Source organism: Kribbella sp. C-35, assembly GCF_046549195.1.
Classification (GTDB): Bacteria; Actinomycetota; Actinomycetes; order Propionibacteriales; family Kribbellaceae; genus Kribbella.
In genome coordinates, this window is the sequence record NZ_JAJPWG010000001.1 from 56,346 (window position 1) to 166,070 (window position 109,725).

General features: G+C 68.5%; 117 protein-coding genes and 1 riboswitch (2 of these 118 running past the window's edge). Of the genes, 48 read left to right on the plus strand and 69 right to left on the minus strand.

Features of this window, described 5'->3' with window-relative positions:
* The 4 genes in view from ACLJOO_RS00270 to ACLJOO_RS00285 are tightly spaced (at most 50 nt apart) and all read right to left on the minus strand, a layout consistent with a single transcriptional unit that may run on beyond the window.
* Positions 1 to 244, minus strand: partial view of a PH domain-containing protein gene (locus ACLJOO_RS00270; RefSeq protein WP_410784703.1) — the 5' portion only. Its footprint begins 290 nt before the window's first position; the window shows 244 of its 534 coding nt (coding positions 1-244); the start codon lies at positions 242 to 244; its stop codon lies off the left edge, out of view.
* A 9-nt stretch (positions 245 to 253) separates the two neighbouring features.
* Positions 254 to 1,102: an ATP phosphoribosyltransferase gene (hisG, locus tag ACLJOO_RS00275; protein ID WP_410784704.1), complete on the minus strand. Its 849-nt coding sequence runs from the start codon at positions 1,100 to 1,102 to the stop codon at positions 254 to 256.
* Between the two features lie 50 nt (positions 1,103 to 1,152).
* Positions 1,153 to 1,416 carry a phosphoribosyl-ATP diphosphatase gene (locus tag ACLJOO_RS00280; protein ID WP_327636859.1) on the minus strand — a complete coding sequence of 88 codons (264 nt, stop codon included), beginning with the start codon at positions 1,414 to 1,416 and terminating at the stop codon, positions 1,153 to 1,155.
* 49 nt (positions 1,417 to 1,465) lie between these two features.
* Positions 1,466 to 2,158 carry an MBL fold metallo-hydrolase gene (locus ACLJOO_RS00285; protein WP_410784705.1) on the minus strand — a complete coding sequence of 231 codons (693 nt, stop codon included), beginning with the start codon at positions 2,156 to 2,158 and terminating at the stop codon, positions 1,466 to 1,468.
* A gap of 36 nt (positions 2,159 to 2,194) precedes the next feature.
* Between ACLJOO_RS00285 and ACLJOO_RS00290 the strand changes: the two genes are divergently transcribed.
* Positions 2,195 to 3,169, plus strand: coding sequence for a P1 family peptidase (locus tag ACLJOO_RS00290; protein ID WP_410784706.1), 975 nt, complete (start codon positions 2,195 to 2,197; stop codon positions 3,167 to 3,169).
* A 55-nt stretch (positions 3,170 to 3,224) separates the two neighbouring features.
* Here the strand turns inward: ACLJOO_RS00290 and ACLJOO_RS00295 are convergent, their stop codons facing one another.
* Positions 3,225 to 3,710 carry an anthrone oxygenase family protein gene (locus tag ACLJOO_RS00295; RefSeq protein ID WP_410784707.1) on the minus strand — a complete coding sequence of 162 codons (486 nt, stop codon included), beginning with the start codon at positions 3,708 to 3,710 and terminating at the stop codon, positions 3,225 to 3,227.
* The gene (locus tag ACLJOO_RS00300) at positions 3,710 to 4,348 is read right to left on the minus strand and encodes an NAD(P)-dependent oxidoreductase (protein WP_410784708.1); all 639 of its coding nucleotides are present in this window, start codon (positions 4,346 to 4,348) and stop codon (positions 3,710 to 3,712) included. The genes ACLJOO_RS00295 and ACLJOO_RS00300 overlap by 1 nt, the downstream gene beginning before the upstream one ends.
* Before the next feature lie 81 nt (positions 4,349 to 4,429).
* Here ACLJOO_RS00300 and ACLJOO_RS00305 point away from each other — a divergent pair, with 81 nt between their 5' ends.
* The gene (locus ACLJOO_RS00305; protein WP_410784709.1) at positions 4,430 to 4,876 is read left to right on the plus strand and encodes a MarR family transcriptional regulator; all 447 of its coding nucleotides are present in this window, start codon (positions 4,430 to 4,432) and stop codon (positions 4,874 to 4,876) included.
* Here the strand turns inward: ACLJOO_RS00305 and ACLJOO_RS00310 are convergent.
* The gene (locus ACLJOO_RS00310) at positions 4,867 to 5,832 is read right to left on the minus strand and encodes a helix-turn-helix transcriptional regulator (RefSeq protein WP_410784710.1); all 966 of its coding nucleotides are present in this window, start codon (positions 5,830 to 5,832) and stop codon (positions 4,867 to 4,869) included. The two genes, ACLJOO_RS00305 and ACLJOO_RS00310, sit on opposite strands and share 10 nt — an antisense overlap.
* A gap of 62 nt (positions 5,833 to 5,894) precedes the next feature.
* On the opposite strand from ACLJOO_RS00310, the gene ACLJOO_RS00315 reads away from it, so the two are divergent.
* Positions 5,895 to 6,854: a hypothetical protein gene (locus ACLJOO_RS00315; RefSeq protein ID WP_410784711.1), complete on the plus strand. Its 960-nt coding sequence runs from the start codon at positions 5,895 to 5,897 to the stop codon at positions 6,852 to 6,854.
* Positions 6,855 to 6,950: 96 nt separating this feature from the next.
* Here ACLJOO_RS00315 and ribH read toward each other — a convergent pair whose 3' ends face one another.
* The 5 genes from ribH to ribD are packed head-to-tail and all read right to left on the minus strand — an operon-like array spanning position 6,951 to position 10,983.
* Positions 6,951 to 7,421: a 6,7-dimethyl-8-ribityllumazine synthase gene (gene ribH, locus ACLJOO_RS00320; RefSeq protein ID WP_410784712.1), complete on the minus strand. Its 471-nt coding sequence runs from the start codon at positions 7,419 to 7,421 to the stop codon at positions 6,951 to 6,953.
* Complete coding sequence (locus ACLJOO_RS00325) at positions 7,421 to 8,659, minus strand: bifunctional 3,4-dihydroxy-2-butanone-4-phosphate synthase/GTP cyclohydrolase II (RefSeq protein WP_410784713.1); 1,239 nt, start codon at positions 8,657 to 8,659, stop codon at positions 7,421 to 7,423. Before ACLJOO_RS00325 ends, ribH begins: the two co-directional genes overlap by 1 nt.
* Positions 8,660 to 9,334 carry a nicotinamide riboside transporter PnuC gene (pnuC, locus tag ACLJOO_RS00330; RefSeq protein ID WP_410784714.1) on the minus strand — a complete coding sequence of 225 codons (675 nt, stop codon included), beginning with the start codon at positions 9,332 to 9,334 and terminating at the stop codon, positions 8,660 to 8,662.
* On the minus strand, positions 9,331 to 9,954 hold the full coding sequence (locus ACLJOO_RS00335) for a riboflavin synthase (RefSeq protein ID WP_410784715.1): 624 nt from the start codon (positions 9,952 to 9,954) through the stop codon (positions 9,331 to 9,333). Before ACLJOO_RS00335 ends, pnuC begins: the two co-directional genes overlap by 4 nt.
* Positions 9,955 to 10,983 carry a bifunctional diaminohydroxyphosphoribosylaminopyrimidine deaminase/5-amino-6-(5-phosphoribosylamino)uracil reductase RibD gene (gene ribD, locus ACLJOO_RS00340; RefSeq protein WP_410784716.1) on the minus strand — a complete coding sequence of 343 codons (1,029 nt, stop codon included), beginning with the start codon at positions 10,981 to 10,983 and terminating at the stop codon, positions 9,955 to 9,957. It lies immediately after the preceding gene.
* A gap of 179 nt (positions 10,984 to 11,162) precedes the next feature.
* A riboswitch (FMN riboswitch) is annotated at positions 11,163 to 11,296 on the minus strand.
* 246 nt (positions 11,297 to 11,542) lie between these two features.
* On the opposite strand from ribD, the gene ACLJOO_RS00345 reads away from it, so the two are divergent.
* Positions 11,543 to 12,658 (plus strand): serine/threonine-protein kinase, encoded by a 1,116-nt coding sequence (locus tag ACLJOO_RS00345; protein ID WP_410784717.1) that lies wholly within the window; start codon positions 11,543 to 11,545, stop codon positions 12,656 to 12,658.
* A 45-nt stretch (positions 12,659 to 12,703) separates the two neighbouring features.
* Here the strand turns inward: ACLJOO_RS00345 and ACLJOO_RS00350 are convergent, their stop codons facing one another.
* Positions 12,704 to 14,713 carry a vWA domain-containing protein gene (locus tag ACLJOO_RS00350; RefSeq protein ID WP_410784718.1) on the minus strand — a complete coding sequence of 670 codons (2,010 nt, stop codon included), beginning with the start codon at positions 14,711 to 14,713 and terminating at the stop codon, positions 12,704 to 12,706.
* 108 nt (positions 14,714 to 14,821) lie between these two features.
* On the opposite strand from ACLJOO_RS00350, the gene ACLJOO_RS00355 reads away from it, so the two are divergent.
* From ACLJOO_RS00355 to ACLJOO_RS00380, 6 genes are all read left to right on the plus strand, one after another.
* Entirely contained in the window at positions 14,822 to 15,442 is a 621-nt protein-coding gene (locus tag ACLJOO_RS00355; protein ID WP_410784719.1) for a DNA-binding protein, read from the plus strand.
* 134 nt (positions 15,443 to 15,576) lie between these two features.
* On the plus strand, positions 15,577 to 16,431 hold the full coding sequence (locus ACLJOO_RS00360) for a substrate-binding periplasmic protein (protein ID WP_410784720.1): 855 nt from the start codon (positions 15,577 to 15,579) through the stop codon (positions 16,429 to 16,431).
* On the plus strand, positions 16,431 to 17,186 hold the full coding sequence (locus ACLJOO_RS00365; RefSeq protein WP_410784721.1) for an amino acid ABC transporter permease: 756 nt from the start codon (positions 16,431 to 16,433) through the stop codon (positions 17,184 to 17,186). Before ACLJOO_RS00360 ends, ACLJOO_RS00365 begins: the two co-directional genes overlap by 1 nt.
* Positions 17,173 to 17,910 carry an amino acid ABC transporter ATP-binding protein gene (locus ACLJOO_RS00370; RefSeq protein WP_410784722.1) on the plus strand — a complete coding sequence of 246 codons (738 nt, stop codon included), beginning with the start codon at positions 17,173 to 17,175 and terminating at the stop codon, positions 17,908 to 17,910. The genes ACLJOO_RS00365 and ACLJOO_RS00370 overlap by 14 nt, the downstream gene beginning before the upstream one ends.
* 77 nt (positions 17,911 to 17,987) lie before the next feature.
* Positions 17,988 to 18,674: a polysaccharide deacetylase family protein gene (locus ACLJOO_RS00375; protein WP_410784723.1), complete on the plus strand. Its 687-nt coding sequence runs from the start codon at positions 17,988 to 17,990 to the stop codon at positions 18,672 to 18,674.
* Between the two features lie 116 nt (positions 18,675 to 18,790).
* On the plus strand, positions 18,791 to 19,525 hold the full coding sequence (locus tag ACLJOO_RS00380) for a polysaccharide deacetylase family protein (protein ID WP_410784724.1): 735 nt from the start codon (positions 18,791 to 18,793) through the stop codon (positions 19,523 to 19,525).
* Here the strand turns inward: ACLJOO_RS00380 and ACLJOO_RS00385 are convergent.
* A complete protein-coding gene (locus ACLJOO_RS00385) occupies positions 19,522 to 20,274 on the minus strand; it encodes an HAD-IIA family hydrolase (protein ID WP_238154967.1) in 753 nt (250 codons plus the stop codon). The genes ACLJOO_RS00380 and ACLJOO_RS00385 overlap by 4 nt on opposite strands.
* Before the next feature lie 107 nt (positions 20,275 to 20,381).
* On the opposite strand from ACLJOO_RS00385, the gene ACLJOO_RS00390 reads away from it, so the two are divergent.
* Positions 20,382 to 21,608 carry an MFS transporter gene (locus ACLJOO_RS00390; RefSeq protein WP_410784725.1) on the plus strand — a complete coding sequence of 409 codons (1,227 nt, stop codon included), beginning with the start codon at positions 20,382 to 20,384 and terminating at the stop codon, positions 21,606 to 21,608.
* Here ACLJOO_RS00390 and rpe read toward each other — a convergent pair.
* Positions 21,573 to 22,238: a ribulose-phosphate 3-epimerase gene (gene rpe / locus ACLJOO_RS00395; protein WP_410784726.1), complete on the minus strand. Its 666-nt coding sequence runs from the start codon at positions 22,236 to 22,238 to the stop codon at positions 21,573 to 21,575. The genes ACLJOO_RS00390 and rpe overlap by 36 nt on opposite strands.
* A 34-nt stretch (positions 22,239 to 22,272) precedes the next feature.
* Positions 22,273 to 23,121 carry an SDR family oxidoreductase gene (locus ACLJOO_RS00400; protein ID WP_410784727.1) on the minus strand — a complete coding sequence of 283 codons (849 nt, stop codon included), beginning with the start codon at positions 23,119 to 23,121 and terminating at the stop codon, positions 22,273 to 22,275.
* 78 nt (positions 23,122 to 23,199) lie between these two features.
* Here ACLJOO_RS00400 and ACLJOO_RS00405 point away from each other — a divergent pair, with 78 nt between their 5' ends.
* The gene (locus tag ACLJOO_RS00405) at positions 23,200 to 24,009 is read left to right on the plus strand and encodes a TetR/AcrR family transcriptional regulator (RefSeq protein WP_410784728.1); all 810 of its coding nucleotides are present in this window, start codon (positions 23,200 to 23,202) and stop codon (positions 24,007 to 24,009) included.
* Here ACLJOO_RS00405 and ACLJOO_RS00410 read toward each other — a convergent pair.
* From ACLJOO_RS00410 to ACLJOO_RS00435, 6 genes are all read right to left on the minus strand, one after another.
* Positions 23,970 to 24,749, minus strand: coding sequence for a cobalt-precorrin-6A reductase (locus ACLJOO_RS00410; protein ID WP_410784729.1), 780 nt, complete (start codon positions 24,747 to 24,749; stop codon positions 23,970 to 23,972). The two genes, ACLJOO_RS00405 and ACLJOO_RS00410, sit on opposite strands and share 40 nt — an antisense overlap.
* Positions 24,746 to 25,486, minus strand: coding sequence for a precorrin-4 C(11)-methyltransferase (gene cobM, locus ACLJOO_RS00415; RefSeq protein WP_410784730.1), 741 nt, complete (start codon positions 25,484 to 25,486; stop codon positions 24,746 to 24,748). The genes ACLJOO_RS00410 and cobM overlap by 4 nt, the downstream gene beginning before the upstream one ends.
* A gap of 25 nt (positions 25,487 to 25,511) precedes the next feature.
* On the minus strand, positions 25,512 to 26,705 hold the full coding sequence (gene cbiE / locus ACLJOO_RS00420) for a precorrin-6y C5,15-methyltransferase (decarboxylating) subunit CbiE (RefSeq protein ID WP_410784731.1): 1,194 nt from the start codon (positions 26,703 to 26,705) through the stop codon (positions 25,512 to 25,514).
* The gene (locus tag ACLJOO_RS00425; protein WP_410784732.1) at positions 26,698 to 27,075 is read right to left on the minus strand and encodes a PPOX class F420-dependent oxidoreductase; all 378 of its coding nucleotides are present in this window, start codon (positions 27,073 to 27,075) and stop codon (positions 26,698 to 26,700) included. The genes cbiE and ACLJOO_RS00425 overlap by 8 nt, the downstream gene beginning before the upstream one ends.
* A 94-nt stretch (positions 27,076 to 27,169) precedes the next feature.
* Positions 27,170 to 28,768, minus strand: a complete 1,599-nt coding sequence (locus ACLJOO_RS00430) for an ABC transporter permease (protein WP_410784733.1) — start codon at positions 28,766 to 28,768, stop codon at positions 27,170 to 27,172.
* Entirely contained in the window at positions 28,765 to 29,682 is a 918-nt protein-coding gene (locus ACLJOO_RS00435) for an ATP-binding cassette domain-containing protein (RefSeq protein WP_410784734.1), read from the minus strand. Before ACLJOO_RS00435 ends, ACLJOO_RS00430 begins: the two co-directional genes overlap by 4 nt.
* Before the next feature lie 97 nt (positions 29,683 to 29,779).
* On the opposite strand from ACLJOO_RS00435, the gene ACLJOO_RS00440 reads away from it, so the two are divergent.
* The gene (locus tag ACLJOO_RS00440) at positions 29,780 to 30,292 is read left to right on the plus strand and encodes a GbsR/MarR family transcriptional regulator (RefSeq protein ID WP_410784735.1); all 513 of its coding nucleotides are present in this window, start codon (positions 29,780 to 29,782) and stop codon (positions 30,290 to 30,292) included.
* Between the two features lie 76 nt (positions 30,293 to 30,368).
* Here ACLJOO_RS00440 and ACLJOO_RS00445 read toward each other — a convergent pair whose 3' ends face one another.
* Together ACLJOO_RS00445 and ACLJOO_RS00450 are read right to left on the minus strand one after the other, a co-directional pair.
* Positions 30,369 to 32,228 (minus strand): alpha/beta hydrolase, encoded by a 1,860-nt coding sequence (locus ACLJOO_RS00445; protein WP_410784736.1) that lies wholly within the window; start codon positions 32,226 to 32,228, stop codon positions 30,369 to 30,371.
* A gap of 52 nt (positions 32,229 to 32,280) precedes the next feature.
* Positions 32,281 to 32,940 carry an NBR1-Ig-like domain-containing protein gene (locus tag ACLJOO_RS00450; protein ID WP_410784737.1) on the minus strand — a complete coding sequence of 220 codons (660 nt, stop codon included), beginning with the start codon at positions 32,938 to 32,940 and terminating at the stop codon, positions 32,281 to 32,283.
* A 158-nt stretch (positions 32,941 to 33,098) separates the two neighbouring features.
* Between ACLJOO_RS00450 and ACLJOO_RS00455 the strand changes: the two genes are divergently transcribed.
* Positions 33,099 to 33,794, plus strand: coding sequence for a CHAP domain-containing protein (locus ACLJOO_RS00455; RefSeq protein ID WP_410784738.1), 696 nt, complete (start codon positions 33,099 to 33,101; stop codon positions 33,792 to 33,794).
* A 39-nt stretch (positions 33,795 to 33,833) separates the two neighbouring features.
* On the opposite strand, the gene ACLJOO_RS00460 is transcribed toward ACLJOO_RS00455, so the two are convergent.
* Together ACLJOO_RS00460 and ACLJOO_RS00465 are read right to left on the minus strand one after the other, a co-directional pair.
* Positions 33,834 to 34,670 carry an alpha/beta fold hydrolase gene (locus ACLJOO_RS00460; protein ID WP_410784739.1) on the minus strand — a complete coding sequence of 279 codons (837 nt, stop codon included), beginning with the start codon at positions 34,668 to 34,670 and terminating at the stop codon, positions 33,834 to 33,836.
* Complete coding sequence (locus tag ACLJOO_RS00465) at positions 34,601 to 35,650, minus strand: LacI family DNA-binding transcriptional regulator (RefSeq protein ID WP_410784740.1); 1,050 nt, start codon at positions 35,648 to 35,650, stop codon at positions 34,601 to 34,603. Before ACLJOO_RS00465 ends, ACLJOO_RS00460 begins: the two co-directional genes overlap by 70 nt.
* A 132-nt stretch (positions 35,651 to 35,782) precedes the next feature.
* Between ACLJOO_RS00465 and ACLJOO_RS00470 the strand changes: the two genes are divergently transcribed.
* From ACLJOO_RS00470 to ACLJOO_RS00480, 3 genes are read left to right on the plus strand one after another with little or no spacing between them, the layout of a single operon-like run.
* A complete protein-coding gene (locus ACLJOO_RS00470; RefSeq protein WP_410784741.1) occupies positions 35,783 to 36,685 on the plus strand; it encodes a carbohydrate ABC transporter permease in 903 nt (300 codons plus the stop codon).
* Positions 36,666 to 37,574: a carbohydrate ABC transporter permease gene (locus ACLJOO_RS00475; RefSeq protein WP_410784742.1), complete on the plus strand. Its 909-nt coding sequence runs from the start codon at positions 36,666 to 36,668 to the stop codon at positions 37,572 to 37,574. The genes ACLJOO_RS00470 and ACLJOO_RS00475 overlap by 20 nt, the downstream gene beginning before the upstream one ends.
* 38 nt (positions 37,575 to 37,612) lie before the next feature.
* Positions 37,613 to 38,893 carry an extracellular solute-binding protein gene (locus tag ACLJOO_RS00480; protein ID WP_410784743.1) on the plus strand — a complete coding sequence of 427 codons (1,281 nt, stop codon included), beginning with the start codon at positions 37,613 to 37,615 and terminating at the stop codon, positions 38,891 to 38,893.
* Here ACLJOO_RS00480 and egtD read toward each other — a convergent pair.
* Positions 38,890 to 39,855, minus strand: coding sequence for an L-histidine N(alpha)-methyltransferase (gene egtD, locus ACLJOO_RS00485; RefSeq protein WP_410784744.1), 966 nt, complete (start codon positions 39,853 to 39,855; stop codon positions 38,890 to 38,892). The genes ACLJOO_RS00480 and egtD overlap by 4 nt on opposite strands.
* Positions 39,856 to 39,952: 97 nt before the next feature.
* On the opposite strand from egtD, the gene ACLJOO_RS00490 reads away from it, so the two are divergent.
* Positions 39,953 to 41,149, plus strand: a complete 1,197-nt coding sequence (locus ACLJOO_RS00490; RefSeq protein WP_410784745.1) for an RNA-guided endonuclease InsQ/TnpB family protein — start codon at positions 39,953 to 39,955, stop codon at positions 41,147 to 41,149.
* A gap of 36 nt (positions 41,150 to 41,185) precedes the next feature.
* Here ACLJOO_RS00490 and egtC read toward each other — a convergent pair whose 3' ends face one another.
* The 7 genes from egtC to ACLJOO_RS00525 form a co-directional block, all read right to left on the minus strand.
* Positions 41,186 to 41,926: an ergothioneine biosynthesis protein EgtC gene (egtC, locus tag ACLJOO_RS00495; protein ID WP_410784746.1), complete on the minus strand. Its 741-nt coding sequence runs from the start codon at positions 41,924 to 41,926 to the stop codon at positions 41,186 to 41,188.
* Positions 41,926 to 43,263 carry an ergothioneine biosynthesis protein EgtB gene (gene egtB / locus ACLJOO_RS00500; RefSeq protein WP_410784747.1) on the minus strand — a complete coding sequence of 446 codons (1,338 nt, stop codon included), beginning with the start codon at positions 43,261 to 43,263 and terminating at the stop codon, positions 41,926 to 41,928. Before egtB ends, egtC begins: the two co-directional genes overlap by 1 nt.
* Positions 43,260 to 44,489: a glutamate-cysteine ligase family protein gene (locus ACLJOO_RS00505; protein WP_410784748.1), complete on the minus strand. Its 1,230-nt coding sequence runs from the start codon at positions 44,487 to 44,489 to the stop codon at positions 43,260 to 43,262. Before ACLJOO_RS00505 ends, egtB begins: the two co-directional genes overlap by 4 nt.
* A 156-nt stretch (positions 44,490 to 44,645) precedes the next feature.
* Positions 44,646 to 45,305, minus strand: a complete 660-nt coding sequence (locus ACLJOO_RS00510) for a (2Fe-2S)-binding protein (protein ID WP_410784749.1) — start codon at positions 45,303 to 45,305, stop codon at positions 44,646 to 44,648.
* The gene (locus tag ACLJOO_RS00515; protein ID WP_410784750.1) at positions 45,302 to 46,075 is read right to left on the minus strand and encodes an ABC transporter ATP-binding protein; all 774 of its coding nucleotides are present in this window, start codon (positions 46,073 to 46,075) and stop codon (positions 45,302 to 45,304) included. Before ACLJOO_RS00515 ends, ACLJOO_RS00510 begins: the two co-directional genes overlap by 4 nt.
* Before the next feature lie 3 nt (positions 46,076 to 46,078).
* A complete protein-coding gene (locus ACLJOO_RS00520) occupies positions 46,079 to 47,107 on the minus strand; it encodes a FecCD family ABC transporter permease (RefSeq protein WP_410784751.1) in 1,029 nt (342 codons plus the stop codon).
* Entirely contained in the window at positions 47,104 to 48,120 is a 1,017-nt protein-coding gene (locus ACLJOO_RS00525) for a FecCD family ABC transporter permease (protein ID WP_410784752.1), read from the minus strand. The genes ACLJOO_RS00520 and ACLJOO_RS00525 overlap by 4 nt, the downstream gene beginning before the upstream one ends.
* A 65-nt stretch (positions 48,121 to 48,185) precedes the next feature.
* Here ACLJOO_RS00525 and ACLJOO_RS00530 point away from each other — a divergent pair, with 65 nt between their 5' ends.
* Complete coding sequence (locus ACLJOO_RS00530) at positions 48,186 to 49,166, plus strand: ABC transporter substrate-binding protein (protein WP_410784753.1); 981 nt, start codon at positions 48,186 to 48,188, stop codon at positions 49,164 to 49,166.
* Here the strand turns inward: ACLJOO_RS00530 and ACLJOO_RS00535 are convergent, their stop codons facing one another.
* A complete protein-coding gene (locus tag ACLJOO_RS00535) occupies positions 49,167 to 49,553 on the minus strand; it encodes a hypothetical protein (protein ID WP_410784754.1) in 387 nt (128 codons plus the stop codon).
* Positions 49,554 to 49,686: 133 nt separating this feature from the next.
* On the opposite strand from ACLJOO_RS00535, the gene ACLJOO_RS00540 reads away from it, so the two are divergent.
* The gene (locus ACLJOO_RS00540; RefSeq protein ID WP_410784755.1) at positions 49,687 to 50,331 is read left to right on the plus strand and encodes a hypothetical protein; all 645 of its coding nucleotides are present in this window, start codon (positions 49,687 to 49,689) and stop codon (positions 50,329 to 50,331) included.
* Between the two features lie 102 nt (positions 50,332 to 50,433).
* Here the strand turns inward: ACLJOO_RS00540 and ACLJOO_RS00545 are convergent, their stop codons facing one another.
* Genes ACLJOO_RS00545 through folP form a run of 5 tightly spaced genes read right to left on the minus strand, consistent with a single transcriptional unit; the run spans position 50,434 to position 54,260 of the window.
* A complete protein-coding gene (locus ACLJOO_RS00545) occupies positions 50,434 to 51,372 on the minus strand; it encodes an alpha/beta hydrolase (RefSeq protein ID WP_410784756.1) in 939 nt (312 codons plus the stop codon).
* Positions 51,373 to 51,404: 32 nt separating this feature from the next.
* Positions 51,405 to 52,004 (minus strand): hypothetical protein, encoded by a 600-nt coding sequence (locus ACLJOO_RS00550; protein WP_410784757.1) that lies wholly within the window; start codon positions 52,002 to 52,004, stop codon positions 51,405 to 51,407.
* A gap of 13 nt (positions 52,005 to 52,017) precedes the next feature.
* Positions 52,018 to 52,719 carry a class III extradiol dioxygenase subunit B-like domain-containing protein gene (locus ACLJOO_RS00555; protein WP_410784758.1) on the minus strand — a complete coding sequence of 234 codons (702 nt, stop codon included), beginning with the start codon at positions 52,717 to 52,719 and terminating at the stop codon, positions 52,018 to 52,020.
* Positions 52,720 to 52,722: 3 nt separating this feature from the next.
* Entirely contained in the window at positions 52,723 to 53,448 is a 726-nt protein-coding gene (locus ACLJOO_RS00560) for a pyrimidine reductase family protein (RefSeq protein ID WP_410784759.1), read from the minus strand.
* Positions 53,448 to 54,260 carry a dihydropteroate synthase gene (gene folP, locus ACLJOO_RS00565; RefSeq protein ID WP_410787104.1) on the minus strand — a complete coding sequence of 271 codons (813 nt, stop codon included), beginning with the start codon at positions 54,258 to 54,260 and terminating at the stop codon, positions 53,448 to 53,450. The genes ACLJOO_RS00560 and folP overlap by 1 nt, the downstream gene beginning before the upstream one ends.
* A 240-nt stretch (positions 54,261 to 54,500) precedes the next feature.
* On the opposite strand from folP, the gene ACLJOO_RS00570 reads away from it, so the two are divergent.
* From ACLJOO_RS00570 to ACLJOO_RS00580, 3 genes are read left to right on the plus strand one after another with little or no spacing between them, the layout of a single operon-like run.
* Positions 54,501 to 55,817, plus strand: a complete 1,317-nt coding sequence (locus ACLJOO_RS00570; protein WP_410784760.1) for an L-fuconate dehydratase — start codon at positions 54,501 to 54,503, stop codon at positions 55,815 to 55,817.
* Positions 55,814 to 56,563: an SDR family NAD(P)-dependent oxidoreductase gene (locus ACLJOO_RS00575; RefSeq protein WP_410784761.1), complete on the plus strand. Its 750-nt coding sequence runs from the start codon at positions 55,814 to 55,816 to the stop codon at positions 56,561 to 56,563. Before ACLJOO_RS00570 ends, ACLJOO_RS00575 begins: the two co-directional genes overlap by 4 nt.
* Positions 56,563 to 57,525, plus strand: a complete 963-nt coding sequence (locus tag ACLJOO_RS00580) for an aldo/keto reductase (RefSeq protein ID WP_410784762.1) — start codon at positions 56,563 to 56,565, stop codon at positions 57,523 to 57,525. Before ACLJOO_RS00575 ends, ACLJOO_RS00580 begins: the two co-directional genes overlap by 1 nt.
* On the opposite strand, the gene ACLJOO_RS00585 is transcribed toward ACLJOO_RS00580, so the two are convergent.
* From ACLJOO_RS00585 to ACLJOO_RS00610, 6 genes are all read right to left on the minus strand, one after another.
* On the minus strand, positions 57,515 to 59,080 hold the full coding sequence (locus ACLJOO_RS00585; RefSeq protein ID WP_410784763.1) for a PucR family transcriptional regulator: 1,566 nt from the start codon (positions 59,078 to 59,080) through the stop codon (positions 57,515 to 57,517). The genes ACLJOO_RS00580 and ACLJOO_RS00585 overlap by 11 nt on opposite strands.
* On the minus strand, positions 59,077 to 60,147 hold the full coding sequence (locus tag ACLJOO_RS00590; RefSeq protein WP_410784764.1) for a DUF917 domain-containing protein: 1,071 nt from the start codon (positions 60,145 to 60,147) through the stop codon (positions 59,077 to 59,079). Before ACLJOO_RS00590 ends, ACLJOO_RS00585 begins: the two co-directional genes overlap by 4 nt.
* 149 nt (positions 60,148 to 60,296) lie before the next feature.
* On the minus strand, positions 60,297 to 61,406 hold the full coding sequence (locus ACLJOO_RS00595; protein ID WP_410784765.1) for a DUF917 domain-containing protein: 1,110 nt from the start codon (positions 61,404 to 61,406) through the stop codon (positions 60,297 to 60,299).
* Complete coding sequence (locus ACLJOO_RS00600) at positions 61,403 to 62,470, minus strand: DUF917 domain-containing protein (RefSeq protein WP_410784766.1); 1,068 nt, start codon at positions 62,468 to 62,470, stop codon at positions 61,403 to 61,405. The genes ACLJOO_RS00595 and ACLJOO_RS00600 overlap by 4 nt, the downstream gene beginning before the upstream one ends.
* 109 nt (positions 62,471 to 62,579) lie before the next feature.
* Complete coding sequence (locus ACLJOO_RS00605; protein ID WP_410784767.1) at positions 62,580 to 64,151, minus strand: hydantoinase/oxoprolinase N-terminal domain-containing protein; 1,572 nt, start codon at positions 64,149 to 64,151, stop codon at positions 62,580 to 62,582.
* Positions 64,152 to 64,175: 24 nt separating this feature from the next.
* Positions 64,176 to 65,522 (minus strand): purine-cytosine permease family protein, encoded by a 1,347-nt coding sequence (locus ACLJOO_RS00610; RefSeq protein ID WP_410784768.1) that lies wholly within the window; start codon positions 65,520 to 65,522, stop codon positions 64,176 to 64,178.
* 122 nt (positions 65,523 to 65,644) lie between these two features.
* On the opposite strand from ACLJOO_RS00610, the gene ACLJOO_RS00615 reads away from it, so the two are divergent.
* The gene (locus ACLJOO_RS00615) at positions 65,645 to 66,010 is read left to right on the plus strand and encodes a DUF6153 family protein (RefSeq protein ID WP_410784769.1); all 366 of its coding nucleotides are present in this window, start codon (positions 65,645 to 65,647) and stop codon (positions 66,008 to 66,010) included.
* Between the two features lie 49 nt (positions 66,011 to 66,059).
* Complete coding sequence (locus ACLJOO_RS00620) at positions 66,060 to 66,671, plus strand: DUF305 domain-containing protein (RefSeq protein ID WP_410784770.1); 612 nt, start codon at positions 66,060 to 66,062, stop codon at positions 66,669 to 66,671.
* A 45-nt stretch (positions 66,672 to 66,716) separates the two neighbouring features.
* On the opposite strand, the gene ACLJOO_RS00625 is transcribed toward ACLJOO_RS00620, so the two are convergent.
* Positions 66,717 to 67,013 (minus strand): DUF2218 domain-containing protein, encoded by a 297-nt coding sequence (locus ACLJOO_RS00625; RefSeq protein ID WP_410784771.1) that lies wholly within the window; start codon positions 67,011 to 67,013, stop codon positions 66,717 to 66,719.
* Positions 67,014 to 67,078: 65 nt separating this feature from the next.
* Between ACLJOO_RS00625 and ACLJOO_RS00630 the strand changes: the two genes are divergently transcribed.
* The gene (locus ACLJOO_RS00630; protein WP_410784772.1) at positions 67,079 to 67,621 is read left to right on the plus strand and encodes a TetR/AcrR family transcriptional regulator; all 543 of its coding nucleotides are present in this window, start codon (positions 67,079 to 67,081) and stop codon (positions 67,619 to 67,621) included.
* Here the strand turns inward: ACLJOO_RS00630 and ACLJOO_RS00635 are convergent.
* The 5 genes from ACLJOO_RS00635 to ACLJOO_RS00655 form a co-directional block, all read right to left on the minus strand.
* Positions 67,598 to 69,727, minus strand: coding sequence for a heavy metal translocating P-type ATPase (locus tag ACLJOO_RS00635; RefSeq protein WP_410784773.1), 2,130 nt, complete (start codon positions 69,725 to 69,727; stop codon positions 67,598 to 67,600). The genes ACLJOO_RS00630 and ACLJOO_RS00635 overlap by 24 nt on opposite strands.
* Before the next feature lie 90 nt (positions 69,728 to 69,817).
* Complete coding sequence (locus tag ACLJOO_RS00640; RefSeq protein WP_410784774.1) at positions 69,818 to 71,398, minus strand: ABC-F family ATP-binding cassette domain-containing protein; 1,581 nt, start codon at positions 71,396 to 71,398, stop codon at positions 69,818 to 69,820.
* A gap of 149 nt (positions 71,399 to 71,547) precedes the next feature.
* Entirely contained in the window at positions 71,548 to 71,757 is a 210-nt protein-coding gene (locus ACLJOO_RS00645) for a DUF6343 family protein (protein ID WP_410784775.1), read from the minus strand.
* A 15-nt stretch (positions 71,758 to 71,772) separates the two neighbouring features.
* Complete coding sequence (locus tag ACLJOO_RS00650) at positions 71,773 to 72,444, minus strand: FadR/GntR family transcriptional regulator (RefSeq protein ID WP_410784776.1); 672 nt, start codon at positions 72,442 to 72,444, stop codon at positions 71,773 to 71,775.
* 123 nt (positions 72,445 to 72,567) lie between these two features.
* Positions 72,568 to 73,536 carry a response regulator transcription factor gene (locus tag ACLJOO_RS00655; protein WP_410784777.1) on the minus strand — a complete coding sequence of 323 codons (969 nt, stop codon included), beginning with the start codon at positions 73,534 to 73,536 and terminating at the stop codon, positions 72,568 to 72,570.
* A 71-nt stretch (positions 73,537 to 73,607) separates the two neighbouring features.
* Between ACLJOO_RS00655 and ACLJOO_RS00660 the strand changes: the two genes are divergently transcribed.
* The 5 genes from ACLJOO_RS00660 to ACLJOO_RS00680 all read left to right on the plus strand — a co-directional run bounded on the left by ACLJOO_RS00660 (position 73,608) and on the right by ACLJOO_RS00680 (position 79,567).
* A complete protein-coding gene (locus tag ACLJOO_RS00660) occupies positions 73,608 to 73,895 on the plus strand; it encodes a hypothetical protein (RefSeq protein ID WP_410784778.1) in 288 nt (95 codons plus the stop codon).
* Between the two features lie 90 nt (positions 73,896 to 73,985).
* Positions 73,986 to 74,393, plus strand: a complete 408-nt coding sequence (locus ACLJOO_RS00665; protein WP_410784779.1) for a DUF3052 domain-containing protein — start codon at positions 73,986 to 73,988, stop codon at positions 74,391 to 74,393.
* Between the two features lie 430 nt (positions 74,394 to 74,823).
* Entirely contained in the window at positions 74,824 to 78,651 is a 3,828-nt protein-coding gene (locus tag ACLJOO_RS00670) for a multifunctional oxoglutarate decarboxylase/oxoglutarate dehydrogenase thiamine pyrophosphate-binding subunit/dihydrolipoyllysine-residue succinyltransferase subunit (RefSeq protein WP_410784780.1), read from the plus strand.
* 1 nt (position 78,652) lies between these two features.
* Positions 78,653 to 78,832: a DUF6104 family protein gene (locus tag ACLJOO_RS00675; RefSeq protein WP_410784781.1), complete on the plus strand. Its 180-nt coding sequence runs from the start codon at positions 78,653 to 78,655 to the stop codon at positions 78,830 to 78,832.
* Between the two features lie 9 nt (positions 78,833 to 78,841).
* Positions 78,842 to 79,567 carry an AAA family ATPase gene (locus tag ACLJOO_RS00680; protein WP_410784782.1) on the plus strand — a complete coding sequence of 242 codons (726 nt, stop codon included), beginning with the start codon at positions 78,842 to 78,844 and terminating at the stop codon, positions 79,565 to 79,567.
* On the opposite strand, the gene ACLJOO_RS00685 is transcribed toward ACLJOO_RS00680, so the two are convergent.
* Positions 79,564 to 80,013 (minus strand): SRPBCC family protein, encoded by a 450-nt coding sequence (locus tag ACLJOO_RS00685; protein WP_410784783.1) that lies wholly within the window; start codon positions 80,011 to 80,013, stop codon positions 79,564 to 79,566. The two genes, ACLJOO_RS00680 and ACLJOO_RS00685, sit on opposite strands and share 4 nt — an antisense overlap.
* Before the next feature lie 84 nt (positions 80,014 to 80,097).
* Here ACLJOO_RS00685 and ACLJOO_RS00690 point away from each other — a divergent pair, with 84 nt between their 5' ends.
* The gene (locus tag ACLJOO_RS00690) at positions 80,098 to 80,685 is read left to right on the plus strand and encodes a TetR/AcrR family transcriptional regulator (RefSeq protein WP_410784784.1); all 588 of its coding nucleotides are present in this window, start codon (positions 80,098 to 80,100) and stop codon (positions 80,683 to 80,685) included.
* A gap of 108 nt (positions 80,686 to 80,793) precedes the next feature.
* Here the strand turns inward: ACLJOO_RS00690 and ACLJOO_RS00695 are convergent, their stop codons facing one another.
* Entirely contained in the window at positions 80,794 to 81,144 is a 351-nt protein-coding gene (locus tag ACLJOO_RS00695; RefSeq protein WP_131334319.1) for an ArsR/SmtB family transcription factor, read from the minus strand.
* A gap of 79 nt (positions 81,145 to 81,223) precedes the next feature.
* Here ACLJOO_RS00695 and ACLJOO_RS00700 point away from each other — a divergent pair, with 79 nt between their 5' ends.
* A complete protein-coding gene (locus ACLJOO_RS00700; protein ID WP_410784785.1) occupies positions 81,224 to 82,495 on the plus strand; it encodes a sodium:proton exchanger in 1,272 nt (423 codons plus the stop codon).
* A 7-nt stretch (positions 82,496 to 82,502) separates the two neighbouring features.
* On the opposite strand, the gene ACLJOO_RS00705 is transcribed toward ACLJOO_RS00700, so the two are convergent.
* The 5 genes from ACLJOO_RS00705 to ACLJOO_RS00725 form a co-directional block, all read right to left on the minus strand.
* Positions 82,503 to 82,799 carry a WhiB family transcriptional regulator gene (locus ACLJOO_RS00705; protein ID WP_410784786.1) on the minus strand — a complete coding sequence of 99 codons (297 nt, stop codon included), beginning with the start codon at positions 82,797 to 82,799 and terminating at the stop codon, positions 82,503 to 82,505.
* A gap of 132 nt (positions 82,800 to 82,931) precedes the next feature.
* Positions 82,932 to 83,435: a GNAT family N-acetyltransferase gene (locus ACLJOO_RS00710; RefSeq protein ID WP_410784787.1), complete on the minus strand. Its 504-nt coding sequence runs from the start codon at positions 83,433 to 83,435 to the stop codon at positions 82,932 to 82,934.
* Positions 83,436 to 84,404 (minus strand): zinc-binding dehydrogenase, encoded by a 969-nt coding sequence (locus tag ACLJOO_RS00715; RefSeq protein WP_410784788.1) that lies wholly within the window; start codon positions 84,402 to 84,404, stop codon positions 83,436 to 83,438.
* 22 nt (positions 84,405 to 84,426) lie between these two features.
* A complete protein-coding gene (locus ACLJOO_RS00720) occupies positions 84,427 to 84,825 on the minus strand; it encodes a MerR family transcriptional regulator (protein ID WP_410787105.1) in 399 nt (132 codons plus the stop codon).
* A 202-nt stretch (positions 84,826 to 85,027) separates the two neighbouring features.
* Entirely contained in the window at positions 85,028 to 86,227 is a 1,200-nt protein-coding gene (locus tag ACLJOO_RS00725; RefSeq protein ID WP_410784789.1) for an NADP-dependent malic enzyme, read from the minus strand.
* A gap of 201 nt (positions 86,228 to 86,428) precedes the next feature.
* Here ACLJOO_RS00725 and ACLJOO_RS00730 point away from each other — a divergent pair, with 201 nt between their 5' ends.
* The 8 genes from ACLJOO_RS00730 to ACLJOO_RS00765 all read left to right on the plus strand — a co-directional run bounded on the left by ACLJOO_RS00730 (position 86,429) and on the right by ACLJOO_RS00765 (position 93,028).
* Complete coding sequence (locus ACLJOO_RS00730) at positions 86,429 to 87,271, plus strand: transporter substrate-binding domain-containing protein (protein ID WP_410784790.1); 843 nt, start codon at positions 86,429 to 86,431, stop codon at positions 87,269 to 87,271.
* Positions 87,268 to 88,095: an amino acid ABC transporter permease gene (locus ACLJOO_RS00735; RefSeq protein ID WP_410784791.1), complete on the plus strand. Its 828-nt coding sequence runs from the start codon at positions 87,268 to 87,270 to the stop codon at positions 88,093 to 88,095. Before ACLJOO_RS00730 ends, ACLJOO_RS00735 begins: the two co-directional genes overlap by 4 nt.
* A complete protein-coding gene (locus ACLJOO_RS00740; RefSeq protein WP_410784792.1) occupies positions 88,095 to 88,850 on the plus strand; it encodes an amino acid ABC transporter ATP-binding protein in 756 nt (251 codons plus the stop codon). The genes ACLJOO_RS00735 and ACLJOO_RS00740 overlap by 1 nt, the downstream gene beginning before the upstream one ends.
* Before the next feature lie 176 nt (positions 88,851 to 89,026).
* On the plus strand, positions 89,027 to 89,929 hold the full coding sequence (locus ACLJOO_RS00745; RefSeq protein ID WP_410784793.1) for an ABC transporter substrate-binding protein: 903 nt from the start codon (positions 89,027 to 89,029) through the stop codon (positions 89,927 to 89,929).
* A gap of 6 nt (positions 89,930 to 89,935) precedes the next feature.
* Complete coding sequence (locus ACLJOO_RS00750) at positions 89,936 to 90,898, plus strand: amino acid ABC transporter permease (RefSeq protein ID WP_410784794.1); 963 nt, start codon at positions 89,936 to 89,938, stop codon at positions 90,896 to 90,898.
* On the plus strand, positions 90,898 to 91,674 hold the full coding sequence (locus tag ACLJOO_RS00755; protein WP_410784795.1) for an amino acid ABC transporter ATP-binding protein: 777 nt from the start codon (positions 90,898 to 90,900) through the stop codon (positions 91,672 to 91,674). Before ACLJOO_RS00750 ends, ACLJOO_RS00755 begins: the two co-directional genes overlap by 1 nt.
* A gap of 96 nt (positions 91,675 to 91,770) precedes the next feature.
* Positions 91,771 to 92,163: an ATP-binding protein gene (locus ACLJOO_RS00760; protein ID WP_410784796.1), complete on the plus strand. Its 393-nt coding sequence runs from the start codon at positions 91,771 to 91,773 to the stop codon at positions 92,161 to 92,163.
* Between the two features lie 76 nt (positions 92,164 to 92,239).
* Entirely contained in the window at positions 92,240 to 93,028 is a 789-nt protein-coding gene (locus ACLJOO_RS00765; RefSeq protein WP_410784797.1) for an RNA polymerase sigma factor SigF, read from the plus strand.
* Positions 93,029 to 93,046: 18 nt separating this feature from the next.
* On the opposite strand, the gene ACLJOO_RS00770 is transcribed toward ACLJOO_RS00765, so the two are convergent.
* Positions 93,047 to 93,382 carry a hypothetical protein gene (locus ACLJOO_RS00770; RefSeq protein WP_134007287.1) on the minus strand — a complete coding sequence of 112 codons (336 nt, stop codon included), beginning with the start codon at positions 93,380 to 93,382 and terminating at the stop codon, positions 93,047 to 93,049.
* Positions 93,383 to 93,846: 464 nt separating this feature from the next.
* Here ACLJOO_RS00770 and ACLJOO_RS00775 point away from each other — a divergent pair, with 464 nt between their 5' ends.
* Positions 93,847 to 94,098, plus strand: a complete 252-nt coding sequence (locus ACLJOO_RS00775) for a WhiB family transcriptional regulator (RefSeq protein ID WP_130383822.1) — start codon at positions 93,847 to 93,849, stop codon at positions 94,096 to 94,098.
* Between the two features lie 69 nt (positions 94,099 to 94,167).
* Here ACLJOO_RS00775 and ACLJOO_RS00780 read toward each other — a convergent pair whose 3' ends face one another.
* The 3 genes from ACLJOO_RS00780 to ACLJOO_RS00790 all read right to left on the minus strand — a co-directional run bounded on the left by ACLJOO_RS00780 (position 94,168) and on the right by ACLJOO_RS00790 (position 97,611).
* Positions 94,168 to 95,100 carry a helix-turn-helix domain-containing protein gene (locus tag ACLJOO_RS00780; RefSeq protein ID WP_410784798.1) on the minus strand — a complete coding sequence of 311 codons (933 nt, stop codon included), beginning with the start codon at positions 95,098 to 95,100 and terminating at the stop codon, positions 94,168 to 94,170.
* A gap of 73 nt (positions 95,101 to 95,173) precedes the next feature.
* Complete coding sequence (locus ACLJOO_RS00785) at positions 95,174 to 96,001, minus strand: SAM-dependent methyltransferase (protein ID WP_410784799.1); 828 nt, start codon at positions 95,999 to 96,001, stop codon at positions 95,174 to 95,176.
* Positions 96,002 to 96,132: 131 nt separating this feature from the next.
* Positions 96,133 to 97,611, minus strand: a complete 1,479-nt coding sequence (locus ACLJOO_RS00790) for a sensor histidine kinase (protein ID WP_410784800.1) — start codon at positions 97,609 to 97,611, stop codon at positions 96,133 to 96,135.
* Between the two features lie 104 nt (positions 97,612 to 97,715).
* Here ACLJOO_RS00790 and ACLJOO_RS00795 point away from each other — a divergent pair, with 104 nt between their 5' ends.
* On the plus strand, positions 97,716 to 98,621 hold the full coding sequence (locus ACLJOO_RS00795; RefSeq protein WP_410784801.1) for a DUF2785 domain-containing protein: 906 nt from the start codon (positions 97,716 to 97,718) through the stop codon (positions 98,619 to 98,621).
* On the opposite strand, the gene ACLJOO_RS00800 is transcribed toward ACLJOO_RS00795, so the two are convergent.
* On the minus strand, positions 98,618 to 99,586 hold the full coding sequence (locus tag ACLJOO_RS00800; RefSeq protein WP_410784802.1) for an endonuclease/exonuclease/phosphatase family protein: 969 nt from the start codon (positions 99,584 to 99,586) through the stop codon (positions 98,618 to 98,620). The two genes, ACLJOO_RS00795 and ACLJOO_RS00800, sit on opposite strands and share 4 nt — an antisense overlap.
* 81 nt (positions 99,587 to 99,667) lie before the next feature.
* Between ACLJOO_RS00800 and ACLJOO_RS00805 the strand changes: the two genes are divergently transcribed.
* From ACLJOO_RS00805 to ACLJOO_RS00815, 3 genes are all read left to right on the plus strand, one after another.
* A complete protein-coding gene (locus ACLJOO_RS00805; protein WP_410784803.1) occupies positions 99,668 to 99,961 on the plus strand; it encodes a DUF3311 domain-containing protein in 294 nt (97 codons plus the stop codon).
* Positions 99,958 to 101,613 (plus strand): monocarboxylate uptake permease MctP, encoded by a 1,656-nt coding sequence (mctP, locus tag ACLJOO_RS00810; protein ID WP_410784804.1) that lies wholly within the window; start codon positions 99,958 to 99,960, stop codon positions 101,611 to 101,613. Before ACLJOO_RS00805 ends, mctP begins: the two co-directional genes overlap by 4 nt.
* Positions 101,614 to 101,731: 118 nt before the next feature.
* On the plus strand, positions 101,732 to 102,379 hold the full coding sequence (locus tag ACLJOO_RS00815; protein ID WP_410784805.1) for a DUF5317 domain-containing protein: 648 nt from the start codon (positions 101,732 to 101,734) through the stop codon (positions 102,377 to 102,379).
* On the opposite strand, the gene ACLJOO_RS00820 is transcribed toward ACLJOO_RS00815, so the two are convergent.
* Entirely contained in the window at positions 102,341 to 103,624 is a 1,284-nt protein-coding gene (locus tag ACLJOO_RS00820; protein WP_410784806.1) for an HD-GYP domain-containing protein, read from the minus strand. The two genes, ACLJOO_RS00815 and ACLJOO_RS00820, sit on opposite strands and share 39 nt — an antisense overlap.
* On the minus strand, positions 103,621 to 104,904 hold the full coding sequence (locus tag ACLJOO_RS00825; protein WP_410784807.1) for an HD-GYP domain-containing protein: 1,284 nt from the start codon (positions 104,902 to 104,904) through the stop codon (positions 103,621 to 103,623). The genes ACLJOO_RS00820 and ACLJOO_RS00825 overlap by 4 nt, the downstream gene beginning before the upstream one ends.
* A gap of 336 nt (positions 104,905 to 105,240) precedes the next feature.
* On the opposite strand from ACLJOO_RS00825, the gene ACLJOO_RS00830 reads away from it, so the two are divergent.
* Positions 105,241 to 105,315, plus strand: coding sequence for a 50S ribosomal protein bL37 (locus ACLJOO_RS00830; RefSeq protein WP_369759046.1), 75 nt, complete (start codon positions 105,241 to 105,243; stop codon positions 105,313 to 105,315).
* 279 nt (positions 105,316 to 105,594) lie between these two features.
* Positions 105,595 to 108,072 (plus strand): helix-turn-helix domain-containing protein, encoded by a 2,478-nt coding sequence (locus ACLJOO_RS00835; protein WP_410784808.1) that lies wholly within the window; start codon positions 105,595 to 105,597, stop codon positions 108,070 to 108,072.
* Positions 108,073 to 108,084: 12 nt separating this feature from the next.
* Here the strand turns inward: ACLJOO_RS00835 and rsrA are convergent, their stop codons facing one another.
* The 3 genes from rsrA to ACLJOO_RS00850 all read right to left on the minus strand — a co-directional run.
* A complete protein-coding gene (rsrA, locus tag ACLJOO_RS00840) occupies positions 108,085 to 108,363 on the minus strand; it encodes a mycothiol system anti-sigma-R factor (protein WP_131334337.1) in 279 nt (92 codons plus the stop codon).
* Positions 108,360 to 109,007: a sigma-70 family RNA polymerase sigma factor gene (locus ACLJOO_RS00845; protein WP_130383832.1), complete on the minus strand. Its 648-nt coding sequence runs from the start codon at positions 109,005 to 109,007 to the stop codon at positions 108,360 to 108,362. The genes rsrA and ACLJOO_RS00845 overlap by 4 nt, the downstream gene beginning before the upstream one ends.
* 112 nt (positions 109,008 to 109,119) lie before the next feature.
* Positions 109,120 to 109,725, minus strand: the 3' portion of a protein-coding gene (locus tag ACLJOO_RS00850; RefSeq protein ID WP_410784809.1) for an alpha/beta family hydrolase. The gene runs 36 nt beyond the window's last position; the window shows 606 of its 642 coding nt (coding positions 37-642); its start codon lies beyond the right edge, outside the window — the gene reads right to left on this strand; it ends in the stop codon at positions 109,120 to 109,122.

Consider the following 109,725-nt stretch of genomic DNA (forward strand, 5'->3'; position numbering starts at 1 on the left):
TCGCCCCGAAGAACGCCAGCAGGGTGAGCCGCTGGAACCAGTCGAACGACCCACGATCCTCCGGCGACAACCGGAACCAGATCACCCCGAACACGGCGATCAGCGACAACCCCATCCCGGCTGCCATACCCGCGACGATCCGCGGATGGAACGCGAACAAGCGGCCGCCGCCGGCCGTCTCGGATCCGGAGTTCGGTTCGTCGGACCGGTCCGGGTCGGGGGTGGAGTTGTCGGGGTCCGGCATCGGAGTGCCTCAGATCCGGCAGGCGTGGATGTCGGTGGTGAGGATCGCGCGGGCGCCGACCTCCCAGAGCTGGTCCATCAGGCGCTGCGCCTCGGCGCGCTGGACCATGACCCGGACGGCGACCCAGCCCTGGCGGTGCAGCGGCGAGACGGTCGGCGACTCCAGGCCGGGTGCGACCGCGGTGGCCGCGTCGACGTCCTCGGCGCGGATGTCGTAGTCCATCATCACGTAGTTCCGCGCGATCAGGACGCCTTCGAGCCGGCGTACCAGCTGGTGCATGCCGTTCGCCGGGGTCTCCACGCCGTGCCGCTTGATCAGCACGGCCTCGGATTGCAGGATCGGCTCCCCGAACACCTCGAGCCCCGCCTGGCGCAACGTCGTACCGGTCTCGACGACGTCCGCGATCACATCGGCGACGCCCAGCTGGACGGCCGACTCCACGGCGCCGTCCAGGCGCACGACCGCCGCGTCGACGCCGTTCTCGGCCAGGTGATCCTGCAGTACGCCGGCGTACGACGTGGCGATCCGCTTCCCGGCCAGGTCCTTCACGGAGTCCGCGACCCCGGGCCGCCCGGCGAACCGGAACGTGGACGAGCCGAACCCGAGGCCCATGATCACGTCCGCGTCCGCGTGCGAGTCCAGCACCAGGTCGCGGCCGGAGATGCCGACGTCGAGCGTGCCCGCGCCGACGTACACGGCGATGTCACGCGGGCGGAGGTAGTAGAACTCGACCTCGTTGGCCGCGTCGGTGAGCGTGAGGTCCTTGGTGGTCCGGCGCTGTTTGTAGCCGGCTTCGACGAGCATCTCGGTGGCGGCTTCGCTCAGCGAGCCCTTGTTCGGTACTGCGACGCGCAGCATGGCGACTGCCCTTTCTGGGGGAGGTGAACCGGTGATCTGTGGGATGGCTCCTACAGATGTCGGTACACGTCCTCGAGGTCCAGGCCGAGCGCGTGCATCATCACCTGGGCGTGGTAGAAGAGCTGCGACAGCTCCTCCGCGGCCCGGTCCTTGCTCTCGTACTCGGCAGCCATCCAGGACTCGGCGGCTTCCTCGACCAGCTTCTTACCGATCGAGTGCACGCCGGCATCCAGCGCCGCCACGGTCCCGGAACCTTCCGGCCGCGTCGCCGCCTTCTCACCCAGCTCGGCAAACAGCTCCTCAAAACTCTTCATCGCCCGCCCAGCCTACGGGTCCCATCCACGCTCTCCGCCGCCAGGTCCGCTAGCCGGACTGCGTGAGCGCCTCGGAGAGCCTCCGCGGGGACGAGTGGGCGTCGACGTACCAGTTGTGGTGTTCGGCGAGTAGGCGCTTGACCATCGCGTAGTCGATGGTGTCGTCCGGGGTGCGGAGGTGGTAGGGCGGCGGGTAGAAGGCATCTCCGAGGAGGGCTACGCCGTCGGCGAGGACGATGACTGAGTCCGGGGCGTGGTTGCCGCCGAGGTGCCGCAGTACGACGTCGGTCGGGAGGGTGAGCGTGTCGTCGAACGTCTGGTCGGGGAGGACGATCCGGAAATCGGTCCAATCGGGGACGGCCAGGGCGCGGGCTCGGAAGCTGGGGGCGAGTTTGGGGTTGGCCTCGACCTGGTCGTGGAGGTAGCGGTGGCTCCAGGGGCGGTCGGCCTCGGTGGTGAGGAGGTCGACGGCGGTGGAGTGGGCGATCACTGTGACGTCTGGCCAGGCACAGGCGCCCCAGGTGTGGTCCCAGTGGTGGTGGGTGTAGACGAGCCACTTCGGCGCGGGCAGGCCGGCGTTCTTGATCGCCGTACCGATGGCTCTTGCGTGCTCGGGGCTGTTGCCGGCGTCGACGAGAACGCTGCCGCGGTCGTCGGCGATCACGGCGACGGACGGGCGGATCGCGTCGGGATCGGGGTCGTGCGGGTAGATCCAGACCCGACCGGTCAGGTGCTCCAACATGCCGCCGACGATAACCGCGTCGCTGATGATGGGTGTATGCAGAGTCCTCGGAGAGTTCGCGAGCTGGGTGTTGTCGTCGGAACGCTGCCCACGGGGCGGCTCAACGCGATCACCGACGTACCTGGGGTGCGGGTCGGGCAGACGACGATCACCGGCGACGGGCTGAACACCGGGGTGACGGCGATCGTCCCGGACGGCTGGGCGGAGACGCTGTCGGCGGCGATTGCTGTCGGCAACGGGTACGGGAAGCTGGTCGGCTCGACGCAGGTGGACGAACTGGGCGTCATCGAAACCCCCATCCTGCTCACCGGGACGCTCAGCACGTTCCGCGTCGCCGACGCGCTGCTCACCTGGCTGCTCGCCTGCAACCCGGATGCGACCAGTCTGAACCCGATCGTCGGCGAGACCAACGACGGCCACCTCTCCGACATCCGCCGCCGCCCGATCACGCCCGAGCACGTCCACACCGCCCTGGACACCGCCTCCTCCGACCTCCCCGCCGAAGGCTGCGCCGGAGCCGGCACGGGCACCTGCGCACTAGGTTTCAAGGCGGGAATCGGCACTGCATCGCGCACCCTCCCGGCCCGTGTTGCAGGGTCCGGCGAACACACCGTTGGTGTCCTCGTGCAGGCGAACTTCTCCGGCTTGCTGACCGTGCTCGGGCGCCCGATCCCCGCCCAACCGATCGATGCGGACGGCAACTCCTGCATGATCGTGGTCGCGACCGACCTCCCGCTCGACTCCCGGCAACTCGGCCGGCTCGCCCGCCGGGCGATCTTCGCGATGGCCCGAGTCGGCTCCGACTACGCCCCTGGCAGCGGCGACTACGCGATCGCCTTCACCACCTCCCGTACGCCGGACTTCCCGGACCGCGACCTCCGCACACCGTTCCAAGCAGTCACCGAATCAGTAGAGGAAGCCCTCCTAAACTCCCTCACCATGGCCCGCACCACCATGGGCCACCACGACCACACCGCCCACGCCGTACCCCACCACCTCATCGCACTTTGAGCACCCACCAACCATTTTCGGGGTCGCGAAATGGTTGGTGGGTGCTCAAGGTGGGCTACGCGAGTGCGGGCGCGGGTTGGGTGCGGCGCTGGCTCTGGTGGGTGAGGGCGGATCCGGTCAGGGTGCCGAAGGCGAGCAGGGCGGCCGCGGTGCGGATCAGGTGCGCGAGCTGCCAACGATCACGCACGGCGGCCCAGTCGGACGGAGGGTTCTGCACCGACCACGACGACTGGTCCGAGTTGATCGGCAGGTTGATCGCCAGCGTCGTCGCGAACACAACGACGAGCAGCGCGACCGCCACCAGCACCACCCGCCGATCGTTGCCCCGGGCCCAGATCGCGAGCACCACCGTGGTGACGATCGCCGGGATCAAAGTCACCGACGCGAGCGTGTCCAACGAGTCCAGCTCGACCAGCCGAACCTGCGTGTAGACCGACGCCCCGAACTCGCGCAACGAGTTCTCCAGCACCAGTACACACACCAGGAACCCGGCAAAGACCCCGCTGAAGACCAGGCTCAGTCCACGAACGATCCGCGCCATCAGTACGCCACTCCAACCGGCTGATCGACCGTCGCCGGCCGATCTAGCACCGCTAGCATCAGGTGGGCGACGTCGGCCCGCGAGATCATGTACCCGCGCGTCACCGTGCCGCCGATCACCGTCCGATAGGTCCCGGTCAGCGCCCGGTTCGTGAGCTTCGGCGGGCGCACGATCGTCCACTCCGTCGTACTGCTCATGATGTCCGCCTCCATCACCCGCAGATCGGCGTACACATCGGCCGCGAACGCGTTGATCATCGGATAGAGCAGCCGCCGATTGAGGAAGCCCTCGTCCGCCGGTACCGGCCCGAGCGGCGCGGCACTCACCGCGACAAAGCGCCGTACCCCGACGGCTTCCATCGCCGCCAGCATGGACCGCGTGCTCCCCGACGCGACCGGGCCGTCCTTCCGCCTGCGGGCGCCGACCCCGGAGATCACCGCCTCGCTCCCGTCCACGGAATCCCGCAGCGGCTCGGCCTCATTCAGGCCGGGCACCCGGATCACCTCCAGGGCCGGGTGTTCCATCTCGTACGCCGACGACGTACGCACCACTGCCGTCACCTTGTGTCCCGCATCGAGCGCCTGCCGTACGACGTGACCGCCGATCCCGCCCGTCGCCCCGAACACCGTGATCCTCATCCCGACCGCCTCCCTGAAATCTTCTCTGTTGTTCATATAGTATGGAACTCATAAGATATGCAACAGATAGAAGGAGGTGACATGCGCCACCGCCGGCGGACCGGGAACGAGATCAAGGCCGCGCTCCGCGACCTGCGGATCCAGCTCGCCCTGCTCAACCACCACATCGGGGGCAAGCTGGCCTTGAAGGACGTCGACCTCGACTGTCTCGACGTACTCGCCCGCAGCGGCCCGCTGACGCCGAGCGCCCTGGCCCGTCAGGCCGGACTCCACCCGGCAACACTGACCGGCATTCTCGACCGGCTCGAACAAGCCGGCTGGATCGCCCGCGACCGCGGCCGGTCGGATCGCCGCAGCGTCACGATCCGCGCCCTGCCGGACCGCGGGATGGAGGTGTTCCGGCTGTACCAGCCGATGATGAGCGCAATGGACGACGTACTGGCCGATTACACCGAGGCCGAACTCGACGTGATTGCCTCGTTCCTCCGGCGGACCGCGGAAGCCGGCGAGCGCGCAGCTCAGGAGTAGAGGTCGGACAGCGTGCGGCCGAGGTTCGCCAGCTCGGCCCGCAACTCTGCGGGCTCCAGCGCCTCGACCGCGTCCCCGAATCGGCACAGGGAGGCGGCCGCGTTCGGGATCGACTCGATCGGGATCGTCACCACGACACTCCCGTCGGCCTCGGGTTCGGCGGCGGCGACGGCCTTGACCAGCGCCGGGTACGAGACGTCGTACATCTTCGCGGCCAACCGCGCGGACACCCGTAAGACAGCCTCGCCGGTGAAGCGGATCTGGTCGAACCCCTCCAAGTGCTCCTGCCAGAACTGCTGCAGCTCGAATCCGTCGTCCCGCACGAACGTCTCCTCGGTGGGAGTCAGTTCGAGGATGTTGGAGACGCGGTACGTGCGCAGTCCGCCGGGGGTGGAGGCCACGACGTACCAGCTGCCGTTCTTCAGCACGAGTCCGTACGGTTCGAGGACGCGCTCGACTTCGCGGGGCTCCTCCCAGCGGCGGTATCGGACCTTGATGCGGCGGTCGTGGAGTACGGCGTCGGCGACAGCGGAGAGCTGTGGTGAGACCTCGGCCTCCTGGTACCAGGCGGGCAGGTCGAGGTGGAAGCGATTCTTCAGCCGGCCGGCGCGGTCCCGCTGATCGGGTGCTAGCGCTGCTAGCAGTTTGAGTTCGGCGGCGCTCGTCTCCGCGGTCAGCCCGAGCGCGGCGGCCGCGCCCGGCATACCGACGAGGAACAGCGCGGCGGCCTCCTGTTCGGTGAGGCCGGTGAGGCGGGTGCGGTACCCCTCGACCAGGCGGTACCCGCCTGCTCGGCCTTGGTCGGCGTATACCGGGACTCCGGCCGCGGCGAGCGCCTCGACGTCGCGATAGATCGTCCGCAGCGACACCTCGAGCTCGTCCGCGAGTTCGCGCGCGGTCAGCTGCCGGCGCGTCTGCAGCAACAGCAAGATCGACAGGAGCCGGCTCGAACGCATGCTCTGAGGTTAGTCCTTATTGCTGCCATGGGTTGTCAGGTTTTGCTCGCAAGCTGGGCGGTATGACGACTTGGACCAAGGTGACCGGCGACTTCGACTTCCTCAACGGGTACTTCGACGTCCACCACCGAACCCTGAAACAGGCCTTCGTGGGCTGCGACGAATGGCTCGAGTACGACGGAACGACGACCGCGCGCACCTACTTCGACGGGCAGATCAGCATCGACGAGATGCGGTTCCCGACGAAGGGGTCGTACGGGCTGTCGCTGCGCCTGTTCGACCCGGTGAACGAGCAGTGGAGCATCTGGTGGGTCAGCAGCACCACGATGCAGCTGTACCCGCCGGTGCACGGCGGATGGACCGCGGACGGTTCACGGTGCCGGCTGGTCGGCGAGGACACGCACGAGGGACAACCGATCCTGTGCAGCTACGAGTGGTCCGACATCACCCCGGAGACCGCGCACTGGGAGCAGGCCTACTCCAACGACGGCGGCAAGACGTGGGAGACGAACTGGATCATGGACTTCACCCGGCGGCACACTCCCCCGCCCGCGCTCGACGTACCGAAGATCACCGACGACTTCGACTTCCTGGTCGGCCGGTGGTCCTTCCACAACCGCCGCCGTCGCCCGGTGCTGGGCGAGCCGTTCGAGTGGTACGAACACGACGCGACGATGGAAGTCACGACGTACTTCGACGGCGCGATCAGCTTCGACGAGGGCTGGTTTCCGAGCGAGGGGTTCCGCGGGGCGACGTTCCGCCTCTACGATCCTTCAGCGAGGACGTGGTCCATCCACTGGATCAACAGCCAACGCGGCCGCCTCGAAACCCCCGTCATCGGCTCCTTCACCGATGGCACCGGCACCTTCGAAGGCCCCGACGAATGGGACGGCCAACCCATCGACGTCCGCTTCCTCTGGACCCCCGGCACCGACAAGGCGGCCTGGGAACAATCCTTCTCCACAGACCACGGCCAAACCTGGACCACCAACTGGTTCATGGAACACACCCGAACCGCTTGAACCGGGGCTGAGACCAGTCGCGGTGGGCTGAGACAGGAAGTGCTGGGCTGGGACCTGCTATTTCAGGTCTCAGCCGACCAGTTGTTGTCTCAAGCCCTACAGACTGCGGATCGCCGCGAGTGTGGATAGGGCCGCTTGGGTTGCTTCGTAGCCTTTGTCTTCGCGGCTGTCGGGGAGGCCGGCTCGGTCCAGGGCCTGGGGGTCGTTGTCACAGGTGAGTACGCCGAAGCCGATGGGGACGCCCGTGGTGACGCCGACCTGCATGAGGCCTTCCGTCGCCGCCTGGCAGACGTACTCGAAGTGAGGGGTATCGCCCCGGATCACCACACCGAGTGCGACCACCGCGTCGTATCCGGACTTTGCCGCATGCAACGACGCGACCGGGAGCTCGAACGAGCCAGGGACCCGGATGACGGTGTGCTCGGCAACGCCGGAGTCTTCCAGCGCGCGGAGGGCTCCGGCGAGCAGGCCGTCGGTGACCTTCGGGTGCCACTGGGCGGCGACGATCGCGACTCGGGCGTCTTCAACGCGGGGTACCTCGATGGTGGGTGCTCCACTGCCCGACATCAGCCGGCTCCGTTCTCTTCGGTCAGCAGGCCGCCCGGCAGGTGATGGCCCATTCGATCGCGCTTGGTGCGCAGGTACCGCAGGTTGTGCTCGGTCGGGTCGATGGAGATCCCGCGGCGCTCGACCACCTCGATGCCGTACCCCTGCACACCCGCGAGCTTGTCGGGGTTGTTGGTCAGCAACCGCACTTCCTTCACTCCGAGATCGGCCAGGATCTGCGCACCGGTCCCGTAGTCGCGCGCATCCGCCGGCAACCCGAGATCGAGGTTCGCGTCCACCGTGTCCCGGCCCGCGTCCTGCAGCTCGTACGCCTGCAGCTTGTGCAGCAGCCCGATCCCGCGCCCCTCGTGACCGCGCAGGTACACCACGACACCGCCCTCGGCCGCGACCTGCCGCATCGCCTCGTCCAGCTGCGGCCCGCAGTCGCATCGCAGCGACCCGAACACATCACCGGTCAGGCACTCCGAGTGCAACCGCACCAGCGTCGGCCCGTTCCCGATCTCGCCGCGCACCAGTGCGAGCTGCTCCGATCCGTCCACCGTGTTGCGGTAGCCGTGGGCAACGAAATCGCCGTACTGCGTCGGCAGCGTCGTCGTCGCGACCTTCTGGATCTGGGACTCGGTACGGCGCCGGTACCGGATCAGGTCGTCGATCGACACCAGGACCAGCCCGTGCTCGTCTGCGAACGTCCGCAGGTCGAGCCCTCGCTTCATCGTCCCGTCGTCGTTCACCAGCTCCGAGATCACCGCGGCCGGCGTCAACCCGGCCATCCGCGCCAGGTCGATCGACGCCTCGGTGTGGCCGGGGCGGACCAGTACGCCGCCCTCGCGACCGCGCAACGGGAACACGTGCCCGGGCTGCACCAGGTCGTACGACTCCGAGGCCGAGTCGGTCAGCACCCTGATCGTCCGCGCCCGGTCGGCGGCCGAGATCCCGGTCGAGATCCCGTCCCGCGCGTCGACGGAGATCGTGTACGCCGTCCGCATCCGCTCCCGGTTGTGCGGCGTCATCAGCGGGATCCCGAGCCGGTCGAGCTCCGAGCCCTCCATCGGCACGCACACCACGCCGGAGCTGTACCGGATCAGGAACGCCAGCAGCTCGGGCGTCGCCTTGGACGCGGCGAAGATCAGGTCGCCCTCGTTCTCGCGGTCCTCGTCGTCGACCACGATCACCGGCCGGCCGGCGCGGATCTCGTCGATCGCGTGCTCGATCGTGTCGAGCTTCAGCACGTCACCCATCTAACCCACCACCACAGGCTCAGGAGCTTGGACCCGCTCACGGTTCTGGATCTTCCACCACGACACGAACCCGACGACACAGAACAGCCCGTACACGATGTACATCGTCGCCGACGGATAGAACTCCGCCTTCACGAGCAGCGGTACGCCGACCACGTCCACGGCGATCCAGATCAGCCAGAACTCGACGAAGCCACGTGCCATCCCGTACGTCGCCAGAATCGACCCGGTGAGGATCCAGGCGTCCCACTGCGGGCCCCACGATCCGAGTTCGCGCAGAACGAAGTACGAGATCGCGTACAGAACCACCGCGATGCCAGCGAGCTCGAGTCGCTCGCGCGCAGACGCCCAGCGCGGCTGGACGCCCGTTGCGGCGCCGCCGTGGCGGGTCTGGTACCAGCGGTACCACCCGTAGAGGCTGACGATCGCGAAGAACACCTGGCGGCCGGCCTGGCCCCAGAGATCCTTGTCCTGCGGGGTGTCGAAGATTCCGCCGACGAAGACCGTGAACAGCAAGACGTTGCCGACGATGCCGATCGGCCACGCCGACACCAGCCGGCGCATGCCGAACAGCGCGCTGGCCAGACCGAACACGTTGCCGACGATCTCCCGGACCAGGACCTCCGACCCGGCGATCGTCACCGTCGAGTGCAACAACCAGTCGATCGGGTTCACCGCACGCCTCCGTTCCTCACGTTGCCTGCGGCAAGAAGTCTTTCCACGTACTTCGCGATCACGTCGACCTCGAGGTTGACGGTGTCGCCCACCTTGTTCGCGCCCAGCACGGTCAGCTCCAGCGTGGTCGGGATCAGGCTGACCCCGAACGTCCCGGACGCGTCGTCGACATCGGTCACGGTCAGCGAGACCCCGTCGATCGCGATCGAGCCCTTCTCGGCGACGTACTTGAGGATCTCCGGGGACGTCGCGATCCGGACGTCCTCCCAGTGCTCCCCCGGCGTACGGCCGGCGATCGTGCCGGTGCCGTCGACGTGGCCCTGGACGATGTGCCCGCCGAGCCGTTCGTGCGCGGCGACGGCCCGCTCGAGGTTGACCGGCGAGCCCTTCTGCAGACCGCCGAGGCTGGTCCGCTGCAGCGTCTCGCGCATCACGTCCGCGGTGAACGTGCCGCCGCCGTACTCCACCACTGTCAGGCAACAGCCGTTGACCGCGATCGAGTCGCCGTAGCCGGCGTCCTCGGTCACCTTCGGGCCGCGGATGGTGAGCCGCGCGGCGTCGCCGTCGAGCAGGTCAAGGGACTCGACGGTGCCGAGTTCTTCGATGATGCCGGTGAACATCTACTTTCCTCCCAGAGGAACCAGGGTCAGCCGGACGTCGTCGCCCAGGCGGGTGACGTCCGCTAGCTTGAACCGCCGCAGGTGGTCGATCGATTCCGCGCCGAGGTCGCCGACCGCGCCGTACCCGGAACCGAGCACGGCCGGAGCGACGTACGCGACGATCTGGTCGACGAGTCCGGCGCGCAGGAACGCGGCGGCCAGGGTCGGGCCGCCTTCGAGCCAGAGGTGCCGGATCTGCCGGTCGTCCAGCTGCCGGAGCACCTCGGCGGGATCGTGGGTCGGTAGCAGCAACGTCTCCGCGCGGTCGTTGCGGACCCGCGCGGTGGGTGGGATCTCACGGTCGCCGACGACCACCCGCAGCGGCTGCCGCGCCGCGGGTACGTCGTGCTCGTCGCGGACCGTCAGCTCCGGGTCGTCGTCCAGCACCGTCTGGGTGCCGACGGCAATCGCATCGCACTCGGCCCGCTGCCGATGGACGTCGGCGCGCGCGATCGGCCCGGTGATCCACTTACTGGTCCCGTCCGGCGCCGCGGACCGCCCGTCGAGCGTGGTCGCGAACTTCCAGGTGACGAACGGCCGACCCGTCCGGACACTGTGCAGCCAGACGTGGTTGACCGCCTCGGCCTCGGTCTGCAGGACGCCCTCGACAACGTCGATGTTCTTGTTCCGCAGCTTGTCGGCGCCACCGGAAGCGGTCCGGTTCGGATCGGGCACGGCGTACACGACGCGCGCGACCTCGGCCTCGATCAGCGCGTCCGCGCATGGTCCGGTCCGGCCGGTGTGGTTGCACGGCTCGAGCGTGACGTACGCCGTACCGCCACGGGCTCCTGCCCCGGCCATCCGGAGCGCCTCGATCTCGGCATGCGGGCCGCCGGCAACGGCATGGAAGCCCTCGCCCACCGGATGCCCGTCGCGGCCGGTGATCACGCACCCGACGACCGGGTTCGGATGGGTGCTGCCGGTACCTCTCGCAGCCAACTCGACAGCCCGCCGCATCCAGGCGATGTCGATCGGCGACGCGTCGTTCACTACTCGGGCCCCTCGTCGTCACGGACGCACTCCGGGGCCTCGACCGGCACGTCTGCTCCGTCGCCCTCACCGGACCACTTGTCCGATACTGCGGTCCGTCACCGGACCTCTCGCCGCCGCGTCCCGTGGGCTGTGCAGTCCACGCTCCGCGCCGTCGGGCGCCAGAGCACACCCGCCGACCGCGTGCGCCTCCCATCCGGACTTTCACCGTCGGTCCTGGAATTCCACCAGGTCAACCGATCGCCGAACCGCAGCGACCGGGTCGCGGACTGTTACCGCCGGCTCGGAATTACACCGACCCCGGAGCACGCGAGTGGGTTCACTCGTGCTTCAAGTATGCCCCTCCCCGCAACCCGCACCACGACCCAGGTCACATCGTGAGCCGTTCCCGGACCCAGGTGCTACGCGGCGGGGGCGGTGAACAAGTTATTTCCTGTTCACCGCCCCGGTGCGGGTGTCTCTGGTCCCGGCGGTGTCGACTCGAGGTCGGTCACGGGCCGGATCCGCCGCGCTGCCTGAGCCGGGTCGGGCAGTCCTCGGACCCTGTACCTTCTTGCCGGTGGAGGCGTTTGCTGGGCGGTATCGGCTGATCGACCTGATCGGAACCGGCGGGATGGGTTCGGTCTGGCGCGCCTGGGACCTGCGGCGCTCGGCCTACGTCGCGGCCAAGGTCCTCGGGCAGCACGACGCCGGCACCCTGCTGCGCTTCGTCCGGGAACAGTCGGTACGGATCCAGCACCCGCACGTCGTCGCCCCACACGGCTGGGCCGCGGACGACGACAAGGTCGTGTTCGCGATGGACCTGGTCCGCGGCGGCTCGGTCGCCACGCTCCTCGGCGACCACGGACCGCTCCCGCCGTCGTACGTCGCTGTGCTCCTCGACCAGCTCCTCCACGCGTTGTCCGCGGTGCACGCGGCAGGCGTCGTACATCGCGACCTCAAACCCGCGAACCTGCTCCTCGACGCGACCGGCACCGGCCGTCCCCATCTGCGCCTGTCGGATTTCGGCGTCGCCGGCCTGATCGACGAGCCGCGCATGACGCGCAACAGCACGATCCTCGGCACCCCCGGCTACCTCGCGCCTGAGCAGTTGTCCGGCGCGGACCCCGACCCCCGCCAGGACCTGTACGCCGTCGGTGCCGTCGCCCACGAACTCCTCACCGGCAACCGCCCCACCCCCACCGGCCCCCTCCTACCCGCGGACGGCCCGCTAGCCGCCTTCATCCACACCTGTACGGCGACCAGCCCCGCGGACCGCCCCACCACAGCCCAAGCCGCAGCCCGCCTCCTGTCCGAGTCCGGCGCCCTCCCACCGCCCGACTCCCTCCCCTGGACCACACACCCCGACGCCCCCGAGGTCTTCGACCAACTCCCACCCCTCCCACCCACCTGGACCCCCACCGGCCCAACCCACCCCACAACCCCCGCCCAGCCGGCCAGTTCTGCGCAGCCTGCCGAGGGCGGGCAGGTCGCCCAGCTCCAGCGTGCGCGGTCGTCGCGGCCGCGGGTGACTCAGCAGCTTTCTGGGGTGGGCTCGCCGGGTCCGCAGGGTGGTGAGGCGGGGCTGCCCGTGGAGGGGGCTCGGCGGAGGCGGGGGCTGGTTTGGTTGGCGGTGGGGAGTTTTGTGGGGGCCGCCGGGCTGATTGGTAGTGCTGTTTGGATCTTGGTGCGCTGAAACCACGAAGCCCGGGACGCGGATCGCATCCCGGGCTTCTGACTGTTACCGCGGCGCCTGTGGGCCGCCCCAGTTGTTCGGCTGCGGCCACTGCGCGGGCGCCGGCTTCTTGCGCAGCCGCGCGACGATCAGCCCACCGATCAGCAGGAGCACGACGCCACCGCCACCAAGCCCAGCGACCAATACCACGGGCGTCCCGTCATCCGAGTCGGAGCGCCCCTGCACCGGCTCACCGGCCCGGTTCTTGTCCCCGGAGTCCCCCGGCTCCGACGGCGTCGCACTCGACGACGCGCTCGGCGTCTCAGTCGGCGAAGGCGTCACGGACTCACCCGAGACCGGCGTCGCGCCGTCGACGTACTCCGGCTTGCCCGCCCCCGCCGTACCGACGACGCCGACCGTGAGGTTCAGCGGGATCGTGAACGCCTTGTCATTGGCCTTCCGGGTCAGCGACACGGCCAGGTAGTACTCGCCAGGCGTCGACGTGCCGGTGTCCTGGTTGTTGGCTCCGTTGCGGTTCAGGTACCGGATCTCCTTGGTGGTCAGCCCCTTCGCCAGCCCGCTCTTGGTCAGCACAGCCTTCGTGTACGAGCCGCCTGGCACCTTCTTGGCGAAGATCGCGAACACGTCCTCGCCGGTCGGCGAGATCAGCGCGGTGTCGAGATAGCGGATCCCGTCGATGGCCTCGGCCTGGGCACCGGCCATCTCCGGGACCGTCATCTGCGCCTGGATCCGCTGACCCCAGTCGGCCTTCACCCGATAGAGCTGGAGTTCGCCCGGCATCAGCGTCGTCTTGTAGGTGCCCGGCTGGAGCAGCGGCGCGTCCGGGAAACTGGAGCCGGGCACGATCTCGCGCGGCGTCGACCCTGACATCGGCGTCCAGACCGGGTCAGCGGCTGCCGCGGGCAGGTTCGCGATCGAGTCGACCGGCGGCTCCTCGTCGATCCGCAGCTCGTACGGCACGCCCTTGAGCTGCAGGTAGTCCTTCCCCGGGTTCACGGTGAGCACCAGCTGATCGGAGTCGGCGCATTCGTCGTTCTTCTTCTCGTACTTCGACCAACTGGCGGCCGTCCCGGTCGCCAGCCCCTGGTCTCCGTCGAATCCCCGCGGGTAGCTCCAACCGCACTGCTCACCGGCGAGCGTGTTGAGCCGCACCTCGGACTGGATCACGAAGCTGCCACCGGCCGGACGCCGGAAGCTCACCCCGGCGCGCAGCGTCGAACCCTTGATGGTGCGCTTGATCAGGTAGTGCTTCGAGGTGTTGTCGACACCGTACGTGTCGGAGTAGTGGCCCGGGGCAAGCACCGGTGCGCCTTCCTGCTGCGGGGCGCCGTGCACCGGCGTACCGGAAATCCGGAACGGGCGGAAGGCTCGCGTCGACAGCCTGCCCAGACCGGCCTCGAGGTCGACGGTCGAGTCGGCGTCGTAGTAGTCGCCGCGCCCTTCGCGAGCCACGCACTGGAGTTGCGTGCGCGCCTTCCCGCCGACGCGGAAGCCGACCACGTCGATCTTCAGATCGATGCCCTGCTGGGCGATCGAGCGGGCCACCGCGCACGGCTCCGGCGCACACGTCGCCTCGCCGTCCGAGACCAGCACGATCGTGCGCTGACCGACCGGGCCGAGGTCCTTCGCGGCCTGCTGGAGGGCGTAGCCGATCGGAGTCTCGCCGTACGGCTTGTACTTGGCGATCGCCGTCTGCAGCTGCGGCCGGTTGCCGGTCCCGATCGGGACGGTCAGCTGGGTATCTGTGCAGGCGCCCGCTTGGGTGCGTTTGAACACGGTCGCGCCGTACACCCGGAGACCGACCTCGGCCGCCTCGGGGAGCTTGGTCACCACACTCGACAGGGCCGTCCGGGCGGCGGCGATCTTGGTGTGCCCGTCGCCGGCCGGCTCCGCCATCGAGCCGGACGAATCGAGGACCAGCACGAGCTTGCCGCCGCTCGGAGCAGGGTCCGCGAGCGCAGCTGGGGCGGTCAGGCCACCCAGGACCGCGGCCAGCGTGACCGCGAGAAGCGCCCACACGACGGGCCGGCGGCGGTGTGCCTGGTGAGTCGTCATCGTTTCCTCCGGTGAGATTCGCTGCCGCAAACTTTGACAGTTTGCGATCGCAAATGTCAAGCCAGTTCCAGGCTGGAATTTCGGGTTCGCAAGTGCGAAGATCTTTGCATGGAGCAGACGGCACACAATCTGCAGCAGCAGGTCGAGCTGTACGGCGAGCCACTGGGCGAGGTCGTACGGCGGATCACCGGCGGGCTCGGCCTGACCCAGGGCGGGCTCGCCCAGGTGATCGGCCTGTCCGCGCCGATGCTCTCGCAGTTGGTGAGCGCGCACCGGGTGAAAATCGGCAACCCCGCGGTGATGTCCCGCCTGCGGGCCGTGTCCGAGCTCACCGACCTGGCCGTGTCGGGCGGGATCGAGCCCGAGCACATCGCCCACGAGCTGGACGGGATCCGCGCCGCCACCGGCGCCTACACGCGGCCGACCACAGCCCAGCTGGCGCGGTCAGCCGCGCCCGGCCAGATCACCGGACAGGCCGCGGGACAGCCCATCGATCCACCGGCCCGGTTCCTGCGACCCACTACTTACCCCGGCGAACTACCCCCGTCCCCGTCCGCACGCAGCGTCGTACGGGAGATCCAGGACCTGTTCCGCGCCGTCGCTTCGGCCGAGGAGATCCAGCAAGCGGCGGCCGCCGTGGACTCGCCGGCGATCGCCGAGTTACTGCTTGCCTACGGCACCGGCAGGACGGCCGATGCACTAGCGCACTACGAGCAGCACCACGGCTGATATAGCACAACCTGAGTAGACATTCCGCTCCGTCTCACGCTTCGTCGAAGCGGAATGCAAGGAGCGCGGCTGGTGTTGGCTTGCTCCGGCGGGGCGAACCGTCCTGCCTTCGTTGACGTTGTGAGGAGACAGTTGTGCGCGCGTTCGGCGCTTTTCGGCGGGTTGTCGCAGTGGTCGGGGCCATCACCTTGGCGAGCGCGATGGTTGCCTGTGGCAGCAATCAGGACAAGTCCGCGGCGGGCGGCGAGGATCTGGGGCTGATGACGGCGGGGACGCTGCGGATCGGGACCCTGACCGACGCGCCGCCGAACGTCTACGTGAAGGACGGGAAGTTCACCGGTTTCGACAACGACCTGATCACCGCGGTCGCGGCGAAGCTGAACCTGAAGCCGGAGTTCGTCGGCACCGACTTCTCCGCGCTGCTGTCGCAGGTGAACGGCGGCCAGTTCGACCTCGGCAGTTCGTCGATCACGGTCACCGAGGCCCGTAAGAAGACGGTTGCGTTCAGCAACGGGTACGACTTCGGCTACCTCGGCCTGAACACCACGAAGAACTCCGGGATCACGTCGTTCGACCAGCTCACCGGCAAGCGCGTCGTGGTTGTCCAGGGCACCGTCCAGGACGATTACGCGACGCAGAAGAATCTGAATCCGGTCCGCGTCCCGAACTACAACGCCGCGCTCGGCCAGCTCAAGGCCGGTACGGCGGACGCCTGGGTGAGCCCGGCCGAGATCGGCGAGAAGATGGCGAAGGAGCAGGGCGGCGGCACGGTGATCCTGGCCGCGAAGGAGCTCAGTGACGCGCCGATGGCGTTCGCGGTGGCGAAGAGCAACGACAAGCTTCGCGAAGCCGTGAACAAGGCGCTCGACGAGGTGATCGCCGACGGCACCTGGACCAAGCTGGTCGAGCAGTACTACCCGGGTCGCGCCGTACCGGCGAACTTCAAGCCGGGCAGCGGATCGGTCAAGTTCACGGCTCCCAAAGCCTGATGGACATCTGGTCCACCCTGAATGACACCTTCCTCGACTGGGAGTCGATGAAGGCGGTCCTGCCCGAGATGCTGAAGGTAGGACTGGTCAACACCCTGATTCTGGCGGCCGCCTCGGTCGTGCTGGGCACTCTGCTCGGCATGATCGTGGCGGTCCTCGCCCTGTCCAGCAAGCGCTGGCTGCGCTGGCCGGCGAAGATCTACACCGACATCTTCCGCGGTCTGCCCGCGATCCTGACCATCCTGCTGATCGGCCAGGGTCTGTCCCCGATCACCCGGCACTGGTGGGGCCCGAACCCGTACCCGCTCGGCATCCTCGCGCTCTCGCTGATCGCCGCGGCGTACATCGGCGAGATCTTCCGCTCCGGCATCCAGAGCGTGGAGAAGGGCCAGCTCGAGGCCGCCCGTGCGCTGGGCTTCAGTTATACGAGCGGCATGCGGCTGGTCGTCATCCCGCAAGGGGTACGGCGGGTGCTGCCGGCGCTGGTGAACCAGTTCATCGCGCTCGTGAAGGAGTCGAGCCTGGTCTACTTCCTCGGCCTGCTGGCGAGCCAGCGCGAACTGTTCCGGATCGGGCAGGACGCGGCCGCGACCAACGGCAACCTGTCCCCGTTGCTGCTCGCGGGCATCTTCTACCTGATCATCACGGTCCCGCTGACGCACTTGGTGAACCACTTCGACAAGCGGCTGCGCGAAGGACGCCCGGTCGAGTCGGAGGATGTAGAACTGAAGGAGCTCGCGCATGCGAACCGTTGAGGCAGCGAGCCTGGAGGTGAGCGGTGTCGAGCTCGCGTTCGGCAGCAACAAGGTGCTGCGCGGCGTCGATCTCGTCGTACCGGCCGGGCAGACCGCCTGCGTGATCGGCCCGTCGGGCTCCGGGAAGTCGACACTGCTGCGGGCGATCAACCGGCTGCTCGAACCGGACGCGGGTGAGGTGAAGCTCGGCGGCGAGTCGGTACTGCGGGGCGATGCCGACGTACTGCGGCGGCGCATCGGCATGGTGTTCCAGCACTTCAACCTGTTCCCACACAAGAGCGTGCTCGACAACATCACGCTCCCGCTGCGCAAGATCAAGAAGCTCGACACCGAGACCGCAGAGGCCGCCGCCCGCGCGCAGCTCGAACTCGTCGGTCTCGCCCACAAGGCCGGAGCGCGGCCCGGGAACCTGTCCGGCGGTCAGCAGCAGCGGGTCGCGATCGCGCGAGCACTGGCGATGGAACCCGAGGTCATGCTGTTCGACGAGGCGACATCGGCGCTCGATCCGGAGCTGGTCAAGGGCGTGCTGTCCCTGATGGCTGACCTCGCCGCGGCCGGGATGACGATGGTCGTGGTCACCCACGAAATGGGGTTCGCCCGCGAGGTCGCCGACCAGGTGGCCTTCATGGACCACGGCGTCGTGGTCGAATCCGGCGTACCCGAGCAGATCTTCGGCGCGGCCGACTCCCCGAGACTGCGCCAGTTCCTGTCCCAGGTGCTCTGACCTCTGGCGAAACTGGTTGCCTGGGGCCACTATGGAAACGGCCCGGACAGGTCGACCATGGCTGGGGGATGGTTGTGGTGAAAGATCGTCGGTTACGGCTCGGACGGATCGCGGCCGGGCTCGTTCTGAGCGTGTTGGTCGGGCTGGTGGCGTTGACGGCGCCACCAGCAACCGGTACGTCGGCCGCGGCGCAGAACCGGGTCAAGTGGGTGTATCTGACGTTCGACGACGGCCCGAGTCCGCGGTACACGGCGCAGATCCTGAAGATCCTTCAGACCTACCACGTGCCGGCCACGTTCTTCGAGGTCGGGCAGAACGTCAAGCGGTACCCCGCGACGACGCGACGGGTCGATCAGCTCGGCCACAGCGTGCAGAACCACTCCTGGTCGCATCCGAATCTCACCAGGGTCAACTGGGCCACCTTCAAGTACCAGGTCCGGACGACAGACCGGTACCTCCGGGCGCAGACCGGCTACACCCCGCGGTGCCTCCGGCCGCCGTACGGCGCGACGAACAAGGCGGTCGCCCAGCGGGCCGTGATGCTCGGCAAGCGGCTCGGACTCTGGTCCGTCGACCCGCGCGACTGGAGCCGGCCAGGCGCGTCGACGATCGCGCGGCGGGTGCTGACGAAGGTACGCAGTGGCTCGGTGATCCTGCTCCACGACGGCGGCGGCAACCGTAGTCAGACCGTGGCGGCGCTGCCGACGATTCTCAGGACGCTGAAGGCGCGGGGATACGTGTTCTACCCGTTGTGGTGCGTGTAGGCGTCCGCTATTCGTGATTCGTTGACGTGGAAGCGGCGTGGGCGCTGGCTTTCCGCGGCGGTTGGCTCAGGGTGGGTCGGGTGAGGAAGTGAACCACCCACCGCCCTGGGGGGACAATGGACGTTCGCTTGACGCGTGCGGGGAATCGCGCCGTCGGCCTGGCGATGATGATGCTGGTGAGCGCGGTGATCGGCTCGGTCGTGGTCGCGGCCGCGAAGTCGCCGGCCAAACCAGCCACGCCCACGCCACCCGCGGCAGCGCCGGTCACGCCGTCGAAAACACCGCTGCCGACCAAGTACGTCGTCCTGACGTTCGACGACGGGCCTGATGTCGAGTACACCCCGAAGGTGCTCAACATCCTCGCGCAGTACGGCGCCAAGGCGACGTTCTTCGAGGTCGGGCAGAACGTCCGGAAGCATCCCGAGCTGACCAAGCGGATCCACGAATCCGGTCACAGCGTGCAGAACCACACCTGGACGCACGCCGACCTCCGCAACCTCAGCGCGGCCGCGTTCCGGCAGCAGGTGACGTCGACGGACCAGGCCATCCGGGCTCAGATCGGAAGTACGCCGGCCTGCCTGCGACCGCCGTACGGCGGGGTGAACGCGACCGTCCGGCAACGTGCGAAGGCGCTCGGCAAGGACCTCGTGGTGTGGACCATCGACTCGCGGGACTGGACCAAGCCCGGTACGACGGCGATCGTGCAACGCGTACTGAAGAACGTGCACAGCGGCTCGGTGATCCTGATGCACGACGGCGGCGGCAACCGCACCCAAACCGTGGCCGCGCTACCCACGATCCTCAAGACCCTCAAGGCCCAGGGCTACGGTTTCCGCACGCTGACGTGCTAGGACAGGGCGGTTACCAGCGGTACGACGTCGGCGATCGACTGGACCACGCGGGTCGGGCGGTACGGGAAGCGCTCGACCTCGTGCTCGCCGGTCGAGCCGGACAGCACGAGCACGCTCCGCAGGCCCGCCTCGAGACCGCTGATGATGTCGGTGTCCATCCGATCACCGATCATCACGGTGGTTTCGGAGTGTCCCTCGATCCGGTTGAGCGCGCTGCGCATCATCAGCGGGTTCGGCTTGCCGACGAAGTACGGCGCGACGCCGGTGGCGCGGGTGATGAGCGCGGCCACGGAGCCGGTCGCCGGCAGCGGACCCTCTTGTGACGGGCCGGTCGGATCCGGGTTGGTCGCGATGAAGCGGGCACCTTCGGCGATCAACCGGATCGCCTTGGTGATGGCCTCGAACGAGTACGTCCGGGTCTCGCCGAGGACGACGTAGTCCGGGTCGCGCTCGGTCAGCACGTACCCGATCTCGTGCAGCGCGGTGGTCAGTCCCGCCTCGCCGATCACGTACGCCGTTCCGCGCGGCCGCTGATCGTCGAGGAACTGCGCGGTGGCGAGCGCGCTGGTCCAGATCGACCGCTCCGGGATGTCGATGCCCGCGGCAAGCAGGCGGGCGCGGAGGTCGCGCGGCGTGAAGATCGAGTTGTTCGTGAGGACCAGGAACTTCTTGCCGGACGCCTGGAGCGCCGCGATGAACTCGCTGGCTCCGGGGATCGCGCGCTCCTCGTGCACCAGCACGCCGTCCATGTCGGTCAGCCAGGTATCCACCGGTTTGTGCTCGCTCACCAGCTCATCGTAGAGGCCTGACCGGCTGGCGCACGGAAACTGTCGGCGGCGGGGGCAAGAATGCGGGCATGGATTTGGCCGGGTACCGCGAGTTGTGGCGAGCGCACGGTGTGATGACGCTGCTCGTGTCGTCGCTGCTCGCCCGGCTGCCCATGCTCGCGACGATGGTGCCGATCGCGTTCCTGGCCAAGGACGCGAGCGGCTCGTTCCGGTGGGCAGGCGTTGTCGCAGGCGCCTATTCGGTCGGTACGGCGGTTGCGGGACCGCTCTGGTCGCGCACGGCCGACCGGCGCGGACCTCGTGGCGTGCTGCTCGCGACCGGGATCGCCTGGAGTGTCGCGCTCTTCTCGATCGCTCTCTTGCCGACCGGGTTGCATCGGTTGTTGCCGTTGCTGGCTCTGATCGCCGGCGCCCTGGTGCCGCCGGTCATGCAGACGTTGCGGGCCGCATGGCCGCGCGTCGTGTCGGGCCCGGCGCTGCGGACGGCGTACTCCGTGGATGCGACCGCGCAGGAGCTGCTGTTCATGGTCGGGCCGATGCTCGGGGCAACCGCGGTCAGCGTGGCGAGCCCGCGAGTCGGCGTACTGCTCGCGGCCGTGATGTCGGCCGTCTTCATCTGGTGGTATGCGCTCCGACAACCTTCGCCGCTCCCCCGGGACGAGCACACTACGGTGCCGTTGACCGCGCGGCAGCTGCTCTGGCATCGGCACCGGTTGCCGTTGATCCTCGCGTTCGGCCTCTGGGTGATGTCGTTCAACGGGATCTCGCTGGCCATCGTCGCGTTCGCCGACGACCACGGTCAGCGGCTGATCGCCGGGATCCTCGAGGCCGTCTGGGCGTTCGGCAGCCTGGTCGGCGGCGCCGTCGCGGGCGCGTTGCCCGGTCGGCGTACGTCGTACCTCTGGCGGCGGGCTGCTCTCGTCGCGGTCGGGATGCTGTTGTGCGTGTTCGCTACTTGGTCGTCGGTGTCGCTGGGGATCGCGTTGACGGTGTCGGGGCTGACGTTGGCGCCGGCGATCGGTGCGCTGTACGGGCGGCTGGGTTCGTTGACGCCGGACGTCGCGCGGACCGAGGTGTTCGGGTGGATGGGCAGCGCGGCGACCGGCGGCGCGGCGATCGGGGCCGCGGTTGCGGGTGCGGTGATCGAAGGCTTCGGCGTGCGGTACGTGTGGCTGATGGCCGCCGTACTCGCGGTGGTGTCGACGGTCTTGCTGTTGCGGGTGCCGCCGGAGGTGGAGCCGGAGCCGAGTGGGCCTGACTTACCGGCCGGCGGCCTGCTCGGCGAGACCGCGTAGCTGCTCGACCATCGCGTTCGGGTCGTCGGCGGCGTACACGGCCGAGCCGGCCACGAACACATCGGCGCCGGCGTCGGCGCAGCGCTCGATGGTGTCGACCGAGACGCCGCCGTCGATCTCGATCCACAGGTCCAGGCCGTGCTTGTCGAGGAGTTGGCGGGTGCGGCGGATCTTCGGTACGCACACGTCGAGGAACTTCTGCCCGCCGAAGCCGGGCTCGACGGTCATGATCAGGATCATGTCGAGCTCGGCCAGCAGGTCCTCGTACGGCTCGATCGGGGTTGCGGGCTTGAGTGCCATCGCGGCGCGCGCGCCCTTGGCCCGGATCTCGCGCGCGGTCCGGATCGGCGCCCGGCAGGCCTCGACGTGGAACGTGACGCTCGACGCGCCCGCCTCGACGTACCCAGGCGCCCAGCGGTCCGGGTCCTCGATCATCAGGTGACAGTCGAGCGGCATGTCGGTCGCCTTCGCCAGCGACTCGACCACCGGCATCCCGAGGGTCAGATTCGGCACGAAGTGGTTGTCCATCACGTCGACATGCAGCCAGTCCGCATTCGACACAGCAGCGGCCTCGTCAGACAGCCGCGCAAAGTCGGCGGACAGGATGCTCGGCGCGATCTGAATCCCCATGACGCCAATCTATCGACCCGGGGATGGACAGCTGTCAGGTGGTGAGCTCGGCGGTGAGTACTTCGCGGAGGGTGGTGGCTGGGCGGCCGAGGAGTGCTGGGAGCGTGGGGTCGACGACGGCGAACTCGCCGCGGCGGGCGGCCGCGAAGATGCCCAGCGTCAGGTCGGCCAGGAACTCCGGCATCCCGCGCCCGAGCGCCGCCCGCTTCCACTCCTCGTCCGGCACCGTCACCCGAGTGATCTTCCGCCCGACGAGGTCCGAGGCGATCGCAGCGATGTCCGCGTAGTCGAACAGCTCCGGCCCGGTCAGCGGCGGCGTGATGCCGTCCAGACGTCCAGGCTCGATTAGCGCGATCACTGCCGCGTCGGCCAGATCCCGGTGCGCTGTCCAGGAGAACGGCCCGTCCTCCGGCAGGATCAGCTCCCCCGTCTCCAGCGCGGATCGCAGCAGGAAGACCGGCGTACTCGCGTAGAAGCCGTTGCGGAGCGCGGTGAACGGTACGCCGGAGTTGGCCAGATCCTGTTCGGTTGCGGCGTGGCCTTGGGTCGCGATGAACAGGGAGTCGAGGTTCGCGGCCTGGTGGCTGGTGTAGAGGATGCGCTCGGCGCCGGCGGTCTTGGCGAGGTCGATCGCGATGTGGTGCGGCTCGGGGTCGGCCGGGCCGGAAACGATCAGTACCTGGGTGGCGCCTTCGAATGCGTGCTCGAGCGCGTCTGGGTCGCCGAAGTCCCCGCGCCGTACGCGAACACCGCGGGCGGCAAGGTCCGCGGCCTTCTCCGGATCACGCACGCTGACGCCGAGTTGGTCGATGGGGACACGGTCGGCGAGGCGGTCGACGACAGCACGGCCGAGGCGGCCGGTCGCTCCGGTGACGATGATCATGCACAACTCCTTGTTATCAGTGGATACAGATCGACGCTATCACTGTTAACAGGACGAGCCAACCGCTACCTTTGGCGCGTGGAGGAGCTGCAGACGAACGAGACACCAAGCGACGAGACCACCAGCGCCCACGGTGCGGGAGGCGCCAGCACCAGCGGTGACGGTGCGGGCGGCGTCGGGGTGCGTGGGCGGGATCGGATGCGGGCTCACATCGTCGAGGTTGCGGCGGAGCTGCTTGCGAGTGGTGGGCGGGACGCTGTGTCGACGCGGGCGGTGGCGGCTGCGGCGGGTACGCAGGCGCCGACGATCTACCGGTTGTTCGGCGACAAGGACGGGCTGCTCGCCGCGGTGCTGGAGTACGGGTTCGCGACGTACCTCGCGGACAAACCACCGCTCGATCCGACGGCAGACCCGATCACGGACCTCCGCGCGGGATGGGATCTGCACATCGGGTTCGGGCTCGCGAACCCGGCACTCTTCCTGCTGATGTACGCCGACACGCAGCCGGGCCGGCGCCCCGCTGCAGCCGAGGCCGGGCTGGCGATTCTGCGAACCCGGATCCGCAACATCGCAGCCGCCGGACGGTTGCGGGTCGACGAGGACCTGGCCGCGGAACTAGTACAGGCGGCCGGTTCAGGCGCCGTACTAGCACTGCTAGCCGTCCCCGAGGACCGCCGCGACCCACGGCTCGCGGACACGATGTTCGACGCCTTGATCACGGCTATCGCAACCGACCCCGCAGACGGCAGGGCGCGGGCGGGTGGGATGCGGAGTGGTGGGGTGGTGACGGCTGCGAATGCGTTGCGGGCGCGGCTGGCGGAGCTTGAGATGTTGACTGACGGCGAGCGTCAGGTGCTCGGTGAGTGGCTCGCTCGCATTACCCACTGAACGGCTTCCTCGACCGTCTCGACAACCTCATGCCCCACAGAACCAGCAGGACCCGCGGAACCCGCAGGAGCCGTGGGTACGGGTGGTCGGTGGATTATGACTACGGGGATTGCGAGTCGGCGGGCCGCGGTGAGTTTGGCGGCTGTGGCGGGGCCGCCGCTGTCCTTGGTGACGAGTACGTCGATGTCGTGGTCGCGGAGGATTGTCTCCTCGTCGGCGAGCGTGAAGGGGCCGCGGGCAAGCATCAGGGTGCACCACGTGGGACGAGGTTCGGGCGGGTCGACGCACCGGGCAAGCGTCCACAGTCCGGTACCAGCGAAGGCATCGAGCCCCTGCCGCCCGATCGTCAGAAACGCGCGCGTCCCGAGCCTCGGCAGCAACTCGGCAGCAGCGGAAGCGGTGTCGACCCAATGCCAGTTGTCATCAGGCTCCGAAGTCCAACCCGGCCGCCGCAGCACCAACAGCGGCGTACCGACCTCGCGCGTCGCGGAAAACGCATTCTCAGTGATCTTCGCCGCAAACGGATGCGTCGCATCGATCACCGCATCAACCGGATACCCCAGCAACCACCCCGCTAGCCCGCCCGCCCCACCGAACCCGCCAACCCGCACCTCACCAACCGGCACCCGAGCATCGGACGTCCGCCCGGCAAGCGATGACACCACCTCGATCCCGGCCCCAGTCAGCAACCCCGCCAGCTCGCGAGCCTCCCCTGTCCCGCCGAGCAGCAGAACCTTCATCGAGACCGATCGGCCGAGTAGAGATGACTGTCCCGGAAGGCTGTTGCCGTCAGCACCTTTCCGACGATGATGACTGCGGTACGGCGAACGCCCGCGGACTTCACCTGCTCCGCGATATCGGCAAGCGTTCCGCGCAGGACCACCTCGTCGTCGCGAGAAGCACGCGCGACGACCGCGACCGGGCAGTCCGCGCCGTAGTTCGGCACGAGTTCCTCGACCACACGCTCGATCTGCTGCACCGCAAGATGCAGAACGATCGTCGCCTGACTCGCGCCGAGGGTCGCGAGATCCTCGCCGGCCGGCATCGCGCTGGCGCTGCCCCCGATCCGGGTGAGGACGACGGTCTGCCCGACCTCGGGAACGGTCAGCTCACGGCCGAGGGTCGCGGCGGCTGCGGCGTACGCCGGTACGCCGGGCGTCACGTCGTACGGGATCTCGAGGCTGTCGAGGCGGCGCATCTGTTCGGCCATCGCGCTGAAGACGGACGGGTCGCCGGAGTGCAGGCGGGCGACGTCGAGGCCGGCGGTGTGCGCGGTGGCGAGTTCGGTGACGATCTCGTCGAGGGTCAGGTTCGCGGTGTCGACCTTGCGGGCGCCGGGCGGGCAGTGGTCGAGAAGTTCGACCGGGACGAGCGCACCGGCGTACAGACAGACGGGTGACGACGTGATCAGGTCGCGGCCGCGGACGGTGATCAGGTCGGCGGCACCGGGTCCGGCTCCGATGAAATGGACCGTCATGAGTCGAGGCCCGGCATCGAGATGGTCACTTGGTCACGCTCCAGATGGTTACCGGCATGGCGGGGCGCCAGCCGGTCATGGTGCCGATGGCGGAGGCGCGTTGTACGTCCAGGCGGATGAGGTCGCCGCCGATGGCCTTGTACCACTGGGCTATCAGGGATTCGGTTTCCAGCGTGACGCCGTTGGCGACCAGGCGACCCCCAGGGCGGAGCGCGTTCCAGCAGGCGTCGAACATGCCGGCGGCAGTCGCTCCCCCGCCGATGAAGACCGCGTCCGGGGATTCGAGACCTTCGAGCGCTGTCGGGGCTGTGCCTTCGACGATCTCTACTGCGGCACCTAGCGCGGACACGTTGCGTTCCAGGCGTTTCGCGCGGTCGGGGTCGCGTTCGACGGCGATCGCGCGGCAGGACGGGTGGTGGCGGGACCACTCGATCGCGATGCTGCCTGCGCCGCCGCCGATGTCCCAGAGCAGTTGGCCGGGGACGGGTGCGAGGCGGGACAGCGTGACGGCGCGTACTTCGCGTTTGGTCAGCTGGCCGTCGTTCTCGTACGCGTCGTCGGGTAGGCCGGGTGCGGTTGAGAGGACGGGGGCGTCGAACGGGCAGAGTACGGCGATGACGTTGAGCGGGTCGACTTCGTCGGACCAGTCGGTGGCGTTCGTCGTACGGACGCGTTCGGTTGGACCGCCGAGTTGTTCGAGGACGGTGAACTCGCTGGAGCCGTAGCCGCGGGCAACCAGCAGATCCGCGACCTCGGCCGGGGTTTGGGCGCCTCGGCTGAGGATCAGGACTCGTCGGCCGGGCTGGAGATGCGGGTGGAGTCGCTCGACCGGGTTGGTCACCAGGCTCACCACCTGCACCTGGTCCTGCGCCCAGCCGAGCCGCGCGCACGCCAGGGAGACGCTCGACGGCTGCGGGATCACGCGTACGGCGTCGGCGCCGAGCAGCCGGACCAGCGTCGTACCGATGCCGTGGAACGTCGGGTCCCCACTCGCCAACACACAGATCCGCCGCCCCCGGTGCTCCGCCAGCAACCGCGGAAGAGCCTCGGACAACGGCGAAGGCCAGGCGACCCGCGAGACATCTTGTTCAGGAATCAGAGCTAGTTGGCGGGGGCTGCCGAGGAGGAGGTCGGCTTGTTCGATGGCTGTGCGGGCTGGGATTGAGAGGCCGGTCCAGCCGTCGGCGCCTAGGCCTACGACGGTGACGGGGTCAGGCATTGCCCAGGACCTTCGTCACGGTGATCTCGATGACTACGCGCTGTGGGTTGACCCGTGGCTCCTTGTAGCGCTTGGCGTAGCGCCGTTCGGCCTCGTGCACCCGCGCAGGTTCGTCGCTGACCACAGCACGACCCTCGATCGTGCTCCAGCGGCGGCCGTCCACCTGTGTCACCGCGACAGCCGCCTCCCCGAGCCGCCTGATTGCGCGGGCCTTGTACGACGTACCGGAGCAAATCACCCGCACCAGTCCCGCCTCGACGTCCAAGGTCGCTCCGACGGGCGTCGCGTGCACCGTCCCGTCTGACCGGACCGTACTCAGCACACACAGGTGCCGCTCGCTCCAGAACTCAACCAGCTGCTCACTGAACACCCAGCGATCGTAGACAGGCCCGCCCGGTGACGTGCCGGGCGGGCCTATGAGCGCTGGACCCCTCAGACCAGCGCTGATCATGGTGAGCCGAACGTCAGCCGATGTCGCGGCGGCGGAACGTGGCGAAGCCGGCGATCGTGAGTGCTGCGGCGATCCCGGTCAGCCAGAGGACCGGTGCGACGGAGAAGTCACCGCCCGGCAGCCGCGGGGTGTGGCCGTACGGGCTGAGGTTGATCATCCACTGCGGCAGGTTGAAGATCTCGCCGAACTGACCGATCAGCAGGAACACGCCGTACAGCGCCCATCCCCCGGTCACCAGCTTGGGCGCGAGCCCGAACAGGACGACGACCAGTGCGGTCACCAGCCAGATGGCAGGCAGTTGTACGGCGGCCGCGGCGATCATCTGCGGCACCTGACGGCCCATGTTGCCAAGCGACGCTCCACTCGAGATGCCAGAGCCCAGCCCGGCGACCAGGATCAGTGCGCCGGTGCCGAGCAGTGCCATCAGCACGTGGCTCGCCAGCCACTGTGCACGGGTAACACCGGTCGCCAGCAGCGGCTCAGCCCGGAGCGCGGTCTCCTCCGACCGCAGCCGGAGCGCGGCCTGGATACCGAACGCCGACGCGAGCAGCCCCATCACGCCCATCTCTGTCGCCAGGAACGCATCGGTGATGCCCTCCACGCCACCGAGCTTCTGCACCATCTCCTTCGCACTCTCGCTGGTCACGAACCCGTCGACGTTGCTGGCGATGTTGCCGACCAGCAGACCCAGGAGCAGGAATGCGAAACCCCAGGCGTACAGCGAGCCTCGGTGCAGCCGCCACGCCAGCGCGAGCGGCGAACGCAACGACTTGGCCGCGCGGGGCGGTCCGGGACGTGGAGGAACCAGACCGGCGCCTAGGTCGCGCCGCCGGATCAGTGCGGTTGCTGCAGCGATCAGTACGGCGAGGAACGCCAGCGGCACCAGTAGTACGGCGAACCGGTCACCGGCGTACGCACGGACCTGCTGCGACCAGCCGATCGGTGACAGCCACGACACCCACTGCGTGCTGCCGTCTGCGGACGAGTCGCCGATGGCTCGCAGCACGTACGCCACACCGAGCACTACTGCAGTCAGCCCGTTCGCGGCGCGGGCGCTCTCGCTGACCTGTGAGGTCACCGCAGCCACACCGGCGAACGACAGTCCAGCAGCCGCCCACATCAACCCGAACGCGAACGACCCCTTCGTGTCCAAGCCACTGCCCATCAGCGACAGCGCGGTCAGCAGCCCGAGCACGACCACAGTCGCCCCGGACACGATCAGCGCAGACGCCAGAGCGGCGTACCGACCGAGTACGCCGGCACTCAGCAGCTCAAGCCGCCCGGACTCCTCTTCGCTGCGGGTGTGCCGTACGACGAGCATGCCGCCGAGCAACCCGACCAGGAGCGCGCCGAACGCGGTGAGCTTGAACAGCGAGACCTCCCCGAGCGAGGACTCGTCGAAGATCCGCCCGTACAGCGAGACCAGCGCGGGTGACGCGTTCGACGTACGTGCCGCGTCGACCAGCGCCTTGGGGTCCGTGTACAGGTCCATCGTCGCCTTGGCCGAGCCGGCGGCCGTCATCACGAACACGACGATCCAGATCGGGATCAGGATCCGGTCCCGGCGCAGCGCGAGCCGCACCAGCGTCCCGGTACCGACGAAGTCGTTCATCGCACGGCCGCCTCGGGCTGAGCAGCAGGTACGTCGTCCTCGTAGTGCCGCAGGAACAGCTCCTCGAGCGTCGGCGGCTGCGCCACCAGGCTCTTTATGCCGCTCGCGGACAGCTGCCGCATCACGGCCTCGAGCTGGGCGGTGTCCACCTCGCAGCGGACCCGGTTGCCCTGGACATCGAGATCGTGGATCCCCGGCAGCTGCGCGATGCCGTTCGGCGACCCGGCCAGCTCGGCGTGGATCGACGTACGCGTGAGGTGACGCAGGTCGGCCAGCGTGCCGGTCTCGACCACCTTGCCGCGGCGGATGATGCTGATCCGGTCACACAGGGCCTCGACCTCGGACAGGATGTGGCTCGACAGCAGCACGGTGCGGTCGCGCTGACGCTCATCCTCGATGCACTGCCGGAACACCTCCTCCATCAGCGGGTCCAGGCCGGAGGTGGGCTCGTCCAGGATCAGGAGCTCCACATCCGAAGCGAGAGCGGCGACCAGGGCGACCTTCTGCCGGTTGCCCTTGGAGTACGTCCGGCCCTTCTTGGTCGGGTCGAGGTCGAACCGGCGCAGCAGCTCGTCGCGCTTCTTCTCGTCCAGCCCGCCACGGAGCCGGCCGAGCAGGTCGATCACCTCGCCGCCGGTCAGGTTCGGCCACAGGTTCACGTCGCCCGGGACGTACGCCAGCCGCCGGTGCAGCTTCGCGGCGTCGTGCCACGGGTCACCGCCGAGCAGCGAGACATCACCGGCGTCACCGCGCAGCAGTCCGAGCAGGACGCGGATGGTGGTGGACTTCCCGGCGCCGTTCGGCCCGAGGAAGCCGTGCACCTCACCGGTCGCGACCTCAAGGTCGAGACCGTCGAGGGCGTGCGTACTTCCGTACGACTTGTGCAGTCCAGAGACCACGATGGCTGATGTCATGATTCATAACGTACACTTCATTCAGAAGTTTGTGAATCTTGCTAACACGTTTCTCACAGGTCAGGTAATCGAGCGACTCAGAGGGGATGATGGGGCGGTGAGTGCACTTCGAGACGACGACGCCGTCCGGCGATACACCGAGCAGTTCGGCAACCTGCTGGCCGAGACCGGCTGGCCGCGGATGGCCGCCCGGGTGTTCGCCGCGATCCTGTCCAGCGTGGACGGGCGGATGACAGCCGCCGAACTGTCCGACCAGCTACAGGCCAGTCCCGCCGCGGTCTCCGGCGCGGTCAACTACCTGCTGCAACTGCGCCTGGCGACCCGCGAGCGCGAGCCCGGGAGCCGCCGCGACGTGTACGTCGTACAGGACGACGCCTGGTACCAGACGATGATGAGCGAGGACGCCTCACTGCTGCGCTGGTCCGAATCCCTCCGCAAGGTCCTCGACGCCGCCGGCGACGGCACCGACGCCCACCACCGCATCCGCATCTCGCTCGGCTTCATCGACTTCATCAGCGAAGAGGTCAAGGGCCTCACCGACCGCTGGGTCAAACGCAAAGCCGAACTGGACGCCGAAATCGCCGCGGAGTACGACGCGCCCGACCGCTGAGCGCCGTACTGCGGACAGGCAACGGGGACCTTGAACAGGCTATTGCTTGTCCAAGGCCCCCATTGGGTGTCTCCGGTCAGCGGAGAGTGCTGTTCGCCACCGCGTCGAGGCTCTGCTGCAGGATTGGGTTCACCCGCGGCTGCTTCGACTTCGGCAGGTGTACGGCGTTGCCGTCGACCGGGCCGTCGACCGGGTAGACCGACAGCTCGGCGGGTAGCGGTGACGTCCCGCAGACCTGGTCCTTACCGGGTAGCTCGCCGGCGAACACGAACCGGTCGCCGATCTCCTCCACGCAGGCCGACGGCGAGCCGACGTACTGCCCGTGCTGACCTTCGTCGTCGATGGCAACGAACCGGGTCGCCTTGGCGGTGTCCTCATGGGTCCGCAGCGCACCCTCGTACGCCGTCGCCGGGTCCAGCTCGTCCTGCACCATCAGGATTCGCGGCGAGCCCACGAGGTCGACCTTCCGGTCCTGCGGCGGGTACGGCCAGAACGCGCACATCGGTACGCCGTTCAGATAGCCGAAGAAGCTGTACTTGCGCGCCATCTTGTCGGCCTCGCGCAGGTAGTACCCCGGGTCGTGGCTGAACGCGGTGTCGTTGCAGCGGACCGTCGTACTGATCGCGCCGAGGTTGACGGTCGCGTCACCGCTGGACCTGGCCGCAGTCGCCCGGGCGTCCGCAATGACCGACCGGGCCGAGTCGACACGCACCGCGGCGGCTGCCGCGGACGTGGCCGCGGATGTCACGCCGTACCGGGCGCGGATCGCGGCGAGAGTGTCGAAGGCCTGCAGTTCAGGCGAGATCCGGGCCCATGCGCGGTCGACGTGCCGCAGCTCGACCTCACCGGACGCCGACGGGTCCTTCACGTACTCGTCGTGCACGAGGATGTCGAGCGTGGCCCGGATGAAGCGCACGTTGCCGTACTGCGCGCTGTAGATCATGCCGTCCAGGTTGTCGCCGCGGACACTACTGGTGCCGGCCTTCACCAGCTTCACCAGGTCGGCGCGGACCTGGTCGTACTTCGCGGTCACCTGCGTCGGCGTCGACCCGAGCCCCTGGATCATGTCGGCGTGCCGGGCGATCCACGGGATGAGCTGGGTGTCCCGCCGCCGCTGGCCGGAGAACGGGTCGAAGTTCATGTTCGCCCACTGCGTGTGGGTCCAGTCCATGTTCGAGTCGAGCACGAACCGCCCGACCCGCGCCGGGTACGCGTCGGCATACCAGCCGCCGAGCCAGGTGCCGTAGCTGTAGCCGATGAAGTTCAGCTGGCGGGCCTTCAGCAGCGCCCGCAGGAACTCCATGTCGTACACGGTCTGCTGGCTGCTGACGAACCGGCCGAACTCGGTCGCCGCACACGCCTCGGCCTGCAGCTTCGCCTCAGCCACCTCGACCTCATGGGTCAGCTTGGTGCGCTCCTTGTAGTCCGGCGTCACCGGCAGCGCGTTCAGCTTCTCGGTCGTGGTCAGGCACTGCAGCGGCGTGCTCTGGCCGAAGCCGCGCGGGTCGAACCCGAGCAGGTCGAAGTCGCTGAACAGCTGCGGCTTCTCGACCGCGAGCGACGCGGACAGCGTCAGGCCCGCGCCACCCGGTCCGCCCGGGTTCGTGGTCATCAGGCCCTTCGACGAACCGGTGGCCTTGCTGTAGGAGATCGCCACCTTCACGTCCGGATGCGCGTCCGGGTGCGCCCAGTCCATCGGGACGGTGACCGTGGCGCAGTTCGTGGTCGGCGCCTGCGGGTACAAGCGCTTGACTGCGGCGTCGAACGAGCAGACCGACCAGTTGACCGGCTGGTCGAGATACTTCTGCGGAATGGCGGGCACCGGCGGATCCACCGGTCCCCTCGACGGGTGCACCGCGTTAGCGGTGCCGACGGCCAGCTGCGGTACGACGAGCAGCGCGGCGAGGGCCAGGGCGATCGTGCGAGATCTCATCATCTGCGAACTCCGTGTATCCGGGCGGGGATCAGGAATGCAGGCAAACCTATCGTCACAGCTCGTACGCGGTGAAGATCGTGCAGAAGATCGGTGGTGACTCGAGTCCCGGGTAGTAGAGCCGGCCGGCTGCGTCGGTGATCTTGAAGTACGCCGTCGACGCACCGACCTGGGACGGCGCCCGCAAGGTCATCCGCACCGTCACGACGTCGCCGGGCCCGGCGTCGGGCACCCGCTCGCGCGCCGGTGACCTCAGCCACCCCGGCGCGCCGGGGGCGCCTTGGCGGGTTAGGTAGCGGTTGTGCCACTGGCGTTCGCCGCTGTTGCGGAGCTCCCACGTCTTCTCGAACATCTGTTCCCGGCACACCCGCGTACCGTCTGGCACGGTCTCCCCCACCAGTTCCGCCCGGTCGTCGGGGTGGTGATCGATCGGTACGGATCCGCCGAGCAGCACCGGTTGCACATGGCGGCGCATGTCCCGCTGCGACATGTCGCGGCCGGCCCGTACGGCGGCGTCGAGCTCCATCAACTGGTTGACCAGAGCCTGGTTCGCTCCGAACGAGTCGTCGTACCACTCGATCAGCTCGCGGCTCGGCTTGGTGTGACCGCGCTCGACCCGGGACAGGTGCCCCTTGTCCCAGCCGGATTCGGAGGCGGCGCGGGTCAAAGCCACCCCGGCAGCCTCGCGCAGCTCGCGCATGCGAGCTCCGATCACATACCGAGCCTGGGCTGGGCGCACGGCGCACTCTCCGCTCTCGCCGTCACTTATCTACATAAAGTACCAAATCTCAGTGATTCAGCTCCGTTGCCCACTGCGACAACGCGGTCACTTTTTGGTTCCCTGCGAGTACAACTCCAGAAGGGATCACCACCATGCGTACCGCCCTCATGCGCATCACCGCCCGCCTCACCGCCCTCGCCCTTCTCAGCGCCGGCGCTCTCGTCGGCACCGGCGTCCTGCCGGCCAGCGCCGCCACCGGAACCGTGGACACCGACAGCAACACCGGCGTCGCCATCCGGTCCGGCAACGCGACCAGCTTCGGCACGGTCGGCAACCAGCCCGACGGACCGGTCGAGATCGACTGCCAGATCTACGGCGAGCCGGTGACCGGCAAGTTCGGCCGCAGCCTGATCTGGGACCACATCCCCGGCAAGGGTTTCATCACAGACGCCTACGTCAACACCGGCAGCAGCGGCCTGGTCGCGCCGCTCTGCACGAGCAACCCGCGCGCAGACAAGGCCATTGCCTGGTACGCCGCCCGCAGTGGGTCGACCGCGTACCAGGAGTACTGCGAGATGGCCGCCGAGAACTCGTACGGGAAGACCGGGATCTGGGCCTCCGCGATGGCCGACTGGAACGACGCCGTGGCCCGTGGCGTCGCGCATCGCGGTGACCTGAACCCGCCGAAGGGCGCCCTGGTGTTCTGGAACCTCGCCGCGCCGTACGGCCACGTCGGAGTCGCCAAGGGAGACGGCACTTTCTGGGCGACCAGTGTCAGCGGCGCCATCGGCACCCGCGCGCTGCCCTACTTCAGCAGCTACCTCGGCTGGGCCTGGCCGAACTTCTGACCCTCCCCCTAGGCAGCACCCGGACGCGCGTTCCGCCCCTCACGCGTCCGGGTGCTCAATCCTGTCCAGCCAGTCCGACACCAGCGCGCGATACAGACCCGCCCGCTGCACCGGCAGGTCGTGGCCCTCCTGGTCCAGGACGGCGTACGTCGCGCGGGGATAGTCATCGAGGATCGGCCATGCGTCGGCGTAGCCCGTCATCGTGTCCTGCCGGCCGGTCACGATCAGCGTCGGGCCTTCGAAGCGGGCGGCCGGATCCTCGCGGAGCGCGTACGTCGCGACGTCGCCCTGGATCCGGCCCAGGAACTCGAGGTCTGCCTGCACTTCGGCCGGGTCGTAGTAGCGGTGCTGCTTGTCGGTCCAGGCTTCCTGGTACGCCGCCGTCTTGATCAGGTACTCCTCCGTCGGCAGCGTCCGCTTGGTGCGGTCGACGACGATTCCCGGCACGCGCAACAGGAGACCGAGGACGCGGGCCGGGTCGCGCTTCACGATGCCGCGGGCGTGCAGTCCGCCGGCCGACGTACCGGCGAGAGCGAACGGCTCATCGTCGACGAGTTCGTCGATCAGATCCGCGATCGCCGAGAGCATGCCGTCCTGGTCCGTGATCGACGGCACGGCGGGCGACTGGCCGGTGCCCGGCGGGTCGATGTAGATCCGGCGCCACCCCCGACGTCCCTCGAACACCGGCTCGTGGACGTCGCGACCTTCGCCGGCGGCGCCGCCCCAGCCGGGCAGGAAGACGATCGGCCGTCCCGTACCGAAGGATTCGTAGTGCACGCGGGCGACGCTACCCGCGCGCCCGGCCGTCAACGACTGCTTCTCTTCCCAGCAGAATCCGGTGGCCGCTCCCCCGACCCGCGCTCGATCAGCGCGCACGGCAGCACGATCCGCTGCGGCGGACGGGTGTCCGCACCCGACGCGCGATCGAGCAGCAGCCGCGCCGCGCTGCGGCCGAGCTCGGCGATGTCGGAGGCAACGACCGTGACCGGCGTCGGCAGCATGTCGGCGAGCCGGAAGTCGTCGAAGCCGACCACCGCAGGCTCCCGGCCGAGCTCACCGAGAGCACGCAGCACACCCTCGGTGAGGAAGTTCGTCGAGGAGAAGATCGCGGTCGGCGGATCGGGTCGCAGCATCACCTCGCGGGTCGCCTTCTCCGCGGCCTCCGCGTTGCCCTCGGGAAGCTGGATGACCAGCGACTCGTCGACCTCGATCCCCGCGGCCCGATGCGCGCGCCGGAACCCGCGCAGGCGGCGCCCGATCGTGTAGTACGACGGCGCGAGGATGATCGCGATCCGCTCGTGGCCCTGCTCCAGCAGGTGTTCGGCCGCGATCCGCCCGCCGCCCTCGTTGTCGACCATCACGATGTCCGCGTCGATCCCGGTCGCCGGACGGTCGACGAACACGACCGGTACGCCGGCGCCCTGCAGGAACGCGTGATCGCCCTGGTCGGGCACGATCATCAGACCGGCGACCTGCCGGCTGACCAGCTCCTGGATGGCCCGCTTCTCACCCTCCGGGTCCTCGTCCACACTGCCCAGGACGACGGCGAATCCGGATTGCCCGGCGACTTCGAGCGACGCCTTCGCGATGCTCGCGTAGAACGGGTTGGTCAGGTCGCCGAGCACCAGCGCCAGACTGGTCGACTTCTTGCCCGGCCGCAGCGCCCGGGCCACCTCGTTGCGCTGGAACCCGAGCTCGTCGATCGCCGCACGGACTCGCTGCGCGGTCTCGTCGCGGACGCCGTGGCCTCCGTTCACCACACGCGACACCGTGCCGAGGCCGACACCGGCCCGCCGGGCGACGTCGATCATCGTCGGCCGGCTGACCTCTGGCTGGCTTGGAAACGTTTCGGACACGGGGTTGACTTCCTTTTCACGACACGGCATCGTCACCCAACAGTAAAACGTTGGAAACGTTACCGTCCAGGAGGCCGGATGAATTCAGTCTCTTTAGGCGGATCGACCACCAAAAGACGCACTCGTGGTGGGATGAGCCGTAACGCAGGCTCCGACGTGAGGGCGGCGTACCTGTTCATCGCGCCCGCGGTGATCGGGTTCCTGGTCTTCGTGGGGTATCCGCTGATTCGATCGTTCTATCTCGCGCTGACGAAGTACAACGGGTTGACCGACCCGGTCTTCGTTGGCCTCGGCAACTTCCGGAGGCTGTTCACCACCGACCCGGCGTTCTGGCCGGCGTTGCGGGCGACCGGCTATCTGGTGGTGCTCTATGTCCCGTTGTCGCTGATCCTCGGCCTGGCGCTGGCGATGTTCTGCAACCAGCGCTTCGCCGGTGTACGGATCGTCCGCACGCTCGCGTACCTGCCGGTGGTGCTGCCGGCGGTCGCCACGATCACGCTCTGGAAGTTCATCCTCGACCCGCAGGTCGGGTTGCTGAACACGATCCTCGACCGGCTCGGCCTGCCGACGAGCCTGTGGTTGCAGGGCCCGAGTACGTCGATGCCGTCCGTGGTGATGGTGATGCTGTGGGGCGTCGGCGGGACGATGATCATCTTCCTGGCCGCACTGCAGTCCGTGCCGACCGAACTGTACGAGGCTGCCCGCGTCGACGGCGCCGGTCCGTGGTCGGTGTTCTTCCGGATCACGATGCCGATGATCAGCCCGATCATGTTGCTGCAGGTGATCCTGCAGACCACCGCCGCGCTGCAGACCTTCAACCAGCCGAAGATCCTGACCAACGGCGGACCAGGGTTCAGCACCAAGGTGCTGATGCTCTCGATCTACGAGAACGGCTTCCCGACCCTGGGCCGGATCCCGCAACTGGGGTACGCGTCCGCACAGGTGTGGGTGCTGTTCGTGATCATCATCGCCGTGATCGCCCTGACCGCGAAGTTCTCCTCGCTCTGGACGTACAGTGACAGCACTTCCGACTGAAACCACCGTCGCCGACGCAATCGAGAGCGTCGCCCCCGCGAAGAAGAAGCCGCGCCTCGTCGGTACGACGGCGTGGTACGTCGTCGCGTTGTTCATCTGCGCGGTGATGGTCGTACCGCTGCTGTGGATGATCACGATCGGCCTGAAGAGCCGGACCGCCGTGTTCGACATCCCGCCGAAGTTGCTGCCGCACGAGTGGACGTGGAGCAACTTCATCAACGGGCCGAAGGCGATCCACTTCCCGAAACTCTTGCTGAACTCGTTCGTCATCACCGGGTTGAGCGTCATCGGCGGCGTGATGACCGCGATGATGGCCGGCTACGCGCTGGCCCGGTTGCGGTTCCCGGGCCGCAAGACGTGGTTCTACCTGTTCGTCGGCAGCATGCTGCTGCCCGGCGTCGTCGGACTGATCCCGTTGTTCCAGATGTACAAGAGCATCGGCTGGTACGACACCTGGCTGCCGCTGATCGTCCCGGCGTTCCTCGGCGGGAACCCGCTGTTCATCTTCCTGGCCCGCCAGTACTTTCTCGCGATCCCCTATTCCATCGATGAAGCGGCCAAGATCGACGGCGCCGGGCACCTGCGGATCTTCGTCAGCGTGATGCTGCCGTTGACCCGGCCGGCCTGGCTGACGATGGCGATCCTCGCGTTCCAGGCGTCCTGGAACGACTACCTGAATCCACTGGTCTACCTGTACTCGTCCGGCAAGTGGCCGTTGTCGGTCGGTATGGCGTCGTTCATCTCCCCGTTCGCCGGGAAGACGCCGGACTGGAGCTACTACATGGCCACCAACCTGCTCTACATGCTGCCGCCGCTGATCATCTTCTTCGCCGCGCAGCGTTACTTCATCCAGGGCCTCGGCGCTCTCGGCAGCACGACCCAGAAATGAGGCCAGAAATGAGAACTGTTGTGAAGAGGACTATCGGTGTGACCGCGTTGGCGTGCGCGGGGTTGCTGGCGGCAACGGCCTGCAGCGGCGGGTCGGACGGCGGCTCGAGCGACGGGCCGGTCACCGTCAAGGTGATGACCTGGGAGTCGGCCGAGACCAACGCCGCGATCAAGAAGGCCCTCGCGGACTTCAAGGACGACAACGTCAAGGTCGAACTGCTCGACACCCCGAGCGGCCAGTACGGCGACAAGCTCGCGTCGCTGACCCAGGCGAAGCAGCTGCCGGACCTGTTCTGGTGCGGTAACGACACCGAGCAGCAGTACACGTCGCAGGGCCTGCTGGTCGACTGGGCGGACAAGCTCAAGAACGGTGACGGCGACTTCAAGGCCGACAAGTTCGTGCCGTCCGCGATCGAGAACTGGAAGACCGCCGACGGTCAGATGGGCGGTCTGCCGTCGCTGATGAACACGTACGGCGTCTGGTACAACGCCGACGCGTTCACCGCGGCCGGCCTGCCACTGCCGAAGGCCGGCTGGACGTGGGACGAGATGTACGCCGCGGCCGCGAAGCTGGCGAACAAGAACGGGGCGAAGTACGGCCTGGTCGCCGACCAGCTGACCGGTCCGGACGGGCCGTTCACGATGAGCATGTACTCCGTCTCGGCCGGCGGCGCGCCGTTCACCGACAACGTGAATCACCCGACGAAGGCCGAGGCCGACGACAAGTACAAGGAAGGCGTCGAGAAGCTGGCCGCCGCGATCAAGAACGGGTCGGTCGCGCCGCCCGGGTACGACGCGGCGAACGTGCAGTCGCTGTTCGCGGCCGGCAAGGTGCCGATGACGTTCGGCGGGCAGTGGCTGGCGGCCGGGTTCCAGACCGACAAGCCGAAGATCAAGTACGGGTTCGCGCCGTTCCCGCAGGTGCAGACGCCGACCACGCTGTACGACTCGGTCGGGATCTGCACGCCGCAGTACACGAAGGACCAGGACGCGACGTACAAGGTGCTCGAGTACATCAACACCAAGGTGTGGGACGCCGTACTGCCGGCATCGCCGGTGGCGCCGCCGGCGTACACGCCCGCGCAGACGAGCTACTTCGACGCCCTCACCAAGGCGCAGCAGCAGACCGTCGTCGACACGGTCAAGGCTGACCTGTCCGCGGAGAAGACGGTCGGTGTCCGCTTCACCACCCAGTGGGCCTCGCAGGTCGGCGATCTCACGACCGCCAACTACCAGCCCATCCTGAGCGGCAAGAAGCCGATCACCGACCTCCCGTCCTACGTCGACAAGATCAACAACTTGATCAAACAGGGAAGCTAAACCGCTTCCCAGAGTGACAAGGCGAAGCGGGCTTCGTTGTCGGTCCACCAGGCGGCCGGGGTGAAGCCCGCTTTGTCGAGTTCGGCTTCGACACCGGAGCGGTAGAACTTGGCGGAGATCTCGGTGCTGATCTCCTCGCCCTCCTCGAACGTGATCTCCAGGTGGATCTCCGGGATCAGCACGCGCATCGCGCGGGTGGCGCGCAGGTGCATCTCGATCCACTCGTTGTCCTCATCCCAGAGCGCGACGTGCTCGAACGCGTCCACGTCGAAGTCCGCGCCGAGCTGCCGGTTGATCACCCGAAGCACGTTCTTGTTGAACTCGGCGGTGACACCGGCGGAGTCGTCGTACGCCGCAACCAACGTCGCCGGATCCTTCACCAGATCAGTGCCGAGCAACAGCCACTCGCCCGGCTCAAGAACCTCGCGAACCGAATGGTAGAACGCCTCCCGCTCAGCCGGGATCAGGTTCCCGATCGTGCCGCCGAGGAACGCGACGACCCGCGGCGGATCACCCGGGAGCTTGTCGAGGTGCGCGGTGAAGTCGCCGACCACACCGTGTACGTCGAGACTCGGGTAGTCGGCGTTGATGGCGTCGGACGCGTCGCGCAGCGCAGACTCCGACACGTCGAGCGGGACGAACGACGTGAGCGTGCCGTGAGCCCGGAGCCCGTCGAGCAGCAGGCGGGTCTTCTCCGACGACCCGGACCCGAGCTCCACCAGCGTGTGCGCGTTGGTGATCGCCGCGATCTCCCCGGCCCGCGCGTGCAGGATCTCCCGCTCGGCCCGCGTCGGGTAGTACTCCGGCAGCCGCGTGATCTCCTCGAACAGCTCACTCCCCCGCGCGTCGTAGAACCACTTCGGCGGCAACCACTTGGGCGTCGCCGCCAACCCCGCCCGAACATCCTCCCGCAATGCCCGAGCCGCATAGTCCGGCGTCAGATGTACGTCGATGAGGGTCACTAGTATTCGCCGCAGCCCAGCCATTGTGTGGGGAGAAACCGCGGCTCCTCCCTTCGGATGTCGGGGACTGTCGGTCCCAGCTGATTGCATCTGTTGCATGTCCCGGTTCCGGATGTACCCGACTGCAGCACAGCAGTCTGCGTTGCTGGAGCAGTGCGGGCATGCCCGGTACCTGTGGAACCTGGCGCTTGAGCAATGGTCGATGTGGACCCGCGACAAGACCCCGACACCAGGATTTACGGAGCAGTGCCGGCAGTTGACCGAAGCCAGAGCCGCATTCGCCTGGCTGCGGGCCGGGTCGCAGACCGTCCAGCAGCAGGCGCTGCGAGACTTCGACCAGGCGGTCAAGAATTTCTACAACGGGACGCACCGACGCCCGACCTGGCGTAAGGCGGGCAGACACGAAGGATTCCGGGTTGTTGGCGCTCAGGCCTGCAGAGTCGTGAAGTTGAGCCGGAAGTGGACGCAGGTGCTGGTGCCAAAGGTCGGCTGGGTGCGATTCCGGCTGTGCCGTGCGATGCCCGACGCCAAGTCGTACCGCATCACCCGAGACCGTGTGGGCCGCTGGCACATCGCGTTCGCGGTCCTCCCGAAGCCGATTCCCGCGCCTGGTACCGGCGAGGTCGTTGGCGTGGACCGCGGCGTCACCGTCTCGGCGGCTCTGTCTACCGGCGAACTCTTGATCTGCCCTGGGCTGTCCGATCGAGAGCAGGAGCGAGTCAAGCTCCTGCAACGCCGTCTCACCCGGTGTCGCCTCGGCTCCAATCGACATCGCCGTCTCAAGCAAGCGGTCGCCAGGTTGCTGGGCCGGTCCGCGGATCGCCGCCGAGACTGGGTGGAGAAGCTCAGTACCGATCTGGCCCGACGGTACGACCTCATTCGTGTCGAAGACCTCCGCATCGTGGGCCTGACCAGGCGGCCCAAACCACGACCGGACGCAGGACAGCCCGGCATTTACGTGCCGAACGGTCGCCGGGCCAAGGCTGGGCTCAACCGTGGGATCTTGGCCAACGGCTGGGGCAACCTCGTACGTCGTATCGAGCACAAAGCAGTGGGCCGGGTGGAGAAGATCAGTCCCGCGTTCACGTCGCAGACCTGCAGTGCTTGCGGGCATCGCGCAGCGGAGAATCGCAAGAGTCAAGCGGTCTTCCGGTGCGCAGCCTGCGGGCATCAGGCCAACGCAGACGTGAACGCGGCCGTCAACATCGCGGCCGGACGGGCCGTCAGTGCACGCCGAGAGACGCCCGTGCGGGTCTCCCAGAAGCGTGAACCTCAACTCACTGCCTCCGTGTAGTAGTTGGAATCCTCGCCTCTGCAGGCGAGGAGGACGTCAATCTCGTCCTTCCATCGGGGCGATCTGCAGTGTCGTGGCGGTGGCCACCAGCAGGGATCGATCGGGTACGGCGGTCCAGTCGTCGGCGCCGGATGGTTCGGAGGCGACGGTGACCGAGTTCTCGGTACGTCGGACGTGGAGCGCGTGCGTCCACGCCGTCGCGATCAGCTGCTCGCCGTCGGTCAGTAGGAGGTTGAGTCGGGAGCCGGGTGCGGCCGCCTCGACGTCACGCACAACTGACGCAACCGCATCGGCAGGTGACTGGGCGCGCAGTCGGTCGGTGATGAGCGCGAAGAGCAGCGCCGAGTCGACGGGTGCTTCCAGGCGGAGCAGGTCGGCGACCGGGAGTTGTTCGGCGAGTTTGAGGGTCGCGTCCGGCCAGCCCGGGACCCGCCCGTTGTGGCTGAACAACCAGTTGTCCCGCGCGAACGGTGCGACGGCCGCTTCGCCGTACGGCATGCCGACGGTCCCGTTGCGTACGGCGGCCAACACGGCTCCGGAGCGGATCGATCCGGCCAGGTCGGGCAGGTTCTGATCCGTCCAGATCGGGACGTTGCGCCGGTACCGGACGAGCCGGCCGTCGACGTACCAGCCGAGGCCGAAGCCGTCCGCGTTCACCGATCCCCCGCCGCGCATGTCGGCGGGGGCCCAGCTCTGTTCGTACAGTGAGTGCTCCGGCTCCAGCAGCAGTGACGACAGCGTGACGGGTGGGCCGAGGTAGGCCAGATGACGGCACATCAGGCGTGCAATTCCTCGGGGCGTGCGTCGCGGGCGCAGCGGAAGCCGGCGAAGATCTGCCGGCGGATCGGGTAGTCCCAGTTCCGGAAGGTGCCGCGGGCAACGACCTCGTCGGTGCCGAACGAGCCGCCGCGGAGCACCTTGTAGTCAGGCCCGAAGAACACCAGCGAGTACTCGTCGTACGGCCACGCGCGGAATCCCGGGTACGGGCGGAAGTCGCTCGACGTCCACTCCCACAGGTCGCCGATCAGCTGCTCCACGCCGAGCGGCGAGGCACCCGCCGGATACGCACCGACCGGCGCCGGCCGGAGGTGCCGCTGGCCCAGGTTCGCGTGCTGCGGACCCGGCGACTCGTCACCCCACGGGAACCGCCGCGTCCGGCCGCTCGAAGGATCGAACCGCGCCGCGAACTCCCACTCCTCCTCGGTCGGCAGCCGCTTGCCGGCCCACTTCGCGTACGCCTCCGCCTCGTAGAAGCAGACGTGCATCACCGGCTCGTCCAGCGGCAACAGCTCCCGGTGCGCGAACCGCAACCGCCACCATTCGCCGTCGACCTGCGACCAGAACCGCGGCGCGACCAGCGAGGCCTTCTGGACATGCGCCCACCCGGCCTCGGACCACCACTGCGGATCCTGATACCCGCCGCCGAGCACGAACCGCAGGTAATCCCCGTTCGTCACCGGCACGGTGTCGATCACGTACGGCTTCACGTGTACGCCGTGCGCGGGCCGCTCGTTGTCCAACGCCCACGGCTCGATCGACGTACCCATCTCGAACACACCGCCCGGCACGAACACCTCGGACGACGGCAGCGGCCGGCCCGCAGGAGGCGGCGGCGCGTCGAGCACCGGCGCACCCTCACGTAGCTGGTGCGTGGCCAGCATCGTCTCGTCGTGCTGCTGCTCGTGCTGCGTGATCATGCCGAACGCGAACGCGTTGTCCACCAGCTCACGCCCGGCATCGAACTTCACGTGGTCCAACACATCCAGCACCTTGTCCCGCACCTCGGTCACATAGGCACGTGTCTCCACGGGCCCCAGCAACGGCAGCGCCGGCCGCTCCGCGCGCGGGTGCTGGAACGCGTCGTACAGCTCGTCGATGTCCTGGCGCAGCGGCTCACGGCCGCCGACGTCGCGGACCAGCCAGAGCTCCTCCTGGTTGCCGATGTGCGCGTAGTCCCAGACCAGCGGCGACATCAGTTTGGAGTGCTGCCTGACCAGGTCGTCGGTGTCGACCGCATCGGTCAACTGGACCGTCCGGGCCCTGGACCGCTCGAGTTGCTCACCGACGAAGGCACGTAGCCCCTCGGGCGACAGATCGGACAGTTGGTGATTCATGAAGCTCGCCTTCCGTGGGTGGTGTCGACGACGCGCTGCAGCCGGGTTGCGACGGCAGCGATGAGTTCTGGATCCACACCGGTCCGGTCCATCACCTCGGTACCCAGCGCGACCACATCGCGCGCGGCACGCAGTACCAAGGCGTCGTTCAGCCCTTCACGAGCCGCCGGGAACCAGCGGCCGGCAGCAGGCTCGGCCGCGGCCAGCACCTGGTCGATCGGAGCGGACATCAGTGCGGTGAGCAGCAGGGTCGGGGCGATCCACCCGTCCCCCGGCTGCGCGTCGAGGTAGCGCACCTCGAGATACCCGCGCGGCCGGACCGGCGGGAACAGCGTGGACAGGTGGTAGTCGAGATCGTCGTACGTCGGTCTGTCGCCGGGCAGCTGTCCGTCTGCCCAGGCCCCGAACGTCAGCCCGGTGGGTGCGTCCCACGTGTCGCCGCGCCGCAGGCAGAGAACTGGCGCCTCCATCGCCGTCCGGGCCCACGCGGCGGCGGGATCAGCCATGTCGGCGTCGAGCGGTGGCGGCTCGGTGAACGGAGCGCAGGTGCCGAAGGTCGCCTGGGTGCGGGCCGAGGCCCAGCCGGTGTCGGCACCGGCGCGGCGGCGGGAGTTGGCGAACAGGCCGACCAGAGCTGGTCCGAGGTCGTGCAGTGCGCGCCAGCGGAGAGGGGTCTGGTCCGCTTCGCCGGCGTCCAGGCAGATCTGCAGGCCGGCGGTGCTACACATCATCCGCGGCCCGTGCGGTCCGAGGCGCTGGAAGGCGTGTTCCATCGCGGCGTACCGCGGGACGGTGAGGATGCGGCGCGGTGTGCGGAAGGGGTCGAGGCCGTAGGCGCCCGGGACCAGGTCCGCATCCTGCAGCAGAGCCGTCAGCTCGGCCGCGTCGGCGGCGGTGTCGTCGATCAGCTGCGGGATCGAGTCCGACGCGAGGCCGGAGATCTCTACCTGGCCACCCGGCTCCACGGTGACCAGCGCGCCTCGGCTCAGCGGCAGCTGCGGACTGCCTCTCACCAGGGTCGCGGGGGCGTGCACGCCCAGGGCTTTGCTCAGGATGCCGGCGTCGAGCGGCCGGTGCGGATCATCCGCATGATGCACGGTCCACTCGAGCTCGACGCCGTACAGCCGAGGTGGACCGTGCTTGAAACAGACCATCGCGACGTAGCCCTCCGCTTCGGCCCGGGAGCCGATCGGAGTCGTCGCCGGAGAACCACCGGACGAGGTCACGTCAGCGAACCTAGCTCCGGGCCAGGGGCTGGACAACCGACCAGAAATTACCTGCCGGTGACGTCTGGGGTGTGTGTCGACTCATGCCGAGCATGCTCCCCGAGGCCACCGACAATTTCCGGCCGGATCCGGACAAAGGCCGCTCTGGTTCAGCTCTCAGCGAAAACGCGGGCAGGTGGAGCAGGCCGTCACGTTCGGCAGCACGTAGAAGTAACAGCAGGAGGTTCGCAATTTGTCCTCCAACGACACCTCGAACGCCGCCGCGGCGTCCTCGGCGTACGGCGCCTCGTCGGGCAGCCGAATCGCCGCCCGCACCTCGTCATCCACCGCCCCGAACCGCTGCAGCGAACCCAGCTTCACACCGGGCTCGTAGCCGTCCAGAAACGCCTTGGTGTGGTCCTTGAGCTGCGCGGCCGCTGTAGGCAGCGGCACGACCTCGTCCGACAGCAGGGCCACCTCGGCCGGGTAGTGCGCGAGCGGGTGCCGCTTGAACGCCAACGACGACGGTGACACATCCGGAGACATCCCGGTGACTGCACTGGTCACACCTGCAACCAGCGACGGCACCTGGACGTACCACATCAGCGTGAACATGGCCGCGACCTGCACCGGCGGCTCGATCGAGTAGTCCCGCGCGTAGTCAGCCGCGGCGGCCGCGCGCCACGAGTACGTCGGGTCGCCGCCGGCCTGCTGCTCTGCGATCAGGTCCGCACACGAGACCCAGTCCGGTCCGGGCACCGCAGCCGCCGTACGCACGGACAGCCAGCTGACCGAGTCAGCCAGGACGTCCGCCAGACGGCTCACGGTGTAGCTCATCCAGCCAGCCTACGATCCGGTACGACGACGGGCGCGCCACCGACCTCCACCACCGTGGCCTTCAGCCCGAACACCTCGTCCAGCAACGCCGCTGTGAGTACGTCGACCGGACCGCCCTGCGCGGCGATCTGCCCGTCCCCCATCACCACCAGGTGGTCGGCGTACTGCGCTGCCAGCGTCAGGTCGTGCAGCACCGCCACAACGGTCCGGCCGGACGTGGCGGCCGCGTGGACCACGTTCATCACGTCTACAGCGTGTGCGAGGTCCAGGTACGTCGTCGGCTCGTCCAGCAGCAGGTGCTGCGTCCCCTGTGCCAGCACCATCGCGATCCACACCCGCTGACGCTGACCACCGGACAGCTGGTCGACTGGCCTGTCGCGGAGCTCCGTCAGCTCGACTGCCTGCAGCGCCTCGTTGATCGCGGCGTCGTCCTCCCCTGTCAGCCGCCCGAACAGACCGCGATGCGGATGCCGTCCGCGCGACACCAGTTCGGCAGCCGTGATCCCCTCCGGCGTCACCGGCCCTTGCGGCAGGACACCGAGCCTGCGGGCCAGTTCACGCGCCGGCAGCTCGTGAATGTCCTTGCCATCCAGCAGCACCCGCCCACTCTTCGGAGCGAGCAGTCTGCTCATCCCACGCAGCAGTGTGGACTTACCGGACCCGTTCGGCCCGACAACGGCGGTCAGCTGCCCGGACGGCACCTCCAGCGTCAGTCCGTCGACCACCGGCACATCAGCGTCGTACGCCAGGGTCAGGTTCTCGACGTGCACGGTTCAGCGTCCCTTCTGCTGACGGCCGATGAGGTGAAGCAGGTACGGCGCTCCGCACGCGGCCGTGAGCACGCCGACGGGTAGCTCGTACGGACCGACCTGCGCCCACTGCAACCCGTTCCGCGCCAGCAGGTCAGCCAGTACAACGAACAGCGCGCCCAGCATCGCAGTGGTCAGCAACGGCGGTCGCTCCATCCGGGTCAGGCGCAGCGCGACCTGTGGCGCCACCAACGCGACGAACGCGATCGGACCGGCTCCCGCAGTCGCCATAGCTGCCAGCACCGTCGCGATCACCAGCAGCGCCAACCGGATCCGCGCCACCCGAACGCCGAGCGACGACGCCACGTCGTCCCCGAGCACCAGCGCGGACAGGTCGCGGTTGAACATCATTGCTACCGGCAACAGCAGCACAACGGCGATCAAGACCGGAATCGCGTCACTCCACGCCCGAGAGTTCAACGAGCCCACCAGCCAGGCGGCCGCCCGGCCGGCGTCGTTGACGTCGCCGATCACCAGCAGCCAGGCGACCAGCGAGTTCGCCGCGGCCGCGATCCCGACGCCGATGAGCACCACCTTGCCCGCGTCCACCACGCCGCGCTGGATCGACAACGCACCGACGATCAGCGTGGCCAGCAGCCCGCCGAGGACCGCGGCCAACGGGATGCCGACCTTGGCCGCAACGCCCGAGATGTTGCCGCCGCCGGTACCGGCGAGCACGATCACCGCGACGGCGCCCGCGGACGCACCGGAGTTCACACCCACGATGTCCGGGCTGGCGAGCGGGTTGCGGGACAGCGTCTGCAGGAGTGCGCCCGACACGGCGAAGGCGATGCCGACGAGCAGACCGGTCGCGACTCGCGGCAGGCGCAGTTCCAGTACGACGAGCCGGGTGCCGCGACGGCCGCCGCCGAGCAGTACCTCGACCACGTCCGCGAGCGGGAGTTTCGTCGTACCGACACTCAAGGAGACCAGCGCGACGACGATCGCGAGGGCCGCGAACAGGATGCTGAGGACGACCGTCCGCGATCTCACAGGGCCACCGCCCGGCGACGTACGACGAGCACGAACATCGGGGCGCCGACGATGCCGAGGACGACACCCGCCTGTACTTCGCCCGCGCCGCCGACGAGCCGGCCGACAAGATCCGCGAGGACCAAGGCGGTCGCGCCGACGACGCCCGCGGCCGGGATCAGCCAGGTGTTGCGGGCGCCGAAGATCCGTCGCGCGACGTGGCCGGACAGCAGGCCAAGAAACCCGATCGGGCCGCACGCCGCGACACCGGCCGCGGTGAGCAGACCGATCGCGCCCAGACCGAGCAGCCGGGCCCGCCGGATCGACAGCCCGAGGCCCGCGGCCACATCGTCGCCCAGGGCAAGCATGTCGAGATCACGGGCGTTGATCGCTGCGAGCAGCAAGCCGATGACCGCGAAAGGCAGGACCTGGCCGGCGACATCCATTCCGCGGCCGGCGACGGACCCGACCGCCCAGAACCGGTAGCTGTCCAACGTGTCCGCGTCGAGGAGCACGATGGCGGACGTCAGGGCACCGAGGAACGCCGCGACGGCCGCGCCCGTGAGCGCCAGGCCGACCGGAGTCGAGCCGGTGCCCCGCGACGCCAGTCGCTGTACGGCGAACGTCGCGATCAACGCGCCCAGCAAAGCGGCCCAGACCGTCGACGAGACGGACTCGACCAGGCCGAGCTGGAGCCCGAGGACGACGGCGAACGCCGCGCCGGAACTCACGCCGAAGATGCCCGGCTCGGCCAGCGCGTTGCGGGTGTGCCCCTGCATCAAGGCGCCGGCGATTCCGAGGCAGAGTCCGATCAGGACCGCGACGACCGTGCGCGGGAACCGCAGGCTGCGCACGATCACGTCCGGATCCGATCCGGTGTTCGCGGTCAGCGCGTGCCACACCGCGCCCGGCCCGAGCCAGCGCGAGCCGAGCGCGAGGCTGGCCGCGAACGCGAGCACCAGGACGACTACCAGGGCGAGGAGCGCGGCGGCACGGCGTACCGGTCGACTCGCAGTGGGAGTGGCGGAGCACATATGGTTAGGTTTGCCTTACTTCGCTGAGGTCGTGAGTCACCATATCCCGTTACCTGGAGACACCTGTGCGCCTGCCCCGCATCACCGCCCTGCTCGCTGTCGCGGCCCTCGCCCTGTCGGCCTGCGGGTCGTCGGACGCTGATGAACCCGCCGATTCGGCCGGCGCCGCCGGCGCCGGGTACCCGCGGACGATCGAGCACGCGATGGGCAAGACCGAGATCAAGGCCAAGCCGAAGCGGGTGGTCGCGCTCGACACCAGCTACGTGGACGCGACGCTGATCCTGGACACCCCGGTCGTCGGGTACACCGACTACCGCACTATCAACGGGAAGCTGCCGGACTACCTCGGCGACGACCGGACCAAGTACGGCGCCGAGGCCCAGTCGGTCGGCACCCTCGCCGAGCCGAACCTGGAGAAGATCGCCGCGCTGAACCCGGACCTGATCATCAGCGCGAAGGTCCGGCACGAGAAGCTGTACGACCAGCTGTCCGCGATCGCGCCGACGATCATGTCCGAGACCACCGGGGCGACCTGGAAGGACAACATCCGGCTGGAGGCGAAGGCGGTCGGCGCCGAGGAGCTGGCCGAGAAGGAGATCTCGGCGTACGAGCAGGCCGCGAAGACGGTCGGCGCCGCGATCAACGCCAAGGCTGGTGATCCGACCATCTCCGTGGTGCGGTTCGTCGACGGTCCGACCCGGCTGTACCAGAACGCGAGCTACTCCGGGATCGTGCTGAAGGACGCAGGCCTGAAGCGGCCGAAGTCGCAGGACGTCGCCGGCTTCGCGCTCGAGATCAGCCCGGAGCGGATCAAGGACGCGGACGCCGACGCGATCTTCGTGGCGACGTACGCCGACGACAAGGGCCTGAGCAAGAAGACCGAGGCCCAGTTCAAGGCCAACCCGCTCTGGAAGCCGCTCGCCACCAAGGTCCACGACGTCCCCGACCTCACCTGGATGACCGCCGTCGGCCTCCAAGGCGCCTGGTCCATGCTCACCGACCTGGCCAAGACCTTCGACGTACCGGCACCCGTCAAGCCCGAGTGATCAGCTCACCTTGAAGTCCTCGGTCTTCGTGCCCTTGGCGCCTGCCTCGGTCACGACGGACACCGTCAGGTGATAGACACCCCGGACCTCCAGTGAGTCGCTGGACATGGTGAAGCTGTCCCCGCAGGACCCGCTCCGCACGGTTTTGATGACGACGGATCCGCGCTTGAGCACCCAGGTCGGATAGCAGCCGGTCGCCGGGTAGTGACCGGTCTCGTCCAGCACCTGGGCCCTGGTGGTCGGTAGCGCGCCGGCGCGGTACTCGCCCGGTCCGATCTTGCCGTAGCTGCCCATCTGGATGGTGATGGCCAGCGTGCCGGGCGCCAGCGTCTGCGGAGTGCTCGGGCTCCCGGAATCGGTGATCTGGGCGACCGGCGTCTCCGTCACGGTCTCGGTGACCGTGCCGGTGGTGGTCGCGGTCGCGGTGGTGGTCGACAGGACGGTGGTCTGCGGTGGCGCCGGATTGATCGCGGCCGGTAGTACGTCGGCCTGTCCGAGAGTGACCGAATAAGGTGCGGGTATGACGGCTCTCGTGCGGTGGCATGTCGGTCCGTGGACCACTCGGGGGACGCGGGTCGGTGAGGAGCTGGTGCCGGGGCGGCGGCGGACGAATGACGAGTTGAACTTCGATGTCGTCGGGCTGGCGCGGATTCTCGGGCGGCGGTTGTCGGGGCGGGACGAGCTGCAGGTGCGGCTGTGGCAGAACGAGCTGCGGCCGACGCACACGCGACAGTGCGGCGTGCACACGCTGGCGGATCCGTCGAATGCTCAGCTGCTGCACGAGACGGCGCAGGAGGCGCTCGCTTGGCTGGGTGAACGGGCGCCAGCCGGCTATGAGTTCGTGCTGACGGATGCGGTCGAGCTGCGTCCGCTGCACGACCTGTCCGCAGCAGTGGTCGCCGTCGACGCGGTCGTCGAGTTGGCCGACGTACCGCTGCCTGCTGCTCGTCTGGCGACAGCACATGTATGTCGGACCGCCACAGGTGCCTGGTACGCCGGGGACGCGGTGTGCAACTGGTCCGGCCCGCACAGCACCTCCGACGAGGCGGTAGCCGTCGTACGCCGTGCCCGTCACGAGTTGGTCGACCAACTCCGCGCCGCGGGACGTAACGATCTCGCCGACACCGCCTCCCGGTGGCCGGATGTCCCGGTCGAGTCCGACTAAACCGGCTCTCGTGATGCATGTGGGTGGGCTGATCCGGCGCGATCCCGGACAAGGCAGGCCTTCCGCGCGACAGCCGAACCGCATGTCGGATGGGAGAGCCAGCTAACTGCTGGTTTCCGGAAGGTTTTCGGCAGCAGGTGACTGTTTCTTTCCGGAAAGCGCCGGTGCCAGGTGTCGGTTGAGGAACGTGACCTCTGCCTCGACCACCTGTTCGTGGGCGTCGATGAAGGGCGCGTAGTGGTTGCCGGGGACCTGGAGTACGTCGGCGTTCGGGGTGCTCGCGGCGGCCTTGAGAGTCGGGGCTGCTAGCGCGGACTGGTCGTCCTCGCAGACGACGTACAGGATCGGGCAGCGGACCTGCGACGCGTACTTCGCAGGGCGATAGAACGCGGCAGGGAAGACGGAACGGGCTGCGATCGCCTGCTGCCATTCGGGGTAGCGGTTGCCCGGGTTGAGGGTCGCGTTGCTCAGCTGGGCGTCCGGGGTGTTGAGGAGGGCGACCGTGCCGGGAGGGCCGGCGAGATCCACCAGGCGAGGCGGACGGCCGAGGAGGCTGCCGACCAGGTCGAGCAGGCTGCGGCCGATCAAACGAAGCGCGCTGCCGGACGTCTGGTAGCGGGAGGCGTTGCGGGTCACGGTCGGGCCGTCGACGTTGGCCGACTGGGCGATCGCGGCCGAGACACCGAGATCTTCCGCGGCGAGCTGCACGATGTACCCGCCGGGCAGCGAGAACGCCCAGATCGCCACCCGTTCGACGCCCGGGAGCGTCTTGGCGTACGCGATCGCGGCCCGCCAGTCAGCCAGTTGATCGGATACGCGCACGACCTGCCGCGGTTCGCCCCCGCTCTCGCCGAGGTTGCGGTAGTCGAACGCCAGTACGCCGAATCCGGCCGCGGCGAACCGCTCCGCGAACCGGTCTGTCCCCGGCTCCTTCGTCACCCCGAAGCCGCCGCTCATCACCACGCACCCGCCGTTGGTCCCCGGGTAGTGCCAGGCCGCGCACGCGACGCCGCCACTCGTGAAGCCCACCTTCTCGCGCATATCGAAAGTGAACCACGTGGTTCGCAAAACGTCTAGGCCCGCTCCTCGCGCTCCAGCGCCCGCAGCAGCGCCGCGAACCCGGCCTCGATTCCGGCCGCGTCACCGCTCGTCCGCCACTCGATCAGGAACCCGCGCAACGTCGCCAGGATCAGCTCCGCGACCTCGGTCTTGCGCTGCTCCTCCCACGCGTCCGGGCACAGCGACAGCAACGCCGGCAGGTACTGGCGTGACGCCGATCGCGCGAGGTCGGCGTACCGCCCGGCGTCGTACATCGCGAGCCCGATCGCCTGATCCAGCACCCCCGACTCGACGCCGATCAGGGTCGGCCACATCGACCGCACCCGGTCCGCCAGCGGCCGGTCCGGCCCTTCGCCGGCGGCCTCCATCGCGCGGCTGATCCGGCGTTCGCGCAGTTGCAGGACCGCCTGCGTGAGCAGGTCCTCGGGTCCGTCGAAGTAGTACAGCAGCACCTTGTGCGTCGTACCGGCCGCGCGCGCCGCCCGCCTCAGCGAGAAGTCGACCAGCCCGTTCACCCCGAGCTCGTCCGCGACCTTGTCCAGCAACTCGCGCCGCCGCGCCTCACCACGCGGCGACTTCGCCGACCGGCGGTACCCCGTACGTTCCTCCGTCACCGAACCAGTATCTCTAGGTGAAGGTGGCGACGAGGTAGCCGACGCCGTACGGCGCTGCTTCGTAGGTCAGGTCGCCGGAGAGCGACGTACCTTCGAGGGCTCCGGCGAGGACCTGCCAGGGTGCGCGCCCGGCCGCCTGGAGTTCGGCGGCGAGGTCGGGGTCGAGGGCCTTGAGTACGTCGAAATCCCTGTGGTGCAAGGCGTTTGCGACGGTGGTGTCGAAGATCTCTGCGCGCGGATGCAGGTGTACCGGCGAGTGCTCGCTGCGGCGGGCCGAGCCGTCGCCCATGACCAGCAGACCGATGCTGTCGTTGCCGTCAGCAATCTCTCGTCCTCGTCGTATGCACTCGTTCGGAGGGGTGGCGGGCGGGACTGAGCGATAGGTGCGCGGGAGCTGGGCGGCCTTGGTCTGCTCGAGCAGCCAGCCGCCGATCGCCAGCGACAGCGGGAGGACGGGCTGGCCTGAGCCGAACCGCACGCCGGGCGCACCGTAGGCACCGAACGACCCGCCGGCCGCGGCGTCGTACGTGCCGACCCCGGCCTCCTGGGTGGGCGAGCCGGATCCGATCACCACGATGTGCGCTGCCGTGGCGAGTGATTCGACAGCGGCCAGGCAGGCGGCGCGTAGGTCGTCGAGCTCGGGCGCGGCGCCGGACGCGACCTCAGGCACGAGGAGCGGCGGATGCGGGCAGACCGCCGCAGCAACGACAGGCACGACTCATGCCTCCCGGAGGTAGCGGAAGAAGAAGTAGTCGTCCCCCGCGGACAGCGCCGCTCCAAGCTTCATCCGCCGAGTGAGGGTCGACGGAGCCCCAGCAGTGATCCGGCTGGACCCCGGTCCCGCCAGCAGCGGCGCCAACGCGAGACACAGCTCGTCGACCAGATCGGCCGCAGTCAACGCACCCAGGAGATGCGGCCCGCCCTCGGACAGGATCTGCGTCATCCCACGCGCGGCGAACTCGTCGACGACCGCCTGCAGATCGACAGTCACCTCCCCCAGCACAAGCACCTCGGCAACCTCCGCGAGCGCCTCCCGCCGGTCCTCCGGCGAGCTCGCATGCGTGACGACGATCGGCCGTGCGGCGGACTTGAACACCGGATTCACCGGACTCAGTTCGAGCCGCGACGACACGATCGCGAGCGTCGGGTTCTCGGCGAGCCCGGTCGCCGTACGCCATTCGCGCGCCTTCGCGGACAGCTTCAACGGGTTGTAGCCCTCGTCGCGGATCGTCCCCGCACCGACCAGGACGACGTCCGCCAACCGCCGGATCACGCTGAAAACCCGGCTGTCCGAGTCGCTCGACAGCGCCTTCGACTGGCCGTCGATCTCGACCGCGCCGTCCAGACTGCTCACAAAGTTGGCGCGCAGGTGCGGCACCGCTCGGTCCGCGACCTCGTAGGCCGCGATCAGTTCCTCGTCGCTCAGATCGTCCAGGCGGCGCATCAAGCCAGGCTCCTTCGGGTTCCGGCGGGCTGCGCGGTGCCGCGCAGTACAGCGATGAAGTCGAGGGCCTGCCGCGCGGCCGGTACGTCATGCACACGGAAGACGCGGGCGCCCAACCAGGCCGAGACGCTGAGCGCCGCGAGGGTACCGTTGCCGCGCTGCCCCGGCGGCAGTTCGAGGGTCTCGCCGATGAAGTCCTTGTTCGACACCGCGACCAGGACCGGCCAGCCGGTGGCCGCGAGCTCGTCGAGGCGGCGGGTCAACTCGAGCGACTGCAATGTGTTCTTGCCGAAGTCGTGGGTCGGGTCGATCAGGATGCCGTCCGGGCGGACGCCAGCGGCGAGCGCGCGGTCCGCGAGGGCGGTGGTCGTACGGATCACGTCCGCGACCACGTCGTCGTACGCCATCCGGTGCGGATCGGTGCGCGGTGAGAGGCCGCCGACGTGACTGCAGACCAGCCCGGTGCCTGCCTCGGCGGCGGCGTTCACCAGGTCGGGATCGGCGCCGGCCCAGGTGTCGTTGATCAGGTCGGCGCCGGCCGCCGCGACCTGCCGGGCGACACCGCTGCGGTACGTATCGACGCTGATCACCAGGTCCGGGTGCCGGGCGCGAATCGCGGCCACGAAGTCCACGGTCCGGCGGAGCTCCTCGGTCTCGCTGACCGGTTCGCCGTACCCGGCCTTCACGCCGCCGATGTCGACCAGGTCGGCCCCCTCGGCGACGGCCTTGTCGATCGCCGCGAACGCCGCGTCGGTCGCGTACGTCGCCCCGCGGTCGAAGAACGAGTCCGGCGTCCGGTTGATGATCGCCATCAGCGCGAATTCACCGGCCCCGAAGGACCGGTTGCCCAGGCGCAGCACTCCGTCACCCGTGTTCACGGGACCGACTGTACGGGGCGGACCGCCGCGCAGGCACAACCCCGCCTCAGGCCCCCGACGGGCGCGAAATCCGGGGTTCTGCCTGCCTGGCGATCCATGTCCACCTATCGCGGGAGCCCCATATCCTATAGGATTCGTCCCGACAGTCCGCCCACGCAGCAGATCGGGTCCTCGATGCCACGATTCACCGAGTTCGAGACGTACGACGTCCGTTTCCCCACGTCGCTGGACCTGGACGGCTCCGACGCGATGAACACCGACCCGGACTACTCCGCGGCGTACGTGATCCTGCGGACGGACGCCGGCGACGGGCTCGAGGGGCACGGGTTCGCGTTCACGATCGGCCGGGGCAACGACGTCGAGACCGCGGCGATCGAGGCGCTCCGCGACCACGTCCTCGGGCTCGACCTGGACGCCACGCTGAACGACCTCGGCGGGTTCTGGAAGTCGCTCGTGCACGACTCGCAGCTGCGCTGGCTGGGCCCGGAGAAGGGCGTCATGCACATGGCGATCGGCGCGGTCGTCAACGCGGTGTGGGACCTCGCCGCCAAGCGCGCCGGCGTACCGCTGTGGAAGCTGCTGTCCGACCTGACCCCGGAGCAGATCGTCGACCTGGTCGACTTCCGGTACCTGACCGACGCGCTCACCCGCGACGAGGCGCTGGACATCCTACGCAAGGCCGAGGGCGGTCGCGTCGACCGGGAAGCGGTACTCCGGGAGCGCGGCTACCCGGCGTACACGACGACTCCCGGCTGGCTCGGGTACGACGACGCGAAGCTGGTCCGGTTGTGCCACGAGGCGGTCGCCGAGGGGTTCACGCAGATCAAGCTCAAGGTCGGCGCGAACCTGGACGACGACATCCGCCGGATGCAACTGGCCCGCGAGGCGGTCGGCCCGGACATCCGGATCGCGGTCGACGCGAACCAGCGCTGGGACGTCGCCGAGGCGATCACCTGGATCGAGGCCCTCGCGCCGTACGACGTCTGGTGGGTGGAGGAACCGACCAGCCCGGACGACATCCTCGGGCACGCCGCCATCGCGAAGGCGATCGCGCCGATCAAGGTCGCGACCGGTGAGCACGTGCAGAACCGGATCGTGTTCAAACAGCTGCTCCAGGCCGAGGCGCTGTCGGTCCTGCAGCTCGACTCGGCCCGGGTCGCGGGCGTCAACGAGAACATCGCGAACCTGCTGCTGGCGGCGAAGTTCGGCGTACCGGTGTGCCCGCACGCGGGCGGGGTAGGACTGTGTGAGCTGGTCCAGCACCTGTCGATGTTCGACTATGTCGCGGTGAGCGGTGCGCTGGACGACCGGGTGATCGAGTACGTCGACCACCTGCACGAGCACTTCCTGGACCCGGTGGTGATCCGGGACGGACACTACGTGGCACCGGTGCGGCCCGGGTTCGGCGCCGAGATGGACGCTGAGACGCTGACCGACTTCCGGTTCCCGGGTGGCAAGATCTGGACCGACCTGAACAAGGAGAAGAAGTGACTGATTTCGCCGGCCTCCGCGCGGTTGTCACCGGAGGCGCCTCGGGGATCGGGCTCGCGGCCGCCCAGCTGCTCGCCTCCCGGGGCGCCCAGGTGGTCGTGTTCGACCTGAAGCCGGAGGTCGCCGAGCCGCTGACCGGGATCGCCGCGGACGTCACCGACGACGGCTCGGTGCGGGACGCGGTCGCCGCGGCAGCGCTGCAGCTCGGCGGGATCGACATCGTGGTGAACAACGCCGGCATCGGCGCACAGGGCAACGTGACCGCGAACGGCGACGACGAATGGCACCGCGTGCTGGACGTGAACGTGGTCGGGATCGCGCGCGTGACGCGGGCCGCGCTGCCGCACCTGCGGAAGTCTTCCGCGGCGGCCATCGTCAACACCTGTTCGATCGCGGCCACTGCCGGCCTGCCGAACCGCGCGCTGTACTCGGCCAGCAAGGGCGCCGTCCTGGCGCTGACGATGGCGATGGCCGCGGACCACGTGCGGGAAGGGATCCGGGTGAACTGCGTGAACCCGGGTACGGCGGACACACCGTGGGTCGGACGTCTGCTCGACGTCGCGGCGGACCCAGCCGCGGAGCGTGCGGCCCTCGAGGCGCGCCAGCCGATGGGCCGCCTGGTGTCGGCCGAGGAGGTCGCCCAGGCGATCGCGTACCTGGCGAGCCCGTTGTCCGGATCCACCACGGGTACGGCGGTGGCGGTCGACGGCGGGATGCAGAACCTGCGGCTTCCGGCGGCCCGCTGATGAGGATCTTTCCGGAAGGTCAGCGCGTCGGGCTCGGCAGTGCGCCGCTGGGCAATCTGCTCGGCGAGGTGCACGAGGCCGATGCCGCTGCGGCCGTGAACGCCGCGTGGGACGAGGGGTGGCGGTACTTCGACACCGCCCCGCACTACGGACTTGGGCTGGCCGAGGAACGACTCGGTACGGCGCTGCGGGACAAGCCGCGCGACGAGTACGTGCTGTCGAGCAAGGTCGGCCGGATCATCTACGAGGCCTCCGACGCCGCGACGGACGACGAGGGCTTCGAGGTCAGTACGACGCGCCGGCGGCGGTGGGACTTCTCGCGTGACGGCGTACTGCGGAGCATCGAGGACTCGTTGCGGCGGATCGGGACCGATCGGCTGGACGTGGTGTTCGTGCACGATCCGGACGACCACTTCGAGGAGACGGTCGCGACCGCGTTCCCGACGCTGATCGAGCTGCGCGAGCAGGGCGTGATCGGCGCGATCGGGTCCGGGATGAACCAGTCGGCGATGCTGACGAGGTTCGTGCGGGAGGTCGACATCGACGTGATCATGCTGGCCGGCCGGTACACGTTGATCGATCCGGACGGTCTGGACGACGTACTGCCGGCGTGCCTGGAGAACGACGTCCAGGTCGTTGCCGTGGGCATCTTCAACTCGGGGCTGATGTCGCAGCCGCGACCCGCGGCCGGGACCACGTTCAACTACGAGCCCGCGGCGCAGACACTGATCGACAAAGCCAACAAGCTCGCGGACGTGTGCGAGTCCCACGGCACCACACTCCCCGCCGCAGCCCTCGCCTTCCCACTCTTCCACCCAGCAGTAGCAGGCACCGCCGTCGGCTGCCGCACCGCAGAAGAGGTCCACACCAACGCAGCCCTAGCCCGCACAGAGGTCCCCACCGGCCTCTGGTCAGACCTCAAGTCAGCAGGCCTCCTGCGCGAGGACGCACCTACTCCGTAGGGGTGGTGCGGGAGGCTAGGTGTAGGGCTAGGCGTTCGTCTGGGTTGGTTAGGTCTACGCCTAGGAGGTGCTGGATCTTGGTGATGCGGGCTGCTGCTGTGTTGCGGTGGATGCCTAGTACTGCGGCGGTTTCGGCCAGGGACGACTCGGTGTCCAGGTAGACGGCAAGTGTGGTGACCAGGTCGCCGGGCTGGTCCTTGATGGGAGCCAGCAGCGCCTGGGCAGCGGGCTGGAACGTGTCGGTCCGGGTCCAGGCCAGCAGGAGTTGCGCCAGGCCCAGCCGATCCACATGGAGGAAGCGACCCGTTTCCGCCCGCCCGCGCGCCAGACCGGCCGCGTCACCAGCCTCAGCCAGCGTCGTGGCGATTCCACTCGGCCCAGGCTGCACTCGCCCGACTCCGACGTACGTATCCACCGTCTGCACCAACCGACGCTGCACGCGACGGATCGCCGCAGCCTGCTGCTGGACCTCAGTCGCGGTCGGTTCGCTTACGGCGGTGATCCACGCGGACCAACCATCACCCTGCTCCACCACAACCGCCCGCAGCCCTTCAGCGTCGAACGCCTCCACCACATCGGCCCGCCGACCCGCAACGTCTACTTGGCCCTCGGCGCCGATCCGGATGCCCGTGTGCCACCCGTCGAGCTGCCATCCGAGATCCACTGCGCGCCGCCGCGTCGCCTCGGACGGCTCGCCGTGCAGGAGTTCACCGAGCAACGACGTACGTTGACGGGCATCCCGCTCCAGCTCCAGCCGGCGCAACGCCAACCGCTCCCCCACAGCCGGTGCCACGACGCTGAGCACATCAGGTACGGCGGCAACCTCAGCCGGCACCACACCGGGCAGCCGCGCGACCAACCAGCACACCGGCCCCACACCGACCACAGCAACCGCGATCAACACCGCACCACTCGGCAGATCAACCCGGTACGGCGCAGCCCACGCCACCGGTACGCGCGGCAACGCAGCGACCAACGCCGTACGCTCACCACCCTCCAACGGCTCCCCGGCCAACGTGCCGCCGTCAGCTCCGGCCAACGTGACAGGGCGTTCCAGTACGTCGGACGTTGTCCGCAGTACCGAGGTGAGATCACCGTCCGCGCGCCGCAACGCTGCGACCGCCCGCAGCACCAGGTCCGACCGCACTACCTCTGGATCGGCTGTCACGCGTCGCAGGTACTCATGTGCTGCGAGCGGATCCGAGCAACCCAGCACCGGCAGTTGCACCCGCTCCGCCAGCAGCTGAGCCCCACGCCCCAACGGCTCCACACCTGCCAGCAGCAGGGCACCTGCGCCCGCCGCCGACGCCCTACTGATCAGAGCGTCGATCCGCCAGTCGGTGTGGTCATCCGCCAGCAGTACGACGAGCAACTGCCCGTCGAGCGACTCCGGGTGAGCAGCCACCTCCAGCACCACCCGGGACCCAGTCAGGCGAGGCCCCGAACCAGCAGCCTCCGCGGCGGCGAGTGCGGTGAGCGGGGCGGCGAGCACGACCACGTCGCTCCAGCCGGGTGAGCTGAGCATCGCGGCCAGCGTTGGCGCCAGGTCTCTCACGACGCTTCCAGGAGTTGTGGGGCGCACGCCAGCCCGAACGCTTGAGGTCCGACGTGGGTGATTCGGTCGGCCCGCCGCCACCAGGTAGGCCCGGGAAGCGCCACGATCACCACCTCGTCACCGGTGCGGATGGCGTCCACAGCGATGGGCTGGAGGGTACGTCGGTCCAGGACGCAGAGCAGGTCCGGTGTGGTGACCACGGGCGTGCCGTCGACCAGTGCGAGCAGGTACTCGTTCTCAGTCTCGATCCGGATGACCGCGCGACTGCCGGCATCGACGACGCAGACACTCCCGCGACCGAACGCGGCGCCACCGTCGCCGATGAGGTGGCGAGCGACCTCCTCGACGCGACCGGAGCCCAGCAACCGTCCGCCGAGACCCTCGGCAACAACAGCCGGTGCGGCGCCAGGCTCAAGGCCGGCGTGGGCTCGGCCGAGTGCAAGTGCCCGAGTCAAGCTGCCCTGCACCGCGTCCGCCGCCGCAGCCTCCACCGGAGTCGGTGCCAGTGCCAGCACCGCCCACCCGCCGGTGTGGGCGACGAAGCTGCGCACTGCTCGTTCGAGACCGGCGGCGTCGACGTTGTCCACGACGATCACCTGACCGCTCGGCTCACTCAGCGCACAAGGAGTGAGCGAGCGGCCGGCCACCGCCCACGAGAACTGGTCGAGCCGCGGCAAGGCCCGTCCCATCAGGTCCGCATCGACTACCGGGAGGCCCAGATCCAGCGCGGCAATCAACGGTGTCAGCCCGTTGAGCCCACCGGCCTCCAGCGACATCAGCCCGGTGACCTCGGTACCTGTCCACCGGCTGACCGCCCGCACCGCCGCGTCGAACTCACCACCACCGGGCAGCTTCTCCATCAGCACACTGGTCGCGCCGACCACACCGATCGGACTCACCGACACACCAGGCACGTCCGCGGCGTCCCGCAGTACCAACTCGCCCGCACCGAGCCGGCGACGCAGCATCCGGCCGAACGCACCCGTGTCCCCGCCACCACCGGAGCCGAGCAGCGTGACCCCGACAACCAGCGCCCCCAGGTCGTGCTCCCGGATGACCGTTCCCATGAGGGGATCCTGCCACTGGCGGACCTGCAGCACTCAGCAAACGCGCCAAATGAGCCGGGCGAGCCCGCGCGAAGGGAGGTTGATGAGTGCGGGACGTCCGGGGTGGAACCTCGGCCCGCCGTGGAGGGGTCAACGCGGCGGGCCGAGGGTCAGAGGGCGAGGGCCTCGGTACGGCGCTCGACGGGGCTGAAGGCGACGTCCAACCCGAAGCATGCCGGTCCGAAGACCGCCAGCGCCTCGGGTGTCCGCATCAGATCAGGGGTCGAGATGCCCGCCACGGTCACGCGCTGGCCGTAGCGCAGGCCTTCCGTCGTGATCGGCTCCGCGGTGTCCGCCTCCAGTACGCAGATCAGGTCCGGCACGGTGCACACCACCTCACCGTCGACCTCCGCGACCAGGTTCTCGTTCTGGAAGCGCAGTTCGAGCTGCGACGTCCCGTCGTACCCGGTGAAGCGTGCACGCCCGCGCGCGAAGCCTTCGAGGGTACGGCGTTCCACGTCGACGACCTTCCCGCGGAACAGCACCCTTAGGTGGTTGTAGAGCGTCGGCGCCAGCGCAGCCCGGAGAGCCTCGATCGGATCCTCGTGCGCCGCCCGCGCCTCCCGGACCGCGCGCCCGATCGACAACCCGAGCGACAGCGTCCGCGGTACGGCGGTCCGCTTCACCTCGGCGCCCGTCATCGAGTACTCCGCGATGTGCGCGACCCCGCCGAGCCGGATGGTGATCCCGCGCGCCAGCCACTCCATCTGTTTGTTGTCCGCGCCGGTGTCGATCACCACGGTCTCGTCGTGTTCGCCGGCGATCGCCATCGGCGACCCGGGTACGCCGTACACCGAGAACGTCTCCATCTGCAGTTCAGGGAACGCCCGGCCCATCCCGTCCGCGTCGACGACCGGCAGCCCGGTGCGCGCGGCGACGAGCAGCGGGATCATCGAGTTGATGCCGCCGCACTCGATCGGCATCGTCGCGTCGGCGCGGCGGCCGAGATGCTTCTCGAGTGCGCGCAGGGCGCCGACCGGTTCGCTGCCGCGCGGGATCTTCTCGACGATCACGGTCGGCGCGCCCATCTGCGCGGTCGGGATGACGAGCGCGTCGTCGTCCAGCTCATCCGGATCGAGCACCGTGATCGGGCCGTGCTCACGGATCGCCTGCTCGACGAGCAGCCGCCCGATCAGCGGATCACCGCCGCCGCCGGTCCCGAGGATCGCCGCCCCGCGGGCGAGGTCCTTCAAGTGCTCGAGACCGAGTTGCCAGCTCATGCCAGTGCCCGGATCGGGTCGAGGTCGTAGCCGAAGTAGCGCGGGCCGACCAGCTCGATGCCTTCCGGCGAATGCCAGCGTTCGTCGGCCGGTGCGGCGAGCACGCTGACCCGGTGGCCGTAGCGCAGCGCCTCGGTGGTGATCGGCTCGCCGGACTCGGTGTCGAGCACGATGATCAGGTCCGGTGTGCTCGCCACCGCCGTACCGTCGAGCTCCGCGACCAGGTGCTCGTTCTGGAACCGCAGCACCAGCAGCCGGCCGTGTGAGGCGTCCAGCCCGTCGACCGCCGCGTCACCACGCGCGAAGCCGGTCGTCGTACGGCGTTGCACGTCGACGACCTTGCCCACGTGCAGCAGCCGCCCGCCCAGCTCCTCCACGACCGCCGCGACCGGATCGGTGTGCGCCCGCTGGGCCTGTTCGATGGCGCGGCCGATCGTCACGCACTTGCTGAGGGTGCCGGCGACGAACGAGCCGCGGGCGTCCGCGCCGGTCATCGCGTACAGCGAGACGATTGCCGAGCAGCCCATGTCGATGGTCGCCGAGCGGGCCAGTCGCTCGGCCCACTCGTTGGTGATCGTGTCGAAGACGCCGCGGTTGCCCTTCTCGTCGACGATCGACATCGGCGTCGCCTCGATGCCGGCGAGCGTCGGCAGCACCATCTGGAGTTCGGGGAACGCGCGGCCCATGCCGTCGCCATCCACCAGCGGCAGTCCGAGTTGCGCGGCGGCGATCACCGGGACGGTCGAGTTGACCCCGCCGGCCTCGATACAGGCCAGGTGCGTCGGCGTCTTCCCGACGTACTTCGCGAGCGTCTGCACCGCGACCGAGATCTGGTCGGCCGACGGCAGCTTCTCCACCATCACGGTCGGCGCACCCATCATCGCCACCGGCAGCACACACGCGTCGTCCGGAAGGTCGCCGACAGCAACGATCTCGACCGGGCCGTGCTCACGCAACGCCTGCTGGGCCAGCAGCCGCCCGATGTGCGGGTCCCCGCCGCCCCCGGTGCCCAGCACGGCGGCACCGCGGGCGAGCGCCCCCAAGTCTTCAGCGCGCAGCTTCATCGCAACCACTCCACCCCGGACGCCCAGCCCATCACAATTGCTTGATCCGCCGCCCGTCCCGCGGGGCCGGTCGCTCGCGGCGCATTTGTGATGGCCTGGAGGTCGGTGCTCATGACGCGGCCCCCAGACGGAGATCGCCGACCGCCTTGCAGCGGATGCGGGTGGCGTTGCCGGGGAGGTACGGGATCGGGACCTCGTCGAAGTCCACGATCCGCACGGCCGCGGGATCGGCGCCGGCCGCGATCGCGCGGTCGACGGCCTCCTGCCGCGCCTCGTCGACCACGGCGTCCCGGCGGCCCGGGTCGATCGCGTACACCCGGTCGACCTCGCCGCCGACCTGCGCGATCGCGGCACCGATCGCGTTCGCGACGGCGAAATGATCCGGCCGGTGTACCGCGAGACTCCCGGGAAGATCGTCCGGCAGCAGGATCGACCCACCGCCGACCGCCACCACCGGCAGCGGGTCCGGCGACGTACGCATCCGCTCCACCGCGTCCGCGATGTCCGCAGCCACGCGCGCCAGAGCCGACTTCACCAGCGTCGGATCCAGATCCGCGACCGCTTCCGCGTCGCCCACGACAGCCCGGCCGGCCGCGACCGCGATGTCCGTCGCGGTCAGCGTCTTGCCGCCGAAGACGAGCGCTTCCTCGGTCAACCGGTAGCCGACCGACCGCGGCCCCACAGTCACCTGGTCGTTGCCTTCGGCCACCAGGCTGCCGCCGCCGATCCCGATGCTGAGTACGTCGGGCATCCGGAAGTTGGTCCGCACGCCCGCCACGTCGACCTCGGTCGTCGCCTCCCGCGGGAAGCCGTGGGTGAGTACGCCGACATCGCTCGTCGTACCGCCGACGTCGACGACCGCGCACGTGTCGAGTCCGGACAGCAGGGCCGCGCCGCGCATCGAGTTGGTCGGGCCGGACGCGAACGTGGCGACCGGGTACCGGCGGGCGAAGTCGACGTCCATCAAGGTGCCGTCGTTCTGGCTCAGGTACAGCGGCGCCGCGATGCCGTGACCCGCGACGGCGCCGGCCAGTCCATCGACGATCGACGCGGCCAGCTCGCGCAACGCGGCGTTGATGATGGTCGCGTTCTCCCGCTCCAGCAGGCCGATCCGGCCGATCTCGTGCGACATCGAGATCGCCACGTCGTCGCCGAGCTCGGCCCGCAGGATCTCGGCCGCGCGCAGCTCGAACTCGTTGCTCACCGGCGAGAACACCGACGAGATCGCCACCGACCGTACGCCGTGCTGCACCATGTCGCCCGCGTGCCGGCGCAGCTCGTCCGGGTCCAGCTCGGCGATGTGCCGGCCGTCGAACTCGTGACCGCCGTGCGCCAGGTAGCTGCGGCCGCTGATCGCCTCGACCAGCCGCTCGGGCCAGTCGACCAGCGGCGGCAGCGACGCGGTGGCGGGCAGTCCGAGCCGCAGCGCCGCGGTCGGCGCCAGCCGCCGGGCCTCGATCAGTGCGTTGATGAAGTGCGTGGTGCCGATCATCACGGCCTGCACCTGCGCCGGGTCGAAGGATCGCTCCGCCTGCAGCCGGTCCAGGGTGTCGATGATGCCGGCCGTCACATCCGCGCTGGTCGCCGACTTGTTCGCCGCCAGCACCCGAACATCGCCGCCGGTGCCGTCCAGCAGCACGGCGTCGGTGTTCGTGCCGCCGACATCGATGCCGATACGCATTCCAGATCCTCCCGTTGGTGACACTCAGTTGGTCGCGGGTACGGCGGTGACGCCGGCCGGCTCGCTGTCCATCGTGCGGCTCGTCCCGAGGCCGCGGATCAGGCCGAGCTTGCCCGCCACGACGTACGCCAGGAAGCCGACGACGAGCGAGTTGATGCTCGGCAGGCCCCACGCGACGTACTTGCCGATCAGCGCGGCGCCGATCCAGATCACGATCGTGGCCGGTACCCAGGTCGGGGCGGTCGCGGGCAGTGTGCCGCTCGCGCGGGAGGCCTCGAGGTCGGGGCGCCAGCGCTTCACCACGAAGTACTCCGCGACCATGATCCCGGCGATCGGCGGGAACGCGACCCCGAGCACGATCAGGAAGTCGGTGAACTTGTCCAGGATCCCGCCGGCCGCGAGCACACTGCCGAGGACACCGACGACGAGCGTGACGGCCGCCCGGTTGACGTGCCGGCCGAACACGGTGCCGATGAAGTTCACGACACCGAGGCCGGAGCTGTAGAGGTTCCAGTCGTTGATCTTGATCGTGCCGAGGATGATCACCAGCGTGCCGACCCAGCCGACCGACGAGGTGACGATGGTGACCACGTTCGCCGAGCCGATCGCGTGCGCCAGCAGTACGCCGACCAGACCGATCACGTACTCGCCGAGGGTGATGCCGAGCACGGTCTGCTTGACCACATCGCCGACCGTCCGGTTGTAGCGGGTCATGTCCGGCGTGATCACTGCGCCGACGATGAATCCGCCGGCGACCAGCGTCGTACCCTCCAGCAGACTCAGGTGCGGACCGGCCGGTGCGGCGTTGACCAGCGAGCCGAAGCTGTGGTCGGACAGCTCACTGATGATCGACCAGCCGACGAGGATCAGGAAGGCCGGGACGGTCACGTAGGCGACCCAGGCCATCGAGTGGAAGCCGCGCAGGACGACGAGCGTGACGGCGAGGCCGAAGACGAGCGACCAGCCCCAGGTCGGGAGTACGCCGACCAGCTGGCTCAAACCCGCCGCGGACACCGCGGACTGGATGCCGAACCACCCGATCAGGCTGATCCCGATTGCCAGGCCGATCAGCGACGAGCCCGCCTGACCGAATCCGGTCCAGCGCGCGATCACCGAGGTCTGCAGCCCTTCCCGGGCACCGATGATGCCGATCAGGATCGCGACCAGTTCGAGCACCACTGCGCCGAGCGTGAGCGCCCAGAACGCGGACCAGAAACTCATCCCGAACCCGAGCGTCGCGCCGAGCAGGAACTGGCTGAGCGCCGAGATCTGCCCGAAGCGCTGGGTCGCGACCGACCACCACGAGTACCGCGCGTGGTCAGGGACCCTGGCGAGCGCGTAGTCGTCCGCACCAACAGATGTACCGGCCATGGAAACCTCCAGCCCTGGGATTTCACCGAACGTACGACGGTTGCTCCCGGGCCTCACCGTGGAATCTGCACACCCGGTGGGTGCTGACTGTGCAACCGGCCCAGCTCGCTACCCTTGTCGCGATGGCCGGTCGCATGCTGCGGTTGCTCGGCGTACTCACAGTAGTCGCCGGCGTTTTCGCCATGCACGGATTGACGTCGCACCACGACACCACGATGGCGATGCCCGAGCCGGTGATGACGCACACCGAGCCGGCCGCCGACCCGGCAGCCCTTCACGTCGCGCCGGTTGACGAGGCGCACGACATGGCCGGTGCGTGTATGGCTGTGCTGACCGGGCTCCTGTTGCTGCTCGCCTTGCTGCTGGGTCTGCGGAGCCTGCTGGTCTGGCGGGCCGTGCGGGTTCCCACCGTGGGTGCACGGTTCGTGGTGGGTGAACGGTCGCCGCCGCGGGTGGCGCTGTCGTCGTTGGGTGTACTGCGCATATAGGCCGACGTGCGCCTGTTTCGCCGTACCCACCATCGACAGAGGAAATGTGATGACGCACGTCTACCGTACGACCGCGGCTTCGGCCGCTCTGCTCGCCGCCGTGTTCGGCGTCGCCGGCTGTGGTGACTCGGACGCCGGCTCGATGCCGGGGATGAGCCACGGCAGTCCGAGTACGCCGGCATCGGCCGCGGCTGCTGTCAACGACGCGGATGTGGCGTTCGCGACGCAGATGATCCCGCACCACCAGCAGGCCGTGACGATGGCGGACCTGGCGTTGCGGAAGGCAACGACCGCGGAGGTGAAGACCCTCGCGACCGCGATCAAGGCCGCGCAGGCGCCGGAGATCGAGCAACTCTCCGGGTGGCTGACCGGCTGGGGCAAGCCGGTGCCGACGCCGAACGAGCACAGCGGTCACACGATGACCGGGATGATGAGCCCGCAGGAGATGGACGACCTGAACCGGGCGACCGGCAGCATGTTCGACCGGATGTGGGTCGAGATGATGATCAAGCATCATCAAGGCGCGGTCGCGATGGCCAAGACCGAACAAACCGCCGGCAAGGACGCCGCCTCGATCGCCCTTGCGAAGAAGATCCAGACGGCTCAGACGACCGAGATCGCCACCATGCAAAGGCTCCTCGGCAGGCTGCCGACCGCCTGACCATTTGCTGATGGGTCGGGTCCTGCGACTCGACCCATCAGCGCTTCAGGCCTGCTGCCAGACGACCTGCAACCCGTCGCGTCGCGCAATCTGCTCGACCCGATGCGCCACGCGTGTACTTTGCTGCTCGAGCTCGACCGCGTCCTCCGCCTCGACCCGCAGCACCAACTCCTGAGGCGCAGCACGTACCGACCAGGTCGCCGTGCCGAGGTCGACGACCAGCTCCTCGGCTGACGTGGACAGCACCTTCAACCCGCCCGGGCCGTGCGCCATATGGCTCGTCAGCTGGGCGAGATACCGATCCGCACGCGCCGTACCGAGCCGCGCTTCGAGAGCCGCCACGGCATCCTCCTTTTTCGAGACACTGTGTCTCGATCATAGGCAGACTGTCCAGCTAGAATCCAGCCATGCCGAAGTTGTGGAACGACAGCATCGCAACGCATCGGGAGGCGGTGCGGGACGCCGTACTCGACGCCGCCGCGGCCGTGGTCGCCGAGCGCGGGCTGACTGGTGTGACGATGGCGGAGGTTGCGCAGCGAGCGGGCGTCGGGCGGGCGACGCTGTACAAGTACTTCGCCGACGTCGAGTCGATCCTGATCGCATGGCATCAGCGCCAGGTTGCCGACCATCTCCAGCAGCTGCACGAGATCTGGGAGCGGACCGGCCGGATCGACGACGTCCTGGAGTCGTATGCCTTCATCTGTTACGAGCACCCAGCATCCGATGCGAGGGACCTGCACCGATCGGAGCACGTCAGTCACGCCCGCGAGCACCTGGTGGAGTTCATCGCGGAGCGACTGGGTGAGGTGCGCGTCGACGTACCGCCGAAGGAGTTGGCGACGTACTGCGTGCACGCTCTCCAAGCAGCAGGCGCCGTACCGTCGAAAGCGGCGGTACGGCGCCTCGTGCAGGTCACGTTGGACGGGCTACGCGGCCAACCGGGTGGGTGAGAGGTTGAGCCGGCGGAGCAGTTGGGCGTTGAGAGCTACGACGATCGTGGAGATCGACATCAGGAGCGCGCCGACGGCCGGTGAAACGACCACCCCGGCGAAGGCGAGGACTCCGGCGGCGAGCGGGACCGTGATCACGTTGTAGCCGGTGGCCCAGACGAGGTTCTGCCACATCTTGCGGTAGCTCGCCTTGGACAGGTCGATGACCGAGAGGACAGCGCGCGGGTCGTCGGCGGCGAGGACGACGCCGGCGGACTCGATCGCGACGTCGGTGCCGGCGCCGATCGCGATCCCGACCTCGGCCCGAGCCAGCGCCGGCGCGTCGTTCACCCCGTCACCGACCATCGCGACCTTCAGCCCGCGAGCCTGGAGCTCCGCGACCTTGGCGTCCTTGTCCTGCGGCAGCACTTCGGCGAACACCTCGTCGATACCCAACTCCTTCGCCACCGCGTCAGCGACCTGGTGTGCGTCGCCGGTGATCATCGCGACCTTCACGCCACGCTTGTGCAGCGCCGCGACCGCCTGCCGGGACTCTTCGCGGACCTCGTCCTCGAGCGCGATTGCACCCAGCACCTGCCCGTCCCGAACCACATGCAGCACCGCGGCCCCGCGAGCCTTCCACCCGTCGACCTCCGCCGCCAGCTCATCCGGCTCAACCAACCCGCTCTCCCGCAGGTACGCCGGCCCGCCAACCGCAACCTCAGCGCCCTCAACCACAGCCTGCACGCCCCGCCCAGTCAACGACCGGAAGCCAGACGCCACGAGCCGACCGTTGCCCCCGGCAACTCCACGCTCCTGCACACCACCTTCTACGCGGCCGTCGCCGACCCGCACACTGACTTGGGCGTCAGCCGCCCGCACGATCGCCTTCGCCAACGGGTGTTCGCTGTCCGCCTCCACCGCAGCGGCCAACTCCAGCAACTCGTCGTGCGACACCTCTCCGACAGTCGCGACCCCCATGACGGCCGGCTCGCCCTTGGTCAACGTGCCGGTCTTGTCGAACAGGACCGCGTCGATCGTCCGCATCCGCTCCAGCGCCAACCGGTTCTTCACGAGTACGCCGGCCTTCGCCGCCCGCTCCGTGGAGATCGCGATCACCAGCGGGATGGCCAGCCCGAGGGCATGCGGGCAGGCGATCACCAGGACGGTCACAGTTCGCGTCACAGCCTCGTCGAACTTGCCGAGCAACGCCCAGACCACGAACGTGATCAGGCCGGCGATCGACGCGAAGTAAAAGAGGAACGCGGCGGCGCGATCCGCCAGCGCCTGTGCACGGGACGACGAGGCCTGCGCCTCGGCCACCAACCGTTGAATGCCGGCCAGTGCCGTGTCGTCGCCGACCGCGGTGATCTCGACTCGCAGAGCATTGTCGGTGGCGACAGTTCCCGCGACCACTGCGTCACCGACGGCCCGCGACACCGGCCGCGATTCGCCGGTGATCATCGACTCGTCCACCTCGGCCTGGCCCTCGACCACGGTGCCGTCCGCCGGCACACGCCCGCCGGAGCGCACCAATACGACGTCGCCGGTCTGCAGTTCGTGCAGCGACACCTCGACGACCCCGTTGTCGGTCACCTTCTCGGCCGAGTCCGGCAGCAGCGCCGCCAATGCGTCGAGCGCACCGGACGCCGCGCCGAGCGCCCGCATCTCCAGCCAGTGCCCGAGCAGCATGATCACGATCAGCAGCGCGAGCTCCCACCAGAAGTCCAGGTCGAACCCGCCGAGCTGCAGCGTGGTCACCCACGAGGCGACGAACGCGACCGTGATCGCCATCGAGATCAGCAGCATCATCCCGGGGCGCCGCGACCTCAGTTCGCTCCAGCCACCGGTCAGGAACGGCTGCCCGCCGTACGCGAAGATCACCGTGCCGAGCACCGGCGCGATCAGCCCTGCGCCGGGGAAGTCGGGCCTCATGTACCCCAGCAGGTCCGCGAACATCTCACTGAAGAACACCACCGGCACCGCCAGCGCCAAGCTGATCCAGAACCGGTCCTTGAACTGCGCCGCATGATCCCCGTGACCACCATGCTCACCGTGCCCGCCGTGGCCACCGTGGTCCATGTGGTCCTCGTGACCGCCGTGTCCGTGCTGCTCGTGCTCGCTCATACCTCGGAAGATACCCCTAGGGGGTATCAGAAATCAAGGTATGGAAAAGCCCCGCCACCCAAAGGTGACGGGGCTAACCCCTGAACCCGTCTACAGCGGATCGATGTCGGTCAGCGTCTCCGGCGTCAGCTCGACCCACCGAGTGATGCCGATGTCCCGCAGGAACGGCACGTCGTGACTGGCGATCACGAGCGCTCCGTTGTACGACGCCAACGCATCCTTCAACTGCGCCACACTGGCCAGATCGAGGTTGTTCGTCGGCTCGTCCAGCATCAGCAACTGCGGCGGCGGTTCCGCGAGCAGCAGTGCCGCCAGCGTCGCCCGGAAGCGTTCGCCACCGGACAGCGTGCTGACGAACTGATCCGCCGCCCGCCCGCGGAACAGGAACCGCGCCAGCCGCGCCCGCCGCTCCTGGTTCTCCGTACTCGGAGCCAGCAACGCCAGGTTGTCCACGATCGACAGGTCGTCCCGCAGCAGATCGAGCCGCTGCGGCAGATACCGGAACGGCACAACCGGCAACTCCCCCGCCACGATCGACTGCAGCAGCGTGGTCTTCCCGGCGCCGTTCGACCCGGTCAGCGCGATCCGCTCCGGACCGCGGATCTCCAGGTCGACGTGCGCCCCGGTCCGCAGTACGTGATCCTCCAGCCGAAGCACGACGCGCCCAGCAGGTACGGCGGTCTTCGGCAGATCGACCCGGATCGCGTCGTCGTCGTGGACCTTCTCCTCCGCGTCCGCGAGCGCCTCCTGCGCCGAGTCGAGCCGCTCGGACTGCATCCCGAGATGCTTACCCGCCGACACCTGGGCGGACCGTTTCAACCCGCCCGCGATGATCTTCGGGATCCCGCCCTGCTCGAAGGCACGCTGGCCTCGTGCGCGGCGCTGATCCATCTTCATCCGCGCCTCGACGAGATCCTTCTTCTGCTTCCGTACGTCGGCCTCGGCCGCCCGCAGCATCCGCTCCGCGGCCTCCTGCTCGACCGCGACCGCCTCCTCGTACGCGGTCAGGTTCCCGCCGTACCAGGTGACCTCGCCCTTCCGCAGGTCCCCGATCTGGTCGACGCGATCCAGCAGCTCGCGATCGTGGCTGACGATCACCAACGCACCGCGGAACTGGTCCACGGCGTCGTACAGATGCCGCCGCGCCCGCAGGTCGAGGTTGTTGGTCGGCTCGTCGAGCAGCAGTACGTCGGGACGCCGCAGCAACTCGGCCGCGAGCCCGAGCAGGATCGTCTCGCCGCCGGACAGCTCGCCCACGCTGCGGTCGAGGCCGATCGCGCCCAGCCCTAGCTTGCCGAGCAGGGCCTCGGCGCGTTCGTCGACGTCCCACTCGTCGCCGACGATCGCGAAGTTCTCCTCCGAGGCGTCGCCGGACTCGATCGCGGTGATCGCCTTCCGGACATCCTCGATGCCGAGCGCCTGGTCGACCCGCAACGAGGTGTCGAGGGTCAGGTCCTGCGGCAGGTACCCGAGCTCGCCGCTGACCCGGATCGCCCCGCGCTGCGGGGTGAGCCGGCCGGCGATCAGCCGGAGCAGCGTCGACTTGCCGGTGCCATTGCGGCCGACCAGGCCGGAGCGGACCGGGCCGGCGACGAACGTCAGGCCGTCGAACTGCACCTCGCCGTCGGGCCAGGCGAAGAAGAGGTCGGTACAGGACAGGGAAATGCTCATGAGTGTCGACTCCTGCGGAGGTCTCGAACGAGACCGCACACCAGAACGGTGGCGATCAATCGGTTGCGGAGAAAGACCTCAGTTCGACAACTCGAACCCCTGCCCTCGGGAATGTGACTCCCCAAGCTTACGGATCCCGGTTGGCTTGATCAACCATTTTCCGAACGCTTGCGCCGGGCAACGACCACCAGATCGACCAGCGCGACCACGGCGAGCGCCCCGAACGCGATCACCCACCCACCCGGCAGGTCGTACAGGACCGCCAACCACGTCGACGCCACGAACAGCACCACCCCGAACGCGGACAAGACGATCCGCAGCGTCAACGCGCTACGAGGTGGAGGTGGTTCGAAGGCCATACCTCCGATGTACTCCTAGGAGGCCTTGCGGAGCCAGGTTTCGACGCCGGCGATGTGGGCGGTCATCCAGGCGCGGGCCGCCTCGGCGTCGCGGATCTCGATGGCGTCCAGGATCGCGGCGTGTTCGGCGAGCGTGCGCTCGACCGCGCCGGCCTGGGTGACGCCGCGCCAGATCCGGGCCCGCTGGGTCGCGCCGGAGATCCCGTCGAGCAGCGAGCAGACCACCTGGTTCCCGGTCGCCTCGGCGATCCCGCGATGGAACCGCAGATCGTTCGCGACCAACTCCTCCACCGAAGCATCCGGCGCCAGATCGCTCGTCAGCAAGCGCAGTTCTTTGACCTGTTCGGCGCTGATCCGGGTCGCGGCCAGCGCCGCCACACCGGGCTCGAGCAAGCGCCGTACCTCGAAGAACTGCAGCACCGAGTCGTCGCGGTGCAGGTCGACCATGAAGTTCAGCGCGTCCAGCAGATGCGCCGAGTCGAGGCTGGTCACGTACGTCCCGTCGCCGTGCCGGACGTCCAGCACGTTGACGAGCGTCAGCGCCTTGACCGCCTCACGCAGCGAGTTCCGCGACAACCCCAGCCGAGCCGCGAGATCCGCCTCCTTCGGCAACCGGTCACCCGGACCGAGCTCCCCCGAGGTGATCATCCCCTTGATCTTGACGATCGCCTCATCCGTCAACGCCATCCGTTCAGTATGACGCCAGGCGAGCCTAAGAACAGGTAGTAGTCCTCGCCCGACGAGCCCCTCCCGCCTGAGGCAGGCCGCCGCCAGGCCGATTTCCCCCACCACCTCCTGTTCTTAGGTACATCACCCCGTCCCGGCAACCCGGGCGAGCAGGGTGGGCCGGGTCGGTGCGCCGGTCTTGGCCAGGATCGCCTTGACGTGGTCGTTGACGGTGTGTTCGGAGAGGAACAGGCGCTGGGCGAGGTGGCGAGAGTCGGCGCCGGTGGTCAGTTCGACGAGGATCTCGCGTTCGCGAGGCGTCAGGGCGTGCGCGAGCGCGAAGACTTCCAGGCGTTCGGCCGGGGTCGACTCCTCGATGGTGACCGCGATGTCGGAGTCGGGTGCGGTGCGGGCGGCGCGGAGGGTGACCCAACGGCCGGCGCCCAGGTGGACGCGTGACCACGGCGGCCCGATCGGTACGCCGTTCTCGGCAGCAACGAGCGCTGCCGCCAGGTTGTACGCCGCCGCCGGGATCGCCTGCTCGACTACGGCCGGATCGTCCGGCGGGTTCAACCGATGAAGGGCATCGCGGGCCGCGGGCGTGCCGACCTGGACCTGCAGATCCGCGCCAAGAACCAGAACGGCCGGCCCGCCAGATGGAGGCGGGACCGGCGCGGTGAAGGTTCGTGCCTGAGCGCTTCGGAGGGCGGTGGTCAGCGCCGGTACGACGGACGCGACCAGCTCGCGTTCGGTCGACGTGAAGGGTGAGCTGCTCGTGCGCCAAAGGTCCAACCAGGCCCACCAGCCGAAGCGGTCGGCGAACACGGCCGTCAACACCTCGACGTCGTCCGTACGACGCCATACGACTGGGCCGGTATCAACGCGGAGGTTGGTCCAGCGCAGGTACCGCGACTGGATGAGAGCGGGAAGGTCCGGCCAGGACAGGCCTGGGATGTCGGCCAGAGGTGAGGTGCCGATCCGGGTGATCGGGTCGGTGAGAGTCCAGACATAGGCGTCGAACGGCACCGCACGCCGCAGCTCGGTCAGCGCCCGCTCGCGCAGCGCCTTCGCGTCGAGCGTGCCGGAACACAGCCGTTCCACCCGATCCCGCACACCGTGAGCGTACGAAAGATCCCCAGGATCGGGGATGGGCCGGCACCACCGGGCAGGCTCACGCTGATCGCATGATCACACTGCACATCGAGAACACCATCGCCGACTACGACGCGTGGAAGGCGGCCTTCGACCGCTACGACCGCGCCCGCCGCGACCACCACGTGCTCGCGTACCGCATCAGCCGTCCCGTCGACGACCCCGCCACGGTCCACATCGACCTCGACTTCGACACCCGCGAGGACGCCACCGCCTTCGTCCAGGTCCTGGAGAAGATCTGGCAGACCCCACTCTCCGCCGCCGTCTCCAGCACCCACGCCGCCCCCGAGCTGCGGACGCTCGAGGAGGCGACCGCCTAGGGGGTGTCTGATGGTTCCACGCCGTCGCGAGGAGGTGCCGAGTGCCCCGCAGTAGGCGTGGAACCATCAGACACCCCCTAACATCCGGTCATGAGCACTCCGGGGTACTCGGGCAAGCCGCTCGCCGCCAAGCTCGGGATCAAGGCGGACCACCTGGTCCTGCTCGACAACGCCCCGGCCGGTTTCGCCATCGAAGGACTCCCGCCGGGTACGTCGGTAGCACGCCGAGCCGGGCGTACGCCGTACGACGTCGTGCTGATGTTCTGCCCCGACCGGGCCCGGCTGACGAAGCGGCTGCCGGCGCTGCTCGCCAGGACCACGACCGCCGGCATGATCTGGACCGCCTGGCCGAAGCGGTCCTCCGGCGTGCCGACCGATCTCGACGAGAACGGGATCCGCGAGCTGGCCCTGCCGCTCGGTGTCGTCGACGTCAAGGTGTGCGCGATCGACGCGACCTGGTCCGGCCTGAAGCTGGTCCGGAGGCTGTCCAGCCGATGAAGGCCAATCATGCCCAGGTGGACTGATTTGGAGCGTGATGTTGACCACACTTCTGCACGGTGGTGATCGTCACGGGTGGCGAATGGACAACTGCATACAGTGGCCAGCCACGCTCAGGACGCCATCCGAACCGGCCGCCCAGGACCCGCCGGAAAGCCACCTCTGCAAGGCGTCCCGGAGCTATGACCGTTGCTCTCCGCGCCGGCGGGCGGTGAGAGGACGGTGTGTGGCCTGAAACACCTTTGTGGGCAGTGTTTCAGGCGCCGATGGATCCGGTCGCCAGAGCCCGACCACTCGACACACTGGTCCGGTGGTCCCGAGCTGTGGAAGTGGTCCCCCTGCTATTAGCCTTTGCTTGGGACACCACCCATAACATCAGCATTAACGAACCGCGGTACCGGACCCGAAATCGGAAGAGGCGAACTGCCAAGTGGCCACCGAGCCATCAGACACCAATCCCCTAGCAGCCTTCGGTGCGAACGAATGGCTGGTCGACGAGCTGTACGAGAAGTACCAGCAGGACCCGAATTCGGTGGATCCGGCGTGGCTCGACTTCTTCAAGACGTACAAGCCTGATGGTGACGCGAAGCCGGTGACGACTCCCCCGGCCGACGCTCCCCGACCGGACGCGGTGTCCGACAACAAGACCCCAGAAGCACCGAGCCGCGGTACGGCGACCGCGCCCGCCCAGAGCGCCCCCGCTGCCGCAGCCGCGGCGGCGACCCCGGCGACGGCGGCGACCCCGGCCGCCCAGGCCCCGGTCAACACCCCGGCCCCTGCTCACGCCGCTCCCGAAGCACAGCGTCCTGCTGCCAAGTCGGCAGGCCCGACCGGAGGCACGGTGAATCAGCCGCCCAGCGCTCAGACCAAGCCCACCCCCGCGACCAGCGCGGACTCCGAGCGGCTGATCCTCCGCGGCGCCCCGGCGCGGACCGCGCAGAACATGGAGACCAGCCTCACGGTCCCCACCGCGACCAGCGTTCGCCAGGTGCCGGTCAAGCTGCTGATCGACAACCGGATCGTCATCAACAACCACCTCAAGCGCGCCCGCGGCGGCAAGGTGTCCTTCACCCACCTGATCGGCTGGGCGCTGGTCAAGGCGCTGAAGACGCTGCCGGACATGAACGCGTCGTACGACGAGACCGACGGCAAGCCGACCCTGGTCCACCCGGCGCACATCAACCTCGGCCTGGCCATCGACATGCAGAAGCCGGACGGCACCCGGCAGCTGCTGGTGCCGTCGATCAAGGCGACCGAGACGATGACGTTCGCCGACTTCTGGATGGCCTACGAGGACATCGTCCGCCGGGCCCGGGACAACAAGCTCGCGCTGCCGGACTTCCAGGGCACCACGATCAGCCTCACCAACCCCGGCACGATCGGTACCCAGCACTCGGTGCCGCGGCTGATGACAGGCCAGGGCTGCATCATCGGCGTCGGCGCGATGGAGTACCCGTCGGAGTACCAGGGCGCGGCCGAGGAGACGATGGCCAAGCTCGCGGTCAGCAAGGTGATGACGCTGACGTCGACGTACGACCACCGGATCATCCAGGGCGCCCAGTCGGGTGAGTTCCTGCGCCGGATCCACCAGCTGCTGCTCGGCGGCGAGGGCTTCTACGACGAGATCTTCCAGTCGCTGCGGATCCCCTACGAGCCGATCCGCTGGGCCGCCGACCTCCCGCACAGCCACGAGGAGGACATCAGCAAGCAGGCCCGGATCCTGGAGCTGATCCACGCGTTCCGGGTGCGCGGCCACATCATGGCCGACACCGACCCGCTGGAGTACAAGCAGCGCAGCCACCCGGACCTCGACGTCGCCACCCACGGCCTGACGCTGTGGGACCTGGACCGCGAGTTCGCCACCGGCTCGTTCGGCGGCAACGACCGGCGGTTCATGAAGCTCCGCGAGATCCTCGGCATCCTGCGCGACTCGTACTGCCGGACCACCGGTATCGAGTACATGCACATCCAGGACCCCGAGCAGCGCAAGTGGATCCAGGAGCGGGTCGAGCGCCCGCACACCAAGCCGCCGCGCGAGGAGCAGCTGCGGATCCTGGCCAAGCTGAACGAGGCCGAGGCGTTCGAGACCTTCCTGCAGACCAAGTACGTCGGTCAGCGGCGCTTCTCGCTCGAGGGCGCGGAGACCACGATCCCGCTGCTCGACGAGCTCTGCGAGGAGGCGGCCGGCGCCGGCCTGGAAGAGGTCGCGATCGGCATGGCACACCGCGGCCGGCTGAACGTGCTGGCCAACATCGTCGGCAAGTCGTACGGCCAGATCTTCCGCGAGTTCGAGGGCAACATCGACCCGCGGACCGTGCAGGGCTCCGGTGACGTCAAGTACCACCTGGGCGCCGAGGGCGAGTTCGTCTCCGAGTTCGGCGACAAGATCAAGGTCTCGGTGGCGGCGAACCCGTCCCACCTGGAGACCGTCGACCCGGTGCTCGAGGGCATCGTCCGGGCCAAGCAGGACATCCTGGACCGCGGCGCCGCGTTCCCGGTGCTGCCGCTGCTCGTCCACGGTGACGCGGCTTTCGCCGGCCAGGGCGTGGTGGCGGAGACGCTGAACCTGTCCCAGCTGCGCGGCTACCGGACCGGCGGCACGATCCACGTGATCGTGAACAACCAGGTCGGGTTCACCACCTCACCGGCCTCGTCGCGCTCGTCGATGTACTCCACCGACGTGGCCCGGATGGTGCAGGCGCCGATCTTCCACGTGAACGGCGACGACCCCGAGGCCTGCATCCGGGTCGCGGACCTGGCCTTCGAGTACCGGCAGGCGTTCAACAAGGACGTCGTCATCGACCTGGTCTGCTACCGCCGCCGCGGTCACAACGAGGGTGACGACCCGAGCTTCACCCAGCCGCTGATGTACGACCTGATCGAGCAGAAGCGCTCGGTCCGCAAGCTCTACACCGAGGCCCTGATCGGCCGTGGCGACATCACGATCGAAGAGGCCGAGCAGGCCATGCAGGACTTCCAGCACCGGCTCGAGCGGGTCTTCGCCGAGGTCCGCGAGGCGAAGAGCCAGCCCGACACGCCGCCGCCGTACGTGACGGCGCCGGACTACCCGGACAAGCCGGAGGGCCCGGACGCGACCGCGATCACGCCGGAGGTGCTGAAGAAGATCGCCGACGCGCACACCACGCTGCCGGCCGGCTTCACCGTGCACCCGAAGGTGATGCCGCAACTGCAGCGCCGCGCGCACGCGATCACCGAGGGCCCGATCGACTGGGCCAGCGCGGAGATCACCGCCTTCGGCTCGCTGCTGCTCGACGGGCGTCCGGTCCGGCTGGCCGGCCAGGACAGCCGCCGCGGCACGTTCGTCCAGCGGTTCGCCGCCGTCATCGACCGGGTCAACGGGCAGGACTACGTCCCGCTGCAGCACCTGGACGAGGGCGGTCAGGGGAACTTCTACGTCTACGACTCGCTGCTCAGCGAGTACGCCGCACTCGGCTTCGAGTACGGGTACTCCGTGGCGCGGCCCGAGGCGCTGACCCTCTGGGAGGCGCAGTTCGGCGACTTCGTGAACGGCGCCCAGTCCGTCATCGACGAGTACATCTCGTCCGGTGAGGCGAAGTGGGGCCAGAAGTCCGGCGTCGTGCTGCTGCTGCCACACGGCTACGAGGGCCAGGGCCCGGATCACACCTCGGCCCGGATCGAGCGGTTCCTGGCGCTGTGCGCGGAGGACGCGATGACGGTGGCGCAGCCGTCGACCCCGGCGTCGTACTTCCACCTGCTCCGCCGGCACACACTCGGCGAGGAGCACGTCCCGATGATCGTCTTCACGCCGAAGCAGCTGCTGCGGCGCAAGGAGGCGGTGTCGCAGCCGGAGGAGCTGACCCACGGCACCTTCAAGCCGGTGCTCGGCGACGCCGAGGCCGAAGCGAACGCGGCCGGCGTCGAGCGGGTGATCCTGGCCTCCGGCCGGATCGTGTACGACCTGCTCGCGGAGCGGAAGACGGTCGAGGCGGACAAGATCAGCACCGCGATCCTCCGGGTCGAGCAGCTCTACCCGCTGCCCGCCGACGAGATCGTCGCCGAGCTGGCGAAGTACCCGAACGCGACCGAGATCCGCTGGGTGCAGGACGAGCCGGCGAACCAGGGCCCGTGGCCGTTCATGGCGCTGAACCTGACCGAGCACCTGGGCGGCAAGCCGTTCTACCGGGTGTCCCGGCCGGCCATGTCCGCTCCGGCGGTCGGCTCGCACGGTGTGCACGGCACCGAGCAGGCGACGCTCCTGAAGCAGGCGTTCAGCTGACGTGTACTTCACCGACCGCGGGATCGAGGAGCTCGAGAAGCGGCGTGGCGAGGAGGATGTCACGCTCGCTTTCGTGGCCGAACGGCTGCGCGAGTTCGTCGACCTGAACCCGGAGTTCGAGACGCCGATCGAGCGGTTCGCCACCTGGCTCGCTCGGCTGGACGACGAGGACGACGAGTAATCTGAGCGAATGCCCTTCGCCTCGCAGCCCGTACGACGGGTTGCCGCGGCGGAGGGCATTCGCGCGTCCGCACGCTGGCCGCACACGATCCCGGCCGTCCGTCAGCTGCTCACCGACGGGCTCGACTTCGACCCAGGCGTCACGTTCCTGGTCGGCGAGAACGGCGCCGGCAAATCCACCCTCGTCGAAGCGATCGCGGTTGCTTTCGGCCTGTCCCCAGAGGGCGGATCCACCGGCGCCCGGCTCACGACCCGCGCAACCGAGTCACCCCTTGCCGACGATCTGATGCTGACCCGCGGCGCCGGCGCCAAGCGCGCCGGATTCTTCCTCCGGGCCGAGACCATGCACGGCTTCTACACCTACCTGGAGCAGAACCCGCGAACCTCGGGGCCACCAGACCTGGCCTTCCACGAGCTGAGCCATGGCGAGAGCTTCCTGAGCCTCATCAACGACCGGTTCAGCCGCCAAGGGTTCTACTGCTTGGACGAGCCCGAATCGGCCCTCTCGTTCTCCAGCAGCCTGGCAGTGGTCGGCGTACTCGACCGTCTCGCGGAGGCCGGCTCACAGGTACTCTGCGCAACCCACTCCCCCGTCATCGCAGCACTCCCCGGCGCGACGATCCTCGAGGTCGGCGAGTGGGGCATCCGCCGCACGACGTGGGACGAGCTGGAGCTGGTGCAGAACTGGAAGGCGTACCTGCAGGCGCCTGAGCGCTACCTGCGGCACATCCTCTAGATCCGGCTTGCGTGGTAGGCAGCCAGCACCGGCGGGATGCCGTCGGTCATCATCTTGCGGCGCACCCTGGCCAGCAGTTTGGACATCGCGAACCCGTCGATGCCGGTGAAGCCGGTATGCGTCCACGTAACCCGGGTGCCGCCGGCAGTCTCCTCGAGCAGGTAGTTCACGTCGGTAACGTCGTCGCTGTCCTGGTCCCCACGCCACGTGTAGTGCATCGAGCGTGGCCTATCGACGGCGATGACCTCGCAATAGACGATGCCGGCCCAGCCGATGGTCGGTTTGCCGATGAACCGGAACTTGGTTCCCGGTATTGCGGCGAATCCTTCTGGTCGGCCGCCCTGACCGGTCGTGGTCCACTGCGCGACGTACGCCGGATCGGTCAGCACGGTCCAGACCTCGTCTATCGGATAGTCGTACTCGTGGACAACGGCGTACTGGCTCATGGCTCCTCCTGTCCTTCGCCCACTCGTCAACCTAGCCTACCTAACGTTAGGTAGTCCAGCCTACCTTGCGGTAGGCTGGACCGCATGGAGGATCACGCGATCGGGCGCCGCTCCGGGCCAGACACGCGAGCCGCGATCCAGCGGGTCGCCCTGGAGCTGTTCACCAGGAAGGGGTACGAGGCGACGTCGCTGCGCGAGATCGCCGACGAGCTGGGCATTCAGAAGCCGTCGCTGTATTACCACTTCAAAGGCAAAGAGGACATCCTCCGTGCGTTGTTCGACGAGCGCGGCGACGAAGCCGAGCAGTTGCTGGAGTGGATCGGCCAGCAACCCCAGACACCTGAACTGGTCCGAGCCGCCGTGCTCCGGTGGGTGCAGTCGTTTCCCGTCAACAAGCTCCGCGGCATCCGGTTCCTGTCCGCCAATCCGCTGATCGCACGCACCTTCGACGGCCGCACCAACGACCGGATCGGCTCGACACTGAATCAGCTGGTGGACCGTCTGGCGCCCCTCTTGCCCGACCGGACCCCGTCGAAAGTGCTGCAGCTCCGGATGGCCCTCCTGAGCATCAACGCGGCCGTCGATGCGGCCACCCTCACAACATTCACCGACGAGCAAACCCTCACCGCCGCAAAGGCCAACGCAATCGCAGTAATCGACGCACTGCTCTAATGGAGCTCCACGTTCTGTGAGTCAGCTCAGTTCCTGGTCGGCGAGTGCGCTCACGCGAGCTGCAAGCCCAGCGAGCGTCTCGTCCTGACTCGCCGCTGCATCCGGTGATCAGTCCGTGTGCGGCGGCCGCGTCCGCCGTGGTGGGTCGGGGGCTAGGGTGCCGTCGGGGGCGATGTGTTCGAAGATTTGGTCGACCAGGTTGAGGACGTGGGGGTCGTCGACGGTGTAGATATGGCGGCGGCCTTCGCGGCGGGCGGTGATGATGCCGGCCAGGCGGAGTTTGCCGAGGTGTTGGCTGGCGGTGGCGATACTGACGCCGACCCGCTCCGCCAAGGTGCCGACGTCGTACTCCCCCTGGGCGGCCAGCGACACCAGGTGCAGGCGGACCGGAGCGGAGAGCATGGCGAAGGTGCCCGCGGCGGAATCGAGCTGCGCCTTCGTCGGTTCACGGTTGGTCATCGCGCAGTCATTGTGACCGCTCAGGCGGTCTCCGGGCAGTCCGGCGTGCCGTGGTGAGCACGGTCTCATACTTTCGCAATTGCGAAAGTATCGAAACGGTGGCACGCTGGAAGGCGTGTTCCGAGCTCTCCGCCCTGTTCTGCTGCTGCTCCTGGCGGCGATCCCCGCGGTCGCCCTCCGGGTCACCGGCACCCATCCCCCGGCGCTCGCGTCGATCCTGATCTTCGGCGTCGCCGTGGTCGCCGCATCGTTCGTGCTGGCCTGGGCGGCGGAAGCGGCGGAGATGGACATCTCGGGCGGTCTCGCGATCGCGCTGCTCGCGGTCATCGCCGTACTGCCGGAGTACGCGGTGGACTTGTACTTCGCACACACCGCCGGCTCGAACCCGGAGTACGTGCAGTACGCCGCCGCCAACATGACCGGATCGAACCGGTTGCTGCTCGGCCTCGGCTGGTCCAGCGTCGTACTGATCAGCCTGTACGTCGCTTCGCGGCGGAGCGGGCGCTCCGTGAAGGCGCTCGTACTGGAGACCGGGTACCGGCGCGAGCTGGGCTTCCTCGCGGTCGCCGGTGTGGTCGCGTTCGTGATCCCGGTGACCGGTGAGATCCACATCGTGCTCGGGATCCTGCTGCTCGCGTTCTTCGCCTTCTACCTGTTCCGGGCGGCGACGTCGGAGCACGACGACGAGCCGGACCTGATCGGGCCGGCGGCGACCATCGGCGCGCTGCCAAGGCTCCAGCGCCGGATCACCGTGACCGCGATGTTCCTGGTCTCGGCCGGGGTGATCCTGGCGGCGGCCGAGCCGTTCGCGGACTCGCTCGTCGCGGGTGGTCACACGCTGGGCATCGACCAGTTCCTGCTGGTCCAGTGGCTGGCTCCGCTGGCGTCCGAGGCGCCGGAGTTCATCGTGGCGCTGCTGTTCGCGTGGCGGGGCAAGGGCGCCGCGGCGCTGGGCCTGCTGATCTCGGCCAAGGTGAACCAGTGGACGCTGCTGATCGGGAGCCTACCGATCGCGTACGGGATCGGCGGCGGCGGTGCCGCGCTGCACCTGGACGGGCGGCAGGTCGAGGAGTTCCTGCTGACCGCCACGCAGACGCTGCTCGGCCTCGCGATCCTGCTGAACCTGCGCTTCCCGCGGTGGGCGGCGTGGACGTTGCTGGGTCTGTTCGCGATCCAGTTCGCCGTACCGGGTCAGAGCGGGCGCTACGTGATCAGCGTGATCTACCTGGCGCTCGCGGTCGGCGCGGCGATCCACAACCGCAAGCAGCTGACGGCGACGATCCTGGCCCCGTTCCGGCGTACCGAAGAGCTCGCCGACGCGGAGCGCGCCGACGAGCTCGTCAAGGTCTAGGCACGCCTTAGCTGGCCTGCTGCTCTTCGATGATGGGGCGGGTACGGCGTTCCTGCGGGCCGGGGCGGCCGCGGCGGCGGCCGGAGAGGAACTTCTCGCCCGCGGCGGTGCCGGTGAACTTGGTCCGGCGGGCCCACTCGCGGCATTCCTCGATCACCGGGCACGACGTCAGGCAGATGGCCTGGGCCTTGCGCTGCTCCCACGAGCTGGCCGTCTCGTCGTACGACGGCGCCTGACCGACACACGCGGCCTTCGCCATCCAGTTGTCGGCCGGGTCGACAATCACCGTCAAAGTGGGCCTCATGGGCTTCATCGCTCCTCATCGATCGGGCGGATCGTAGGAACAGAGTGACCCCGTCGCGTTGCCCCGGTGCGACGGATTTGTTTCAGCCGTGAAACGTCCCAGCGGTTTGTTGTCACAAATGTGCCGCTGGCACTATCTCCGGACCAGCCGGACCTCCCAGAGGTCGAAGTACGGGTCGTGCTTGCGGACACCGTCCGGCTCGAACCCGTGCCGGCGGTAGAACCGCTGCGCCTGCTCGTTCCCCTCGAAGACCCAGAGGAACGCGGGCTGCTTGCCGACGGCAACATCCAGGAGCCGGGTGCCGAGACCGGTCTTCCAGAACGCCCGCCGCGTGTAGATCGCCTCCAGCTCGAACGGCACCGGAGCGTCCTCGTCGCGGCCGGGGCCAATCCCGGCGAACCCGGCCACCCGGTCCTGCACCGGCGCGTCCGGGTCCGGGTTCAGCGCGATCCAGCGTCGCCGGCCGTCGCCCAGCGGCGTGGTCCAGCGTTCGATCCGGCGCTCGAGGTTCGACGTACGCTCCAGAAGCAGGTCGGCCGGCACGAGACCGGCGTACGCCTCCCGCCAGCAGAGCAGATGACACCAGGCCGCGGCCTCGGCGTCGTCGGGCGTGACGGGCCGGATCTCGGGTTGCACTCAGACAGTAAAGACGATCTTGCCGAACACGTCGCCGGCATTCATCTTCTCGAAGCCGGTGCGGGCCTCGGCGAGCGGGAGGACCGTGTCGATATGCGGCGAGATCCCGGCGTTCGCCATGAACTGCACCAGCTCGGCGAGCTCGGTCCGGGTGCCCATCGTCGAGCCCTGCACCCGCAGCTGCAGGAAGAAGACCCGGTTCAGCTCGGCCGACTTCGGCGCCTGGCCGCTCGTCGCGCCGGAGATCACCAGCGTGCCGCCCTGCTTCAGCGACTTGAGCGAGTGCGACCAGGTCGCCTGCCCGACCGTCTCCATCACCGCGTCGACCCGCTCCGGCAACCGCGCGCCCGACTCGAACGCGTCGTGCGCCCCGATCTCGACCGCCTTGGCCCGCTTGCCCTCGTCCCGGCTGGTCGCCCACACCCGGATCCCGGCGGCCCGCGCCAGCGTGATCAGCGACGTCGCCACACCGCCACCCGCACCCTGCACGAGGACCGTGTCACCCGGCTTCAGCCCCGACTGCGTGAACAACATCCGGTACGCCGTCAGCCACGCCGTCGGCAAGCACGCAGCCTGCTCGAAACTCATCCCGGCCGGCTTCGGTACGACGTTCCGCGCCGGTACGGCGACCTTCTGCGCCAGCGTGCCCTGGTACCGCTCGCTCAGCAGCGACCGCTTCGGGTCCAGCGTCTCGTCGCCCTTCCACGCCGGGTCCGAGATCACCGCGTGCACGACGACCTCGTTCCCGTCCGGGTCCACACCTGCCGCATCACACCCGAGAATCATCGGCAGACTCTGCTCACCCAGCCCGACCCCCTTCAACGACCACAGATCGTGATGGTTGAGCGCAGTCGCCCGTACGTCGATGGTCACCCAGCCCTCAGGCACCGTCGGATCGGGCCGCTCCCCCACCTGCAGCGCGGCGATCGGGTTGTCGGCATCGAACTTGGCGGCATAAGCAGCAAGCATGCGGACCACCTTAGGCGGTGGTCTACGCGGAGTCAGTTACCGAACTCACCAGGGGTTTGGAAAGCACCCGGTCGAGCAGCTGCCGCGATTCCTCCAGGGCCGCAATCGACGAGCTGATGCGTTCCCGCTCCTGGTGCAGTTCGTCGACGAGCACCGGACACGTCGGCGCCAGATCCTCGGTCACACATGGCAGCACCCGCCCGATCGTCGCCGTCGACAGCCCCGCAGCCAACAGCTCACGGATTCGCCCGACGACCTCGACGTCGCTCTCGGCGTACGCGCGATACCCGCTGGCCAACCGATCCGGCCGGAGCAGGCCCTGGTCCTCGTAGTACCGCAGCAGCCGCTCCCTCGCCCCGGTCCCGGCCGCCGACGGCGAGTTCGCGATCGTCGGGTATTCGCTCGGGTCGGCGATCGCGATCCGCGCCGCCGTGCGGCACCCGGATCGCCGTGCCCACGCTGGTCGTCTCGACGACGCACGACAACCTGGTCACGCCGTACCACCACCGGGAGGTTGCCGACGGCATCGACGGTGCCCGGTACGCCGAACTCGAGTCCGGGCACCTGCCGTTCGTGGAAGCCCTGGCGGAATGGATCCGGCTGGTCCGGACCTTCCTTGACGATCAGGCCCGGGCGACGCCGTCGGTTGCGGCGGCGGCTGCTACCGCGGCGGATACTGCGGGGGCGACGCGGGGGTCGAAGGGGGACGGGATGATGTAGTCCGGGCGCAGGTCCGACTCCGAGATCAGGCTTGCCAGGGCATCGGCGGCGGCTAGTTTCATGCCTTCGGTGATGCGGGAGGCGTTCGCGTCGAAGGCGCCGCGGAAGATGCCGGGGAAGGCCAGGACGTTGTTGATCTGGTTCGGGAAGTCGGAGCGGCCGGTGGCGACCACGGCGGCGTGGCGGTGGGCGATGTCCGGGTGGACCTCGGGGTTCGGGTTGGCCAGCGCGAAGATCATCGCGTTGTCGGCCATCTGCGCGACGGCCTCCTCCGGGACGGTCCCGCCGGACACCCCGAGGAACAGGTCCGCGCCCGCGAGCGCGTCGACCAGCCGGCCGGAGATCCCGCCGGTGTTGGTGTCCCGGGCGAGCGACAGCTTCACCGGGTTCAGGTCGGCGCGGTCCTCGTGCAGCACCCCCTTGCTGTCGACGACCGCGAGGTCGCCGACGCCTGCCTGCAGAAGGATCCGGGCACACGCCACGCCGGCCGCACCCGCACCGGAGATCACCACCCGGATGTCCTCGATGGACTTACCGGTCACCCGGAGCGCGTTCCGGAGCGCCGCGAGTACGACGACCGCCGTACCGTGCTGGTCGTCGTGGAAGACCGGGATGTCCAGCCGCTCTTTCAGCCGGCGCTCGATCTCGAAGCAGCGCGGCGCGGAGATGTCCTCGAGGTTGATCCCGCCGAACGACGGCGCCATCCGCGCGACCGTGTCGACGAACTCGTCCACGTCGGTGCAGTCCAGCGCGATCGGCACCGAGTCGACGCCGCCGAACTCCTTGAACAGCAGCGCCTTGCCCTCCATCACCGGCAGCGACGCGGCCGGGCCGATGTCGCCGAGGCCGAGGACCGCGGTGCCGTCGGTGACGACCGCGACCACGTTCGACGTCCAGGTGTAGCGCCGTACCAGCGTCGGATCTTCGGCGATCGCGGTGCAGACCCGGGCGACGCCGGGGGTGTACGCCTTCGACAGGTCGTCGGCGTCGTTGACGTGGATCGAGGACGTGACCTCGATCTTGCCGCCGCGGTGCAGTTCGAAAACCGCGTCTCCGGCGTACTGATCTGAGGAAATAGTGGACTCAACAGCCTGGGCGGCCATACGGGGACCCTTCGGGGGAAAATCGAGCGGAACGTGAGGTAGTGGGCGTTCGATGAGGGTGCGTCGAACGGCGCCGTTGCCAGGGGGTCACCCGTCGGTCGAGTAAACCACAGGCACAACTGGTCTGCTGTGAGGGGTCCCACATCGCCCGGAGTGTGCCAGGATTCTCGGATTCACAACCCCTGTCGAGGAGAATCCGCGATGAACATCGTCCCCACTCTCCGCAAGCGCCGCGTCCAGGCGGTCGCCTCGGTCGCCGTCCTGGCCCTCACACTGGCCGCCTGCGGCAACGACTCGGACTCCGGTGGTGGTTCCGAGGACAAGGCGAAGGCGGCGGGCATCACGCTGGTCAAGTCCGGCAAGCTGACCGTCTGCACGCACCTGCCGTACAAGCCGTTCCAGTACAAGGACGGCACCAAGGTGGTCGGCTTCGACGTCGATCTGCTCGACCTGGTCGCCCAGGACCTGGGGCTGGAGCAGGACGTCGTCAACATCGAGTGGGCCCAGGTCACCTCGGGCGCCGCGTTCCAGGCGAAGAAGTGCGACATGGGCATGGGCGCGATGACGATCACGCCCGAGCGCCAGGCCGCGATCAGCATCACCGCGCCGTACATGGACGCCACCCAGGTGCTGATGGCCAAGAAGGACTCCGGTATCACCGGGCTGGCCGACCTGAAGGGTAAGAAGATCGGCGCCCAGGCCGACACCACCGGCAAGAAGTACGCCGATGACAACAAGGCCCAGTTCGGCTACACGGTGATCCCGTTCAACGACCTGGCGATCCAGACGAACAACGTCAAGTCCGGCCGGGTCGACGCCGCGATCAACGACAACGGCGTGCTGTACGACTTCGTCAAGGAGAACCCGGACATGGCGGTGGTCGCCGAGTTCGACACCGGCGAGCAGTACGGCTTCGGCGCGCTCAAGGACGGCAGCGGCCCGAAGCTGGTGGCCAAGTTCAACGAGCTGCTGACCAAGGCCAAGTCGGACGGCAAGTACAACGAGATCTACAAGAAGTGGTTCGGGGTTGAGCCGAAGAAGTGAGCACCCCGACCGATACTCCCGTCGTTGAGCGGAAGGGGCTGAGCCCGCGGCAGCGGGCCCAGCGCTCCCGCTGGATCCAGTACGCCGTCCTCGTCGTCCTGGTCTTCGCCGCCGCGTTCAGCGCGAACTGGGGCCAGATCGTCAGCGTGTTCTTCAAGCCCGAGTTCATCAAGTCGACGTTCCACGACGGCGTACTGATGGCGCTGGTGAAGACGCTCGAGTACACGGCCGGCGCGTTCGTGATCGGGCTCGCCGGCGGCACGGTGCTCGCGCTGATGAAGCTGAGCCAGGTCGGCCCGTACCGGTGGCTCGCGACCGGCTACATCGAGTTCTTCCGGGGCCTGCCGGCGATCGTGGTCTTCATCGCGTTCAGCCTGCTGCCGCTGGCGTTCCCGGGGATGACGATCCCCTGGGATCCGTACGGCGTGGTGTGGCTGGCGCTCGGGATCGTCGCGTCGGCGTACATGGCCGAGGTGATCCGCGCCGGCATCCAGGCGGTGCCGAAGGGACAGGTCGAGGCGGCCCGTTCACTCGGCATGCCGGCCGGTGTGGCGATGCGGAAGATCGTGCTGCCGCAGGCGTTCCGGATCGTGCTGCCACCGCTGACCAACGACCTGATCCTGCTGGTGAAGGACTCCTCGCTGGTGTTCATGATCGGGGTCTCCGCGGACGGGTACGAGCTCACCGGCTTCGGCCGGGACTTGGCCAACACGTACTCGAACCTGACCCCGATCGTGGTCTGCGGGTTCTGCTATCTGTTGATCACCCTGCCGCTGGGCCTGCTGGCCCGCCGGCTCGAGGCACGGACGGCGAGGACGCGCTGATGGCACTGGTCGAGATCAAGCACCTGCACAAGTCGTTCGGCAGCAACCACGTCCTGCGCGGTATCGACTTCACCGTCGAGGAGGGCGAGGTCGTCTGCGTGATCGGACCGTCCGGGTCCGGCAAGTCGACGCTGCTGCGCTGCGTGAACCTGCTCGAAACGCCGCAGGAGGGACAGGTGATCGTCCGCGGCGAGGACATCACCGATCCGGACTGTCACCTGGACGCGGCCCGGCAACAGATCGGGATGGTGTTCCAGCAGTTCAACCTGTTCCCGCACCTGACGGCGCTGGCCAACTGCACCGTTGCCCAGCGCACCGTTCTCAAGCGCGCCCCGGACGAGGCGGACAAGGTGGCCCGCGGCAACCTGGAGCGGGTCGGGCTGAGCGACAAGATCGACGCGTACCCGGCACAGCTGTCCGGCGGCCAGCAGCAACGGGTGGCGATCGCCCGCGCGCTGTCGATGGACCCAGCGCTGATGCTGTTCGACGAGCCGACGTCCGCGCTCGACCCGGAGCTCGTCGGCGACGTGCTCACGGTGATGCGCAAACTCGCGCTCGACGGTATGACGATGCTCGTCGTCACCCACGAGATGGCGTTCGCGCGCGAGGTCGCGGACCGGGTGGTGTTCATGGACGGCGGCGTGATCGTCGAGCAGGGACCGCCCGCCGAGGTGATCGGCAGCCCCAAGGAGGAGCGCACGCGCACCTTCCTGCGGCGCGTCCTGGACCCGACCCACGTCGAGCCGACGCCCTGAAACCGCGGATCTCGTGACGCTGCGTGTCCGGATGATCGCCGGGCACGCAGCGTCACGGCAGCCAAGCTACGAATAGGTCTCTGTTCGGGGTTGGTCCGTGCGCGCTCCGCAGGTCGCTGTGTCAAGATGCGGACAGATGGCACCGGGCCGACCGGTGCCCGGTTTTGGAGGACTAGATGTCTGTCCTGCGGAGGACGCTGGTGCTGTCCGGCGTCCTGGTTCTCGCGGCCGCCGGGTGCGGCTCGAACACACTCGAAGGTAGTACGCCCAGTTCGTCGACGAGCGCCTCCTCCAGCGCACCGGCGAGCAGTGGGCCGGACCTCAGCGGTTCGCTGCCGGCGAAGATCAAGTCGGCCGGCAAGATCGTCGTCGGCGTCGACGCGACGTACCGGCCGAACGAGTTCCTGCAGGGTGGGAAGACCGTGGTCGGCATGGACGTCGACCTGTTCAACGCGGTGGCGCAGAAGTTCGGCGTCACGGTCGAGTGGCAGCCGGCCGGCTTCGACACCATCATCACCGGTGTGCAGAGCGGCAAGTACGACGTCGGCGTCTCGTCGTTCACGATCAACGACAAGCGCAAGCAGCAGGTCAACATGGTCAGCTACTTCAGCGCCGGCACCCTGTGGGCGACCGCAAAGGGCAACCCGAAGGGCGTCAAGGCCGACGACGCGTGCGGCAAGACGATCGCGGTGCAGAAGGGTACGACGCAGCTCGAGGACGACATGCCGAAGCGGCAGGCCGCCTGCAAGACGGCCGGCAAGCCGGAGATCAAGCTCGTCGTCCGGGAGAAGCAGGACCAGGCCACCGCGGACCTGGTCGCCGGCAAGGCCGACGCGATGCTGGCCGACTCCCCCGTCGTGCTGGACGCGATCAAGCAGACCAACGGGCAGCTCGAGCAGCTCGGCGAGATCTACGACGCGGCGCCGTACGGGTATGTGATCCCGAAGGCGGAGACGCAGTTCGCTCAGGGGATCGTGCAGGCCCTGCAGGCGCTGAACGCCGAAGGCACGTACAAGAGCACGCTGCAGAAGTGGAACAACGACTCCGGCGCGATCAGCGACTTCGCCGTCAACCCGTGAGTCGTCATGACCACTGAGGCAGAGACCCGGCCGGCGGACGCTGCGCCCGATCGGCCGGGTGCGATCAACGCCGTACCGGTGCGGCATCCCGGTCGCTGGGTGGCGATCGCGGTGATCGTCGTCCTGGTGGCGATGCTGGTGCACCTCCTGGTCACCAACAAAGCGTTCGACTGGAAGTTCGTCTTCGAGGCGATGAACCAGCAGCCGGTGATCAACGGGTTCCTCAAGGGCACCCTGCTGGTCACCGTGCTGTCGATGATCGTCGGTGTCGGCGGCGGTGTCGTGCTGGCCGTGATGCGGCTGTCCGACAACCCGGTCCTGTCCGGGGTGTCGTGGGTGTTCACCTGGTTCTTCCGGAGCATCCCGCGGTACATCCTGCTGTTCACGATGGGCACGCTGGGGATCCTGTTCCCGCAGGGCATCGCGTTCGGGATCCCGTTCGACTGGAAGATCATCGACTGGCTCGGGATGTCCGGCGACTGGCGGTTCTTCACCCTGGACGCGAACCAGGTGTTCACCGGGCTCGTCGCCGGTGTCATCGGGCTCGGTCTGTCCGAGGCGGCGTACATGGCCGAGATCGCCCGGGCCGGGATCATGAGCGTGGACCCGGGGCAGGCCGAGGCCGCGGAGGCGCTCGGGATGAGCCGCGGCAAGGTGATGCGCCGGGTGGTGCTGCCGCAGGCGATGCGGGTGATCGTGCCGCCGACCGGCAACGAGACGATCGCGATGCTGAAGGACACCTCGCTGCTGCTCGCGGTCCCGGTGATCGGCGAGCTGTTCTACCAACTGCAGTCGATCGGCAGCAACTTCTACAAGACGTTCCCGATCGCGGTCGCCGCGACTCTGTACTACCTGCTCGCGACCAGTGTGCTGATGGTCGGTCAGTACTTCCTCGAGCGGCATTTCGGTCGCGGCTTCGGGAACAAGGCCCCGCGGGCCGCCCGCCCCGCCGGCGCAGGAGGTGCGTGATGCCACTCGTTCATGCGGTGAACGTGACGAAGTCCTTCCACCACAACGAGGTGCTGAAGGGCATCGATCTGGACGTCGACCGCGGCCAGGTGGTGTGCCTGCTCGGTCCGTCCGGCTCCGGCAAGACAACCTTCCTGCGGTGCATCAACCAGCTCGAGACGATCGACGGCGGCCGGATCTGGGTCGACGACGAGCTGATGGGGTACGCCGACCGCGACGGGAAGCTGTACCGCCTGAAGAACAAGGAGATCGCGGCGCAACGGCGTGAGATCGGGATGGTCTTCCAGCGGTTCAACCTGTTCCCGCACAAGACCGCGCTGGAGAACATCGTCGAGGCGCCCACCCAGGTCAAGGGCGAGTCGAGGAAGGCGGCCCGGGAGCGGGCGATGAAGCTGCTCGACCGGGTCGGCCTCGCGGACCGGTGCAACGCCTACCCCGCGCAGTTGTCCGGCGGCCAGCAGCAGCGGGTCGCGATCGCCCGGGCCCTGGCGATGCAGCCCAAGCTGATGCTGTTCGACGAGCCGACGTCGGCCCTCGATCCCGAACTCGTCGGTGAGGTGCTCGCGGTGATGCGCGAGCTCGCCCTGGACGGGATGACGATGATCGTGGTGACCCACGAGATGTCGTTCGCCCGGGAGGTCGCGGACACAGTCGTCTTCATGGACGGCGGCGTGGTGGTCGAGGCCGGCCCGCCGAAGGACGTGATCGGCAACCCGCAACACTCCCGCACCCAGGCATTCCTCTCCCGCCTACGCTCGGAGCACGAGCACCCGTAAGACAAGTTCTTTCCCTCCGTCGGCCCGTTCGCCGTGCATCAAGCTCGTTGAGGTTGGATGATGTACGGCGTGGTGGGTCGATACGAGGGAGACGATGTGAGCAGCACGGGACGAGCCGCTGAGGTCCGCCTGAGTATCCCGGCGGACAGTGCCTACATCGCCGTACCGCGGTCGGTGGTCGGGAACCTCGCGGCCCGGAACGACTTCACGCTGGACGCCATCGACGACCTGCGGATCGCGGTCGACGAGGCGTGCGCGCTGTTGCTGCCGCAGTCGGCCGACGGCGTGCTGGAGTGCGTCTTCGAGATCGATCCGCCCCAGTTGACGGTGCGGACGAGTGCCGTCGTACCCGACGGCTGGCAGCCCGACACCAGCTCGTTCGGCTGGACCGTGCTGACCGCACTGGTGGAGACGGCCGCCGCCGAGACCCTCGACGGTCGACTGACCATCACCGTGACGGCCACCGCGACCGCCACGGAGAGCCTGTGAGCGAGCGTAGCGAGCGAACCATGAGCAGAGCACTGTTATCAGTCGCGCCGGAGCCGAGCGCCAGCGAGGCGGAGGCGTGACTGACGAGCGCGGCCCGGAAACACAGGAGTCCCCAGATCTTCGTACCCGGACGGCCGCGTTCTTCCGGCAGATGGCGGCCGGTCCGGCAGATCCGGGGTACGCCGGGGCGCGCGAGGGCCTGGTCGCGCTGCACATGCCATTGGTGGAGCACCTGGCGCGCCGGTTCCGCAACCGGGGCGAGCCGTACGACGATCTCGTGCAGGTCGCCACGATCGGGTTGATCAAGGCGATCGACCGGTTCGACTCGGACCGTGGTGTCGAGTTCTCGACGTACGCGACGCCGACGATCCTCGGCGAGATCAAGCGGTACTTCCGGGACAAGGGATGGGCGATCCGGGTGCCGCGGCGCCTGCAGGAGCTGCGGTTGTCGCTGACCGCGGCGACCGCGGAGCTGACGCAGGAACTCGGCAGGGCGCCGACGGTGGCCGAGCTGTCGGACCGGCTCGGGCTGTCACCGGACCTGGTGATCGAGGGCCTGGAGTCCGCGAACGCTTACAACACGTTGTCTTTGGACGCTCCCGATCAGAACGAGACGGATGCGACCACGGTCCTGGACGGCCTCGGCGGCGAGGACGAGGCGCTGGAGAGCGTGGAGTACCGGGAGTCGCTGAAACCGCTCCTGGCCCAGCTCGACACCCGGGAGAAGCGGATCCTGACGCTGCGGTTCTTCCGCGGGATGACGCAGTCCCAGATCGCCGAGGAGATCGGGATCTCACAGATGCACGTCTCCCGGCTGCTCGCCCGGACGCTGACCGAACTCCGGGCCGGCCTGCTCAAGGAGTAGCCCAAGGGATAACGAGCCTTAGAGCACCGGGTGATCGTTGGAGCCACCACCGATCAGGGCCTCGGTGGAAGCCTTCTGGAACACGCAGACCAGGATCACGACGGCGAGTACGGCGAGGACGACGGCGATCGTCCGGGCGCCCCCGTTCCAGACGCTGTAGGCGATCAGGAGCTGGATCAGCTGCGTGAACACTGTCGGCCCCCGGCTCCAGCGGCGGGCCTTCCACAGGCCGCGGACGGCGACGAAACCGAGCCCGGCGCCGTACAGGATGAAGAAGGCGGTCGTGGTCAGCCCGAGCACCAGCCGGGAGCTGTGAATCGTCAAGGCTTCGGCAATTCCGAGAACGATGAGCACAAGCCCTTCCACAGCGACCACTGCCGCGGCTACTTTGAGCGGTCTCGGGACGGCGGCAACTGGGGAGTCGGTCGGCACTTCGCCAGCTTAGTGCCCGTTCCCGAGGCGGTTCGCGAGACCTGGGCCCTACAGGGATTTGAGGTTGTGCGTAACCAAAAGAAGGTTGCAACGGTTACTTGCAGTGAACGGGTGATTGCGAAAGGGCCGCTCTGTCCGATAACCGGATGGAGAGAACCGCCGCGCTCCAGTTCGGAGTGTTAAGGAAGCGTTGTGATCGGATCGACAACTGCATAACCCTTGTTTCGATCCCCCAAGATTGGGAACATGGACTCGTTCGTGAAAGCGTTCACAACAGACGCGGCACCAACCCCCCGTGCCTCACGAACCGACGAGTACAGCACCGCTGATTGGGCACAGACCTACCCGTCAGCATACGTCAACTACTGAGAGAGATGGGATCCGCCATGGATTGGCGCCACCGGGCCGTATGCCTCGACGAGGACCCGGAACTGTTCTTCCCCATCGGCAACACCGGGCCGGCGATCATGCAGATCGAAGAGGCCAAGCAGGTGTGCCGACGCTGCGACGTGCGTGAGCAGTGCCTGGCGTGGGCTCTCGAAGCCGGCCAGGACCACGGTGTCTGGGGCGGTCTGAGCGAGGACGAACGTCGCGCTCTGAAGCGCCGCAACGCCCGCCAGCGCATCCGCACCGCCTGAGCAAGTCCTCTTTCGGGGCCCCGCGGAAAGTACCGCGGGGCCTTTGTGTTTCCCGCCGCTGCCGGTCGTTCAGTGGGCCGGGGTCGACGACACCTGCGACTCGGCCGCGGGGACGGCGAAGGAGCGCGGCGAGGCGCCCATGGTTTTGAGGATGCCGGAGAGGAAGTCACGGGTCTTGTTCGGCCGTGGCGCCGCGATGCAGAGCGCTTCCATGGTCTCTGTGTACTGATCGAGATCCTCGATCTTGTCCAGGTAGAGCGCGCTGGTGAGGTGCTCGATGTACACGATGTCCGGCAGATCCTGCTCCGCGAAACGAAGGATGCTGTACGCGCCGGCGGACCCGGAGTTGCAGCTGACCGTGAACGGCAGCACCTGAAGCGTGACATTGGGCAGCTCGGTCATGGCGATCAGGTGCTCGATCTGCAGCACCAGCGCCTTCTCTCCACCGATCGGCCGGCGAAGCGCCGACTCGTCGACCACGGCCCAGAGTCGCACCGGCTCCGGGCGGGTCAGGACGCTCTGCCGGCGGACTCGTAGCGCGACCCGTCGGTCGACCTCGTCGGCGGGAATCACGCCACGACCGAGCTGGACGGTGGCGCGGATGTACTCCTCCGTCTGCAGCAGCCCCGGGACGAACTGCAGCTCGTAGGTACGGATCATGAAGGCAGCGGCCTCGAGATCCAGGTACGAGTGGAACCAGCTCGGCAGGACGTCGCCGTACCGGTGCCACCAGCCGGGGTTGTTCGCCTCGCGAGCGAGGGCGAGCAATCGCGCCCGTTCCTCGGCGTCGTCCAGGCCGTAGAACGAGAGGAGGTCGTCGACGTCACGTTCCTTGAAGCCGACGCGGCCGAGCTCCATCCGGCTGACCTTGGACTCCGAGGAGCGGATCTCCCAGCCTGCGTCCGACCGGCTGAAACCTGCGGCCTCCCGCATCCGGCGTAGATGCGCGCCGAGGATGATGCGCAGCGCGGTCGGCCCGCTCTGCGCGCCCGACTCGGTCACGCCCGCCTCCCTCCAACGCCGTGCACGCGCGGAACGCTGCATCGGTGCGCGCGCGCACGGCCCGGCAGGACAGTCACTCCTTCTTGGCGATCCCAGCCATCAGGATCCGCTGCCACGGCTGCAACTCCGCCGCGTCCGGAACGTCCGCGTCGGGTTCCTCCGGGAACCAGCGGGCGAGGAAATCCAGGCCCGGAGGTACCAGCGGCAGTCCGAGGAAGTGCTGCTCGATCCGCTCCGGGGTCCGGATCCAGCCGTTGCCGAGGCTCTCCAGACCGGCGCGCTCCATGTTCGTCTGCAGCGGCTCACCGGTGTCGACGAAGTCGGTGATGAACAGATAACTGCCGGGGGCGAGCGCGTCCATCAGGGTGCGGACCCACTCGTCCGGCTTCTCGTCGTCGTGGAAGTGCATGTGGATGCCGACGATCATCAGCGCGATCGGACGGCTGAAGTCCAGGTGCTGCCTGATCTCCTCGTTGTCGAGGATCGCCTGCGGGTCACGAAGGTCGGCGGTGACCACGATGGTGCTGGCATTGGTGGCCAGCAGGGCCTGGCCGTGCGCCAGCACGATCGGGTCGATGTCGACATACACCACCCTGGCGCCCGGAGTGACCTCCTGCGCCGCCTCGTGGGTGTTCTTCTGCGTCGGCAGACCGCTGCCGATATCGAGGAACTGGTCGATCCCCGCGGAGCGGGCGAGATAGTGGACGCCCTTCACCAGGGCCTCACGGTTCTCGGTCGCGCATCGGCCGGCATCCGGCACGTACTTCAGGTACATCGCCGCCCCTTCGCGGTCGGCGGCGAAATTGTCCTTGCCGCCGAGCAGAGCGTCGTAGACGCGAGCGATGGTCGGTTGGGAAGTGTCGAAGCTCGGAATGGCATCCGGCTCGTCTGAGGTCGCCATCGGCAAAGCCTTCTTGATCGGGGAGTCTTGAAGGTCATCGTAGGGGTAGGCGCGGCCGTGTGGACACACTGTGTAGCAAGTCGGCGACAATCAATCGATCGCTCTCCGCAGTGACTGATTCGTCAGCTGGATCAGTCTTTGACCGGGATGTCCAGGGTGACCTGAGCGCCGGGGCGGCCGTCGTGGCGGTTGCCGAAGACGAGGGTTCCGTCCAGCTCCCCGATGACGAGGGTGCGGACGATGGACAGGCCGAGATTCCCGGACAGTTCGGAGTCGAAGTTCGCCGGCAGTCCGGAACCGTCGTCGATCACGTCGATGTGCAGCCGGCCGACCGAGCGTTCGGCGGTGAGCTCGATCGTCCCGCTCGCCGCTCCCCCGTCCCGGGCTCCGAACGCGTGCTCCACCGAGTTCTGCATCAGCTCGGTCAGCACCATCGCCAGCGGTGTCGCGATCTCCGAGTCCAGTACGCCGAACGATCCGCTCCGCCGCGTCTCCACCGCGGTCGCCACCGTCGACACGTCCGCGACCATCGCGCCGACCCGGTCCGCCACGTCGTCGAAGTCCACGTGCTCGTCGAACGACTCCGACAGCGTCTCGTGGACGATCGCGATCGACCCGACCCGCCGGACCGCCTCGGCCAGCGCGACCTGTCCTTCCGGGACGGTGATCCTCCGGGCCTGCATCCGGAGTAACGCGGCGACCGTCTGCAAGTTGTTCTTGACGCGATGATGAATCTCCCGGATGGTCGCCTCCTTGGTGACCAGCTCCCGTTCCCTGCTGCGCAGCTCCGTCACGTCCCGGAGCAGGATCAGCGCCCCCACGTGCTGCCCGTCGGCCCGCAGCGGGATCGCGCGCAGGAAGAGCGTGGCGTCGGAGTTCTCGATCTCGATCTCCTTGGCCGCGCGCCCGGTGACCACCGACGCCAGGACGTCGTCGACCTTGTGCCCGGACTGCAGCAGGTCCGCGGTCACGTCCTTCAGCCGCGAACCGACCAGATCGGTGACGAGACCCATCCGGCGGTACGCCGACAACGCGTTCGGGCTCGCGAACGTCACCATCCCGTGCCGATCGACCCGGATGCAGCCGTCACCGACCCTTGGCGTCGTGGACAGCAGCCGTTCCCCGCCGTACGGGAAGATGCCGTCGGTGATCATCCGGGCCAGGTCCGTCGCGCTCTGCAGGTACGCGATCTCGAGGCGGGACGGGGTGCGGACGCCGAGCAGGTTGGTGTTCCGCGCGATCACCGCGATCACCCGGGAGCCCCGGCGGACCGGGATCGTCTCGACCCGGACGGGTACGTCGTCGCGCCATTCCGGGTCGCCCTCGCGGCAGATCCGGCCGCCGTCGTACGCCTGGTCGAGCAGGTGCCGGCGGCCGCGCGGGATGAAGCTGCCGACGATGTCGTCCAGGTACGCCGTGGGCCCGGTCGTCGGGCGCATTTGCGCCCCGGCCCAGAACCCCAGCCCTTCGGTGTCCGGCAGCCAGAGCACCAGGTCGGCGAACGAGAGATCGGCCAGCATCTGCCAGTCCGAGACGAGCAGCTGCAGGCGGTCCAGGTCGGCCTGGTCCAACGTGGTGTGGTTGCGCGCCACATCGCTCAAAGACGGCACGACCCGATGCTACCGAGCGCTTATACCAGCCCACCGGGTGGTCCGCTCGACAAGAGGGCGGGTGTAGGTGTTGATTGATCAGGCACAGATGAAAGGATGCTCGGGTGGAGTCGACGTACTGGCAGGACGTGATGGCCGCGGACTACGCGGTGCCGCACGACCGTACGCTGACCGAACTCACCGAGGAGCTCGTGCGCGGCCTGGCGAGCACCAACCCGCAGGTCCGTGACGCCCTGGCCTACCCGACGCTCGCCACCTGGCTGGAGCGCGGGGTGTACGACGACCTGCTTCCGGGGTTCGGGGACGGCCTCTGCGCCGGGCTGAACTACGGCCTCGGTGAGGACGGCACCGACACGGTCTTCCGGCGCTCGTTCACGGCGCTGACGCTGGCGGAGGTGATCCACCGCGACAACGCCGAGTTCCTGGTGCACGACGAGGTGGTGATGCGCTGGGGCGATCGGCTGGCGACCTGGCTGCTGCGGGAGCGCGACCTGCGCGGGTATGTCGCGGACTGCGGCTGGGCGCATGCCGTTGCCCACGGCGCCGACGCGATCGGCGCGCTGGCGAGGTCCAGGCACTGCGACGCGGGTGTCCTGCGGGCGCTGCTCGACGTCCTCGCGGACCGGATCGTCAAGGACACGCCGTACCGGTGGGTGCACGAGGAGCACGACCGGGTCGCGCACGCGGTGATGACCATCCTGCACCGGAACATGCTGACCAGTGACGAGCTCGAGCGCTGGCTGAAGCCGATCGCGGCGACCGCGGCCCAGCAGCCGTTGATGCACGAGACCCTGCCGGAGTGGCCCACACCGAACGTGTTCAACGCCCGCGGCGTCCTGCACGTCCTGCTCAGCCAGCTCGCGATCGGTGTGAAGGGCTTCCCGATCCCGGGCGACGACGACCTCTTCGGCCGCCCGATCGAGGCACGCGCCGACCTGCTGCTGATGCTGACCGAAGCGGTCCAGTCCTCACAGCCGTACATCTACCGGCCGGCGACCAGTTCTTCCTAAGGCAGTACGGCGGCCGTTGCCACGATCGCCCTATGGTCGGTCCCCTCGATCGGGTACGTCGTGAACTGGCCGGGCTCGAACCGCCGCGACACCACCACGTGGTCGATCTGCGTCCGCAGCACGGCCGGCTGATCCGCGGGCCAGGTGCCGTTCAGCCCACCGCCCACGGCCGGGCCCACGCTGCGGCAGTAACCGCCCAGCGCCTGCCGGAAGTCCGCGTGGTCGAGGGTCGCGTTGAAGTCGCCCGCGACAACCGTCGGCGGATCCTGCGCGCACCATCGCCGTACCGCCTGCAGGTCGGTCTTCCAGGTGGTGACCGAGTCTGGCAGCGGCGGGAAGCCGTGGTACGCGACCAGCCGGATCGCGCCGAGGTTGCCGCCCGTCACGACGATGTTGCCGAAGCTCGTGCCGGCCTCGGACGCGAACGCGACGTCGCCGAGTGACGCGGACACGAGCACACTCGTGGCGCTCTCCGGCGCCCCGCTCGGCTGGGCCGTGAAACCCTTGTACTGCTGGTCCTGCAGCTGCGCCCGGATCTCCTCACGGACGTCGACCTGTGCCTCCGGCAACGAAACCAGGTCGGGTTTGCGATCCCGGATCACCTGCGCGACGTCCGCGGCGCGGGCGCCACCACCCAGCACGTTGGCGACCATGATCGTCAGTACCCGGGCCCCGGCCGGCGCGGGCCGTGCGTGGGAGAACTGCCGCGATGCGGTCAGCGCTGCACCGACCAGCGCCAGTACGGCGATCAGCGCCGCGGCGATCCGCCAACCCCGGCGTACCAGCATCACCAGGGCCAGCGCCAGAACGACGACCAGACCCTGCGGACGGAACGCGGCGAGCTGCGCGAACGGGGTCACCTCGTCCAGTCCGAACAGCTCCGGATACAGCGGCACGGCAACGACGACGAGGAACAGCACGGACAGCACGACGCGCCGTACGAACCATGCCTTTTCGTTATCCATGCACCAACCTGTAGCCACTAGTACCTGCTGTGATCGAACGGTAGCGTGCTGCGTTGCGCCTGTGTCCCGAGGAGGTTTGCAGTGTCCCGATTGTCCGCGGTCAAACCCGCGTACTGGATCTCCGGTGTGCTTCTGGTGGTGGCTGTCGTCGTACCGCTGCTGGTGCCGACGTACGCCAAGGTGGACCCGCACCTGTGGGGTTTCCCGTTCTTCTACTGGTATCAGCTGATGTGGGTCTTCCTCTCCGCGATCCTGGTCAGCATCAGTTACAAGCTGCTCCGCACTGAGGAGCGCAGGCGGCGGGCAGCGCAGGGACTTGGTGACCCTGACGCCCCCGACGCCGCTGCCGGTGACGCGAAGGAGGGTGGCCAGTGAACACCACGGTCGACTGGGTGCAGCTGACCATCGTCGTCGTGATCTTCGCCGGGGTCACGGCGATGGGCTTCATGGCGTCCCGCTGGCGGAACACAGGCCGTCTGGACAACCTCGACGAGTGGGGTCTGGGCGGTCGCGGGTTCGGCACGTTCATCACCTGGTTCCTGCTGGGCGGCGACCTGTACACGGCGTACACCTTCATCGCGGTCCCCGCGGCCATGTACGCGACCGGTGCGATCAGCGGCTTCTTCGCGGTGCCGTACACGATCGTTGCCTACCCGATCGTGTTCATCTTCATGGCGCGGCTGTGGTCGGTCTCGCACCGGCACGGGTACGTGACACCGGCTGACTTCGTCGGCGGCCGCTACGGCAGTAAGGCGCTGTCACTGGCGGTGGCCGTGACGGGCATCCTGGCCACGATGCCGTACATCGCCCTGCAGCTCGTGGGTATGCAGGCGGTGTTCGAGACGATGGGTCTGGGCGGCAACAACACGCTCGCCAAGGACCTGCCGTTGCTGATCGCGTTCGCGGTGCTGGCGGCGTACACATACTCCTCCGGTCTGCGCGCGCCGGCGATGATCGCGTTCGTCAAGGACATCCTGATCTACCTGGTGATCCTGGTCGCGATCTTCTACCTGCCGCACGTGCTCGGCGGCTGGGATTCGATCTTCGGTGCGGCGCAGGAGAAGCTCGCCAAGCCGAACCCGGCGACCGGCAAGCCGACCGGGGCCTTCATCCCGGGCGAGTCCGGCTACGTGTCGTACTGGACGCTGGCGCTGGGATCCGCGATGGCGCTGTTCATGTACCCGCACTCGGTCACGGCGGTGCTGTCGACCAAGACGCGGAACGTCGTACGGCGGAACGCGACGCTGCTCCCGGCGTACTCACTGCTGCTGGGTCTGCTCGCCCTGCTCGGCTTCATGGCGATCAAGGCGAACGTCAACGTGAAGGGCCTGGACGGCCTCGCGAACCCGCAACTGGCGATCCCGCGGCTGTTCGACCAGGAGTTCCCGTCCTGGTTCGCGGGGATCGCGTTCGCGGCGATCGCGGTCGGCGCGCTGGTGCCGGCGGCCATCATGTCGATCGCGGCGGCCAACCTGTTCACCCGCAACATCTACCGCGACTTCATCAAGCCGTCCGCGACGCCGGCGCAGGAGGCCAAGGTCTCCAAGCTCGCCTCGCTGCTGGTGAAGGTCGGCGCGCTGGTGTTCGTGCTCGGAATGGACAAGACGGTCGCGCTGAACCTGCAGCTGCTGGGCGGGATCTGGATCCTGCAGACGTTCCCGGCGATCGTGGTCGGTCTGTACACGCGCTGGTTCCACCGGTACGCGCTGCTGGCCGGCTGGGCGGTGGCGATGCTGTTCGGCACGATCTCGGCGTACAACGTGGTGAACCCGGCGACCAAGAAGCACTTCGGCGGTTCGATCGCGAACATCCCGGGCACAAGTACGCCGGCCTACATCGCGCTGACCGCGTTCGTGCTGAACCTGGTCGTCGTGATCGCGCTGACGTTCCTGTTCCGGGCGATCAAGGTGCCGGACGGCAAGGACAGCACGCACCCGACCGACTTCGTCGCGGACCGCGGCGACCCGGGCGTGCAGGAGCTGCCGGAGATCATCGACGAGGGCGGGGCGGCGACCGCCAAGTCCTGAGGTGTTGGCGACGGCGGCCCGGAGGGTTCCGGGCCGCCGTTACCTTTTGCAGTTAAGTCGACACGCTGCGGGGTCAGCTTGCCCGGTTTCGGGCCGTTGATTGGGCAGAATCGCACACGTGCTGCTGGTCCTCCTCGTCATGGTGCTCGCTGCCGGGGCGGCGGTCGCGACCGGCGGAGGGTTCGGCCGGTTGGCCGGCACCACGCTGACCGGCGTGCACTGGCTGGCCGCGGCGGCGATCGGGCAGCTCCTCGGGTCTCTCTTCGGCGGTACGGCGTACCCGGTCGGACTGATCGGGTCGGCGGTCTGCATCGCGGTCTTCCTGCGGATGAATCTGCGGCATGCGGGCGTCGGCCTGCTGGCGCTGGGGTTCTTCAGCAACGCCCTCGTCGTCGCGCTGAACGGCGCCATGCCGGTGTCGCTGAACGCGTTGGCCCGCGCCGGCGTGAGCGGTGCGGTCGTGACCGATCCACGGCACGAGATCTCCGGCGCCGGGACGCGGCTGCCCTGGCTCGGTGACGTCGTACCGGTGGCGCTTCCCGGTCTGGGACAGGCGATCAGCCCAGGCGACGTACTGATTGCCGCCGGCGCCGGTCTGCTGCTGTACGCCTTGATGGGCGGCTCTGGGCGGGTGCCGGCCACGACCGCACCGGTGTGGGACGAACTGGAGCCGTGCGCCGGAACATCGGCTCTGCTCCACCTGTCCCCGAAAGCGAGCCGGGAACTCTCAGAACCTGAAGCCTCGGCCGACGATCCGGCGGAGTGACTCGACCACGACCGGGTCGTACTCCGCGCCGATCCCCAGCCCGATCGACTCCATCGCCTTGTCCGGCGACTGTCCCGACCCCTCGCCGACGAGCTGTTCGTAGGCCAGGGCAACGTTCACGATCCCGCTCTCCACCGGAATGGCCGAGTTGTTCGCCCGCCCGTGCCGGTACGGATCGTTGGAGTGCCGGACGATCTCCGCGACGTGATCCAGTACGCCGGACCGCTCGATCACCGCCGCCCCGATCTCCGCCGCCCGCTGCCGCTCCGCCCGCGTCCGGAGCAGCGACGCCCCACCAGGACTGGGATCCGCCAACGCCAACTGGCCGACGCCCGACAGCAGAGCGGCGTACTCCAACGCCTCCATCCGCGCCGGCGTCAGCCCGAGATCGTTGCCGATAGCCACCGCCAACGCCGCCGTCCGCGCATTCTGCCCCGGGCTGCTGAACCCGGCGATCTCCGTACTCCGAGCCATCGACCGCACCGTCGCCCGATACGTCCGCTGCGCCGACGAGTACCTCCGGAACGCGAACTGCGTCAGCAACAGCGGCACGATGACGAGCGGCGGCGCCCAGAGGCCGGCGATCGAGGTCCCGGCCGCGAGCAGGATGCCGCTGATCGCCATCGCCATCCCGATCCGGGCCGTCACCCCCAACTCGTCCCGCAACGCCGCCGGGAACGGCTTGCTGTACCGCTCGGTCGCCTGACCCGCCCCGACGACGGCATCGAGCCCGGCGGCGGACGAGACCGCGAGCAGCATCGCGCCGCCCAGCGGCAACGCGTGCGACACCGAACCGTTCCAGGACAGGTCGGTCGGCACGATCGCGGCGAACACCACCGCCGCCGCACCGACCGACAGCAGGCGCCGGCACGACACGACCGCATCCCACCACAGGCCCGCGATGATCCGCGGCAGCAGACCGATCGCAGTGGCCACCGCGACGACCGCGACGATCTGCGCGACCTCCGGCGGCACCGCAACCTCCGGGCCCCGCAGCAGGCAGTAGCCCAAGGCGGCGCTGGTGGCGATCGGCGCCCGGTTGCGGGTCCGGTCGACCCGGAACTGGACCATCTCGCCGACCGCGATCAAGACCCCGAAGGTGAGCGCGAACGGCCAGCCGGTGACCCCGCGGTGGGTAGTCATGGCCAGACCCGCGACCCCCAGCACGGCGCCGGCGAGCACGATCACAACGCCGCTGCCGGACCTACGGAACTCGAGGCCCTCGGCCTCACTGGACACGCTCATGCCGGGCCGGCCGCCGTTCCGCTGGCGCCGCCGCCACTGCCGAGGCTCAGGTCGTCGTGGTCGATCGACGTTTCGAGCTCCGCGTTCGGGGCCGGCTGTACGGCAGCCGCTGGCTTCCAGCCGTCGCGCCGGATGACGGCGACGAACGCGTCCACGAGCTCCGGATCGAAGTGTGTGTAGCGGTCCTGCAGCAGGATCGCCACCGTTTCCTCGACGCTGCGCGCAGGCCGGTACGACCGGGTCGAGGTCAGGGAGTCGAACGCGTCGACGATCCCGATCATCCGGGCGAAGTACGGAATATTGGTGCCGCTCAGACCGGCCGGGTACCCGGTTCCGTCGTACTTCTCGTGGTGATGGAGGACCGCGGACTTCACTTCCTCCAGGAACGGGATGTTGCCGATCAGCTCGACCCCGCGCGCCGGGTGCAGCCGGATCGCGTCCATCTCGGAGTCGTCCAGGCGACCGGGTTTGCGAATGATGCTGGTCGGTACGCCGACCTTGCCGACATCGTGCAGCAGACCGGCATGCTCCAGCGCCTGCTGCCGATCGGCCGGCAACTGCAGGTGCCGGCCGAGCATGCCGACGCCCTCACTGACCCGCTCGGAGTGACCGCGGGTGTAGAGGTCCTTCGTCTCGATCACCTGGATGAACGCGCGCATCGTCGCAGCCTGAGCCGCGCGCTCGGCGGCGTCCTGCGAGAGCGCCCAGCGGGCGACGACCAGCGGGACGAGCGTGATCAGGCCGGCGACCAGCCCGAGGCCGCCCAGCCACACGAACGCCATGACCAGACCCAGGTAGCCGTAGCCCAGCATCGGCAGAGCGGTCGCCAGCACGACCTCGCGGAAGAACGCGCCCACCACCGCGCGGCCGCGCTCGAGCCACAGCACAGCCGCCGTCAGGACCGCGTTCACACACCGATGGGCGATCCCCGTCAAGGTCACCGCGAGAATGGCTCGCGGTTCCTCGGTCAACGCGGAAGCACCGACCGGTCCGTGGACGGCGACGAACACGACGGCGCCGCCGGCCGCGGTCAGAATGCGTTGGCCGCTGTTGAAGACACGTTTGATCAGCGGAACTTGTTTGCCCTGCACGAGAGACCCGACACCCGCAACCACGACAGCAGTCGCGGGTCCGGCAATGACGTACACCGCCATCAGCACGATCGAACCGAGCGAGGCGCCCTGCGTCGGGCCGTGGGGAGAGCGCAGCGCGCTGCCGGCCAGGACCAGCAGACACAGCGCGAGAACAGTGAGGTAGTTCGACAAGGTGAGGGCGGACATGACGAAGACAGCCAAGGCCGAAGCAGCAACGACCGCGACCAACAGGTGGAGCCCAGTTCGGTGTAAGGCCGGCGTCATGTAGTGCCTTCGCGGTCGGTCACCAGTCCCAATCGTCAAACATCTTAAGTCACCTCCGATCAGCGGCGTAGTCTTGGGCTCGCGGTTTTCCGCGAGCCCAGGGGGGCCAGACAGCGCATCGCTGACTCTTCTGAATTTTGCTCATCCCGGCTGCGCCGAAACACTGTAAGCCAGACCGTGACCCGCCGCTGACTTCGAAGTATCTGCCGTGGTATGAGAGACTGTGACTCTTTGCAGTTGTTTCAGGGAGGCTTAGAAATGGGAAAGACCGGCCGGAAGCGCCGTGCACGCAAGAAGAAGGGCGCGAACCACGGTAAGCGCCCGAACGCCTGACCCAAGGCGACTACGGACAGCGAGGACCCCGGGGAAATCCGGGGTCTTTGCGATTTGGTCACAGCTTTACAGCAGACCAGTTATACAGAGGTCTCGTATTCGGAGAGTCCCCGAGCGCATACTGAATGCTATCTTTCAAACGCTCGTTGGGCATTCGGCGATCGGCACCGCCGAGGCTGTGGACAACGGCCGACGGCCGTCGGCGGACCCCTCTAGAGTTAGGCCCGGAAGTTTCCGGTACTGACCGATATCGGGCCTGGATCCGAGGAGGGCGGGGCGATGAGTGAGCCGGCGATGCCAACGCTGAGCGAGCTCCTCCGTACCTTCCGTACCCGCGCAGGCCTCACCCAGGCTGCCCTCGCAGAGAAGGCGGGCCTCAGCGAACAAGCCATCAGCGTCCTCGAACGCGGCACGCGCAGCCGGCCGCGAATCGACACCGTCCGCTCCCTCACCGCGGCCCTCGCCCTCACACCCGCTGAAGCCGGCCGGTTCCTCACCGTTGCCCGCGGCAAGGGCACGTCGCACAAGGCGGCAGCCCCGAAGCATCCGCATCCTGCCGCCGAGCCGGCTCCGACGCCGTGGCAACTACCGCCGGCCGCTCCTGACTTCACCGGCCGAAGCGCACAGGTCGACGCGATCATGTCGATTCTGCGCGACCCGGCCGGGAGCGGCGCCGCAGCCGTCGGACTGGTCACGGTCACCGGGATGGGCGGGATCGGCAAGACGACCTTGGCCGTCCACGCCGCACACAAGCTGGCCGGCAGCTACCCGGACGGACACCTGTATCTGAATCTCCGCGGATACGGCCCGGGGGCGCCGATGACCATCTCCGATGCTCAGCGTCATCTGTTGCGCTCGCTGGGTTCGGACACTCGCTCGGTCCCTGACGACGTGGAGGAAGCAGCTGCGCTGTTGCGCTCCAAACTCGCCGGCCGGCGTGTTCTCCTGCTGCTCGACAACGCTGCTGACATCGCCCAGATCCTGCCACTGCTGCCAGGCAGCGCGGGATCAGGAGCGATCATCACGAGCCGAGGCTCGTTGGCGAATCTGCCCGGCGCGCGCCAGATTCTCCTCGACGCGTTGTCGGAGTCCGAATCCGTCGACCTCCTGGCCGGTGTCATCGGCCAGGACCGGGTCGCATCCGAGCCGGAGGCAACCAAAGTCCTCGCCGCGTACGCCGGTCGGCTGCCGCTGGCGATCCGGCTCGTCGGCGGCCGGCTCGTGACCCGGCCGAGCTGGCCGATCCAGCACTTCGTCGACCTGTTGCAGGACGAGGAGCGCCGGCTCGACAGCCTCGGCTCCGACGAGACCGGCGTCCGCGCCAGCATCGCGAGTTCGGTGCGCTTCCTCGAGACGAGCGACCGCGACCTCGACCGCCAGGCAGCCGGTGCGCTGCCGATGCTGACCGTCCCGGACGGCGCCGACGTGACGACAGCCGTCGCCGCCGCGCTCCTCGATGTTCCGCTGCGCCGGGCGGATGCGATCGTCGAGCGCCTGGTCGACCTCAATCTGCTGGAGTCAGTCGCCCCTGCGCGCTACCGGTTCCACGACCTGATCCGCGCGTACGGCCGGGAGATCGCCGACCAGACCTTGACCCCGGCCGGGCGCGACAAGGCGCTCGCGCAGGTTCTGCGGTTGTACACCGAGGCCGGCTGGATCTGCCACCGGTTCACGCATCCGACCAGTCCACGGCTGCCGCTGGCAACGGTCGAGGACAGCGGGCTCCTCCCCACCTTCCACAGCAGGGAAAGGGTCCTGGGCTGGTTGGACGCGGAGCAGCGAAACATGATGGACCGCTTCCGACAGGCGCAACAGTCCAGCCTGGCGAACGACGTACTGCTTGCGGAGTTGCCGCTCGCGTTCTTCAGCTATCACGAGTCACGCATCCGCTGGCAGGAGATGCGCGAGCTTGCTGTCAGCGCGGTCGCGATCGCGCAACGGCACGGGCGGCCCGCGACAGCCGCCTGGCTGCAGCACGACAGCGCCATCCCGGACGCGGAGACCGGTGCCACCGCAGCCGCAGTCCGCAGCATCCGGATCGCCCTGCAGATGTTCTCCGAGATCGACGATCTCTTCGGCCAGGCACGATGCTGCTCGTCCCTGGCCTACTTGCTCGGCCTGGAAGGACAGCTCGACGACGCGTTGGCCTTTGGCCGACTGGCTCTCGCCCACAGCCGCACGATCCCCGACCCCACGCTGGAAGGCGTCGCTCTCACGGCGGTCGGCTCACTCTACGATCGCACCGGCGACTTCGCGCGGGCAGACGAAGCATTTGCCAAGGGCATCGCACTGGCGGAGCAGGCGAATGACATGCGGAGCATATTCAAGCGCTACCTGAATGCGGCCCTCGCGCACGCGCAGGTGGGACGCAGTCGGGAAGCCGTACGGATGGCGATGCACGGTCTGCACGTCGTGGAGCGAGCCGGCGATTCGACTCTCCAGGGCGAGAGCCACCATCTCCTCGCTGTCATCTATGCCGTCCAGGGCGACTTCGGCACCGCCGTCGGGCACGTCGAGTCCGGTCTACGCGCCGCGCGCACCGCTCGCGATGTCCTGCGCGAGGGACGGTTGTACATCGAACTGGCGCGTATCAATGCGGTCCGTGGCGATCGTGCTACCGCCACCGATCAGTTGAACACCGCAATTGCGCTGCTCCGGAATGCTCCCGAGGTCTACCTCACGGATGCCCGCGAACTACTCGAAAAACTCCGTCGCGGGGAAATCCACAGCTATCAGCTCAAGAGCTACTCGATCTGACCGCGGGCCAAATCAGTCGGTGGTGGTGATGGTGGTTTCGATTTGGATTTGGGTGAGGCGGAGCAGGATTTTCTGCCGGAGGGCGTCCGGGGCGTGGTCGGAACCGCACGAGCGGTGGACCAGTTTCTTGACGCAGCGCTCCAGGTCGTACTCGTCGAGGCACGGAGCGCACTCTTCGAGGTGCTGGCGGATCTCGTCGGTACTGGCGTCCTCGAGTTCGTTGTCGATGAAGACGTAGACCCGTTGCAGGATCTCTCCGCAGTCGACGTCGTGGTGCTCGCCGCAGCTCACGACTCCTCCTTCTCCGCAGCTTCGTCGGTGCTCGACGCGGCCGCGTCCGTGCTGTCGTCCGCCGGGATCAGCCCGCGGTCCCGGGCGTAGTCGCCGAGCAGTTCACGCAACTGGCGCCGGCCGCGGTGCAGCCGTGACATCACGGTGCCGACCGGTGTGCCCATGATCTCGGCGATTTCCTTGTAGGCAAAGCCCTCGACATCGGCCAGGTACACGGCCAGCCGGAAGTCCTCCGGGATGGCCTGCAGTGCCGACTTGATGTCGGAGTCGGGCAGGTGCTCGAGGGCGACCGCCTCGGCCGACTTCAGCCCGCCGGGAGTGTGCGACTCGGCGGCGGTGAGCTGCCAGTCCTCGATCTCCTCGGTCGGCGACTGGGTCGGCTGACGCTGCCGCTTCCGGTATCCGTTGATGAACGTGTTGGTCAGGATCCGGTACAGCCACGCCTTCAGGTTGGTGCCCGGCGTGAACTGGTGGAACGAGCTGTACGCCTTCGCAAAGGTGTCCTGCACCAGGTCCTCGGCGTCCGACGGATTACGGGTCATCCGCATCGCCGCGGCGTACATCTGGTCCAGGAAAGGCAGCGCTTCGCGCTCGAACCGCGCGGTCCGCTGCTCGGGTGTCTCGGTCGTGGTGGGAGTCGGCATCGTGATCGAGAATACCGGGGTCTTCCCAGGTGTCCGCGCCGGAGCCTCTCTCGTGGCCATCATGTGTGTCACAACACGCCCGGCAGCAGGTGCATTCCCGGTCAGCGTACCGCTATCCGGACACCTCGCGGCTCACCCATTCGAACACGGCTTCGACCAGCAGGTCGTACGTCTCCTGCTGGTCCAGCTCCGCCCGCTTCGGCACCTTGAAGGAATGGTCGGCGTCCGGCACCACGGCCATCTCGGTGAGCGGCGGGAACTCCTCCGGCGTACCGAACGGGTCCCGCTCCCCCTGGACGACCAGCGTCGGCAGCCCGGCCGCCTGGAGCTCGTCCACGCGCGACTTCTCCGGCTTCCCGGGCGCGTGCAGCGGAAAAGCCATCGCCAGTACGCCGGACGCGCCCAAGCTGCTCGCGGTGCGGCAGGCCACCCGCGCACCCGCGCTACGGCCGCCGATCACCAGCGGCGTACGGACCCGGAGCTGTCCGATGATCGCGATCCACGCCTCGTCGAGCACCTTCGGCGCGGGCGCCAGTTTGCGGCCGGCACGCCGCCAGGGCTGCTCGATCAGGAACACGTTGATGTCCTGCTTCGGCAGCCGGGCGGCCAGTGCGGTCAGGTCACCCGACTCGATCCCGGCCCCGGCGCCGTGACCCAGGGCCAGCGTCGCCACCGGTCGCCGGGCGCGGTGCGCCACGATCCGGGCCTCTCCGTGCGG

Excerpts from the sequence above, each read along its gene's own strand:
- hisG (WP_410784704.1), bottom strand. The coding sequence starts at position 1,102 with ATGCTGCGCGTCGCAGTACCGAACAAGGGCTCGCTGAGCGAAGCCGCC.
- ACLJOO_RS00280 (WP_327636859.1), bottom strand. The coding sequence starts at position 1,416 with ATGAAGAGTTTTGAGGAGCTGTTTGCCGAGCTGGGTGAGAAGGCGGCG.
- ACLJOO_RS00285 (WP_410784705.1), bottom strand. The coding sequence starts at position 2,158 with ATGTTGGAGCACCTGACCGGTCGGGTCTGGATCTACCCGCACGACCCC.
- ACLJOO_RS00290 (WP_410784706.1), top strand. The coding sequence starts at position 2,195 with ATGCAGAGTCCTCGGAGAGTTCGCGAGCTGGGTGTTGTCGTCGGAACG.
- ACLJOO_RS00295 (WP_410784707.1), bottom strand. The coding sequence starts at position 3,710 with ATGGCGCGGATCGTTCGTGGACTGAGCCTGGTCTTCAGCGGGGTCTTT.
- ACLJOO_RS00300 (WP_410784708.1), bottom strand. The coding sequence starts at position 4,348 with ATGAGGATCACGGTGTTCGGGGCGACGGGCGGGATCGGCGGTCACGTC.
- ACLJOO_RS00305 (WP_410784709.1), top strand. The coding sequence starts at position 4,430 with ATGCGCCACCGCCGGCGGACCGGGAACGAGATCAAGGCCGCGCTCCGC.
- ACLJOO_RS00310 (WP_410784710.1), bottom strand. The coding sequence starts at position 5,832 with ATGCGTTCGAGCCGGCTCCTGTCGATCTTGCTGTTGCTGCAGACGCGC.
- ACLJOO_RS00315 (WP_410784711.1), top strand. The coding sequence starts at position 5,895 with ATGACGACTTGGACCAAGGTGACCGGCGACTTCGACTTCCTCAACGGG.
- ribH (WP_410784712.1), bottom strand. The coding sequence starts at position 7,421 with ATGTCGGGCAGTGGAGCACCCACCATCGAGGTACCCCGCGTTGAAGAC.
- ACLJOO_RS00325 (WP_410784713.1), bottom strand. The coding sequence starts at position 8,659 with ATGGGTGACGTGCTGAAGCTCGACACGATCGAGCACGCGATCGACGAG.
- ACLJOO_RS00335 (WP_410784715.1), bottom strand. The coding sequence starts at position 9,954 with ATGTTCACCGGCATCATCGAAGAACTCGGCACCGTCGAGTCCCTTGAC.
- ACLJOO_RS00350 (WP_410784718.1), bottom strand. The coding sequence starts at position 14,713 with ATGACGACTCACCAGGCACACCGCCGCCGGCCCGTCGTGTGGGCGCTT.
- ACLJOO_RS00355 (WP_410784719.1), top strand. The coding sequence starts at position 14,822 with ATGGAGCAGACGGCACACAATCTGCAGCAGCAGGTCGAGCTGTACGGC.
- ACLJOO_RS00365 (WP_410784721.1), top strand. The coding sequence starts at position 16,431 with ATGGACATCTGGTCCACCCTGAATGACACCTTCCTCGACTGGGAGTCG.
- ACLJOO_RS00370 (WP_410784722.1), top strand. The coding sequence starts at position 17,173 with ATGCGAACCGTTGAGGCAGCGAGCCTGGAGGTGAGCGGTGTCGAGCTC.
- ACLJOO_RS00380 (WP_410784724.1), top strand. The coding sequence starts at position 18,791 with ATGGACGTTCGCTTGACGCGTGCGGGGAATCGCGCCGTCGGCCTGGCG.
- ACLJOO_RS00385 (WP_238154967.1), bottom strand. The coding sequence starts at position 20,274 with ATGGACGGCGTGCTGGTGCACGAGGAGCGCGCGATCCCCGGAGCCAGC.
- ACLJOO_RS00390 (WP_410784725.1), top strand. The coding sequence starts at position 20,382 with ATGGATTTGGCCGGGTACCGCGAGTTGTGGCGAGCGCACGGTGTGATG.
- rpe (WP_410784726.1), bottom strand. The coding sequence starts at position 22,238 with ATGGGGATTCAGATCGCGCCGAGCATCCTGTCCGCCGACTTTGCGCGG.
- ACLJOO_RS00400 (WP_410784727.1), bottom strand. The coding sequence starts at position 23,121 with ATGATCATCGTCACCGGAGCGACCGGCCGCCTCGGCCGTGCTGTCGTC.
- ACLJOO_RS00410 (WP_410784729.1), bottom strand. The coding sequence starts at position 24,749 with ATGAAGGTTCTGCTGCTCGGCGGGACAGGGGAGGCTCGCGAGCTGGCG.
- cobM (WP_410784730.1), bottom strand. The coding sequence starts at position 25,486 with ATGACGGTCCATTTCATCGGAGCCGGACCCGGTGCCGCCGACCTGATC.
- cbiE (WP_410784731.1), bottom strand. The coding sequence starts at position 26,705 with ATGCCTGACCCCGTCACCGTCGTAGGCCTAGGCGCCGACGGCTGGACC.
- ACLJOO_RS00430 (WP_410784733.1), bottom strand. The coding sequence starts at position 28,768 with ATGAACGACTTCGTCGGTACCGGGACGCTGGTGCGGCTCGCGCTGCGC.
- ACLJOO_RS00435 (WP_410784734.1), bottom strand. The coding sequence starts at position 29,682 with ATGACATCAGCCATCGTGGTCTCTGGACTGCACAAGTCGTACGGAAGT.
- ACLJOO_RS00445 (WP_410784736.1), bottom strand. The coding sequence starts at position 32,228 with ATGATGAGATCTCGCACGATCGCCCTGGCCCTCGCCGCGCTGCTCGTC.
- ACLJOO_RS00455 (WP_410784738.1), top strand. The coding sequence starts at position 33,099 with ATGCGTACCGCCCTCATGCGCATCACCGCCCGCCTCACCGCCCTCGCC.
- ACLJOO_RS00470 (WP_410784741.1), top strand. The coding sequence starts at position 35,783 with ATGAGCCGTAACGCAGGCTCCGACGTGAGGGCGGCGTACCTGTTCATC.
- ACLJOO_RS00490 (WP_410784745.1), top strand. The coding sequence starts at position 39,953 with ATGTCCCGGTTCCGGATGTACCCGACTGCAGCACAGCAGTCTGCGTTG.
- egtC (WP_410784746.1), bottom strand. The coding sequence starts at position 41,926 with ATGTGCCGTCATCTGGCCTACCTCGGCCCACCCGTCACGCTGTCGTCA.
- egtB (WP_410784747.1), bottom strand. The coding sequence starts at position 43,263 with ATGAATCACCAACTGTCCGATCTGTCGCCCGAGGGGCTACGTGCCTTC.
- ACLJOO_RS00510 (WP_410784749.1), bottom strand. The coding sequence starts at position 45,305 with ATGAGCTACACCGTGAGCCGTCTGGCGGACGTCCTGGCTGACTCGGTC.
- ACLJOO_RS00525 (WP_410784752.1), bottom strand. The coding sequence starts at position 48,120 with ATGTGCTCCGCCACTCCCACTGCGAGTCGACCGGTACGCCGTGCCGCC.
- ACLJOO_RS00540 (WP_410784755.1), top strand. The coding sequence starts at position 49,687 with ATGACGGCTCTCGTGCGGTGGCATGTCGGTCCGTGGACCACTCGGGGG.
- ACLJOO_RS00545 (WP_410784756.1), bottom strand. The coding sequence starts at position 51,372 with ATGCGCGAGAAGGTGGGCTTCACGAGTGGCGGCGTCGCGTGCGCGGCC.
- ACLJOO_RS00560 (WP_410784759.1), bottom strand. The coding sequence starts at position 53,448 with ATGCGCCGCCTGGACGATCTGAGCGACGAGGAACTGATCGCGGCCTAC.
- folP (WP_410787104.1), bottom strand. The coding sequence starts at position 54,260 with ATGGCGATCATCAACCGGACGCCGGACTCGTTCTTCGACCGCGGGGCG.
- ACLJOO_RS00570 (WP_410784760.1), top strand. The coding sequence starts at position 54,501 with ATGCCACGATTCACCGAGTTCGAGACGTACGACGTCCGTTTCCCCACG.
- ACLJOO_RS00580 (WP_410784762.1), top strand. The coding sequence starts at position 56,563 with ATGAGGATCTTTCCGGAAGGTCAGCGCGTCGGGCTCGGCAGTGCGCCG.
- ACLJOO_RS00590 (WP_410784764.1), bottom strand. The coding sequence starts at position 60,147 with ATGGGAACGGTCATCCGGGAGCACGACCTGGGGGCGCTGGTTGTCGGG.
- ACLJOO_RS00595 (WP_410784765.1), bottom strand. The coding sequence starts at position 61,406 with ATGAGCTGGCAACTCGGTCTCGAGCACTTGAAGGACCTCGCCCGCGGG.
- ACLJOO_RS00600 (WP_410784766.1), bottom strand. The coding sequence starts at position 62,470 with ATGAAGCTGCGCGCTGAAGACTTGGGGGCGCTCGCCCGCGGTGCCGCC.
- ACLJOO_RS00605 (WP_410784767.1), bottom strand. The coding sequence starts at position 64,151 with ATGCGTATCGGCATCGATGTCGGCGGCACGAACACCGACGCCGTGCTG.
- ACLJOO_RS00610 (WP_410784768.1), bottom strand. The coding sequence starts at position 65,522 with ATGGCCGGTACATCTGTTGGTGCGGACGACTACGCGCTCGCCAGGGTC.
- ACLJOO_RS00615 (WP_410784769.1), top strand. The coding sequence starts at position 65,645 with ATGGCCGGTCGCATGCTGCGGTTGCTCGGCGTACTCACAGTAGTCGCC.
- ACLJOO_RS00620 (WP_410784770.1), top strand. The coding sequence starts at position 66,060 with ATGACGCACGTCTACCGTACGACCGCGGCTTCGGCCGCTCTGCTCGCC.
- ACLJOO_RS00630 (WP_410784772.1), top strand. The coding sequence starts at position 67,079 with ATGCCGAAGTTGTGGAACGACAGCATCGCAACGCATCGGGAGGCGGTG.
- ACLJOO_RS00635 (WP_410784773.1), bottom strand. The coding sequence starts at position 69,727 with ATGAGCGAGCACGAGCAGCACGGACACGGCGGTCACGAGGACCACATG.
- ACLJOO_RS00640 (WP_410784774.1), bottom strand. The coding sequence starts at position 71,398 with ATGAGCATTTCCCTGTCCTGTACCGACCTCTTCTTCGCCTGGCCCGAC.
- ACLJOO_RS00645 (WP_410784775.1), bottom strand. The coding sequence starts at position 71,757 with ATGGCCTTCGAACCACCTCCACCTCGTAGCGCGTTGACGCTGCGGATC.
- ACLJOO_RS00650 (WP_410784776.1), bottom strand. The coding sequence starts at position 72,444 with ATGGCGTTGACGGATGAGGCGATCGTCAAGATCAAGGGGATGATCACC.
- ACLJOO_RS00660 (WP_410784778.1), top strand. The coding sequence starts at position 73,608 with ATGATCACACTGCACATCGAGAACACCATCGCCGACTACGACGCGTGG.
- ACLJOO_RS00665 (WP_410784779.1), top strand. The coding sequence starts at position 73,986 with ATGAGCACTCCGGGGTACTCGGGCAAGCCGCTCGCCGCCAAGCTCGGG.
- ACLJOO_RS00680 (WP_410784782.1), top strand. The coding sequence starts at position 78,842 with ATGCCCTTCGCCTCGCAGCCCGTACGACGGGTTGCCGCGGCGGAGGGC.
- ACLJOO_RS00685 (WP_410784783.1), bottom strand. The coding sequence starts at position 80,013 with ATGAGCCAGTACGCCGTTGTCCACGAGTACGACTATCCGATAGACGAG.
- ACLJOO_RS00690 (WP_410784784.1), top strand. The coding sequence starts at position 80,098 with ATGGAGGATCACGCGATCGGGCGCCGCTCCGGGCCAGACACGCGAGCC.
- ACLJOO_RS00695 (WP_131334319.1), bottom strand. The coding sequence starts at position 81,144 with ATGACCAACCGTGAACCGACGAAGGCGCAGCTCGATTCCGCCGCGGGC.
- ACLJOO_RS00705 (WP_410784786.1), bottom strand. The coding sequence starts at position 82,799 with ATGAGGCCCACTTTGACGGTGATTGTCGACCCGGCCGACAACTGGATG.
- ACLJOO_RS00715 (WP_410784788.1), bottom strand. The coding sequence starts at position 84,404 with ATGCTTGCTGCTTATGCCGCCAAGTTCGATGCCGACAACCCGATCGCC.
- ACLJOO_RS00725 (WP_410784789.1), bottom strand. The coding sequence starts at position 86,227 with ATGGCCGCCCAGGCTGTTGAGTCCACTATTTCCTCAGATCAGTACGCC.
- ACLJOO_RS00730 (WP_410784790.1), top strand. The coding sequence starts at position 86,429 with ATGAACATCGTCCCCACTCTCCGCAAGCGCCGCGTCCAGGCGGTCGCC.
- ACLJOO_RS00740 (WP_410784792.1), top strand. The coding sequence starts at position 88,095 with ATGGCACTGGTCGAGATCAAGCACCTGCACAAGTCGTTCGGCAGCAAC.
- ACLJOO_RS00745 (WP_410784793.1), top strand. The coding sequence starts at position 89,027 with ATGTCTGTCCTGCGGAGGACGCTGGTGCTGTCCGGCGTCCTGGTTCTC.
- ACLJOO_RS00750 (WP_410784794.1), top strand. The coding sequence starts at position 89,936 with ATGACCACTGAGGCAGAGACCCGGCCGGCGGACGCTGCGCCCGATCGG.
- ACLJOO_RS00755 (WP_410784795.1), top strand. The coding sequence starts at position 90,898 with ATGCCACTCGTTCATGCGGTGAACGTGACGAAGTCCTTCCACCACAAC.
- ACLJOO_RS00775 (WP_130383822.1), top strand. The coding sequence starts at position 93,847 with ATGGATTGGCGCCACCGGGCCGTATGCCTCGACGAGGACCCGGAACTG.
- ACLJOO_RS00785 (WP_410784799.1), bottom strand. The coding sequence starts at position 96,001 with ATGGCGACCTCAGACGAGCCGGATGCCATTCCGAGCTTCGACACTTCC.
- ACLJOO_RS00800 (WP_410784802.1), bottom strand. The coding sequence starts at position 99,586 with ATGGATAACGAAAAGGCATGGTTCGTACGGCGCGTCGTGCTGTCCGTG.
- ACLJOO_RS00820 (WP_410784806.1), bottom strand. The coding sequence starts at position 103,624 with ATGAGCGTGTCCAGTGAGGCCGAGGGCCTCGAGTTCCGTAGGTCCGGC.
- ACLJOO_RS00825 (WP_410784807.1), bottom strand. The coding sequence starts at position 104,904 with ATGTCCGCCCTCACCTTGTCGAACTACCTCACTGTTCTCGCGCTGTGT.
- ACLJOO_RS00835 (WP_410784808.1), top strand. The coding sequence starts at position 105,595 with ATGAGTGAGCCGGCGATGCCAACGCTGAGCGAGCTCCTCCGTACCTTC.
- ACLJOO_RS00845 (WP_130383832.1), bottom strand. The coding sequence starts at position 109,007 with ATGCCGACTCCCACCACGACCGAGACACCCGAGCAGCGGACCGCGCGG.